Below are 115,343 nucleotides of genomic sequence, written 5' to 3' on the forward strand. Positions count from 1 at the left end.
CGAAACCCTGTCCATCTCCCGCCTCCAAAATTGCTTGAGTCCGGCAACTGAAGACTCTGACCAATCGCCTGTAGCTCCGCATATCTCACTTGTGCGCTGAACGTAAATCGACGCTGAAAAGACTTATATCTGGTCTTTCAACGTTCAACGACGGCTGCACGCTCGTGATATCTGTGCTTCCTCCCACGTTGGAAACGGAGCTAAGCAGTTCGATCAGAATATCTCAATATCAAGCAGGTCGTATCCGCGAGAGATTTAAGGAGTTTCAGAGATTTCTTCATCTGAGGCGCGGGGTTGATCGCAGACGATGCCGATGCGAGTCCGGCGGTGCGCGCGAGCGCGAAGCGGGCAATGCCGCATGACCTCACGAATCGACGTTTCAATCCACTTGTCGTGTTTGGTCGCGCTACACAGATCGTATAGGCCGTCGGCGGTGAAGAGTTGCGCGATCGGTTACGATACGCAGCGTCAGCGCACCTGCAAACGGTAACTCCCTCGGGGTCGCGCGAATGCCTGCGATGCAAGATTGTACGAATGGTGGTTGCGGTAGGCAGTATTAAAATGTCACCTTTCCCAGCGCGAAGAGCCCCGCGTATGCCCAGTCGTGAGGACTTTACAGAAGACGAAGTTAAGGTCGCATACAGCACTGCTCGCGATGTCTGTCGTGGTGATCTAACGTCGGGTGCCGGGAAACAGTTCATCGTTAAGAGACTCGGCGCACGGTCTTATACAGCCGCACAGTTTGTAGAAGCCTATCCCGCGATGATCGATGGCAGTCTATACAAGAAAACACTGAGCGATCTTGCCGTGGAGGTCTACGTCGAAGCCATCACCGATGAACATGGTTTGGCAAAGCGCGAGTTGGCGCTGCAGGCGGTTCTCAAAAATATTGAGTTCTGGGAAAAAAACGAAAGCAAACGTCGCGGCCGGCCGGTTTCTCGCAAGAGCCAGCGCATTTTGCACCAAATGTTGCTCTCCGCCACGAACTTGAAAATCGTCTACCCTGATGACGTAGGAGAAGCCAAGACATATCAAGAAGGAGCGGTGACACAGGTATTGGTCAATCGCTACGAACGAGACCCGGAGGCAAGGGCCGCCGCGATTGCTCATTACGGCTGTAAGTGCAGTGCGTGCGGCTTCGACTTTGAGGCTAAATACGGTGAACTCGGGAGTGGCTTCATTCATGTACACCACATTGTCGATATAGCTACGATCGGCACCAATTATCAAGTTGATCCGATCAAGGACCTACGCCCTGTATGTCCTAACTGTCACGCGATGCTTCACACTGAGAAGCCAGCGATGGGCGTCAGCGTCCTAGCCGATTTGATCGCGGCGCAGGCCGAACCGCAGCCCTGAAGCAGGGTGCAAGGCCAGCGCTAGCCGTCAAACAGCAACGTTTGGTATAGAGGAATGTTCGTTCGGCCTTAGGCCGACGGTCAGGTCGGGCGCGACCGAGGAGTAGCGGCGAATCCGACAACGGCACCTCGTTAGATAAGCGCCAATCCGTATCCATGAACGCCACGCCGATTGCTTCGTTTGCCGAACACGGCAGTCGGAGCCTTGTAGGAGAGTTACTACACCAAAACATGCCTCGTCGGCGATATTCAAGACTAGGTGCGCAGCTATCCGCACGCAGTTTCGGAGTGCAAAGCTAACTTAATGACCCATTTGCTTAAATTTTGAGCGAATTGGGCCATGCTCCCTTTTTGGACGCCCGCCATTTCCTTTGCTGCGTCGCAGCAATATTACAAATCTTTCAAAGCTGAAAATTCGTCGCATGGTGGCGCTGACTGGCCGAAGTGATGCAGAGCCATTGAGGGGGCATTCGGAAGTCACTGAAGAGCCGGAAATCGAGTCGGATGACGATTTTGGTGCTCAGAGAATGTCTGCAACGTATTTGCACGACTGGAATGCCAAAAGTTGCTCGGTCTGCTCTGTGTTTTGGCATTTTTTATCGAATCACGCGGATTTGTGTTACATTTTTACTGACACGCCCCTATTCGGGGGTGTCTTTTGCTGATTTTGGAGTTAGGACGGGTCATTTTCCTGCTTCTTTCCCCCTCAGCAGTCTACGCAGTTCGGTGTTTCGCCTCGGCCTAGTGGCTCGAAGGGCTCCAGCACCTTCCGCAGTCTCCCGTTTCGTTGAAATGCTCGTGTCGCGGCCTGGCGTTTCAGCTTTTTCACCCTTTGAGCCTCTGAATACCGGACAAATATCCGGCGAATACGCTCGCCTTTATTATGTAGGATACCTGATTATGACAAGCCGAAAGTTTCCTTTTCCACTAGGCCGTACTGTCGCTACGGCCGGTGCGCTCGACGCGCTACAACGTGCGGGAATCTCTCCCTTCAACCTCCTAGTCAGGCATCAGTGCGGTGACTGGGGAGAACTGGACACAGAAGACCGTGCCGCCAATGAGCGCGCTGTATCCGAAGGCACCCGCATCCTCAGCGTCTACCACGTTGGGTCGGACAGGGAAAAACTATGGGTGATTAGCGAATGGGATCGTTCAGCGACAACAATTTTGCGCGCCGACGAGTACTAGCCGTGAGCTTTGTCGTCCAGCGATTTCATCCGCTCATCCGCCCCGGCGTTCATCTCGGCGCGGCGCGCACGAAGCATGCCGTTCACTCGCAACAAAGTCGCCTAGATTCGGCGTGCGTGATGCACTGCTTGCTCATGGTGCTGCAGATTGCTGGCGTCATAAGCGATGCATCAAGCATCGCAATACGACGACGACGCATCGAAGCGATGCTATGGCGCAAGACGACCGAGATTTTCCTGAAGGGAATGACATTTTCCGAACTCGCGACGTTCATTGCCGATTTGGATTGCAAGGCGCACACCAAGCTGCTCGAACGCGGTTCACACAGGAGCGCAGTCACTTTCATTGAACATGAACTGGCACGGGAGCAGTTGGTGATCTGCAGTTGGCGCGAGGTTGGGACGTTGCATAACCATGCCGTGCTCGCTATCGGTGCTTCGGGCATCGCGTACAACCAAGGATTCAAACCAAGTGCGCTGCTGCTTCTCGATCCCGCGGAAGGGCCACCCACAGTAATGGGGACCTGCAACGCCCAGCTCGATTATGCGAGTTGGAACGGCAAACTGCGCCGATACGCCACTTATAAAACGGCTAACGAGACCTTGTTTGTCGTGCTCAACGGTGCGATTTCGGTCGCGGTCCGCGAACCACATGAGCCGACGCGCTAGCGAGAGTTTATCGAAGGGCTCGGCGACGGGGCTGCGGCGAAGTTTCTCCGCGATGTTTGCTGGATGGTCTGAGCGAAAGCTTCAGCGGCTCGAACAGGTCCGAAAGCGTGATGCCGAGCACGTAGCAGATGGTCGCCAGTGTCTCAACCGTGGGATTGGCAACCCCGCGTTCGATGGCGCTGACACGCGTGCGGTCCAGACACGCCTCGAACGCCAGTTCTTCCTGCGATTTGTCCGCTTCGATCCGGCACGCCTTGACTCGCTCGCCCAAAGCAGTTGCTACAGGACTACGCCGGTCACGGATTTTCGGTTTCTCGCTCATGACGCAAAGCATGCGGAACCGTAGCCTTCGCAACCACGCTTTATAAACATCAATTAAATGATGCTCAAAAGCATCATTAGAGATAGACTTTTGGCGCTCCATCGCGTTGGGGCGGATGCCCACGAAGACCGGGAATCGACCGCGTCGGACGTTGCCTTGGCAGTCAAACAATACGAACACAATCGAGGAAACCAGAGACCATGAATTATTTGAGAATTTCAGCCACCGTTTTGATATCTGTCGCACCCCTAGTTGCTCATGCACAGCTCAATCAGCTTCTTGGTGTGATCCACTCCGTCCAAAATGCGGTTAGCCAGCCGGCGCGAGGCCAGTCTCAGCAGTCGGGACAGGATTCCATGCAGGACGACCAGCGCCTCGTGGCCCAAGCGCAGGCCGATCAAACTGCCCGTCAACGGCAGGCGCAGCAACAGGAGAAGGATCAGCAGGACGCCTTCCGCGCAGCCCAAGCGCAGAAGGCAGCCATTGCGCGACAGCGAGCACAGCAGATGGAAGCCGCAGACGACGCAGCAGACGTTGCGAAATACAAAGCTTCGCAGCAGCGCGACCAGCAGCAAGCGCAGCAGCAACTCAATGCCGCGCAAAAAATTGCAGCGATCTGCCCCGACCTGAACAACCCGAAATACAACCGGGCTGAACAGCTTATTCGTTGCCGAAACAAGGGGATGTCTGAGGAGCAAGAAATGACCTATGTGGGTGGCTTTCCGCTTTTGGCCCAAGCCTATCTTTCCTCGATGGTGCAGGATGTCTACGAAGACGATATTACTGACCCGCGCAGGGGCAAGGCGATAGGGGATTACTATCTCGCCTGCGCGCAACGCGGAACTCCTTGCGCCCGACCGAAATGGTAAGCATGCCGTTGTCGCTACCGCGATGTGCATAGGGACGATATTGCGCGACAGGATTTAAACCTGTCGTTCTCAACCACGCATCTGTACAGCGGTATTTCCTTCAAGATCGCATAGGGGCACTCGATTGTGGGCAAAGTCATGAACAATCTGAAGATGCCGCCGAACGACGCGGCACTGGATGTAACGTTGTGGGAACGGGGTCGCGCTGTCCTGAATCCCCCTGCTGATGAGCACATGCCGATGGTCGTGGTTTCCACAGGCGCGTGCTCAAGTCTGAACGGCGCATTGAACGCAGAACGTATTGAAGGAGACATTCGTTATCTGCACGCTTTGCCGAAGACTGCTGGAAGCCTGCTTGAAGTTTCACAGTCCGACGGCGCTATCGCAATATCACTAGCTACGATGCGAGAGATGGGATTGATGTTCATCGTCGTCGATCCGCAAGTCGAAAGTGACTTGGCCGTCGCGTCCTCGGTTTCGCATGCCGCGCGCGAGGCTGGCCTGTTTGTGGTGGCTCTCGTTGCTCAAACAGCAGAACCTTCGTCCGACGGCCGGATGCACGAATGCGATCTTCTTCGGGCATTTGACTCGGTGATCGCCCTGCGGGCCGCATGGCCGGAAGCACAACCGTTCGCGTGCAACATTATCAGGCATATCTCTGGTGGACTGAAAGTCGCCCCGCCGGTCTGCACCGATCTCGCTGACGTGCAGGGAATACTCGGGGGAGCCATCGTAACAGTCGGTGTTGGGGAGGCTGAGGGACCACCCAGCACGGGCGAGAGGGGCCGGGCATGGGACGCAGCGGCGCTTGCGATTTTGGATGTCGGGCGCGTCGACGTTGCAGCAGCAACGGGTGTCATCGTAGCCATCGCAGGCAGTCATTCAGTCCGACTGTCCGAGATATCGCGCGTGACGCATCAGGTTGGCGACCTGGTCGAGTCCGCTGATGCGCTTGTGATTCCAACGGTACACGTGGAGGCGAGCGCACCTGACGGATTTCGTGTGTTGCTGCTCGTGGCACGGTGTTTCGACGTCCGACTTTAGCGAGGGTGACCGGGCGGCCGTTCGAGTCGTCGACGTATGTGCGAGGCCCATCAAAGACAACCGCTTACGCAGAAGCCGTGTTGCAGGCCAACGTCGCCCTCGCGATTTTCAATAGGAACGCCGCCGTGTCCAGACACGGCGGCGTTGTGTGTGCTAGTTACTTTAACCACGATCAACCCGAGGCCATTACCCGAAACGGCGAGGTCGCTTTAGTGACGACCGCAAAATTCCGATTTTCTTTTTCGCAGGGGCCTGCGGCATCAGACGCTGCTTCACCGGTTCATTGGCGCTGACCACCGACACATCCAATCGTCGCATCGGTGGCGCAAACAATGGCGCGAGTTTATCGATCACCCTGCGGATGCAGTCGCGGAGAAGATCAGAGTTGAACCACTCGACATCATTCAGGCGATTGATCACGCGATTGAAGCGGCGGCGGTCCAGTTCGTCAAGTGCCTGCAACGCGACGGCTATGCCGTCGTTGCGGGCATTCGCAATGAACAAGCGCCCGAGCGACGTGTTAAGCAGACGGCCGTCCGGTGGCAGATGCAAGAGGCGGATACCTTCGAAGCACGACGCAAAACTGCCAATTTGGGAAATGGGAACGGCGTCCTTCGGCTCGCAGCGCACCTCCAGCCGCCAGCGGTCCCGCGCCTCCAGCTTCTCACGCAGCTTGCCGACCTCAATGTCCCATTTATCGGATGCGAGTGCTGCCAATATCCGGTTGGCGTGCGGACCCAACTCGCGATGGAGAACTTCGGCAGCCTTGTCGTAGACGCAAAGCCGACGATCCGAGCCGAGCACACCGACATACAGCGTGCCGAGGACGCCGTGACCGTCAAAGTTGTACAGCACCTTCGCACCGCCGCGCTTCGCCTTCGCCGTGACCAAAGTTCCTTCAAGCGGATTGATGTCGTAATCGATGTTCACGTGCAGCGTCGTGACGACGGCCCGCGACAGCAGACGGCGAGCGTCATGCCCAAACAGGAAGCGGAAGAACTTGACGAGACTATGGATGGCTCCGTCGCCCTTGCGCAGGTACGGGTTTGGATTGAACTCTACGGTTGCCGCCCACGGATACGTCGCCTTATTCGGCTGGCATTCGATCACAATACGCTCCCCGCGGACCGGAACCGACAGACGCCTCTGGAAAGCCTGACGCCACAAGGTGAGTGAGTGAACGTCGGGTTTGTTCCTGAGCTGCTCGAACTGGCCCTGCAGAAACTCCGCGAGGGCATCGTCGACATGCTCGGAACGGATGCAGAACTTCAACTTGTCCAAACCAATCTCGACGATATGATCGAGTGGAAAGGCACTAGCATCTTCTTCGGATTTTGAATTAGCCATATTGAATACCGTAAAGATAAGTAATTAGTGGTGAGGCCGCGAGTTGAGACGGGTTGAACGATCCAAACTCTTTACAACGTTGCGCGGCCGTTTCGACTACAGATCACTGTTGCGGGCACCTCTGCGGGATGCACCGGAACGCTTCAAGCAGTACTCTCTCTATGTGTATGGATGTGTTATTACAGCCGCGCGAACCGCCGGTACCAAGGTGGCTAGAACCCCTTAGAAACAAGGGTTTCCTAAAAAACGAAGCGCTTATACGGTGCGAAACGAGGCTCTTTCTGGTCGACTTTTCCCGCTTGGCCCTGTTACCGTCGCACCTACCCCTATTCACACTGAAAACCCTGTTTTTAGGGGCGTTTTGGTGACTTCAACATCTTGACGGAGCCTTACACGTGGAAGACTTTCTCCGCTGGGGCGTCGGTCGGCAGAACCTACTTGAGGAGGCAAAAACAGCGAATCGTCAAGGCTGCTCGCCCTGTGGTAGTGCGGCTGTTGCGCTGAAATGAGTACGCCCAGATTCGTGCGCAACAGCCGCGCCGCCCGATTACGGCAGGGTCTTCGGCGAGGCGGCGCTAGTCACCGACGCTGATTTGGCGGTTTGACCCGAATCGTGAGTTTTCGACGAGCCCGGCGCTTTTGCCGTATTGCCCGCAACGCAAGCATCCGGAGCCTTGCGCGGCCACAACTCGTCCAGGTTGTACACGGTGGCCCACCGAGTGCGCGAGCCTTTCGGTGCCTTCATGCCCACCTCATTGCTGGACGGAATCAGGAGATTGTCGAGCCCGCGCGAGACGTTGGACTTATTGAGACCGACAAGCTTTGCGATCGGCTCCATCTTCGCCCCCTTGAAGCGCAGGCACCAGGCCAGACGGATAATGGCGCGTTCCGCGATGAACGGCTCGGAGCGATAGAAGTAAGCGCCATCCGAATCGACGAACGCTTCGACCATCACGCGACCGATGCCTTGCGCATGACGGTCAGTCAGAAACACGTTAGTTAGCAAGATCGCCATCTGCGCGCCTGGTCCGGGCTCGCACTTGCTAACTTCCACGAACTCGCTGGCGTACGTACGTAGCCAGGCCGTATCTTGCTTTTTGGTGCACACCACGAAGATGATGACGAATGCGCCGGTCTGTTCTACCGCCGCGTTGAGGTGTGACAGCACGCCGGTCGCCTCGTCGCGCTTCAAGTTTTTATATTCGACGTAAGCGACGGCGCACGCCCCCGGGTTGAGGTGCTCCTTCAGAATGTGTGCACCCTCGGTACACAACGGATTGAAACTGTTGCAGTGGCCGATCAGCACTGTTTTGGGTTGCGGTTCGACGTCCTTGGAAGTGAAAGTCTTCACCGCATCCAAAACGCGCGAGCCGGACGGCGACAGGATCGTGATTGCGGACACAGGGTCGACGGGCAGATCAGCGATCATATGGTCATTCAGAATGCTGTTCGCCATGGCGGCGATCGAGACCGCCAAGATCGTCGGGTCATTGAGAGTCACGAGCACAACGCGCTTTGCAGGCGCGACCTCGGCGCGCGCCTTCGTTGCCGGCGGTTCCGCGGCTTGCGCGGCCACAGCAACACGGGATTCGCGCGAATTGGCGAGCGAGTCCGAGGTCGTGGCTTTCGGCGTACTATCGGCGAGCATCGTGTCGGATTTCGTCGCAGCGGGATTGTTACCATTAGCCATGCTTGGCCTCGGCCTTCAGTTTCGCAATGCACTCCTCGATTTCGGCGAGGACCCAGCCACGGGCTCGCTTGGAAAGCGCGACCGGACGCGGCAGCTTCCCTGCCTTGATCAATTCATAAATGGTCGTGCGGCCGACGGGATACATGCGCTGGAGGTCAGGCATGCGGATGACGCGGGGAAGCGGCACCGCGGTTGCGTTCACCGGCGCGGCCGCCGGCTGCGGCACGGCTTCAGGGGTAAAGCTCTTCTTCATGAGGCAAACTCCGGGTTGTTTAATGGGACATGGCAGGACACTGATGAACATCCAGCGTCTGCGCAGTTTCGTTGTCCGTTCGCACCCGCAGTGGAATTTTCCGGAGACAATGCAATTTTCTGATCGCAAGCAGTTTCCGGAACTATCGCAAGCTCACTTCAGAGTGGAAAAAACAGCATGCCCATGAAAGACAATGTGTCGACTTGGCTCGAACCTTGGCACGAAGCCAGCCTTGATCTGCTGTCGGTAGATATGCGCGAGAGGGTAATCGCTGAGCTCGACCGACGGAATCGGGAGGTCGAAAGAAAGCAGCAGGAACGGGAGACTTCACTGAACAGGCTGGCGGCGTCTGTTGACATCATCACATCGGCAGCCATATCGGACGAACCTTTCTATAGGCTCGACAAGGCGATCGACATCACGGCTCGCGCCATCACCGAGGCGCTTCACGAGGTCCCTGCGGAGGAAGCACACACCTCGGAATACTGGGCCAAGACACTCGCAAACCATCGGGAACGTCTTCGCGCACTGGTCGAGCTGGGCCGCTTGACGGTATTCGACATGCACTCGGCCGGCACCTGCGTGTTCGAGTCCGGTTTGCCCGATTGGGCGCAATGCAATCACCTCGGTCTCGCGCGGTCCGGGATGGTCGACTTCGCGCGCTGTCAAGGGGTTGACATCAGCAGCGGTGCGCACAAACCCGAGAAGATCAGCAAAAAGAAGCAAGACACGATGCTTAAGGTAATAGCGGCACTGCTTTATTTGCGGTACCGGCCACAAACCAAGCTCGCGATCGCGACGGAAATAGAAAATTGGACTCAGTCAATCGACGGCGATGTCGCAGTCACCGCGAGAACGGTGACCGGCTACATCAAAGAGATCGGAGAATCCCTCGGCCTTTCGCGGAAGGACCTCGGCCTGATTGACCGGGATGGCGCACCAGATTGAATGCGCTGAAGAGTGACCTGAAGTTTCTGGTGGCAAACGCTCCTTTTTGCACCAAAACTAAACGTTCTCTGTTGAAGCAGCATCGTCGCGTTCGTTGCTCACCAGAATCGCAAGTCGTTCGCCCAGCCGTTGCCATGCGTCCTTCATTTCACTCGAATAGTCGTGTTGCAGGTACACCCGGTCCAGCTTGTCGGTGCGAGCATGGTTGAGGCAGCGATGAACAATGCTTTCGGACACGCCAAGACTTTGCATTAAGGTCCCGCATGTACGCCGCAAGTCATGACACCTCCACTGCCCGCCTTCCAACACAAGTGCATCAATGTTTTCTGTGCGTCCGGGCAGCGGCTTGCTATCAATGCGCTGACGGTCGGCGAGAGCTTTTCCAATGGTCTGGTTGTTGAGGGCTGCAGTGCGATCCCTATTTGATGGAAAAACCCAGTCGCCGCGCAATTCTTCTGGTAGTTTTTCACGCCATGACCAGAGCGCCGCAAAATGCGCTCGTACAAAGTCTGACATTTGCACATTAAGGGCGACTCCTGATTTTGTGTTTTCTGCAGGGACGTGCCACGACATGCTTTCCAGATCAACATGCGACCAGCGGGCAGCCACTGTCTCGCCTACGCGCGTGCCGACTGAGAGCATGATCCATATGGCCGAACGGATCACGAGGGAAAGGTCGGCTTTGGGCAACAACCGAGCCAGCGCGCGGATTTCATCCTCGCTCAGCACTCTGTCACGCTCGTTGTCGCGAACGGGATCGTAGCCGCCGCTAACAATGTCTTCCGGTCGAATTGCCAAAATGTCGCTGCTCGCAAGCAGACGCTTCCACGGTTGGTTTTGGTCACCCCAACGAAACATTTGCTTGAGATCGACCAGCAACGCCGTCGCCTGTCGATTTGCGCCACCGTCCGCAATGCGGATGAGGATTGGCCTCACATCTGCGGCGTACAACTCCGCGAGAAGTTTGCCGCCAATTTCACCCATTACGAACTTCGAGAATGTCCGAGCGACTTCTGCCCCGCCGTCTTTCCGGCCGCGCTTGCCTCGTTTCGTTGCGATGGTGGGAAACCATGCGGCATATAAATCTTGCACGTTCATTGCGTCAGTTCGTTGCTGCTCGCGTTCGCGGCGTTGCGCTTCGAGGTCCTCCCTGACTTTGCGCTGATGATCGACGCCGCTCCGTCCTAGCGCGCGGATCGCGGCTGCCTCATGCCGGGCATCGGCAAGCGACAAATACGCGGCATCGGTATTCGGGCCGTATCGACGCGGCAGGGTGACTGTTGTTTCCTTCCCGTCAGCGGTGTATCTCACCTGCCACATTTTCGCGCCATCCGCCGTGACTCGGAGACGCAGGCCGTCGCCATCCACCAGGAAGTACGCCTTGTCCTTGCTTTTTGCCGATTCGATAGCTCTAACTGTAAGCTTCCCCACGCTCCCTCCGCTGCAAACCAATCCGTTACCGTCATGTTACCGGAAGCGAGCCGATTTTTGGCGGAGTTCGCCGACTGCAGGCGAACGATAAAATTGACTTCCTCCTTATAAATCAACGAATAGCAAATCGTCTCCGGTGTTTGACGAACATTGACGAAATAAGTGGAAAGTGATTTGGGATCAGAGGGTCGAAGGTTCGAATCCTTTCGCTCCGACCACGAAAAGCAACACGAGACCCGCGTAGCCTCCGGCTTCGCGGGTTTTTGCTTTTTTGGGCATTTTCAAGCTCACGGGCTCCCGCCCGCGATATACCGGGCGTGCTTACAGGGTTGCCCGAGCCATTGCCTTGCGGCCCGACGAGTCCACGTGCGACAGTGACTGAAACCTGGCGCAGGCCTGATCGGGCTCAAGCGCCGCAAGCACAGTGAAGGAGACACGCATGGATCTGATTCTCTGGCGTCACGCCGAAGCCGAAGACTTCGCCAGCACCGACCTGGCGCGAGCGCTCACCACCCGAGGCCGCAAGCAGGCGCAAAACGTCGCCAAATGGCTGCGCACCCGCCTGCCCGACGACGCCGTCGTGCTCGCTAGCCCTGCTGTGCGTACCATCCAGACTGCCGAGACGCTGAGCGATCAATATCGCGTGGTGCGCGAACTCGCGCCCAACGCAAGCGCGGACGACGTGCTCAACGCCGCGGGCTGGCCCAAAGGCATCGCGCAAACGGTGGTGATCGTCGGCCATCAGCCGACGCTCGGCCACGTCGCCGCCCGGCTGCTCGGCAATAGCGACGCGAGCTGGCCGCTGAAGAAAGCGGGCGTGTGGTGGATCGCGAGCCGCGAGCGCGACGGCGACGACCAGGCCGTGCTGCGAGCCGCCATGACTCCCGATCTCGTCTGAGCCGGATTCGCTTTAACCAGGCGGGGGTTGCGCCCATAAAAACCCACGCGTCACACGAAACGGCGCCGAAGCAGCCAAACCGATCACACGCGTCACCCACAGCACCGGGATCTCACCATCCCGGCGCTTGAATCGCCCCCACCCGTTTCCTCCATCTCCCACGTTTCGCGCGGAAACAACACTCGTCGTCCCCACTTGCGATATTACAAGCCGCGGGCACGCAGCTTACGGGCAGTCATCCAATCGTCATGGGTTTGCCATGCGAGCGTCACCAGGCGTTACTACATTGGCGAAAAAAGAAATCTCCCTTTTTTCGACCAGGACCCCCAATGCGAGAACTGCCGACGCCTACCCTGCCCCTCGCTTCGATCTTCGAGTCGCGCCGTCTGCCGCGCGCCGAGGAAACGGTCACCGCCCAGCATCGCCTGCAAGTCACGTGGGCTCGCACCGACGAAGAACTGCGCGAGGCCCAGCGTCTGCGCTACCGCGTGTTCGCCGACGAAATGGGCGCACGGCTGACGGGCCCCGCGGGTCTCGACGTCGATTCGTTCGACGCCTACTGCGATCACCTACTGGTTCGCGATCTCGACACGTTGAAAGTGGTCGGCACGTACCGCGCGTTGCCGCCGCATCAGGCCGCGCGTATCGGCCGTCTGTATGCGGAAAGCGAATTCGACGTGTCGCGTCTGACGCACCTGCGCGCCAAGATGGTCGAAGTGGGCCGTTCGTGCGTGCACCCCGACTATCGCAGCGGCTCGGTGATCATGTCGCTGTGGGCCGGCCTTGCCGCCTACATGAAGCACAACGGCTATGAGACGATGCTCGGCTGCGCGAGCGTGGCGATGGTGGACGGCGGCCACTACGCGGCGAATCTGTATTGCTCGCTGCGCGACAGCGCGCTGACCGCGCCGGAATATCGCGCGTTTGCGCACACGCCGCTGCCGGTCGATGAACTGCAAACGGGTGCCGAGGTGGCGCCGCCGCCGCTGGTGAAGGGTTATCTGCGTCTCGGCGCGAAGATTTGCGGCGCGCCGGCATGGGATCCTGATTTCAATACCGCGGACTTTCTGACGCTGTTCCGCTTGTCCGATATCAATGCACGTTACGCTCGCCACTTCCTCGGCGATGCGCTGCCGCGCTGAGCGGATCCGCGCGCAAGACGCGCTGTGACGCGCGTCGGCGAAGCAAAAACAAGCGGCCACAAAAAAGCCCGGCACCGGCCGGGCTTTCTCATTCATCCGCAGTGCGCCATGCGCAAGGCTTCATTCATCCGTATAAACCACGCGATACGGAATGCCGACCTTCTCCCACTCCGCGGCTTCCTGAATCAGGCTGTAGTCGGTCAACGGATTGTTGGCCACCCACTCGTTCGGCAACCGCACCTCGTAACCGCCGTTGACCTGTGTCACCGAGATGCCCGGCAAGCCAACGTCGGCACGCCGGCGGCACAGCAGCGCCGCGAGCCGCAGACAGAACAGCAGCGGCCACTCCACTTCGCGCGTTTGCGATAGCTTGCCGAGCTTGCCCGCATGACCGAGCACAAGCGCGGCGAGCCGCGCCTGATCGGTGCGCGAAAAGCCCGGCATGTCCGCGTTGCTGGCGATGTAGGCCGAATGCTTGTGATACGCGCTGTGCGAGATCGACAGACCGATTTCGTGCAGCGCAGCCGCCCAGCCGAGAAACATCCGGTTCTCGACGCGGCGTTCTTCGTCGGGTTCCTCGAACTGTTCGTAGAAGCGCACCGCGAGTTCGCCGATGCGTCCCGCCTGCGCGCGATCCACGCCATAGCGGCGCATGAAGCCTTCCACCGTGACCGTACGCATGTCTTCGTGCTGCGAACGGCCTAACAGGTCGTATAACACGCCGAGGCGCAGCGCGCCGTCCGTCGTGTCGACGTAATCGACACCGAGTTCGTCGAACACCGCGATCATGATCGACAGGCCGCCGGCCAGCACCGGAATGCGATCGCCCTTCAACGCGACGAGCTTCAGCCGGTTGACGTTCTCCGCCTTGATCAGCGCGCGCTTGAGGCGTTCGAGCCCGCCGCGCGAGATGCCGTGCGTGACGCCCGGATCGTTGAAGTTATTGGCCTCCACCAATTCGGCCAATGCACGCGCGGTGCCCGACGAGCCGATCGCCTGCTCCCAGCCGGTCTTCTTGTACTCGGCGGAAATGATCTGGATTTCGCGGCCGGCGGCGAGTTCGGCCTGGCGCATCGTGTATTCGTCGACGTTGCCGGCAGGGAAAAACGCCCGGCTATGACTCACGCAGCCGATATACAGGCTCTCCATCTTGATGGGCGTGTAATGCGAGCCAATGATGAATTCCGTCGAGCCGCCGCCGATATCGACCACCAGACGTTTGCCCGGACTCGCGGGCACGGAGTGTGCAGCGCCCGCGTAAATCAGGCGCGCCTCTTCACGCCCGGCGATCACTTCGATCGGGAAACCGAGCGCGGCTTGCGCCTCACCGAGAAATTCGCCGGCATTCTTGGCGATGCGCAATGTATTGGTAGCGACCGCGCGAACGTGATCGGGATGAAAGTCGCGAAGACGCTCGCCGAAACGCTTGAGCGCGTCCCAGCCGCGCACCTGCGAAGCTCGGTCGAGCATCTTGTCGCGCGACAGACCGGCGGCCAGACGCACCGGCTCACGCAAGGCATCGACCTGGTAGATCTGGCTGCCCGCGTCGGTTTCCTCGACCCGGCCGACAATCAGCCGGAAGCTGTTCGAACCGAGATCGACGGCGGCGAGGAGTTGCGGAGTATTGACCATCGAGTAAGCGGACTCCATGCGCGCGAGCGCGGCGGCGTTGGATGCGGGAAACGCTCCGTGTCCATCGGGTGCCCTGGGCGCCTGACGGCCGGCCGCGCGGTTCAAAGACGCCATTCTAAGCGTACCGGGCCTCACGATGTCACCTCGCAGCAATGGGGGTGGCCGATGGTCCCATACAGACTGCGTCATATTGACGACACGAGGCGATTACGGCGTAGAATAAATAATCGAGAATGTCATAACAACGTCATCATACTGTGAGAATTTCCGAGCGTCTTTCCGCCTCTCTTCCTGACATTCCATTCTCGCTGCCGATGTCCATCCGCTACCCCTTATTGAATCGCGAGCTGGGCATTCTGGGTTTCAACGAGCGTGTGTTGGCACAAGCTGCCGACCCAGCCGTCCCTTTGCTCGAACGCCTGCGTTTCATCTGCATCACCAGTAGCAATCTCGACGAATTCTTCGAAGTCCGCATGGCCGGGCTGCAGGAACAGATGCGCGACAACCCCGGCGCGCTATCGCCGGACGGCATGTCGCTGCAGCACGTGTACGACCTCGTGGTCGAACGCGCGCAGAAACTCGTGCATCGCCAGTACACCATGCTGCACGACACGGTGCTCACCGCGCTCGAAGCAGAAGGCATCTATTTTCACGGCACGGAAGCGTGGAACGAAGCGCAGACCGAATGGGCGCGCAACTACTTCTTCGACGAACTACTGCCCGTGCTCACGCCCATCGGCCTCGATCCGGCGCATCCGTTTCCACGCGTGCTCAACAAGAGCCTGAACTTCGTCGTGGAACTGGAAGGCAAGGACGCGTTCGGCCGTCAGGCGATGATGGGCATCGTGCAGGCGCCGCGCGCGTTACCGCGGCTCGTGCGCATGCCGCAGGAACTGTCGGGCTACCCGCATGGCTTCGTGCTGCTGAGCTCCCTGTTGCAACGCTTTGTCGGCGAACTGTTTCCGAACCTCGTGGTGCGCAGCTGCAATCAGTTTCGCATCACGCGCAATAGCGAACTGTTCGTCGACGAAGATGAAATCACCAATCTGCGCGTCGCGTTGCAGGGCGAATTGCCGGCGCGGCATCTGGGCAACGCGGTGCGCCTCGAAGTGTCGGCGGAAACGCCCACGCATGTCGTGCGGCGCCTGCTCGACGAAAGCGGCCTGTCCGACAAGGATTGCTATTACGCCGACGGCCCCGTCAATCTGGTGCGGCTGATGCAATTACCGGAGATGGTGGACCGCCCCGATCTCAAGTTCGTGCCGCACATCCCCGCGATTCCGCCGCAGGTCGCCAACAGCGCCAGCATGTTCGACGTGATCGATCAGGGCGACGTGCTGCTGCATCATCCGTACGAAAGTTTTCAGCCGGTGCTCGAATTGCTGCTGCAGGCAGCCAAAGATCCGAACGTGGTCGCGATCAAGCAGACCATCTATCGCACCGGCACCGATTCGCCGCTGATGGACGCGCTGATGCAAGCGGCGCGCAACGGCAAGGAAGTCACGGTCGTAGTCGAACTGCTCGCGCGTTTCGATGAAGAAACCAACATCAACTGGGCCTCGCAGCTCGAAGCAGTCGGCGCGCACGTGGTGTACGGCGTGGTGGGCCACAAGTGCCACGCGAAGATGATGCTGATCGTGCGGCGCGTGTCGGTGGGCGGCAAGACCACGCTCAAGCGCTATGTGCACCTCGGCACCGGCAACTACCATCCGCGCACGGCGCGTCTTTATACTGACTTCGGTTTGATGACCGCCGACCAGAAAATCTGCGAAGACGTGCATCACGTGTTCCAGCAACTGACCGGCATTGGCGGAGAACTGAAGCTGCACGAGTTGTGGCAATCGCCATTCACGCTGCATCCGAAACTCGTCGAAGCGATCCGCGCCGAAGCCGAGCATGCGCGCGCCGGCAAGAAGGCGCGCATTGTCGCGAAGATGAATGCGCTGCTCGAACCCACGGTGATCGCCGAGTTGTACGAGGCCGCGCAGGCGGGCGTCAAAATCGATCTGATCGTGCGTGGCGTGTGTTCGTTGCAGCCTGGCGTAGCCGGGTTGTCGGAGAACATCACCGTACGCTCGATCGTTGGGCGCTTTCTCGAACACCATCGTATCTTCTACTTTTACGACGGTGGCAAGGAACAGGTCTATCTGTCGAGCGCCGACTGGATGGACCGCAATTTCTTCCGGCGTGTTGAAGTCGCATTTCCGATCAACAACCGGCGTTTGAAGCGGCGTGTGATCGCTGAAGGTCTGTCTGCGTTTCTCGGCGACAATCAATCCGCGTGGCTGATGCAAAGCGACGGCCATTACCGGCGCCGCCGGCCGGGCAAGTCCTCGCGCAACGCGCAGATGAGTCTGTTGGGGAAATTCTGTTCGTAGCGTGAGTGACTGCGCTCGCTTCGGCGGGCCGCCAACAAAAGTGGTACGCGCAAAAAAGCCCGCTATGTGCGGGCTTTTCTTCATGCCGACGCGGCTACGCTCAAGCCGGCGCCGGTTGCCGGCGCGCCGTGCGATACACCGGAAAGCGCACGGTGAACGTGCTGCCGCGCCCTTCCTCGCTCTTCACATCGAGTTGCGCATCGTGACGTTGCAGCACATGCTTGACGATCGCAAGACCGAGGCCCGTGCCGCCGGTATCGCGCGAACGGCTGCGATCGACGCGATAGAAACGCTCCGTCAGCCGCGGTATGTCCGCGGAGGGAATGCCGAGTCCGCTGTCCGTCACCGAAAATATCGCATTGCCGCCCTGCGCGTGCCAAACCACTCTGATCGCGCCACCGTCCGGCGTGTAGCGGATCGCGTTCGTGACGAGGTTGCCGAGCGCGCTGAGAATTTCCGTCTCGACGCCGGTGACCGTGAGCCCTTCGTCGGCATCGAATGTGATCTTGTGATGATCGCTCGACAGGCTTTCCGCGTCGTCGTGCAAATGCCGCAACACCGCGCGCATATCGATCATCTGATCGCTCGGCGGTTTGTTGTCGCCTTCGAGTTTGGCGAGCACGAGCAAATCGTTGACGATGTGGCGCATGCGCGAAGCCTGCTGCTCCATCAGTTCGAGATAGCGCGAACGTTCGCCTTCGCTCAATGGCAACTCGCGCATGGTCTCCAGAAAACCCGACAGCACCGTGAGCGGCGTCTTCAGTTCATGCGACACATTGGCGACGAAGTCGCGCCGCATTGCATCCGTGCGTTCGAGCTCGGTGATGTCTTGCGACAGCACCAGTTTGCGATTCTCACCGTACGGAAACACCTGCACCGACAGCACGTTCTGCCGCTTGTCGCCCATGCCGCGCATGATCAGCATTTCTTCGTAGCGATGCGAATTCAGATAGCGAACGAAGTCCGGCTGGCGCACCAGATGTGTGATGTGCTGGCGCAGGTCGCGCTTCGCGTCCAGGCCGAAATGGAGTTCGGAGATCGCGTTGCACCACTCGATCTGGTCGTGATCGTCGAGCATGGCGACGCCGTTAGGCGAGGCCTGGATCGCCTGAATAAAGCGCGAGTGCTGTTGCTCGACCGAGCGCACCTGGGCGTGCCAGCGCTTCGCGAGCTTGTGCAGACGGTAGTAGATTTCGCCCCAGATGCCGGGGGCGCTCGGCACTTCGCCATAAACCGGCGCGTCGAGCAAACGCCACAGGCGCTGCTTATGAAAGGTGCTGAAAAGGCTCTGCGCGAGCAGCATGACGATCGCGAGGACGAGCGCCGCCTTGACGTTCACGAGTGCGCCGACCACCGCGCACAGAACAGCCAGCAGCACGACCGACACGATGGAGCGCGCCCAGATGATGTTCATGGTCTAGCGATCGAAGAGAAAAGCCTATGCGCCGGGATGAAAATCGCGGCGCCTATGGTTGCGAACAGACGTACCCGACGCGGGCGGCGCAACGCCGCTAATGCGCGCCTCAGGCGCTCTTCGCAAGCCGGTAGCCGCTGCCGCGTACCGTCTCAATCATAGCATCGCACCCGGCGGGCTTGAGCGCCGCGCGCAAGCGCTTGATATGCACATCGACCGTGCGCTCTTCGACGAATACGTGATCGCCCCACACCTGATCGAGCAGTTGCGTGCGGCTGTGCACGCGCTCCGGGTGCGTCATGAAGAAATGCAGCAGACGGAATTCCGTCGGACCGAGATCGAGCTTGATCTCGCTACCTTCCGCATGCGCGGCCACGCGGTGTGTGGCCGGATCGAGCTTGAGGCCATTGATCGCGACCACGTCTTCAGTCAACTGCGGGGCGCGGCGGCGCAACACCGCCTTGATGCGCGCCATCAGTTCCTTCGGCGAGAACGGCTTGGTGACGTAGTCGTCGGCGCCGATTTCGAGGCCGAGCACCTTGTCCTGCTCGTCGCCGCGCGCGGTCAGCATGATGATCGGGATATGCTTGGTGCGCTCGTTGTTGCGCAGATCGCGCGCGAACGCAATGCCCGATTTACCCGGCAACATCCAGTCGAGCAGGACAAGGTCCGGCAATACGTCGCTGATCAGGTTTTGCGCCTGCTCCGCGTTGTACGCGCGAATCGGGCAGTGTCCGGCGTGTTGAAGATTGACCGAAATCAATTCGGAAATGGCGGGCTCATCTTCAATGACGAGAATGCTGCTGGGCATCGGCACCTCTGGTCCTTATATCTGGATTAACTGAGTGCTTCGCGTTCGAGCGCGTCGCGCGACTTGTGCCGCACGTCCGTACCCTTCACGATGTAAATGATGAACTCGGCGATGTTCTTCGCGTGGTCGCCGATCCTCTCGATCGCCTTGGCGATAAACAGGAAGTCGAGGCCCACCGAGATCGAACGCGGATCTTCGGTCATGTACGAAATCAGCTTGCGCACGAAGGCGCGGAATTCTTCGTCGATCGCTTTATCGTCGCGCACGATCTGCGCGGCGGCGACCGTATCGAGGCGCGCGAACGCGTCCAGCGCGCGGCGCAGAATCGACACCGCCATTTCGCCCGACAACTTGATTTCAGCGATGTTGATGGTGCGCGACGCGCCGTCTTCCATCAAACGCTTGGTGCGCTTGGCGATCTTTTCGGCTTCGTCGCCGGCGCGCTCGAGATTCGTGATGGTCTTCGAAATCGCGATCAACAGACGCAGGTCACGCGCGGCCGGCTGACGGCGCGCGATGATGTTGCTGCACTCTTCGTCGATGTCCACTTCCATCTTGTTCAGACGCTCTTCTGCGGCGATCACCTGTTCGGCGATGTCGAGATCGAATTCGTTGAGCGCCTGCATGGCCTTGACGATCTGCGATTCGACCAGGCCGCCCATTTCGAGCACCTTGGAGGAAACCAGATTCAGGTCGGCGTCGAACTGGCTGGACAGGTGTTTGTCGGACATGTCGTACTCCCTTGTTTGTTCGGCGTGTTAACCGAAGCGGCCAGTGATGTAATCCTCGGTTTCCTTGCGGACCGGCTTGATGAAGATCTTTTCGGTGTCGCCGAACTCGATCAACTCGCCGAGGTACATATAGGCAGTGTAGTCCGAACAGCGGGCCGCCTGTTGCATGTTGTGCGTGACGATCACCACCGTGTAATCGCTCTTCAGTTCGGCGATCAGTTCTTCGATACGGCCCGTCGAAATCGGGTCCAGCGCCGAACACGGCTCGTCGAGCAGGAGCACTTCCGGACGGATCGCGATACCGCGCGCGATGCACAGACGCTGCTGCTGGCCGCCCGACAAACCGTAGCCGCTCTGGCCGAGCTTGTCCTTCACTTCGTTCCACAGCGCGGCCTTGGTCAGCGCCCATTCCACGCGGTCGTCCATCTCCGAGCGCGGCAGCGTTTCGAACATCTTCACGCCGAACGCGATGTTGTCGTAGATCGACATGGGAAACGGCGTCGGCTTCTGGAACACCATGCCGATCCGTGCGCGCAGCAGCGAAATATCGCGCTTGGATGTCAGCAGGTTTTCGCCGTCCATCAGGATCTCGCCTTCAGCGCGCTGTTCCGGATAGAGCGCGTACATCTTGTTCAGCGTGCGCAGCAGCGTGGACTTGCCGCAACCCGACGGGCCGATGAACGCGGTCACCTTGCCTTCGGGAATCTGCAGATTGATGTTCTTCAGCGCGTGATACTTGCCGTAGAAGAAGTTCAGGTCGTTGATCTCGATCTTCGGACGCGACGGCGCCTGCGACTGGCCGCTCTGGGCGGGATCGAAACCGGCGGGCGCGGTAGGGCGCGCGATCGGATTGAGTTGAGTTTCTGCCATATTCATCGGATTACACTCCGCCCTTACTTGTTCGAGAAGATCGTGCGCGCGAGGATGTTCAGTCCCAACACCGCGAGCGTGATCAGGAAGACGCCGGCCCACGCGAGCGATTGCCACTGCGCGAACGGGCTCATCGCAAACTTGTAGATCGTGACCGGCAGGTTCGCGACCGGCTGGCCCATGTCCATCGAGAAGAACTGATTCGACAGCGCCGTGAAGAGCAGCGGCGCGGTTTCGCCCGCGATACGCGCCACGCCGAGCAGCACGCCGGTGACGATACCCGCGATGGAAGCCTTCAGCGTGATTGACAGCACCATCTTCCACTTCGGCGTGCCGAGTGCGAAGGCTGCTTCACGCAGTGCGTTCGGCACCAGTTTCAGCATGTTTTCCGTGGTGCGGATCACGATCGGGATCTGCAGCAAGGCAAGCGCGAATACGCCGGCCCAGCCGCTGAAGTGGCCCATCTTCGCCACCACCAGCGCATAGACGAACAGGCCGACCACGATCGAGGGCGCCGACAACAGAATGTCGTTGATGAAACGCGTGACGCTCGCGAGCCAGCCCTTCTGGCCGTATTCGGCGAGATAGACGCCCGCCAGAATACCGATCGGCGTGCCGACGAAAGTCGCGAGTGCGACCAGCATCAGACTGCCGACGATCGCATTGGCGAGACCGCCGCCATCGGTGTTCGGCGGCGGCGTCGATTGCGTGAACAGCTCGACCGACAAGCCGCCGATACCCAGGCGCAAGGTCGTGTACAGAATCCAGATCAGCCACAGCAGACCGAACGCCATCGCGGCGAGCGACATGGTCAGCGCAACCGCGTTCTTCATGCGGCGGCGGCCTTGCAGACGCACACGCATTGCTTCGAGCGCGACGGCGTCGTTCGATCCCGGCATATTCAAAGTGGGCTGGCTCATTTCGCGCCCTCCCCTTTTTCGAGGCGAAGCAGCATGACCTTGGAGATCGCCAGCACGATGAAGGTAATCACGAACAGAATGAGGCCGAGTTCCATCAGCGCCGACGTATGCAGGCCCGGATCCGCTTCGGCGAATTCATTGGCGAGCGCCGACGTGATGCTGTTGCCCGGCGAAAAGAGCGACACGTTGTCGAGCAGATTGGTGTTGCCGATCACGAACGTGACAGCCATGGTCTCGCCGAGCGCGCGGCCCAGACCCAGCATCACGCCGCCGATCACGCCGCTCTTCGTAAAGGGCAGCACGATCTTCCACATTACTTCCCACGTCGTGCAGCCGATGCCGTATGCCGATTCCTTCAGCAGAACCGGCGTGACTTCGAACACGTCGCGCATCACCGAGGCGATATACGGAATGATCATGATCGCGAGAATCACGCCCGCGCACAGGATGCCGATGCCGATCGGCGCGCCCTGAAACAACGCACCGACAAACGGAATGCCGCCGAGCACGACGCCGAGCGGTTTTTCGAAGTACGTCGCGAAGATCGGCGCGAACACCAGCAGACCCCACATGCCGTACACGATCGACGGAATCGCGGCGAGCAGTTCGATCGCGATGCCGAGCGGGCGGCGCAGCCACGCGGGCGCGAGTTCGGTCAGGAAAAGCGCGATGCCGAAGCTGACGGGCACCGCGATGATGAGTGCAATGATCGAGGTGGCGATCGTGCCATAGATCGGCACCAGGGCGCCGAATTGCTTGCTGGGTGGATCCCAGTCGGCGGTCCACAGGAAGCTGAGGCCAAATTGCTTGATCGACGGCATGGACGCGACGATCAGCGAGACGATGATGCCGCCGAGCAGCAGCAAAGTGATGATGGCGGCGAAGCGCGCGAGACCGCCGAAGATCACGTCGCCGGCGCGGCTGGGCGCTTTCTGCTGCGACGCGCTGCCGGGCGGGGTCGACCTGCTCGCGCCGGGCGCTAATTGGATATCGGACATGAGAGCCTGATGGACCTGTTTCCAGTTGCCGTACGACACGTGTCATGCGGCCGGTAATGCCGGGGGTTAAAGCCATTGGCCGTCCTCACAGGAGGACGGCCAATGTGTTACGTACTGCCGATGCCGGGCGCTTTGCTCATTGCCGCACCCGTTGCTTCGCTTACTCGGCGATTGCCTTGCCCGAAGCGTCCTTCACCTTCGCCTTCCATTGCGTGCGGATTTCCGCCACGACCGAATCCGGCAGCGAGATGTAGTCCAGATCGTTTGCGGCTTGCGTGCCGTTCTTGAACGCCCAGTCGAAGAACTTCAGCGTTTCTGCGCCTTGCGCCGGCTTGTCCTGCGCCGTGTGCAACAGCACGAAGGTCGCGCCGACGATCGGCCATGCGTTCTTGCCCGGCTCGTTCGTCAGGATCTGATAGAACGACTTCGACCAGTCCGCGCCTGCTGCCGCTGCCTTGAAGGTCTCCGTCTTCGGCTCGACAACCGTGCCCGTCGAGTTCTTCAGCGCGACATACGTCATGTGGTTCTGCTTCGCGTACGCCCATTCCACGTAGCCGATTGCGCCCGGCAGACGTTGCACGAAGGCCGCGACGCCGTCGTTGCCTTTGCCGCCCGTGCCCGTCGGCCAGTTGACCGTGGAACCTTCACCGACCTTCGACTTCCAGTCTGCGTTGACCTTCGACAGATAGTTCGTCCAGATGAAGCTGGTGCCCGAACCATCGGCGCGGCGAACCACGGCGATGTCGGTATCCGGCAGCTTGACCTTCGGGTTCAGCGCAACGATCGCCGGATCGTTCCACTTCTTGATCCTGCCCAGATAGATGTCGCCGAGCACTTCGCCCGACAGCGTCAGTTCAGCCGGCTTGACGCCCGGCACATTGACGACCGGCACCACGCCGCCGACCACCGTCGGGAACTGGAACAGGCCTTCCTTGGCGAGTTCGTCGTCCTTCAGCGGAGCGTCCGAACCGGCGAAGTCGACGGTCTTCGCGACGATCTGCTTCACGCCGCCCGACGAGCCGATGCCTTGATAGTTAACCTTGCCGCCGCCCGACTTCTGATACGAGTCGGCCCACTTCGTGTAGATCGGTGCTGCGAAGGTGCTGCCCGCGCCGGTGATGTCTGCGGCTTGCGCTGCGATCGCGAAAAGCGCGCCAGCGACGCCAGCGAACACGGTTTGCATCAATTTCATGAGACCTCCAAAGGTGTGAGCGGTGTGAGCGTGTAAGACGAACACCGCGAAGCTTAGGGTCTCTTTGTGACAGTAACGTGACTTAACGTGAAACGGATGTGACAGTAAGATTACACGACTGAAAGCCGACAAGTCAGGGAAAACCTGATCTTCCGGCGAAAGTCGTGACGTTCTCTAGATTAGGCGAAGAAAGATGGGGCGCGAACGTTTGCGAGTGCGTGTTCGCGAAAAAATATGCGGTGTGGGTCGTGCGGCAATGGGCCGCGGGTGGGAGGGTAGTTCGAGCGTGGCTATGAGCGTTGGGAATGGATTTTGATTTTGTGTTTTTCGGCGCTAACCCACTTTGCGATGTGCCTTTTGCGCGGTTCGCTAACTGAGTCGGCAACGCGTGTCACGTGGGGTGTGACGCGCTGTGGTCAATTGACGCAAGTTGACGCGTGGTGATTGCGGAGCCGAACGCAGACTAAGCGCAGCGAGCGAGGGCGTCAGGACACGATGCGCATCGTCCCAACGTCCTTGCCGCCGCAAGCGCGTGTGGCTTACGCCGTAGCCTCTTTGACCGCGCCGGCAATCGATTCCGCATGAAGAAGTGCGTCGGCGGCACTTTCCGCTTCCACCATCACGCGCAGCACCGGCTCCGTGCCGGACGCACGGATCAGCACACGGCCGCGGCCGTTCAGCGCGCTTTCCGCCTTGGCAATGGCGCGGCGGATTACGTCGCTACTCTTCCAGTCCGCGCCAGGCTTCATGCGCACGTTGATCAGCTTCTGCGGGAACAGCGTGACGCCGTCGAGCAGGTCGGCGAGCGTTTTCTCGCTGCGCTTCATGGCTGCCAGCACCAGCAACGCCGAGACGATGCCGTCGCCCGTGGAATGCCGATCGAGCGAAAGAATATGGCCGGAGCCCTCGGCTCCCAGTTGCCAGCCGTGTTCGCGCAACTGCTCGAGCACGTAGCGATCGCCGACCGCCGCGCGCACGAACTTCACGCCGGCTTCCTGCAACGCCACTTCCACCGCCATATTGGTCATCAGGGTGCCGACTGCGCCGTCCACTTTGCCGTCGGTCGCGACACGGTCCTTGACCAGGATGTAGAGCAGTTCGTCGCCGTTGTAGAGACGCCCTGCCGCGTCGACCATCTGCAGACGGTCGGCGTCGCCATCGAGCGCGATGCCCAGATCCGCATGATTCGCGCGCACGGCGCGCACCAGCGCATCCGGCGCGGTCGCGCCGACACCGTCGTTGATGTTGAAGCCGTTCGGCGCGACGCCGATCGGAATCACTTCGGCGCCGAGTTCGTGGAACACGTGCGGCGCGACGTCATACGCAGCGCCATGCGCGCAGTCGACCACCAGCTTCAGGCCGTGCAGGTCGAATGCCGCCGGGAACGTGCTCTTGCAGAACTCGATGTAGCGGCCCGCCGCGTCGTCGAGACGCCGCGCCTTGCCGAGTTGCTCGGATGCCGCGCAGGCGAGCGGCAGATCGAGTTGCTCCTCGATCTGCGCTTCCACTTCGTCCGGCAACTTGTTGCCGTCGGCGGAGAAAAATTTGATGCCGTTGTCGTAGTACGGGTTATGCGATGCACTGATCACCACGCCCGCGGCGAGCCGCAACGCGCGCGTCAGGTAGGCGATGCCGGGAGTCGGCATCGGACCGGCCAGCATCACGTCCACACCCGCTGCGGAGAAACCTGACTCGAGCGCGGCTTCGAGCATGTAGCCCGACACCCGCGTGTCTTTGCCGATCAACACGGTTGGCCGCGTGCCACTTTTGGCCCAGCGGTCCGCGCCTGCCAACACCTTGCCGGCCGCGTAGCCGAGCCGCAATACAAACTCCGGCGTGATCGGTCCTTCGCCGACTTTGCCCCGAATGCCGTCCGTTCCGAAATAACGACGTGCCATGTTTTATCTTCCTCCTTGGCTTGTGGGTTCAACCGCGCGCGCGGCTGTGCTTCGCCGCGTCGCGCATGGCTGCCCATACTTTCAATGCATCTACAGTTTGCGCGACGTCGTGTACACGCAGAATCGCAGCGCCCCGTTCAGCGGCGCACACGGCCGCCGCAATACTCCCCGCGACGCGTTCCGGCGCCGGGCGTTCCACCACCGCGCCGACCATCGACTTGCGCGACATGCCGGCAAGAATGGGATATGGCGGCTCAGCTCGCGGCGCCGTGTCCGGCAGATGCGCGAGCAGCGTGTAATTATGCTCGACTACGGTCTTGCCGAAGCCGAAACCTGGGTCCACGCTGATACGAGCACGCGCAATGCCCGCCTGCTTGAGCGCCGCGACCCGCTCCTCGAGAAAATCGCGAACCTCGCTCACCACATCGTCATAGGCGGGCTCACCGACCTGCATGGTCTGCGGCTCGCCGAGCATGTGCATGACGCACACGCCACATTGACTGTCGCGCACCGCGTCGATTGCGCCCGGCATGCGGAAGCCCCAGATGTCGTTGATCAGATCGGCGCCGGCGGCCAGCGTATGGCGCATCACTTCAGGCTTGTAGGTGTCGATCGACAACGGCACATTCGCGCCACGCAGTTGCTCGACGAGCGGGATCACCCGCTCCAGTTCTTCGTCGAGCGACACCGGCGGCGCGCCCGGACGCGTCGATTCGCCGCCGATATCGATAATGTCGGCGCCGTCGAGCATCATACGCTCGGCCTGGCGCAACGCATCGCCGCGCATTGCGTATTTGCCGCCGTCGGAAAATGAATCGGGAGTGACGTTCAGAATGCCCATGACCAACGGGCGTTCAAAGGTCAGCTTGAAGCGGCCGCACTGCAGCGGCTCGGGAATAGACAAAAAAGGGAATTCGACTTTCGACACGTGGAAGTGCTTCATGCAAACGGATAAATGCAAAACGGGCCGGTGTGAAAACACACCGGCCCGCACTTTCTACTGGTCGCCTATCAGGCCGGCGCGGTTGCGCTGCCCGGTTTGACCTCGGTGCCCGGGCTACCGCCCGACGAGGCGTCGGTTGCCGACGGCGGCGAGCTCTTCGGCGAACGCGGCGGACGGCCTGCCATGATGTCGTTGATCTGATCGGCGTCGATCGTTTCCCACTCCATCAGCGCGGCGGTCATCGCTTCGACCTTGTCGCGGTTCTCGTCCAGCAGGCGCTTCGCGAGATTGTATTGCTCGTCCAGCACGCGACGAATTTCGGCATCGACCTTCTGCTGCGTCGCTTCCGAAATGGTGCGCGTAAAGCCGCGGCCAAACGGCGTGGCGTCGTTTTCGTCGTCGACGTAGACCATCGGTCCAAGTGCGTCCGTCATGCCGAAGCGGGCCACCATGGCGCGCGCGGTTTGCGTGGCCTTGTTGAAGTCGTCCGACGCGCCGGTGCTGAGCAGGTTCAGGAACAACTCTTCCGCGACGCGGCCACCGAACAGGATCGCCAGGCGATCCAGCAGGTAGTCCTTCGAATACGTTTCGTTGTCATGCTCCGGCAACTGCCAGGTCACACCCAACGCGCGGCCACGCGGAATAATCGTGACCTTGTGCACCGGATCGGCCTTCGGCAACAGCTTGGCGATCACCGCATGGCCCGACTCGTGGTAAGCCGTAGCACGCTTCGATTCTTCGCGGATCACAGCCGACTTGCGCTCCGGACCCATGAAGATCTTGTCTTTCGCGTCTTCGAAGTCGTTCATTTCAACGATGCGCTTGCCGCGGCGAGCCGCAAACAAAGCGGCTTCGTTCACGAGGTTCGCCAGATCGGCGCCCGAGAAGCCCGGCGTGCCGCGTGCGATCACCGCTGCATCGACGTCGTTCGAAATCGGCACCTTGCGCAGGTGAACCTTCATGATGTGCTCGCGGCCGCGAATGTCCGGCAGACCGACGTACACCTGACGGTCGAAACGGCCCGGACGCAGCAGCGCCTTGTCGAGCACGTCCGAGCGGTTCGTTGCGGCGATCACGATCACGCCCGAGTTCGCTTCGAAGCCGTCCATCTCGACCAGCATCTGGTTCAACGTCTGCTCGCGTTCGTCATTACCGCCGCCCATGCCGGCGCCGCGATGACGACCGACCGCGTCGATTTCGTCGATGAACACGATGCAAGGCGCATGCTTCTTGGCCTGCTCGAACATGTCGCGCACACGAGCCGCGCCGACACCGACGAACATTTCGACGAAGTCCGAACCCGAGATGCTGAAGAACGGCACTTTCGCTTCACCCGCGATAGCACGCGCCAACAGCGTCTTACCGGTTCCCGGCGGCCCAACCAGCAGCACGCCGCGCGGAATGCGTCCGCCCAGCTTCTGAAACTTCTGCGGATCGCGCAGGAAGTCGACCAGTTCGGAGACTTCTTCCTTGGCTTCGTCGCAACCGGCGACGTCGGTGAAATTGATTGCGTTGTTGTTTTCGTCGATCAGACGTGCACGGGATTTGCCGAACGAGAACGCACCACCTTTCCCGCCCCCCTGCATCTGTCGCATCATGTAGAACCAGAAGCCGATGATCAGGATCGTCGGTCCGAGGTAGTACAGCGCGGACACCAGCGCATTGGGTTCGTCATCAGCCTTGCCGCTCACCTGAACGCCATACTTCATCAGATCGCCGACCATCCAGATGTCGCCGGGCGACACGATCTGGTACTTCTGGCCGTCTGCTGGAGTGACCGTGAGGTTCCGCCCCTGGACAATGACGTTCTTGACTTTGCCGTTCTTCGCGTCGTCCATGAACTGCGAATAGGAAACGCCTTCCTGGACACGGGGCTTGTCGAACTGCTTGAACACCGTAAACAGCACCAGTGCGATAACCAGCCACACTGCTGCTTTCGAAAACATATTGTTGTTCAAAGCACCACTCCTTCACTTAGACGGGCGCCTATATTTGCCTTGCGGCACCACGAAAGCATTCTAATCCAGTCCGCAGACCCCTGCCATAAGGTTTCACTACCACAGAAATAGGACAGCGGGTCAGTGCCGCACCCATTTCCGAGGCCATGATCGCATTATCGGCAGATGCGGAACCGTCCTGCAGCGTCCTATGCGGGCCGCTTGAGATGCTTACCCAAAATAAACGTTTCTGACGATTTGTCCCGCGACGCTTTCGGCTTACGGGCCGCCACCACCTTAAATTGATGCTTGAACTTTTCGACAATCTGGCTGTAACCGCTGCCGTGAAAGCATTTGACTAAAAGGGCACCATCCTGCTTGAGGTGATTTTGTGAGAATTCCAGCGCGAGATCGCACAGATGCTCGATTCGCGCGGCATCCGCCACCGCCACTCCCGACAGGTTGGGCGCCATATCCGAAATTACAAGATCAACCTGGCGTTCGCCGACCAATTCTTCCAGTTGACCGACCACGCTGTCTTCGCGGAAGTCGCCCTGAATAAAAGTGACGTCGGCAATCGGCTCCATCGGCAGGATGTCCAGCGCGATGATCGTGCCGTCGATGCCACCTTCGCGCTCGGCGTCGCGCTGCGAACCCTTGGCAAGCTTGTTACGCGCGTACTGACTCCAACTGCCGGGCACCGAACCGAGATCGACGATCACCTGGCCGGGACGGATCAGCTTGTCCTGTTCGTCGATTTCCTTGAGCTTGTAGGCCGCGCGGGCACGATAGCCCTCCCGCTGCGCCATTTTTACGTACGGGTCGTTGATGTGATCATGCAACCACGCCGTGTTGAATTTGTTTTTTGCCATTAAGCGTTGAACTCTTGCTGCGTTATGACACGCTTTAGGGGATAATACGCGGTTAATTCGCGCGGACGCCGCCAAAACTGGCAGTCATCCGCGATTCTGTTGTTCTGACGCGCCGCCCTGCCCTATTAGCCGAATCTCTCGGAAATGCAGGTGCCGCCATTTTAGTCGAGTCTCCCACTTTCCATGCCCGCCCTCAAAGTCTCTTCCGACCAACGCGCCGAGTTGCGCTCCCAGGCACATGCGCTCAAACCGGTCGTGCTCGTCGGCGCCGAAGGCTTGACCGACGCTGTGCTCTCCGAGATCAAGGTCCACCTTGGCGCTCATCAGCTCATCAAAATCCGCGTGTTCGGTGACGAACGCGAAGAGCGCATCGCGATCTATGAAGAAATCTGTGACAAGCTGAACGCCGCGCCGATCCAGCATATCGGCAAGCTGCTGGTGATCTGGAAACCGGAAGCCGCCCAACCGGCCGTGAAGACCAAACGCGGAGCCCTGCCGAGCGCCCGCGAAGCCGCGGTGGAAGCCAAACCGGGTAAGGGCCGCGCGCCGCGCGTCGTGACCGTGGTGAAGCCCAGCGAAATCCCGATGCGCAAACCCAAGGCCAAAGCCGTCGTGGTGCGTGGCAATGAACGCGTGACGCAAGGCGGCAACATCAAGCGCGCCAAGAAACGCCAGGCCAGTGCGAAGCGCTCGCATCAGTCGTCGAAATAAGCGAATGATGAAAGGTGCGGGCGGCGTCCGCACCTCGATGCAGGCGGCTTGATCACGACTTCAAAACTTGAGATCGTTCAGCAAGCTCGCCGCGTTCTGGTTTGCATACTCAGCGGCTGAAAGCACCATGGCCGCCGGTGTCAGCCGGCCACTTTCCCTGCCGTGCCACGAGCACCCTGCTCCGCCGACGCCACACCTGCGCCCGCAGGCAGTTTCCACACCAGCGCCACACCCAGCAGACTTTCGATCAGGTAGAACAGACTCGACACGCCGTGCAAAATGCCGAAGCGTGTTGCATAAGCAGAATGTCCGACATCGCTACCCGCTTCTAGCGCGGCGATGCGCATTGCATTCATAAACGGCTGCAACGCGAAGTAACCCACCAGCACGCACACCAGCATCCCCGCGATCAGCCAGCGCAAACGACGATACGCATCGCTGCCGCGCCGAACCAGCACGTTCGCGAGACCGAGTAGCAAAATGCCGCACACCGCACCCAGTACGCCTTCAATGCGGAACAGTTGCGCGGCCACCGCGCCAGCGGTCATCCGGTCGAGCGAGGTGAACAGCACAGGCGCGACCGCGTAGCCGATAGTCAGCAGACTACCGACCCACACCACCGTCAATAAGCGGAAAAAACGATGCGGCATCAGGGACACCGGAGCCGCCTTCAAACGTAGCTAACCGCGATGATTTCGTATTCGCGCACGCCGCCCGGTGCCTGCACCGACGCAACGTCGCCTTCCGACTTGCCGATCAGGGCGCGCGCAATCGGCGAGCTGATCGAGATCAAACCATGGTCGATGTCCGCCTCGTCGTCGCCGACGATCTGATATTTGACCGACGCTCCCGAATCCAGGTCTTCCAGTTCCACGGTCGCGCCGAACACCACGCGCCCGTCCGCTTCCACGGCCGCCGGATCGATCACCTGCGCGCCGGCCAGCTTCGATTCGATTTCAGCAATCCGGCCTTCGATAAAGCCCTGCTTTTCCTTCGCCGCGTCATATTCCGCGTTTTCCGACAGATCGCCCTGGGCACGCGCCTCCGCGATCGAATTGATCACCGAAGGACGCTCAACCGATTTCAGGCGCTGCAACTCATCGCGCAACATTTCCGCGCCGCGCTTCGTCAATGGAACAGTGCTCATAAACAACTCTATGCAAAAAACAGCCGTAAAAAAAATCACCGCGGTTAAGTGCATTCCGCGGGGGCCAGAGCGCCGGGAAAAACCCGGCGCCAAGCACCTGCGGAACGCCGCTTAACCGCGGCACTTACATCTTTGACAGGTATTCGAAGCCTTAGTTTAGGCGAGCGTGCAGGCCTTGTAAATCATAGACTTCCAGATCCTTCAAATAGCGCAACCCTTCCACTGCGGCACGCGCGCCGGACATGGTCGTGTAGTACGTGACCTTGTTCGCCTGCGCGCTCATGCGGATCGAACGCGAGTCGGCGATCGCGGCGCGGGTTTCGTCGACGGTCGTAAAGACCAGCGCGATCTCGCCGTTCTTGATCATGTCGACGATGTGCGGACGGCCGTCCTTCACCTTGTTGACGACCTTCACCGGCACGCCGGCCGCTTCGATCGCGGCAGCCGTGCCCTTGGTCGCGACGATCGGATAGCCGAGTTCGTGCAGCATGCGTGCGACTTCGACAGCCTTCGGCTTGTCCGCGTCCATCACGGTCAGCAGCACCGTGCCCGACTCCGGCAGACGCGAACCCGCCGCGAGTTGCGACTTGAACAGCGCTTCGCCGAAAGTCTGACCCACGCCCATCACTTCGCCGGTCGAACGCATTTCCGGTCCGAGCACCGGATCGACTGCCGGGAACTTGACGAACGGGAACACGGCTTCCTTCACGCTGAAGTATGGCGGATCGATTTCCTTCGTCACGCCTTGTTCAGCGAGCTTCTGACCGACCATGGCGCGCGCCGCGATCTTCGCGAGCGGCAGGCTCGTCGCCTTCGATACGTACGGCACCGTGCGCGAAGCGCGCGGATTCACTTCGAGCACATAGATGACGTCTTCTTTCGAGCCGTCCGCCTGCGGCACCTGCTGGATCGCGAACTGCACGTTCATCAGGCCGATCACGTTCAGCGCCTTCGCCATCGCGCCGGTTTGACGCTTCAACTCAGCCACGGTTTCCTTCGACAGCGAATACGGCGGCAGCGAGCAGGCCGAGTCGCCCGAGTGCACGCCCGCCTGTTCGATGTGTTCCATCACGCCGCCGATAAATACCGCTTCGCCGTCGGAGATGCAATCCACGTCGCATTCGATCGCGTCGTTCAGGAAGCGGTCGAGCAGGACCGGCGAGTCGTTCGACACCTTCACGGCCTCGCGCATGTAGCGCTCGAGGTCGCGCGGCTCGTGGACGATTTCCATCGCGCGGCCGCCGAGCACGTACGACGGACGCACCACCAGCGGATAGCCGATCTCGTCGGCCAGCTTGAGCGCTTCGTCTTCGGCGCGCGCGGTGCGGTTCGGCGGCTGACGCAGACCGAGGTCCTGCAGCAGCTTCTGGAAACGCTCGCGGTCTTCGGCGGCGTCGATCATGTCCGGCGACGTGCCGACGATCGGCACACCGTTCGCTTCGAGGTCGAGCGCGAGCTTCAGCGGCGTTTGACCGCCGTATTGCACGATCACCCCAACCGGCTTTTCCTTGTCGACGATTTCGAGCACGTCTTCGAGCGTGAGCGATTCGAAGTACAGACGATCGGACGTGTCGTAGTCGGTCGAAACGGTTTCAGGGTTGCAGTTGACCATGATCGTTTCGTAGCCGTCTTCGCGCATGGCGAGCGCGGCGTGCACGCAGCAGTAATCGAACTCGATGCCCTGGCCGATCCGGTTCGGGCCGCCGCCCAGCACCATGATCTTCTTGTTGCTGGTCGGGTTCGCTTCGCACTCTTCCTCGTAGGTCGAGTACATGTAGGCGGTTTTCGTGGCGAACTCGGCCGCGCACGTATCGACGCGCTTGTACACCGGGCGCACGTTCAACTCGATACGGCGTTGACGCACTTCCGCCGGCTTGGCGCCGAGCAACTTTGCCAGACGACGATCCGAGAAGCCGCTCTGCTTCAGATACTTCAGCTCTTCCTTCGAGATGCTTGCGAGCGTGCGGCCCGCCAGCGCCTTTTCCTTCAGGATGATCTGTTCGATCTGCGCGAGGAACCACGGGTCGATCGAGGTTTCTTCGAAAATTTCCTGAGCCGTCATGCCGATACGGAACGCGTCGCCCACGTACCAGATACGGTCCGGACCGGCTTCGCCGATCTCGCGGATGATCTCGTCGCGGTTATCGGTCTTTTCGTCCAGACCGTCCACGCCGACTTCCAGTCCGCGCAGCGCCTTCTGGAACGATTCCTGGAAGGTGCGGCCGATCGCCATCACTTCGCCGACCGACTTCATCTGCGTGGTCAGGCGCGAATCGGCTTCGCGGAATTTTTCGAACGCGAAACGCGGGATCTTGGTGACGACGTAGTCGATGGTCGGTTCGAACGATGCCGGGGTCTGGCCGCCGGTAATTTCGTTCTTGAGCTCGTCGAGCGAGTAGCCGACCGCCAGCTTCGCGGCGATCTTCGCGATCGGGAAACCGGTCGCCTTCGACGCCAACGCCGACGAGCGCGACACGCGCGGATTCATTTCGATCACGACCATGCGGCCGTCTTTCGGATTGATCGAGAACTGCACGTTCGAGCCGCCCGTGTCGACGCCAATCTCGCGCAGCACCGCAAGCGATGCGTTACGCAGGATCTGATATTCCTTGTCCGTGAGCGTTTGCGCCGGCGCGACAGTGATCGAGTCGCCGGTGTGGATGCCCATCGGGTCCAGGTTTTCGATCGAGCAGACGATGATGCAGTTGTCCTTCTTGTCGCGGACCACTTCCATCTCGTACTCTTTCCAGCCGAGCAGCGACTCTTCGATCAGCAGTTCGCGCGTGGGCGACAGGTCGAGACCGCGCTTGCAGATCTCTTCGAACTCGTCGCGGTTATATGCGATGCCGCCGCCCGAGCCACCCAAGGTGAACGACGGACGGATCACGACCGGATAGCCGCCGCTGCCCGTTTGCGCAGCGATGTCCGCTTGCACCGCCAGCGCTTCTTCCATGGAATGCGCGGTGCCCGATTTGGCCGAACCGAGGCCGATCTTGGTCATTGCGTCCTTGAACTTCTGGCGATCTTCCGCCTTGTCGATCGCTTCCGGCGACGCGCCGATCAGCTCGACCTTGTACTTCTCCAGCACGCCGTGCGCGTGCAGGTCGAGCGCGCAGTTCAGCGCGGTCTGGCCGCCCATCGTCGGGAGGATCGCGTCGGGGCGCTCCTTGGCGATGATGCGCTCGACGACTTCCCACGTGATCGGCTCGATGTAGGTCACGTCGGCCGTGTTCGGGTCGGTCATGATCGTCGCCGGATTGCTGTTGACGAGAATGACCTTGTAGCCTTCCTCACGCAGCGCCTTGCATGCCTGCGCGCCCGAGTAATCGAACTCGCACGCCTGGCCGATGATGATCGGACCCGCGCCGATGATGAGAATGCTCTTGATGTCTGTCCGCTTGGGCATAACGCTCTCGCTAATGTATTCCTGTGTCCACCGGAGTTGGCGCTTTAGCGCCTTACTCCGGTGCCATGCAACCTGGTTGCTATTCTTTCCGTCGGCGCGCGCCGCCGTAACGTTGCGCGCGCTCTACTCTGTCCAGTGCGGCTCGCCGCGTGTGCGTCGCTTACGCCATGTACGTCGGCGTGTGCGCCGGTCACGCGCGGCGCGGCGTGAGCCATGCGCCGCCGGGACTTGTCTGCCGCTTTATGCCGCTGCGGTCTTGCCAGCCTTCTTCGTGTCCATCAACGCTGTGAAGCGGTCGAACAGATAGGCGATGTCGTGCGGACCAGGCGACGCTTCCGGGTGACCCTGGAAGCAGAACGCCGGCTTGTCGGTCAGCGCGAAGCCCTGCAGCGTGCCGTCGAACAGCGAAACGTGCGTGGCACGAGCGTTGGCAGGCAGCGTGTCGGCATCGACCGCGAAACCGTGGTTCTGCGACGTGATCACCACGCGGCCGTCTTCCAGATCTTTCACTGGATGGTTCGCACCGTGGTGGCCGGTCTTCATCTTCATGGTTTTGGCGCCGACCGCGAGGCCCATGATCTGATGACCGAGGCAGATGCCGAAGGTCGGAATGCCGCGCTCGATCAGTTCCTTGGTAGCCGTGATTGCGTAATCGCACGGCTCCGGGTCGCCAGGACCGTTCGACAGGAAAATGCCGTCCGGATTGAGAGCGAGCGCGTCAGCAGCGCTGGCTTGCGCCGGCAGCACGGTGACGTGGCAGCCGCGTTCGGCCAGCATGCGCAGGATGTTGTACTTGACGCCGTAGTCGAACGCCACGACGCGGTACTTCGGCGCCTTTTGCGTGCCGTAGCCCTCGCCCAGACGCCATTCGGTCTGGGTCCACTCGTAGGTGTCCTTGGTCGACACGACTTTCGCGAGGTCCATGCCCGAGAGGCCCGGAAACGAGCGTGCGAGTTCGATGGCTTTGGCTTCGTCGTCCGAACCGGCGAGGATCGCGCCGTTCTGCGCGCCCTTGTCGCGCAGAACGCGAGTCAGCATGCGGGTATCGAGACCGGCGATGGCAACCACGCCTTCGTCCTGGAGGTATTGCGGGAGCGTGCGCTCCATGCGGAAGTTCGACGCGAGAACCGGCAGATCGCGAATGATCAGGCCGGCGGCATGGACTTTCGTAGCTTCGACGTCTTCGGCGTTCACGCCGACGTTGCCGATATGCGGATACGTGAGGGTCACGATCTGGCGCGCGTAGCTCGGGTCAGTCAGGATTTCCTGATAGCCGGTGATAGCGGTGTTGAACACGACTTCGCCGATGGTATGCCCGGGGGCGCCGATCGAGTAACCACGAAAGACCGTGCCGTCGGCGAGCGCGAGCAGTGCGGGAGAAAATGACGGCAACACGGGAGACTCCTTGGGGGAACACCCTGTTGCCGACCTGTCTATCCGACTGCGAGCCGCAGCGAAACGCATCCGGGATGCGCGCGCAGACTCGCTCGCGAACTGCCGTTGACGTTGCAAGGGGCGCGATGGGTCCATTGTGTGGACGGATCGGCTCGGGGCGTGGCCCTGCTTGCTACGCCGGTGGCGCGCGGCGGATGAACGGTATGGGAGAGGTAGGCGCTAGGGTGCGGGTTGATAAGCTCAAACCTCGGAATTATAGCGTGAAACTGCCCTTCCCTCCAAATCCGAGATGGCGTCGGCATATGGCGCAGTGCGGTTCGAAATCGCTGAAAGCGCTGTCGTGTCTGGCGCGGACGGTGATCTGGAGCGTTTCTGCCGGCGCAAATCAGGACAATGCCGGGAGATGGGGCACTACCGGCGAATCACCCGGCGCCAAGCGCCGTGACGACCGGCGAACGGGCGTGCCTGGCGGCAGACTGCAGGCTCGATTTTGCTTCAAGCGTCCTGTTCGGCCCGGACCTCGGCTGGATGAACCAGCTTACGCCCCGGCAACACGTACCAGATCGCGCTCGCCACCTGCAACGCCACGAGAATGCCCCATGCCGTCAGATGCGCGGCCGCCGGATAGTGGCCGCCGCTCGCCGGCCAATGCGACAGCACGGCGCCGACGCCGATCTGGAAGCCGAAAATCAGCAGGAAGATGATCAACGTCAGCGTGGTATTCACGCGGCCGATCATCTGCGCCGGGAAGTGCCGCGCCATGACCGCATAGCTGAGAATGCCGGTGCCGCCGAAAATGCCGTACGCCGCCCACAACAGGCCCGCGGGCAGCGGCGCCTTGAACATGATGAGCAACTGGGTCACGACGTACAGCGCCATGCCGATGCCGCAAAACGCGTAAAGCGAGATGCCGCGCCGCTCGAGGCCGCGCGCCGCCGCGCCGAAGCCCACGCAGCCGGCCATCATCGCGAAGCCGAGAATCGAAACAAGCGCGGCGGCTTCGCGCGGCTCGAAGCCCTGCACGTCGCGCAGCCACGCACCGACCCAAAGCGACTGCATCGCGTAGAAGACGCCTTGCGTGACCACCGAGAACGACGCGATCTTCCAGAACGCCGCGCTGCGCAGAATATGCAGCGTGCCTTTGAACTGGGCACCCAGACTCGCCTGATGATGCGATTCCTTCGTGTCCGGCGCGAGCGTCCACTGCGCCAGCGCGACCAGCACTGTCAAGATACCGAGCCCGACGCAGACGGTGCGCCAGCTGGCGAACGTCAGCGCCCACGTCAGCGGCGAGCCGACCATCACGCCGCCGAAGCCGCCGATCGCCATCACGAGGCCGTTCATCAGCGGCAAGCGCGCGGCGGCGAAGTGTTGCGCCAATGCCTTGAATGCGGCGCCAAGGCACACGGAGACGCCGACGCCGATCAGCAGCCGCCCCACCATCATCACGCCGACGCTATGAGCGGCGCCGAACACCCAAATGCCGAGCGCGGCAAATAGCAGCGTGACGGCCGTGACACGCCGCGCGCCGAAGTGATCGAGCAGGACGCCAGCCGGAATCTGAGCGCCCGCAAAGCCGAGAAAATAAAGACTCGTGAGCAAGCCCAAATCGGCAGCCGACAGGCCGAGATCATGCGTGATGAACGGCGCAAAGCCGAGATTGACGCCGCGGAACACGTAGGAAACGAAATAGCCGGCGGAGAACAGCAAGAAGACGCGCAACTGGGTCGACGACATGAGTTTTGAGTTAGGCGGCTGGCCGAATGGGTTTGACCGAAGCACGAAAGATAAAGGAAAAGCGCCGGCTTTGCGCGAAACGATCTGCACAATGAAAAACGCCGTCACCACAGGTGACGGCGTTGGAAAAGCGCGGTGCGTGATCGGAGCGCAATTCATGCGCTGCCCCGCAACGCATGTGGTCACTACCGTAAGAGCCGTTATTGGTCTACTTACTCTTCTTCGCGCTGGCCGTGGTCTTCGGGCGGCTCTCTGCCGCAGCCTTCGACGCCTTGCTGGACGTGGAAGCCGACACCTTGGTCACCTTGCCCTTGCTGGCGCTGGATGCCGTCGGCTTGACGACCCTGCCTACCGGCTCGGAGACCTTCACTACCTCGGCCCGGCCACGACCCTTCTTTTTGTCGTAGCGCGATTCGCTTCTGGTGTCCGCGACGCGGGTGCCGATTTTCTCGACGCCGCCGCCTTGCACATCGGTCGCGATGCGTTCCGGACCCGGCTCGCTAGGCATGGCCTTGCCGACCGGCACGTGCAGCACGATCACCTGACCGCGCGAAACGGCATCGCGATGCGTACGGTTCCATGCCTTCAACTGCCCGACCGATACGCCATAACGCACAGCGATGGCTGCCATCGACTGATTGCGGCGTACGCGGATCAGCATCTTGCGCGTATCGGGGACGTCGGGCTCCATGGCCAGCACGGCGCTTTCGGCGACGTCGGCGCTAATGTCCTCGTCGTCGTCCGAGCCGCGCGGCACCACGATCGTGGAGCCGGGTTTCAACCGCATGCCGACCGGAATCTTGTTCACTTCCATCAGCGTGTCGGCGTCGACGCTGATCTTCTGCGCGATTGCCGCGGGTGTCGCGCGTTCGGTGACCGTGTACGTGGTCCACGACGACAGCGAGCCGGAGTAAGTCTTCAGATTGCGCTCGAAGGCGCTGGCGTTGTCGAATGGCAGCAGGATCTGCGGCTGCGTGGCGCCGAGAATCACCGGCTTCCTGAACGACGGGTTCAGCGAGCGGAATTCGTCAAGGGACAGATTGGAGAGCTTGGCGGCCATGTCCACGTCGATGTCGTGCGAGGTGGTTACCGTCACGAAATACGGGTGGTTCGGAATGGTCGGCAGCGTGAGCCCGTACATTTGCGGGTTCATCACGATGTTCTTCACCGCCTGCAGCTTCGGCACGTAGTTACGCGTCTCGTTCGGCATGCGCAGGCTGAGGTAGTCGGTGGGCAAGCCCGCCGCCTCGTTGCGCGCAATCGCGCGCTGCACGTTGCCCTCGCCCCAGTTGTACGCCGCGAGCGCCAACTGCCAGTCGCCGAACATGTCATGCAGACGCGACAGATAGTCGAGCGCGGCGCTGGTCGACGCCAGCACGTCGCGGCGCTCGTCCTGCCACATGTTCTGCTTGAGGTTGTAGGTGCGGCCCGTGCCCGGCATGAACTGCCACATGCCGGCCGCCTTCGCCACCGATAACGCCTGCGGGCTATACGCCGATTCAATGAACGGCAGCAACGCGAGCTCGGTCGGCATATGGCGCGCCTCGAGCTCTTCGACGATGTGGTACAGGTACTTTTGCGAGCGCTCGGTCATGCGCTGCACGTAATCAGGACGCTGCGCATACCAGTTGACCTGCATGTCGACGAGGTCGGTTTGCAGGTCAGGCATCTGGAAACCACGGCGAATACGGCCCCAAAGGTCGGCGTCGGCGCTCGTCAACTGAGTGACGGAGCCTTGATCGACGTTGATCGTCTCTTTGGCGGTGGCTGACATGCGAAGGGCGTCTGCTACGGCTTGCTGACTGGCGGGGTTGGTTGCGGTGTTCGGAATGCTCGTCGTCGGTCCCTGGCTCGCGCAGGCGGCGAGCGTCAGGACCAGCAACGCACTAAAGATAAATCGCATGAAAATCTCGGCTTCCACAAGGGCTGGAATTTGCAGCCGATAGTACGAAACGGCAACGTTTACGTCAATCGGAAAATTACGAAAAAATCAAGTAAATCTTGGGCTTGGCGAATTTTTCCGATTCTTCGCGTGAGGATTACCCTGCTTGGAGGCGGGTCAACGGAAGCGGTTTTTCCATTCGCGCATCAAGGTAAAGGCCGTCAATCGATCCGGCACCTTCTCGTGCAACTGCTCCTGCAAGGTCGCCTGAACCGCCGCAACGCCAGCGCGCAAAAACGGATTCACGGCGCGTTCATGAGCGATCGTGGTGGGCAGCGTGGGCACGTCGCGCGCGCGCAGTTCGCTCGCTTTGTCCCGCCAGGCTTGCAGTTCGGCGTTGCCAGGCTCGCAGGCGAGCGCGAAGCGGATATTCGACAGCGTGTATTCGTGCGCGCAGTGAACTTCGGTCGCGCCGGGCAGCGCGGCCAGCGCGTCCAGCGAGGCGAGCATCTGCTTCGGCGTACCTTCGAACAGCCGGCCGCAACCGCAGGCGAACAGCGTATCGCCGCAAAACACGTGCGGCGTGCCTTGCGGGTCGGCCGCCTGGAAATAGGCGATGTGGCCGCTGGTGTGGCCCGGCACGTCGAGCACGCTCAATTCGAGCGCGGGCGCGGCAATCGACACGTGGTCGCCATTTTTGAGACGATGCGTGAGATGCTCGATCGCTTCACCAGCGGGGCCGTAGACGGGCACGGCCTGGCCATTCAGCAGATCGGCCACCCCGCCGACGTGGTCTTGATGATGGTGCGTGAGTAAAATAGCGCTCAGCCGCCAACCCCGTTTTGCCAGATAGGCTTTTACGGGGGCGGCCTCACCCGGATCGACGACCGCCGCGTGGTGTCCGTCGGAAACGACCCAGATGTAATTGTCATCAAACGCCGGGACCGGTACGTACTCGAGCGCATTCATAGGCGACGCATTCTTTGATATGACTGACCGAGCGATTATAGACTGGCCCGCCTGGACCGACTCGCCACCTGGCCGATACGTACTCGAGTGGGAGCAGACCCAGCTCGACCGCGTGGTGTCGGACGTGTTCGGTTACCATGCGCTGCAACTTGGCTTGCCGCAACTCGACGCCTTGCGCGAGAACCGCATGCCGTGCCGCGGGCTCGTGCTCGACGCCGCGAGCGGAGCGAGCGCGCCGTATGCGTATCCGCGCGGCGCGGGGCGTGCCGGCAATGGCGATCGTAATGGTTTGAACAACGGCGCCGCACCGAGCGGACTTGTGGGCCTGCCGGCGCCGGCCGGACGGAGCGCCGTCTGGTGCGACCTGCTGGACCTGCCGTTCGAAGCGCAAAGCGTCGATCTGATCGTCATGCCGCACACGCTGGAATTCACGAGCGATCCGCACCGTCTGTTGCGCGAAGCCGAGCGCGTATTGATGCCCGAAGGCCAGTTGATCATTCTCGGCTTCAATTCGCTGTCACTGTGGGGCGCGCGGCAATCGGTCGGCAAGATGACCGGCCGGCCGTTCGTGCCGGCAGCCGTCGACCTGATCGCCTTCACGCGTCTGAAAGACTGGATCAAGCTGCTCGGCTTCGACCTCGAACGCGGGCGTTTCGGCTGCTATCGTCCGCCGCTTGGCAGCGAGCAATGGCTCGCCCGCTACGGTTTCATGGAAGCCGCCGGCGACCGCTGGTGGCCGATTTTCGGCGCCACCTACATGATCAAGGCGATCAAGCGCGTGCGCGGCATGCGTCTCGTCGGCCCGCTGAAAGTGAAGAAACCCGTCCTCGCCGCAGGCCTCGCGCCCGCCGCCACACCGAATACACGCAACCATACTCAATGACTTCCGATCTCATCGATATTTATACCGACGGCGCCTGCAAGGGCAACCCAGGCCCCGGCGGCTGGGGCGCGCTGCTGCGCTTCGGCGACCAGGAAAAAGAACTGTTCGGCGGCGAAGCCAACACCACCAACAACCGCATGGAGTTGATGGGCGTGATCGCCGCGCTCGAAGCACTGAAACGCCCCTGCAAAGCGGTCGTGCACACCGACTCGCAATACGTGCAGAAAGGCATCAGCGAATGGATCCACGGCTGGAAGAAGAAAGGCTGGATCACCGCCGCGAAACAGCCGGTCAAGAACGCGGATTTGTGGAAGCGGCTCGATGCGCTCGTCGCGCAACACGAAATCGAGTGGCGCTGGGTGCGCGGGCACAACGGCCACCCGGAAAACGAGCGCGCCGATCAGTTGGCCAATCGCGGCGTCGCATCACTCGCGCAGATGTAACTCCGGCCGCGACGGCGCGCGCCGGGCCAGCTAGCCGCGTGCGCACCCTTTTTTCTGCAAATATCTTTAAGCAGGCTAATCCGACATGCGTCAACTCATCCTCGATACTGAAACCACGGGCCTGAATGCCCGCACCGGCGACCGGATCCTTGAACTCGGTTGCGTCGAAATGGTGAACCGTCGGCTGACGGGCAACAACCTGCACTTCTATATCAACCCGGAACGCGACAGCGATCCAGGCGCGCTGGCCGTGCACGGATTGACCACCGAGTTTCTGAGCGACAAGCCGAAGTTCGCCGAGATCGCCGATCAATTTCGCGACTTCATCCAGGACGCGGAACTGATCATCCACAACGCACCGTTCGATATCGGCTTTCTCGATGCCGAGTTCGCGCTGCTGGGTTTGCCGCCGGTGAAAACCTACTGCGGCGAAATCATCGACACGCTGGCGCGCGCCAAGCAGATGTTCCCCGGCAAGCGCAATTCGCTCGACGCACTATGCGACCGCTTCGGCATCAGCAACGCGCACCGTACGCTGCACGGCGCCCTGCTCGACTCGGAACTGCTCGCCGAAGTCTATCTGGCGATGACGCGCGGCCAGGAAAGCCTTGTCATCGACATGCTCGGCGAATCGCACGGCGACGGCGATTCGCATGCGCCGCGCGTGGCGATCAGTTCGCTCGACCTGATCGTGATTTCCGCCAGCGACGATGAACTCGCCGCGCACCAGTCGGTGCTCGACGGTCTCGACAAGGCGGTCAAGGGCACGAGCGTGTGGCGCCTCGAACCGGCGCCCACTGCGGATGAGCAAACCGCTTAAAAAGTACTGGACGAGCCCGAAAATTGCTGACATAATTCGGCTCTCTTCGGGTGGTTAGCTCAGCGGTAGAGCACTGCCTTCACACGGCAGGGGTCACTGGTTCGATCCCAGTACTACCCACCAGAATTTTGGTGTGTCGATCACCGAAGACTAAAGGGCTCACGTAGAAATGCGCGAGCCCTTTTTCATTTCTGTTTGGCTTATGGAGCTGCGTGCGGAAACCGTACGGAATGCCAGGCAGATTCCAACGCTCAACGTCGGGCCCGGTCGTCGACTCCGAATCTTCGTACGTTTGCGACCGCCTGAAACTACTGATATAGTTCGCACTCGGGCTTTCGCCCCGTCCATCTTTCCACTTCATTCGACCATAGGGAGGCGTCACATGTTTGCAATGCGTATCGCCGTCCCCGGCATGGTCTCGCGAGCGTTTTCGCGATCTTAATCTGTCCGATTAAGTCGCCGAATTGCCGTTCACGTGGTGTCGCCTGAATCAGGCACTCCGCGCATTCCCAGACAGTCCGCAGTTCAATCGCCGACGTATTCCGGCGCGTTTTGACTGTCTCGCCCTTTCGCTTCTGACTGGAACCTCGCTGCGCTCATGCGCCACGGGGCGTGACAAATGACCAGAAAAAAACTCGACTTTCGCGGACAAGCCTTCAAGGACGTCCTCGGCTTTACCTTCCTCCACTGGGCGCAGCAGCCCTGGCGCATCGTCGTCATCACGGCGCTGGTGCTGCTCTCGGCATTGGCCGACGTACTCACGCCGATGTTCGCGGGACGCCTCGTGGACGCCATCGCGTCCGGCGCGGCGAGCAACGCCGTCGCCTGGCATGCCGCGATCACGGCCTTCTGCGTGCTGGGCGCGCTCGGCCTCGGCGCCACGTTGTTGCGGCAAGGCGTGTATTTCAACATCATCCGGCTCACGCTCAAGATGATGAGCGAGATCGCGGCCAACGCGTTTCATCGCGTGCAACGCTTTTCGACCGACTGGCACGCCAACAGCTTCGCCGGTTCCACCGTGCGCAAGATCACGCGCGGCATGTGGGCGCTCGACCTGCTCAACGACACGCTGCTGATCGCCCTGTTGCCGTCTCTCGTCATGCTGCTCGGCGCGACCGTGCTGCTCGGCTGGCGCTGGCCGATGATGGGCGCGGTCGTCGGCATCGGCTCGGTGCTCTACATCGCGGTGACGGTGGCCATGTCGCTGGGCTTTGTCGCGCCGGCCGCGCGTCTTGCGAATGCGTGGGACACGCGCATGGGCGGCGCGCTCGCCGACGCGGTCAGTTGCAACGGCGTAGTCAAGGCGTTCGGCGCGGAAGAGCGCGAAGAAGCGCTGCTCGCGCGCGTGATCGCCAAGTGGCGGCACCGCACGCGCCGCACATGGATGCGCGGCACGATCAACGGCGGCGTCCAGGGCGGCATGCTGGTAGCGATCCAGACCGCGATCCTCGGTGCGGCGCTGCTGTTGTGGGCGCGCGGTGAGGCGGGCGTCGGCGACATCACGTTCGCATTGACCATGTTCTTCATGCTGCAAGGCTATTTGCGCGAAGTGGGCATGCACATCCGCAACCTGCAACGCTCAGTCAACGACATGGAGGAACTGGTGTCGCAGGAAAGCCAGCCGCTCGGTATCGAGGACCGCCCCGGCGCGGGTCCGATCGCGATCGGCAAAGGCGAGATCCGGTTCGAGCATGTCACTTTCCACTACGGGACGAACGGTCAGCCGCTTTACGACAAATTCTCCGTGCGTATCGCGCCGGGCGAGCGCGTCGGATTGGTTGGACATTCGGGTTCGGGGAAGACTACGTTCATCAAGCTCATCCAGCGGCTCTATGACATTTCGGAAGGCAGGATCACGATCGACGGTCAGGACATCGCCCAGGTGCGGCAGGCGTCGCTGCGCAGCCAGATCGCGATCGTTCAGCAGGAGCCGGTGCTGTTTCACCGCTCGCTCGCCGAGAACATCGCGTATGCGCGGCCCGGCGCGAGCCGTGCCGAGATCGAGCACGCTGCGAAGCTTGCGAGCGCGCACGGCTTCATCGCGGCGCTCCCCAATGGCTATGACACGCTGGTCGGGGAACGCGGCGTCAAGCTCTCGGGCGGCGAACGTCAGCGCGTCGCCATCGCACGGGCGTTTCTCGCCGACGCGCCGATCCTGATTCTGGACGAGGCGACGTCGAGCCTCGACAGCGAAAGCGAAGTGTTGATCCAGCAGGCCATGGAGCGGCTGATGATGGGCCGCACCACGTTGGTGGTGGCGCACCGTCTTTCCACCGTGCGCGCGCTGGACCGGCTGCTGGTGCTGGATAAGGGCAAGGTAATCGAGGAAGGCAGCCACGACGCGCTGATCAGACTCGAAAACGGCCTGTACCGGCGGTTGTTCGAACGCCAGGCGCTGGAGTTGATCAAGGGTCTGGGTGAACCGGAACTCGCGACGACTCGGGCCGCGCGGCAGATCGTGAACCGGACCGACGACTCCAGCTTGCTGGTCGGGAAGTAAATTGAAGTGGGCGTGCGGGACGTCAGCTAGAAATCGCGAGTATTCAGGCGCGCTTTCGGTTGGCGTTCCACCGCCCGTTTTTTACGAGCGCGGGCGCGGGTTCTAACGCGCAAGTGTTAGTGCTCACCGGCGCGAACCGTCCAAACGCCTCGTTCATGCGCCACGCGAACGCCGGGCGCTGCGAATTACACCACGCCCGCAGGCAACCCCACCCCGCGCGCCATCCCGGTCGCTGCAAACACCATCAACACCATCAAAATCGTCTGGATCACGCTATAGCGTGCGTAAGAGCGCGCCTTGTGCAGATCCGGCGCGGCGCCTTTCCTGATTGCGGCGCGCCATCGCATCAGCGCCAGCATCGACGGGACTTCGAGGAAGAGAATGATCAAGAGCAGCGTCATCTTGAGATGAAAGAGCGGCTCGTGGAGATAGTAGTCGGCGCCCTTTTCGAAACCGCCGAAAGCGCGCATCAATCCGGTGACGATCAGCACCAATGCCGAAATGCCCCACCCTGTATCCGCCCGGAACACGGAGCGCAGCGCGGCGGGTACGGTGGCACGGCGCAACGCCCAGGTGCGCCGCAGAATCGACGCGAGCGCAAAGCCATAAGCAAGCAAATGGATGGCGGCAAGCAACCAGCGAACCAGCATGGCGACTCCTGCAAAGGACGCGACACGATCGTTGTATGTCTCACTCGCCCGCGCTGAAGCGCCGGGCGCCATGACTTCATTATCGACTACGGCTCAATCTACAACGCCTGCTTCGGCCACGGGGTGTGGCCGACTGCACAAATCGGCAGATTCAGACCTGCTGCAAGGATGTGTCAAGCGCGCGGGCGGCGACTCGATCGCCTTCGGTCGTCAGCGCGGTGCGGAATACGGTTTGACGGTTGTGGCCCGCGGCGGCCGGCGAATCCCACAGCAACTCGATCTTCGGACGGCGGCCGAAGGCGCCGCGGGTCAACGACGGCGCAGCCGCCGCACCAAACGACGCGCCGGATCCATTCGGCTCGCCGACGGCGCCGAGCGCCACGGCGGGAGTGGGCGTCGGCGTGGCTCGTGCGTCGTGCCCCGCCGCCCAGCGCACGGTCAATTCGCGAGCGTCGTATTGCCCCACCTTGCGGCGCTCCGCCCACACAATCACCGTCCGCGTGGCCGGATCGAGCGCGACCGCATAGCGGCCGATCGCGAAACGGCGCGCGGCGATATTGGTGCGCCACAGCGCGCGCGGCCGGCAGATCCACAGCACGGCCGCATATAGCGCAGGCGCTGCCAGCAACCAGCCGTTGGAAGCCGCCACCGCATTGGCGGCACGCCGCCAGCCGGCGCTCGCGGCAAACGCGCCGACCGACCAGACCGCAAACAGGAACCCGAGGAAAGCAAACAGACGCAGCGCCTGCCGCAGCCATTGCGGCAGCGGATGAAACGGGCGCTCGGTCACGGCGCGCGCGCCCGGCAGGAAGATCAGCAGAAACAGGAAGACAAGGTTGATGCACGCCCACGGCGAGGACAGCATGGCCAGCAGCGACGCGCCCGCATCCAGATCCGCCATCGAAAAAAGCCAGCGAGCGAGGATCACGAGACCGATGGCGCGCAGCGCGAAAATCGTTCCGGCGCCGGGCGCCGCGTTCGCACGCGTCTCTTTCGTTCTCGCCAAGGCATCCTCCTGTCGTCGGCGGCGCCGCAGCCAAATTTGCGGCAGGGCCATTATAGGGATATTACGGACAGCGGCTCATTCTTACGGGCCGAAACCCGCACTTTCGTCGGTTGAAAGAAAAAAACGCGGCGCGCTTGCAACAACGCCCCGTGAGCGGACGGCGCACGGGGCGTTGCTGGCGGTCATCGAAACGCGTGAGCGCTTCTCGAACCGTTACGACTTTACCTGACGCACATTAGCTGGCGTTGACTTCGCGCAGCACCGTGCGGTGCTTCTGACGCAGCAGTTCTTCGTAAGTCGCGACGTAGTTCTTCGCCATGACCTTCGACGAGAAGCGCGACTCGAACGCCTTGCGCACACCGGCGCGCGACAGCGTGTGCAGACGCTTGACCGCGGCGACCGCGCTGATTTCGTCTTCCACGACGAAGCCCGACACGCCGTTTTCGATCACTTCCGGCACCGAACCACGGTTGAACGCGATCGCCGGCGTACCGCACGCCATCGCTTCGATCATGACCAGACCGAAGGGCTCCGGCCAGTCGATCGGGAACACCAGTGCATGCGCGTTGCCGAGGAACTCACGCTTTTCGGCTTCGCCGATTTCGCCGATGTACTCGACGTGCGGGAGCGCCATCAGCGGCTTGATCACTTCTTCGTAATAGGCGCGGTCGGCCTTGTCGATCTTGGCGGCGACCTTGAGCTTCATGCCTGCCTGGCCGGCGATGCGGATCGCGCGGTCGAGGCCCTTCTCCGGCGAGACGCGGCCGAGGAAAGCGAGGTAGCCCGGCTCGACGTCGGGGATCGGCGTGAGCACGTTTTCCGGCAGACCGTGATAGACGGTTTGCAGCCAGTTCGCCTGTTGCAGCGGAATGCGCTGGTTGTCCGAAATCGACACCACCGGCACGTCGTTGAACGTGTTGAAAATGGGTTGCAGTTCCGGCAGATCGAGACGGCCGTGGAGCGTGGTCAGGAACGGCACCGGCTGACGGGCGAACAGCGAGAACGGGTAGTAGTCGATGTGGAAATGCAGCACGTCGAATTCGTCCGCGCGGCGGCGCACTTCTTCGAGCAGCAGCATGTGCGGCGCCATGACGTCGCGGATGGTCGGGTCGAGGCGCAGCGCCTGCGGCCAGAAAGCTTCGAGTTTCGCCGAGGTTATCGAATCGCCGCTCGCAAAGAGCGTGACGTCGTGGCCCTGCTCGACCAAAGCTTCAGTCAGATAAGACACCACGCGTTCCGTACCGCCATACAGCTTGGGAGGAACCGCCTCGTGCAACGGAGCGATTTGAGCGATTCGCATATGAAAAACTCCTCGTAAAAAATCAGGCAAAGGTGCTGCGTTTGATAAAAGCGACTCGCTTGCTCGCCAGGGCAGTCTGGCCGGACTTGCCGGCGCGGGCCTGATTCTTTCGAGAAATCCTGCGATGGATCGCTTGGGTAGTGAGCCCAGACCCGTGATCAATGTCTGCGCATGTGCCGGTAAACGCACACATGACACCTACGTTGACAAACTGTCAGAAAATTCGGTGGGCCTACAGAGCATGCATTATCGATGCCGGGGTTCACGCTGCACCACAACATTTCAAAGTCTTTACGTTGTTACAAACACGAAACACTTTGCAAACCCTTGTTTTCTAAGACAGTTCTACAGTGGCAACTGGCTTGCGGCACGGGACCGCCGAGGTGGCCCGGCAAGCTCCTGCGTCAACTTTGCCGGCAAGCGTTGAAGAAATGCCGCACTGCGGTTGAATGCAATTTGTAATTATATCCCGAAATTTTCCGCAACTCGTGCGGCCCCCGGCCTTTCAGACAGGTCGAACAGCCGCAGGTGGCGGACGTCTATCGCGAAATCAATCGCGCCGCGGCCCGGATACACAGGGCGCAATCGCTTTTGCATGTTTACAATGCGAAGCATCGGCTTCGCGGCGAACCTTTCCATGTGGCCCACGCTTTGCATGCACAACCCGAAACATACGAACCTCACGATCAATTGGAACATTTAACCATCGCCCAGCGTAATGCCGAGAACGCAAAGCTCGCGAGCTATGCGCACCGGCCGCTCGCGTTCCTTTTCCGCTTCATCCGTCGCCATCCGCTCGCGCATGCGATCGTCCTGTGCAGCGTGTTTGCGGCCGTGGGCTGCGCGCTCGCTTCGCAGTACGCGATCAAACATCTGATCGACGTGCTTGGCGAGGGCCGGCACCATCCTGGCCCGCTGTGGGGCGCGTTTGCCATCCTGGTGGGCCTGATCGCGGCCGACAACCTGCTATGGCGGGTCGGCGGCTGGGTCGCCGCGCATACGTTCGTCGCCGTGACCGGCGACCTGCGGCGCGACCTGTTCCAGTATCTGAGCGGACACTCGCCCACGTACTACTCCGAGAAGCAGCCGGGCATGCTCGCAAGTCGGATCACGGCGACCTCGAACGCGGTCTACACGGCCGAGAACACCACCGCGTGGAACGTGCTGCCGCCGTGTATCGCGGTGCTGGGCGCGATCGTCATGATCATCGCGGTAAATCCGCTGATGGCCTGCGGCCTGATGCTGTGTTCAGCCATCCTGTCGGTCGTGCTGTACAAGCTCGCCGGGCGCGGTTCCGCGCGCCATCACCATTTCGCGACCAAGGCGGCGTCGGTGGACGGCGAACTGGTCGACGTGATCAGCAACATGGGCCTCGTGCGTGCTTTCGGCATGACGTTTCGCGAGCAGCAGCGCTTCGGCGCAACGGTCAAGGCCGAGATGGACGCGCGCCAGCAGAGCCTGCTGTATCTGGAAAAGCTGCGTCTGCTGCATGCGGTGATCACCGCGCTGCTGTCGGCGGGCTTGCTGGGCTGGGCGCTGTGGCTGTGGGATCAAGGCAAAGCGACCTCGGGCGACATCGTGCTCGTCAGCTCGCTCGGCTTTACGATCCTGCACGGCACGCGCGACCTGGCCGTGGCGCTCGTCGACGTCACGCAGCACGTGGCGCGTCTTGCGGAAGCCGTACGCACGCTGCTCGAACCGCACGGCATGCCGGACCGCGACGGCGCGACCGAACTCGTGCCGCAAGGCGGCCGCATCGATTTCGAAAGCGTGACGTTCGCCTATCCGCGCCGCCGCCCGATTCTCGATCACTTCGATCTGCATATCGAGCCCGGCCAGCGCGTCGGTCTGATCGGCAAGTCGGGCGCGGGCAAATCCACCGTGCTGGCGCTGCTGCAGCGTTTCTACGAAACGCAAGGCGGCGCGATCAAGATCGACGGCCAGGACATCGCCACGATCACGCAGGACAGCTTGCGCCATGCGATCGCACTGGTGCCGCAGGATATCTCGCTGTTCCACCGCACCGTGTACGAGAACATCGCCTACGGGCGTCCGGAGGCGAGCCGCGAAGAAGTGCTCGCAGCCGCGCGCGAGGCGCGTTGCGCGGATTTCATCGAGGCGATGCCGGAAGGTTACGACACGATCGTCGGCGACCGCGGCGTGAAGCTGTCGGGCGGCCAGCGTCAGCGGATCGCGATTGCACGCGCGATCCTGAAGAACGCGCCGATCCTGCTCCTCGACGAAGCCACCTCGGCGCTCGACAGCGCGTCGGAAGAAGCGATTCAGAAAGCACTCGACCGGCTGATGGTCGGCCGCACCGTGGTCGCGATCGCGCACCGGCTGTCGACGCTGAACAACTTCGACCGGATCATCGTGATGAGCGCCGGCAAGGTCATCGACGACGGCAGTCCGGAAGAACTGCGCCAGCGTCCCGGCCTGTATCGCGATCTGCTGACCAAGCAGTATGGCAAGGGCCATACGCTGCACATCGGCGGCAAGAAGGTCGACGAACAGCACGTGGTGTAAGCCTGCGAGCGCGGCATGCTTCGAGCCGCGCGCGTCGTCGCCATCCATAAGAAAAGCCGCTCCGAGAGCGGCTTTTCTTTTACGCGCCTTGCCACAACGGCAGTTCCGACCGCAGCCTACCCGGCCTGCGTCTCCCGCGCAGCCTTTTTCCCCGACACCGCGCGCGCCTTCCCGTTTCGGGTGCTCCTTGCACCAGCGACGCCCTGCAAATCGCGCATGAAGTTATCGCGCCACACCGACACATTGTTCTCGCGCAACTGCACCATCATGTCGCGATGACGCGCCTGACGCTCCGCGAGCGGCATGTCGAGCGCCCGTGCGAGCGCCTCGGCCATGCCGTCGATATCGACCGGATTGACGATCAGCGCGCCGTCCAGCTCCTGCGCGGCGCCGGCAAAGCGCGACAGCACCAGCACACCGGGATTTTCCGGATCCTGCGCCGACACATACTCCTTGGCGACGAGGTTCATGCCGTCGCGCAAAGGCGTCACATAGCCAACGTGCGCGGTGCGGAACAGCGCGGCCAGCACCGAGCGCTCGTACTGCTTGTGGATGTAGAGAATCGGCGTCCAGTCCAGTTCGGCGAAACGCCCGTTGATGCGTCCCGACTCGCCTTCCAACTGCAAGCGGATGTCCTGATAGGCGTGCATGTCGGCGCGCGTCGGCGGCGCGATCTGCAGGAACGACACCTTGTTGCGTTGCGCGATCGCGTGTTCGAGCAGACGCTCGAACGCACGAAACCGCTCGACCAGTCCCTTCGAATAATCGAGCCGGTCCACGCTCATGATCAGCTTGCGCGAATGCAGCGTCGCCTTCATGGTGCGCACCGGTTTGCCGCGCTCGCCCGCTTTCGCAAGTTCGGCGATCTCGTCCGGATAAACGCCGATCGGATACGCCGCAGCGCGCAGCGTGCGGCCGAACGCGTGGATCGTCAGCGGGCCTTTCGCCGATGCGTCGACCGAGCCGTTCGCTTCATTGACGATGTAGTCGCAAAACGCGCGCAGATCCGGCGCTGTCTGGAAACCGAGCAGATCGAACGAACACAGCGCTTCCACCAGTTCGCGATGCGGCGGCACTGCCAGCAGCACCTGCGAAGCTGGAAACGGAATATGCAGGAAAAAGCCGATGCGATTCTTCACACCCGCGGCGCGCAGCGCCTGCGCGAACGGAATCAGATGGTAGTCGTGGACCCAGATCACGTCGTCGTCGCGCAGCAGCGGGACGAGTTGTTGCGCCAGCCACGCATTGACGCGGCAGTAGCCCTCGAAATCGTGCCGGTCGTATTGCAGCAGATCGGCGCGATAGTGGAACGCGGGCCACAGCGTAGCGTTCGAGAAGCCGCGATAGTACTGATCGTAGTCGCGGCGCATCAGCGCGATGGTCGCGAAAGTCACCGGGCCGCGCTCCTCGACCTTGATCTGCGGCTGGCCCGAGCTGAGCACGTCGCCGCTCCAGCCGAACCACATGCCGCCGGTTTCCTTTAGCGCGTCGTACACGCCGACCGCCAGACCGCCCGCCGCCGGGCCGCCCTCCGAGATCGGCGCAACCCGGTTCGATACGATGATCAGTCGGCTCATGTAGCGCGATTCCCGATGCACTGCCTGGTTTGCCTGGGGCGATGCGACGCGGCCATCATGCGGTGCGCGCCGCCGCGACGATCGATGCCAGCCAGTCGAGCAGATGCGACACCGAGTCGATACGCGTATGCGCCAGGGTCTCGCCCGGACCGACCTTGATCGACACGCCGCCGCGTTCGTTGACGACCGCGAAGCCTTTCTCGTCGGTCAGATCGTCGCCGGCAAAGACCGGCTTGCGGCCGACGAATGGCGGCTCGTCGAGGAAGGCACGCAACGCGCGGCCCTTGTCGACATCTTTAGGTTTGATTTCGTAGACCATCTTGCCGGGTTGCAGCACGTACGAGCCGGCGTAATCGGCCACCAGCCGCTCGGTCGCCTCGCGCGCCACCGGCTCGCGATCCGGCGCATTGCGGTAATGCAGCGCCACGGCCGCGCCCTTGATTTCGAGGAGCATGCCGGCGTTCTCGTTGACCACCTGCGCGAGCACCTGCTCCATGCGCAGCAGCCGCTCGTCATTGAAGCCGATGCGCTGCGTGTCGCCGTTCGCGTCGCGCCGCTCGGCGCCGTGCAGGCCGGCGATCGGCAGATCGGGCATGTTGAGAAAACTGTCGATGCTGTCGATACCGCGGCCCGACACGACCGCGACCGCGCCGTTCGTCAAGCTGCGCAGTTCGGTTAGCAAATCGATCACGCGAGGTTCCACCAGCACGCCGTCCGGCGTGGGCGCGAGTTCGACCAGCGTGCCGTCGAAATCGAAGAAAAATGCTGTCTCGCTCGGAGACAGAACAGCCGGAAGTGCTTGCATCGGTTAGTTTTGCCTTTCAGCCTTGTGCGGCCGGAAAAGTGTGCGCATCTTACCGCGCATCCATCAATTTTTCGAGAAAGTAAGGCTGGGCACCGGCCCAGCGGGGCGTCGCAGGCACGGTCGACTGCGATTGCGTTCAAAATGGGAACAATCAGGCTTCACCCGGCTTTCAGCCGCCTGCGTCAAATTGCCTCGCAAACCGTGCCCCCGTGGGCGCTGCGCGACGTCATCGGGAAATTTGCGCTAAAGTCGCAGCCACGCGAAACATTGCGGATACGACCATATTTGCACACTATGACCGCGCAAGCGCGGCACGCGCATCGAGCGGCGCCGCAATTCAATCGAGTCACTAAACCCTGCTTTGTTCCCGATCTTCTCATCCCGGCACTCGCAACCGCTCTTCGCAATGTCACGCAGGCTGTGGTCCGCGCGCCTGCTTGCGCTGACGCTAACGCTGGGCGCGCTGACCGCGCTCGCGGGCTGCACGCATCGCACGGAAACCTGGCAGTTGACCAATGTGACCGGCCATCTGCCGGATCTCGACTTTACGCTGACCGGCGACGATGGCCGCCCCGTCACCGGCGATTCGTTCAAGGGCCGCGCCTCGCTCGTCTATTTCGGCTACACGCATTGCCCGGACGTCTGCCCTGAAACGATGGGCCGGTTGATGCAGGTGCTCGACAAGCTCGGCCCCGACGCGCAGAAGGTGCGCATCCTGTTCATCACCGTCGATCCCGCGCGCGACACGGCGCAGGCCTTGCACGACTATGTCGGAGCCTTCGACGCACAACACGCCGAGGGGCTGACCGGCTCCGACTGGCAGATCGAGTCGCTCGCCAAGCGTTATCGCGTCGCTTATCAGATGGAAAAGCGCGACCCTTCCGGCAACTATGAAGTCACCCATAGTTCCGCCGTCTATGTGTTCGACAGTCAAGGCCACGCGCGCCTGCTGGCTACCGACCACGACACGCCCGATGCGATCGCGCAAGACCTGCGCCGCATCATCGATGACCGTTCCTGACCTTTCCCGAGTTCAACCATGTCGATCAAGATCAAAACGTTAGCTGCACTGAGTTGCGCCCTCGCCCTTTCGTTCGGTGTCGCATCGACCGCGCAAGCGGCGGGCGCCAATGCGGTCAGCGTCAAGGACGCGTGGGTCCGCTGGCTGCCCAACAACCTGCCCGCCGCCGGCTATGCGACGCTCGTCAACGCGAGCGACAAACCGGTCGACCTCGTCGATATCTCCAGCAACGACTACGGCGACGCGATGCTGCATCAGACCGTGTCGAACGGTTCGTCGCAGAAGATGGTGATGGTCGACAAGCTGACTGTACCCGCGCACGGCCAGGTCTCGATCGCGCCCGGCGGCTATCACGTGATGCTCGAAGATGCGAAGCACAAGGTCGCGCCGGGCGACACCGTGCATCTCAAGCTCAAATTCTCCGACGGCGAAACGCTCGATACGCCGTTCGCCGTCAAGTCGCCGGCGCAAACCAAGTAACCGGGTAACGTGCCGCGATGAATCTGCTCTACTGGCTCGATCCCTGGGAGTTTTCGCCGACCGTCGTGATCGCGCTGCTGGTGCCCGCGATCCTGTTCGTGCGTGGCGCGCGTAAAGCGAAGGTGTCGGTCGCGCGGCGTATCTCCTTCTGGTTCGGACTGGTAGCCTTGTATATCGCGTTGCATACGCGGCTCGATTATTTCTTCGAGCATGAGTTCTTCATGCATCGCGCGCAGCATCTGGTGCTGCATCACCTCGGGCCGTTTTTCATCGCGCTGTCGTATCCGGGCGCCGCGTTACGTGCGGGTATTCCATTCAGCTGGCGGCAACGCTTCGTGCGGCCCGCGCTCGAAACTCCGGTGGTGCGCAAGTTCCTCGACGTGGTGATGCATCCCGTGGTCGCGGTGACGCTGTTCGTCGGGCTGATCTACTTCTGGCTGATGTCGCCGATTCATTTCGTGGCGATGCTCGACTGGCGGCTTTATCGCGTGATGAACTGGAGCATGGTGATCGACGGCCTGCTGTTCTGGTGGCTCGTGCTCGATCCGCGTCCCGCGCCGCCCGCGCGGCTGTCGCCGGGCAAGCGCGTGCTGGTAGTGATCGCCGCGATTCCGCCGCAGATCATTCTCGGCGCGTTCATCTTCTTCACACCGCATGAGCTGTATCCGATCTACTCGATCTGCGGCCGCGCATTCACGTGGTTGAGCCCGATGCGCGATCAGCAGATCGGCGGGCTGTTGCTGTGGATTCCGGGTTCGATGATGAGCGTGATCGGTGCGCTGCTCGCCTTGCGTCACTGGATGCGGCTTTCGGCGCGCGGACGTTTGCGTGGCGAACGGCGGGCGAAGGCGAAGCAGGGGTCGGCGCCCACCGCTTCAGCGCCGGCGCGCAGTCAACGCTGACACCACGATTCGATTAACAACCTGGCGCGCCGCGCGAGGCTCTGATTGCAGGAGCCGCTTCAGGCCGACCGCATCCACATATGCGGGATACCGTCTTCCTCGTGAATCTCCGAAACCGGCGTGAAGCCAAACGCACCATAGAAACCTTGCAGATGCGCCTGCGCATGCAACCGAATCGGCGTGCCAGGCCACTGCGCGCGAATATGCGTCAGCGACCGCTCGAGCATCGCATTGCCCAGACCGATGCCGCGGAATCCGGCAGTCGTGAGCACGCGGCCGATGCGGATATCGCTGTCGTCCGCATCGGGCAGCAGCACGCGCAGGTAACCCGCGAGCGCCGGCCGTTCTTTATCGGAGCCGTAGACCAACAGGTGCCACGCATCCATATCGAGCCCATCGATATCGCCGTACAGGCAATTCTGTTCGACGACGAACACCGCGGCGCGGGCACCCAGCATCGTGTAGACCTCGACGCCCGAGAGTTCATCGAAGAATTTCCAGCGCCAATCAAGTAGCGCGAGCCGCATGGCGGCGGTTTGCTGCGGTTCAGTCATGACAACGTTCTAAGAGAAGAGTCGCACCGCACTTGAAGCGGCGATGCGTGATTATGCCGCGCACGCAGGGTGTCGAGACGGGCGCTTTCATTACTGGGCGTCGGTGGGACATGCATGTTGTATTCCCTGGGTCGGCCGGCGTGGCTAAAGTGGCTGGCAGGTAGTGTATAGCGACGTTCTTTACGCTGGGGCAAAACCGGGGCGCGAGAGTTCCCGCCGATTTCGTGTGCGCGCCGGATCGCGTTCGCGCCGATGCTGGTTGCATCGTCCTGCACGCTCGCGCGGCTATGGCTCTGCTACGGGGTGGCGAAGACCGGTTCGACAGGCTGCGCGAGACAGTCGATCAGATTGCCGGGACCGCACAGATGCAACGCGCCGACGACCACCAACGTACGCTCCGGTCGAGCAAGCAACCCGGTCAGGCGCGCCGCCCATGCGCGATTGCGCGCGTCGAGAATCGCATGCCGGATGCCCGGCAGATTGAACATCGGCGACTCGATAGCGATCCGATGCACAGCGAGCAGGTCGCCATTCAGCCAGGCCGCGTGCATGCGCTCGAGCGTGCGCTGTGGTTCGGCGAGATCAGCCATGAGCAGGCCGAGCGCCGCGCCGACGGCATCGAGCGGAATCGATTCGAGCGCCGCCGCCACCTCCTCCGCGGTCTCGAGATACCGATAAGGTTTGGCCTGCGTGATCGCCGAACGCAGCATGCGCGGCTCGACACCTTCGACGACCTGCTGGAACAACGTCGGCGCGACGATCAGCGCAGCCCACGGACGCAGATCCGCGAGCGGCGCCAGCGGTCCTTCGGCGGGCCATGCCGCGTGAAGTTGCCGCCACGCGTGGGCGGATAGCAAAGGCTGCAGTTGCTCCGCACTGCCCTGCCCGTCGGCCTTTAGAAACGGCAAGATCGTCGGCGGATCGGACTCGAAGACGAGCGCCTCGGCCCAGTCATAGGCCTCGGCGATCCACGGCGGGGTTCTGCGGCTCGTCGCCGGAAACAGATGCATCGAGCCGAGCAGGCGAACTTGAGTGCCGGTGAGTTGTAGGTACATGCAGCCTCGGTATTGATAGGCAATGACGATGTTCCAGCAGTTGTCGCGAGTGTATGCCCGGCCCTGTGCTTTCGCGATACAAAGCATTGCCATCGATTAGAACCGATGACAAGCAATGCTTATGAACGCGAGAATGGCATTGCACACTCTACATTAATGGTAATTGCCGAATGCGCTCAATGCATCGTTCTGTGTATTCAACGATGGGCCAAACAGGTTTGAAAGACTACGAAACGAAGGTGAAAGTGCGGGCAAGGCAAATGGTAAATAAGCATTTGATGCCGGTGGTCGAACCTGCCGCGCAGCACCGATCGTTCGCGCCCACTCGAAGCGCTGATGATCGCAAGTGGGCAACGTGCTCTGGGCTACCCGGTGGCCCTGCATCGAAACCACCACGCCTGCGCCCCCATCCGCTTCGCCGGCGAAACCGAGGCCGAAAAAAGAAAAGCCCCGACGAGTCGGGGCTTTTCTTTACATCAACTACTGGAGGCGCGAGCCGGAGTCGAACCGGCCTAAACGGCTTTGCAGGCCGCTGCATAACCGCTTTGCTATCGCGCCGCAAGCGGACTGGAACCTAGCAACAGATTCGCAGATTTTGTTCGGCGGGCAACCGGAAGAACCGGGCCACCAAACAAAAAGGGAAGCGTTGCTTCCCCTTATGTATGGAGCGGGAGACGAGGCTCGAACTCGCGACCTCAACCTTGGCAAGGTTGCGCTCTACCAACTGAGCTACTCCCGCATTGGACTGCTTCACAACGCGCTGCACTTCCACTTGCCAAACAATGCGCTGCTTTAAAAATCTGGAGCGGGAGACGAGGCTCGAACTCGCGACCTCAACCTTGGCAAGGTTGCGCTCTACCAACTGAGCTACTCCCGCATTGTGCTGCTTTTGCCGTGCTATCTGCTGCCTTGTTACTGCAAATGCCCGCTTACTGCCACCGATGTTTCGAACTGCGTGCATCGGAGAAACGAGATTATGGAGAAACGACTGAAACGTGTCAACCCCTTTTGCGAATCTCTTTTACCGAACAAATTTCACTCACGCGGCCGCGAAGTTCGGACATACACCGGGCGCGCTCCACTACGACGAAAACTCAGGCCACGCCGCCCCGTTCGCGGATCTGCGGCCACGCGAGCTTCATGTAGTAGAGCATCGACCAGATCGTCAGGAACGCGGCCAGATAGATTAGCCACAGGCCCCACACGCGCGTGTCGATCACCACGCCGCCGAACGACAGCGGGCCGTAGAACAGCAGCATGGGAATCGCCACCATCTGGCAAACGGTCTTGAGCTTGCCGAGCGAATTCACCGCGACGCTCTTCGACGCGCCGATCTGCGCCATCCATTCGCGCAACGCCGAGATCGCGATCTCGCGCCCGACGATCACGAGCGCAATCGCCGAATCGATACGCGTGAGTTGCACGAGCACCAGCAACGCGGCGGTCACCATCAGCTTGTCGGCGACCGGATCGAGGAACGCGCCAAATGCCGAGGTCTGATTCCACTTGCGCGCCAGATAGCCGTCGAACCAGTCGGTCAGCGCCGCCAGAATGAAGATGGTCGCGGCCGCCAGATTGCGGTGCGCGGGGCTCATCATCATGTTGGGCAAATAGAACACACCGACGACGAGCGGGATCAGGACGATCCGCAGCCAGGTCAGGAAAATCGGGAAATTAAACGGCATGGGCAGGCGCAGCGTCTGGCAAGGGAGATGCAATTGTGCCGTGTCATAAGGCCTGCCACAAGCAAAGCGGCGGCAAAGCGGCACGCAGACGTTGCCGTGCGCGCCGCCACGGCGCTGCTCGAAAGCGGTTGAGCGGCCGGCCGCGACCGCCGCCATCAGTGCAATTGCCGGTAAATCTGCTCCGCGAGCGCCTGCGAAATGCCTTCGACGCTCGCCAGATCCTCGACACTGGCCGCAACCACGCCGCGCAATCCGCCAAAGCGCGCGAGCAACCGTTGACGCCGCTTCGCGCCCACGCCTTCCAGCTCTTCCAGCCGCGAGGTCTGGCGCGTCTTGGCGCGCTTCGCGCGCATGCCGGTGATGGCGAAGCGGTGCGCTTCGTCGCGGATCTGCGCGACCAGCATGAGTGCGGCGCTTTCCTTGCCGAGTTCGAGCGGCGCGCGGCCGTCGGCGAAAATCAGGGTTTCGAGGCCGACCTTACGCCCTTCGCCCTTCGCGACGCCGACCAGCATGCCGGTATCGAGACCCAGTTCCGTAAACACCTGACGCGCGATTTCGACCTGGCCCTTGCCGCCGTCGATCAGCACGATAGTCGGCAGGATGCCGCCGGCCGCAACCGGCTCCGCGGCGTCCGGCGTGAGCGACGGATCGGCGGCCGCATCGCTTTGCAACTCGGCGGCTTCGTCGGCGGCGTTCGCGGCGGCTTGCTCGACCATCTTCTCGTAGCGGCGCGTGAGCACCTGGCGCATCGCGGCATAGTCGTCGCCGGGCGTAATGCCGGTGATGTTGTAGCGGCGGTATTCCGACGACTGCATCTTGTGATGGTGATACACCACGCAGGAAGCCTGGGTCGCCTCACCCATCGTGTGGCTGATGTCGAAGCATTCGATACGCAAATGCGCGAGATCGTCGCACTCCATGCCGAGGGTGTCCGTCAGCGCGCGCGTGCGGGCTTGTTGCGAGCCCTGCTCCGAAAGCAGGCGCGCGAGCGCGAGCCGCGCGTTCTGTTCGGCCATCGCGAGCCACGCGCGCCGTTGCCCTTGCGGCTGGCGCAGCACCGTGACCTTGTGGCCGGCTTGTTCGATCAGCACGTCGACCAGTTCGCGATCGGCGGGTGCGTGGCTGACCACCAGCACGGGCGGCACGCGGTTGCCCAGGTAATGCTGGGCGATGAATGCTTCGAGGACTTCGGATTCGATTCCACCGGTTGCAGCACGACCTTTGCGCGGCTTTGCGGGTTCGGAGCCGGCTTCGTCGGCTACGTCGGCTTCTTCGGCGGCGTCCTCTTCATCCTGCTCGTCCTCCGATGGCATCTCTTGCGCGAGCGCAAGAGCGTCACTGGCATCGGCCAACCCCGCCGTTTCATCGTCGATGACACCGTCTTGCGCGAGCGGGTGCGACGCGAGCGCCACATCGGCCAACGCGGCGCTATCTTCTTCCAGTCCGCCCTCGTCCGCCGTCAACGCGCTTTCCACGTGCGCCGGGAAATACGCCTTGTCGCCGAGATGCCGGCCGCCGCGCACCATCGCCAGATTCACGCACACGCGGCCGCCCAGCGCGACGACCGCAAGAATATCCACGTCGCTGTCGCTGCCGACTTCGATCGCCTGCTGATGCAGCACCGTCGACAGCGAACTCATCTGGTTGCGCACCGCCGCGGCCTGCTCGAACTTCAGCTCGCTCGCGAAGGCATGCATCTTCTGCTCGAGTTCCTTCATCACCTCGCCCTGACGGCCGAGCAGAAAGCGCGATGCGTTGGCGACGTCGCGCGCGTAATCCTCTTCATTGATCGCCGCGACGCACGGCGCCGTGCAGCGGCCGATCTGATGCAGCAGACAAGGCCGCGTGCGGTTGTTGAACACGGAGTCTTCGCACGTGCGCAACTGGAACACGCGCTGCAGGATCTGGATGCTCTCGCGCACCGCCCACGCACTCGGAAACGGACCGAAGTACTGATTCTTGCGATCCACGGCGCCACGGTAATACGCCATGCGCGGAAACTTGTGGCCGGTCAGCTTGAGGTAGGGATACGACTTGTCGTCGCGAAACAGAATGTTGTAGCGCGGCGCGAGCGCCTTGATCAGGTTGTTTTCGAGCAGCAGCGCTTCGGCCTCGGAGCGCGTGACGGTCGTCTCGATGCGCGCAATGCGCGTCACCATCATGGCGATGCGCGGCGACAGAAGCGTCTTGGTGAAGTAGCTCGAGACGCGCTTCTTCAGATCGCGTGCCTTGCCCACGTAAAGCACCGCGCCGTGCGTATCGTAATAGCGATAGACGCCGGGCAGATGCGGCAGTTGGGCGAGCACTTTTTTCGGCTCGAAAACGTCGGTTGCTTCGGGTTCGGTCATGCAGAATCGGTCGGGTGGGACGGTCTCGCGAAGCGTTGCTCCGTTGCCGCGCGCCGCGGGGAACCGGAGGGCGCCATGCGCGCGCAATCGTGAACGAGTGCTTTAGAATCGCCAGTTTAGAACATTCCGCGCGCGTCCGAACCTTGTCGGCTTGAATCGGGAGACGCATCGGCGGCAGCTTCGTCATCTTGCGGCAAAGTGCAATGCGGTCGCATCGCTCGCACTGCCTCGCTCCCCTCATCCGTTGGAATCCGCGACCCAGTCCATCATGTCTTCCGCTACGTCCCAACCCGAGCGAGCCGCCGACACGCCCCCGGCAATCGCCTGCGACATCTTCTGCGCGGTGATCGACAATTTCGGCGACATCGGCGTGTGCTGGCGCCTCGCGCGTCAACTCGCGAGCGAACACGGCTGGCAGGTGCGCGTGTTCGTCGACGACCTGCACGCGTTCCAGAAGCTGTGCCCGTCGCTGACGCTGGACCATCCGCGCCAGACGGCGGGCGGGGTAGTTGTTGAACATTGGCACGAGCCGGCCCATGCGGGCGATACGCTCGAAGTGGCCGACGTCGTGATCGAAGCGTTCGGCTGCGAACTGCCGCCCATCTATATCGCCGCGATGGCGGCGCGCGAGCGCACGCCGGTGTGGTTCAACCTCGAATATCTGAGCGCCGAGGACTGGGTCGCGGATTTTCATCTGCGGCCGTCGCCTCATCCGCGCTATCCGCTGACCAAGACGTTTTTTTTCCCCGGACTCGGCCCCGGCACCGGCGGCGTGCTGAAGGAACGGCATCTCGACGGCGCACGGGCGGATTTTGAAGCGTCGCCCGGCACGCGCGAAGCATGGTGGCGGCAAACCACCGGCCACGCGCCGCCGCCTGCTGGCGCGACCGTTGTCTCGCTGTTCTCCTACGAAAACCCCGCCGTCGACAGCCTGCTCGAACAATGGCGCGACAGCGCGGAGCCGGTCGTCCTGCTCGTGCCGGAAGGCCGCATTTCAGGCTCGGTAGCGCGCTTTTTCGACCTCCCGGCGTTCGGCGCCGGCTCGCATGCGGCGCGCGGCAACCTCAGCGCGCACGCCCTCGCCTTTACCGACCAGCCCGGCTACGACACGCTGCTGTGGGCGAGCGACCTCAATTTCGTGCGCGGCGAGGATTCGTTCGTGCGCGCCCAGTGGGCCGCCAAACCGTTCGTCTGGCACATCTACCCGCAAGCGGACGACGCCCATCTGCCAAAGCTCGACGCCGCGCTCGCGCACTACGCGCGCACCCTGCCCGCCGACGCCCGCGACGCGCTCGCGCGCTTCTGGCACGCCTGGAACGGAACGGGCCGGCCGGACTGGACGGAATTCCAGCGTCACCTGCCGACGCTCAGGCAACGCGCAGCGGCGTGGGCCCGCGAACTGGCTCAAGTGGGCGACCTTGCCGGAAATCTGGCCTTGTTCGCAAAAAGTCAGTTAAAATAAGCGGTTATCCAACGGCCGACGACGCAAGCGCGGCCCGATCGCAGCGGCGCAATCCAAACAACTCGCTTTGGCGGCCCGTCAACCTTGGCTTCGAAAGAGGCCAGACATCTCCTGAGTCAAAGCTTGATGGGGGGAATGTTAAAAAAGGGACGCATGTTGCGAATCGGCGCCACTCGTGTACACGCCCGCACAGGGTAAAAAAGCAGGTAACGGATTGCTGGGAGTGGCAGAGACCGCGCGTTTGCGGCTCCCGCCGCGCCCGGCGGCAAGCCGGCCACGCTTGACTCGCTCGCGACCCGCCGAGCCGCTTCGGCGGTGCGGCACGCAGTGAGCAAAGCGCCGAAGCCGCTTGCGCCGTATGCCGTTGAGCACAAGTTGAAGCTACTTAATTCGTACAGGACAGTTTTATGAAGACCGCACAGGAACTCCGCACCGGCAACGTCGTGATGATCGGCGCAGACGCAATGGTTGTGCAGAAGGCCGAATACAACAAATCGGGCCGCAACTCCGCCGTCGTCAAGATGAAGTTCAAGAACCTGCTGACCGGCGCAGGCATGGAAAGCGTTTACAAGGCCGACGACAAGTTCGACGTCGTCGTGCTGGAACGCAAGGAAGTCACGTACTCGTACTTCGCTGACCCGATGTACGTGTTCATGGACGCCGACTACAACCAGTTCGAAGTCGAAGGCGAAATGATGGGCGACGCCCTTCATTACCTCGAAGACGGCATGGCTTGCGAAGTCGTGTTCTACAACGAGAAAGCCATTTCGGTCGAACTGCCGACCACGCTGGTCCGCGAAATCATCTACACGGAACCGGCTGTCAAGGGCGACACGTCGTCGGGCAAGGTGTTGAAGAACGCCAAGCTGAACACCGGTTTCGAACTGCAAGTGCCGCTCTTCTGCAACATCGGCGACAAGATCGAAATCGACACGCGTACGCACGAGTACCGCAGCCGCGCTTAAGCGCCCTGCTCGCCTGAATCCGGCGCCCCCACTGGGGCGCTGCGAAAAAAATGGCAAAAAAAGCGCCCAATTTGGGCGCTTTTTCTTTTTTGCGCCGCCGTGTATGGTTAAGGAAAACTTTACCGGCAGTCTTCTCGAAATTGCCACACCGCGCACTCAAATTTTCCCGTATGCCGTCGAGCAAACCATTGATAAGTCTGTATAAATTGTCGTGGCACAGTCCATGCTTATCTCTGGATACAGCCAATAGGGCTTTATCTTCTTCAACTCTGGAGATGCGGCATGAATAACGATATCGCTGAAGGCAAGTGGAAGCAAATGGTTGGCAAGGCCAAGACCGCATGGGGGAATTGACCGACGACGAATTGACCGCGGCCGAAGGCCGTGCCGACAAGCTCGCCGGTTTGATTCAGGAGCGTTACGGCAAGACGCGCGAAGAGGCGGAACGCGAAGTGCGGCGTTTCTTCGACAGCAATCGGGATTTCTGACAGCCCGAGTGAAGGAAATACAGGCGCCGGTTCCACGCCTAAGAACGTTGGGACTGGCAGTCAATTTAATCACGCAAAGGACCCGAACCGCTTGAGTCGAATCGTCGCCTTTGTGCCGGTGCCGTGCCTGGTGTGCGCTCCGGCCAATCCGCCTATGCCAGCCGGCCGCTCCTGTATCGCGACCGCGCTGACCGAGGCTACGCACGCGGCACAGGATCCGACTCGGCATCCGACCGACAGTACCGGCCAGCATTGCGCTCGTGCCGCGCGCCAACGTATCGGCGCAGCGCATCGGGTATTCCATTCATCTAAAAATTGCGCTCGCCATGCCACACGCCCTGATTGTTGAAGACGATCCTAATAGCCTGTCAGGCCTGTCGGCCATCCTCGCGGCCGACGGCTTTTCCGTCGACACCGCGACGACGATCGCAGAGGCCCGAGCCGCATTGGCGCGCTTCATTCCCGACGTCGTGCTGGTCGACCTGAACCTGCCGGACGGCAGCGGGCTCGACCTGCTGCAGCATCTGCCCGCTCATCCGCCCGGTGGCGCCCTGCCCGTGATCGTGATGACCGGCAATGCGACGGTGGAAAGCGCGATCGAAGGTTTGCGCCACGGCATCTGGGATTACCTGCTCAAGCCGGTCAACATACCCCGTTTGCGCAGCTTGCTCGCGCGCATCCCGCGCCCGTACGAACTGACCGAGGAAGTGCAGACGCTACGCGCGTCGCTGCGTCAACTCGGCCGTTTCGGCTCGATGCTCGGCCGCAGCGGCGCGATCCAGCACGTCTACGACACGATCGAACATATCGCGCCGACTGAAGCCGCCGTGCTGATTTCCGGCGAAGCCGGCACAGGCAAGCAAATCGCGGCGCGCACCATGCACGACATGAGCCGGCGCCGCAAAGGTCCGTTCATCACGCTCGACTGCCGGAGCGCGAACAGCGCGGGCGCGCAACGCTCGCTCGAAAGCCAGCTATTCGGTCACGAACGCGGTGCGTTCAACGGCGCTGACCAGCGCGAACCGGGCCTGTTCGAACAGGCGAGCGGCGGCACGCTGTTCATTGAGGAAATCGCCGAATTGCCGCGCGCGCAGCAGGAAGCCCTGCTGCGCGCGCTCGACTCGCAGACGTTCATGCGGGTCGGCGGCACGAATCAGGTGGTGACGGACTTCCGCCTGATCGCGTCGACGCGTAAGGCGCCGCGTGCCGCGGTAGCCGACGGCAGCCTGCACGAAGACCTCTCGCTACGCCTCGAAGCCGCCGCCGTCACGCTGCCGCCGCTGCGCGAACGCGGTGAGGATCCGGCGTTGATCGCCCAGGCAGTCGTAGACGAGTTGAATCACGAAGGCTTGACGCGCGGCACGGCGGAGGTCGCCAAGCAGATCGCGCCGAATTTCCTGCGCGAGTGTCTCGCTTATGAATGGCCAGGCAATGTGCGTGAGCTGCAGGAGCGTGTGCGGCGCGCCTATCACGCGTCCGGCGATGTGCTGGAGTCGTTGCGCGCCGACGAGGCCGGCTCGGCGAATGGCCGCGATCTGAACGGCAGCCGCGTGCAGGTCACCGTGGGCACACCACTCGCGGACGTCGAGGAAATGCTGATTCGCGCCACGCTCGACGCCGTCGGCGGCACGCGTCACCGGGCTGCGTCGTTGCTGGGCATCAGTCCGAAGACGCTTTACAACAAGCTGCAACGCATGCGTTTGAACTAACAGCCGCAGCGATCGTTTGCGGTTCGCTTTGAGCAAGAAAAACGGCGCCTTCAAATATGAAGGCGGCGTTTTTTCTTGCGGCGCTTGCCGGGTGGCTAAGCTGCCCTACGCAAACGCGCTACGCAGCAGCGCCTGCGCTTGCAGATATTGCGGGTCGGCGACCAGCTTGCTCCACTTCAACGCCTTGCCGCGCGGCCGCATGCGCTGCAAGCGCCGTTGCGATTCCTTCGACGGCGTGAAGCGCAGCGCATCCAGCACCTTCTCCGCTTCGTCCGGCTGATTGCAGATCAGCACCATGTCGCAACCGGCCTGCAGCGCGGCGGTGGCACCCTCGGTCAAGGTGCCGCCCTGGCGCGCGGCTTCCATCGACAGATCATCGCTGAAAATCGCGCCTTCGAAGCGCAGCTTGCCGCGCAAAATGTCTTGCAGCCAGACACGCGAGAAACCCGCCGGTTTCGAATCGACTTGCGGATAGATCACATGCGCGGGAATCACCGACCCCAACGACAGGCCGAGCCAGTCGTACGGCGCCACGTCGTCGCGCAGAATCGCCTCGAGCGGACGGTCGTCAACCGGCATGGCGACATGCGAATCCGCCTGTGCGAAACCGTGCCCCGGGAAATGCTTGCCGCAATTGCTCATGCCGGCCAGCGCGAGCCCGTGGTTCAGGCTCTTGGCAAGCAACGCCACCACGCGCGGATCGCGGTGGAACGAGCGGTCGCCGATCACCTGCGATTGGCCGTAGTTCAGATCGAGTACCGGCGTAAAGCTCATGTCGATGCCGCACGCGCGAAGTTCCGTCGCCAGGATATAGCCGATGGCCGTTGTCACTTTGGTCGCGTGCAGCACATCGCTGTCCCACAACGTGCCGAGCTTGCCCATTGCGGGCAGCACGGTGAAACCGTCGGTGCGGAAGCGCTGCACGCGCCCGCCTTCGTGATCGACGGCGATCAGCAAATCGTCGCGAATGCCGCGGATCGAATCGGTCAGCGCGCTCAGTTGCGCGCGGCTCTCATAGTGGCGCGCGAACAGGATCACGCCGCCGGTCATCGGATGGGCAAGGCGGCGCTTGTCGTCGTCGTTCAGCGTTGTGCCGACCACGTCGAGCATCACCGGTCCGGGAATGGTTTTCATCGATTAGCGTTGGAAAAAAGCTTTGGAGCAAGGAGAGACGCGGCAGACTCTCGCCGCGTTCAAGGTATTTGTTATTCGGCGGCGGCGTCGGGCGTACCCGCTTGCGCGGTTTCCGCAATCACGAACGACACCGCGTAGTCGCGTTCGTCGCTGATCGTCACGCGCGCCGTGATGCCGCGCGCGTCGAGCCACTCGGCCAGTTCGCCGGACGCGACCACCATCGGTTCGCCGCTCGGCTTGTTGAGCGTTTGCAGCGCGCGCCAGGTCATCGGCCAATGCATGCCGAGGCCGATCGCTTTCGAAAACGCTTCTTTCGCCGAGAACCGCGTGGCGAGAAACGCGAGACCACGCGCCGCCGACCGCGCCTGACGCGCGTGATAAACACGCAGTTCGTCCGGGCCGAGCACCTTTTCGGCGAAGCGGCCGTTGGTGCGCGTCATGACCGCGGCCACGCGGCTGACCTGAACAATGTCCGTGCCGATGCCGTAGATTGCCATGGGCGGGCCGCCGTACTACGCGCGCGCGCCGAGACGCGCGGCGACCATGATCGCCTTCATCTCGCGCACTGCGTTATCCCAGCCGGCGAAGATCGCGTGCGCGACGATCGCGTGGCCAATATTCAGTTCGTCGATGCCTTCGATCGCGGCGATCTGCTGGACGTTCGTGTAGTGCAGACCGTGGCCGGCATTGACCTTGATGCCGAGCGTCCTGCCGAATTCGACGGCGCGCACCACGCGCTCGAATTCACGCTGCTGTTCAGCGGGATCGTGGGCTTCGGCGTAGCGGCCGGTGTGCAGTTCGATCACCGGCGCGCCGGCTTCGTGCGCGGCGCGAATCTGCGTTTCGTCCGGATCGATAAAGAGCGACACGCGCGAGTTCGCGTCGGCAAGTTGCTTGCACGCGGCGCGCACGGCTTCGAACTGGCCGGCGACGTCGAGCCCGCCTTCGGTCGTCAGTTCCTGACGCTTTTCCGGCACGAGGCACACGTCGTGAGGCTGCACTTCACAGGCGATGTCGAGCATTTCCTGCGTGACCGCGCATTCGAGATTCATGCGCGTCTTCAGCAGCGGGCGCAGCTTGCGCACGTCGGCGTCGACGATATGGCGACGGTCTTCACGCAGATGCAGCGTGATGACGTCCGCACCGGCCTCTTCGGCCATCAGCGCGGCGCGAATCGGATCGGGATACGAGGTGCCGCGCGCGTTGCGCAGCGTGGCGACGTGATCGATGTTCACGCCCAGATCAATCACATTCGGCGACGTAAGAAAGAAGCTCATAAGTTCTGCAAGTCGATCAGGATCTGGCGCGTCGCGAGCGGCGTGCCGCCAAGGTAAGTGTTGAGCAGAAAGCGCATCAGCGTTTTGCTTTGCGCCACGGTCTGCGCTCGATGGTAATCGTCCTGCTCCATGTCGAGCAAGGTTTGACCCGCGATCACCGGCCAAAGCGCTGGCAGATCGTCGGAGGCTTCGCGCACGCCGCGCTCCGGATCGAACACGTAGCGGCCTTCGGCCAGCACCGCTTTGCGCGCGACGGTACGATCCAGCGCCATTGCGTAGCCGGTTTCGCGCAGCAGCACGCGCTCGAACGAACGCAGCACCTGCACGGGCGGCTCGTCGTGCGCGAGACGGGTCATCGTGACGACGTAGTGATGGAACAGTTGCGGATGCGGATCTTCGCGCGCGCAGAACTTGACCAGCAGTTCGTTCACGTAGAAGCCGCACAGCAGCGCATCGCCGGCCAGCGGCAACATGCCGCCGACCCATTCGGCGCCGGTCAGCGTACGCACCTCGGACTTGCCCGACCACGACAGCGCGAGCGGCTGGAACGTCTGCAGCACGCCGCGCAGCGCGGAGTGCGGACGCTTCGCGCCCTTCGCGACGAGTGCGAGACGGCCGTGATCGCGCGAGAGCACGTCGATGATCAGACTGGTCTCGCGATACGGATAGCTATGGAGAACGAAGGCGGGCTGCTCCGCGATCCGGTAGTCGGACGCGGAGGTGCGCGGCGCGCGGCGAGTTGGCGTTTTACGCGACTCGCCCTCGGCGCCCTGCGCGCTTTTAGTCGATGAAGATTTTCGGGTGCTACGCGCGGGTTTGGACGGCTCGCGTGCCGGCGCGGCCGGCTCCGAATCGTCCGGGTCCGCGTCGGAATTCAGCGTCATCCACGCGTCATTCGTACCCATACGCACGAAGTCCGGCTTCGTTGTCGGCCCAGCCGCTCTTCACCTTGATGAAGGTTTCCAGATACACCGGCCCGTCGAACAGCTTTTCCATATCGAGGCGCGCTTCAGTGCTGATCTGTTTCAGCTTGGCGCCCTTCTGGCCGATGATCATCGCCTTATGCGTGTCGCGGTCGACCATGATGGTCGCGAAAATGCGGCGCAGACGCCCCTCGGTTTCGAACTTGTCGATCAGCACGGTGCTCGTGTACGGCAGTTCGTCGCCGGTCCAGCGAAACACTTTTTCGCGCAGGATTTCAGCGGCAAGGAAGCGCTCGCTGCGATCGGTCAGGTCGTCTTCGCCGTAGATCGGCGCGCCTTCCGGCAGGAACGGCTTGACGGTCGCCATCAGACGTTTGATGTCGTCGGGATGTTTCGCCGACAGCGGCACGATTTCGGCGAACTTGTGCAGCGCGCTCACCTGCTGCATGAACGGAAACAGGGAATCCTTATCCGTCACGCGATCGAGCTTGTTGGCGATCAGCAACGTGGGCACCGACGGCGGAATCAGGTCGAGCACCTTCTGGTCGTCCGGGCCGAAACGGCCGGCTTCGATCACGAACAGGATCGCGTCGACGGAAGTCAGAGTGGACGTGACCGCGCGATTCAGCGAACGGTTCAGCGCGCCGCTGTGCTTGGTCTGAAAACCCGGCGTGTCGACGAAAATGTATTGCGCGTCTTCGAGCGTGTGGATGCCCGTGATGCGATGGCGCGTGGTCTGCGCCTTGCGCGACGTGATGCTGACTTTCTGGCCGACCAGCGCATTCATGAGCGTGGATTTGCCGACATTGGGACGGCCGACGATCGCGACCATGCCGCAGCGGAAACCAGGGGGAGTGGGAGTGTTCATATTGGGCTACGGCAAGTTCGGCTCGACGCGCGGGAATGGCGCGCCGATGGCAATCAATGGCCCGCGTCGGCGACGCGCGTTTGCACCGCGTCGGCTACGCCGGGTTCGTGTTCGGTCGGCGCCGCCGCTGCGCTCGGCACGGGCGCGGCGGAAGCCGGGGTCGCCTCGCGGCCGCGGTGTTTATCGACGCTGCGGACGGCTGCGGTTTCTGGCCTGGCGTCCGGTTTGCCTTCCGACTGCACGTCGGGTTTGGCTTCGGCAGATTTCGCCTGGGCGAGTTTGGCGTCGGCGGGCTTCGTATCCGGCAGCCTGGCTTCACCCTTCTCGGCAGTTTTGTCTGCCGGTCTGTCGCTCGCGTCAGCGGCCGTCTTGTCTGCCTTCTCGGCGCGCTCGGCTTTGTCCTGTCCGCTGTACTCCACGTGCGCGGCGCGAATCACCGCCAGCGGCGCGAGTGCGGCCGCGAACGCGGGGCGTTCCGGCACCGGTTCCGCCGCGGCAGCCTGTGCGCGCGATTCACCGCGCCCCGCTCCGCGCTCGCTCTTGCGATCCGGACTACGCAAATCCAGCGCGGCTTGCACGCCCGTTACACCGGGCACGATCTCGGGCTCGGCATGCTTCGCCGCGCGAGCGCCTTTCGAGCGCTTGGGCTTGGCGACCACGGCGGGCGCCGCAGCCATGACCTCGTCGAGCGCTTTCTTGGCCGCTGCCTGCTCTGCCGCGCGACGGCTGGCGCCGGAACCGGAGACTTTCACCTCCAGCTTAGGCACCGTGCATTCGACCTCGAATTGCTGATTGTGCGCCGCACCATGCGTCGCGACGACCGTATAAGTCGGCAGCGCGATCTTGTGGCCTTGCAAATACTCTTGCAGCAGCGTCTTGGCATCCTTACCCAGCGTGCGCGGGTCGATGTGATCCAGAATCGGCACGTAGAGGCGCTTGATGACCGTCTGGGCGGCGTCGAAGCCACCGTCGAGGAACACTGCGCCCAGCACCGCTTCGAGCGTGTCAGCGAGGATAGAGGGCCGGCGGAAGCCGCCACTGCGCAACTCGCCTTCTCCAAGCCGCAAGCCTTCTGAAATATTCAGGGCTTGAGCAATTTCGTAAAGCGACTGCTGTTTGACCAGATTGGCGCGGACGCGCGACAGGTCGCCCTCGTCCAGTTTGCCGAAACGTTGGAACAAAAGCGCGGCCACCGCGCAATTTAGAACAGAATCGCCGAGAAACTCGAGCCGTTCATTATGCGTGGAACTGTGACTGCGGTGCGTTAAAGCCTGGCGCAACAATTCCGCATTGCGAAATTCGTAGCGCAGACGGCTTTCCAACGGAGATAGGGGCATGGGCAGAGTATAACGCGGGCGCCAGACCCGGCGAAAACGCGGGGCGGCCAGCGGAAAAAGCGTGGTGAAGCGACGTTACCGCAGGATCTTAAAGTAGCGTGATAACACGCCGCGGCCCACGTGACCTGGTGAAGGCCAACTGCGAGTCAACCACGCGGCGTGTCGTGCAATCAGTGCGCACGAACTCAGTTGAATGAGCCGATGCGTTTCAGATTGCTGAAGTTCATCCAGATGAAAAACGCGCGGCCGACGACATTCTTGTCCGGCGCGAAACCCCAGTAGCGGCTATCCGCGCTGTTGTCGCGGTTGTCGCCCATCATGAAGTAGTTGCCCGGCGGCACCTTGCAGATCACGCCGCGTGCGTTGTACGTGCAGTTGTCGCGATACGGATAATCTTCGGCGCCGACGATGAAGGGTGGCACGGCGGGATTGTTCAGAATCGCGTTCTTGCGGCCGTCCAGATCCTCTTCGAACTGCTTCGCGTAACCCATGCGTTCGTCGTCGAGATAATCGGGCAGCGGCGTTTCCGGCACCGGCTTGCCGTTGATCGTGAGCTGCTTGTCCTGATACGCGACGGTGTCGCCCGGCAAGCCGATCACGCGCTTGATGTAGTCGACCGATTCGTCTTTCGGGTAACGGAACACCACCACGTCGCCGCGTTGCAGCGGACGGCCTTCGGTGATCTTCGTGTTGGTGATCGGCAGACGGATGCCGTAGTCGAATTTATTCACGAGAATGAAGTCGCCCACCAGCAACGTCGGCACCATCGAACCCGAAGGAATCTTGAACGGCTCGACCACAAACGAGCGCACCACGAATACCACCAGAATCACCGGGAAAAAGCTCGCCGAATACTCGAGCCACCACGGCTGGCGCAGCTTGTCGTCACGCAGACGCGCGCGCGTTTGCGCCGCGTTTTCGTCGGCGAAACGCTCGCCGATGCGTGCCTGCTGGCGGTCGAACTCGGCGACCGCGGCATCCGCCGCGCGGCGCCGTTGCGGCATGAAAACCAGTTTGTCTGCGACCCATGCGACGCCCGTCAAAATGACGAGCACAAAAAGAATCAGCGCAAAATTCATAGAGTTCCGTTGTTCGTCTTCGTTGTTCGTCTTATTTGTCTTCGACACGCAGGATCGCGAGGAAAGCCTCTTGCGGGATCTCGACCGATCCCACCTGCTTCATTCGCTTCTTGCCCGCCTTTTGCTTTTCCAGCAGCTTCTTCTTACGCGAGATATCGCCGCCGTAGCATTTTGCCAGCACGTTCTTACGCAACGCTTTAATGTTCTCGCGCGCAATAATATTCGCGCCGATGGTGGCCTGAATCGCCACGTCGTACATTTGACGCGGAATCAGTTCACGCATTTTCGACGCCACTTCACGGCCGCGATACTGGCTTTGCGAACGGTGCACGATGACCGACAGCGCGTCGACCTTGTCGCCGTTGATCAGCATGTCGACCTTCACGACGTCTGCCGCGCGGTATTCCTTGAACTCGTAATCCATCGACGCGTAGCCGCGCGAGATCGACTTCAGACGATCGAAGAAATCGAGCACGACTTCGCCCATCGGGATTTCGTAGGTCAACTGCACCTGGCGGCCGTGATACTGCATGTTGATCTGCGTGCCGCGCTTTTGCGTACACAGCGTGATCACCGAGCCGACGTAGTCTTGCGGCATGTACAGGTTCACGGTGACGATCGGTTCGCGCACCTCTTCGATCTTCGACGGCTCCGGCATCTTGGCCGGATTCTCGACCATGATGGTCGTGCCGTCGCGCTGCAGGACTTCGTACACCACGGTCGGCGCCGTGGTGATCAGGTCCATGTCGAACTCGCGCTCCAGCCGTTCCTGCACGATCTCCATATGCAACAGACCGAGGAAGCCGCAACGGAAACCGAAGCCGAGCGCCTGCGACACTTCAGGCTCGTACATCAGCGAAGCGTCGTTCAGCTTGAGCTTTTCGAGCGAGTCGCGCAGCGCGTCGTACTGGTTTGCTTCGACCGGATAGAGACCGGCGAACACCTGTGGCTTCACTTCCTTGAAACCCGGCAGCGGCTCGGCGGCCGGACGGTTCACGAGCGTGACGGTGTCGCCCACCTTCGCCGCAGCCAATTCCTTGATGCCGGCGATGATGAAACCCACCTGCCCGGCCGACAGCGATTCGAGATTCTTCGACTTCGGCGTGAACACGCCGACATGCTCGACCGGATACTGCGCGCCGGTCGCCATCATGCGGATCTTGTCCTTGGGGCGCAGCGTGCCGTTGACGATTCGCACCAGCATGACGACGCCGACGTAGTTGTCGAACCACGAGTCGATGATCAGCGCCTGCAGCGGCGCTTCCGGATCGCCCTTGGGCGGCGGCACTTTGGCGATCAGCGCTTCGAGCACGTCTTCGACGCCGAGGCCGGTCTTGGCGCTGCAATGCGTGGCGTCGGTCGCGTCGATGCCGATCACGTCTTCGATTTCGGCAATCGCGTTTTCGGGGTTCGCGGCCGGCAGATCGATCTTGTTGAGCACCGGAATCACGTCGACGCCGAGTTCGATCGCCGTGTAGCAGTTGGCCACGGTTTGCGCTTCCACGCCCTGGCTCGCGTCCACGACCAGCAGCGCGCCTTCGCATGCGGACAGCGAGCGGCTGACTTCGTACGAGAAGTCGACGTGGCCCGGCGTGTCGATCATGTTCAGGTTGTAGACTTGCCCGTCACGGGCTTTGTATGTCAGTGCGGCGGTTTGTGCCTTGATGGTGATGCCGCGCTCGCGTTCGAGATCCATCGAATCGAGCACTTGAGATTCCATCTCGCGGTCGGACAGGCCGCCGCAAATCTGGATGATGCGATCGGCGAGCGTCGACTTGCCATGGTCGATGTGCGCAATGATCGAGAAGTTACGAATATGATCCATTCAGTGCCGATCAAGCAAAAAAGGCGCGCTCGGACAATAGCGGAGCACGCCTTGTAAGTAGGTGAAAAACCTATCTATTTTAGCCGAAAAGGCTATCGCCCGGCGCATCTTGCGAAGCTCGGGCGGAAAAGACGGCTCAGCAACCAGGTTGCATGGGACCAGAGTAAGGCGCTAAAGCGACAACTCGGGTCGACAGGAGAGACGTGAAGCTCGATGTGAACGGCGCGGCGTCGGCGCTGTGTTCGAACCCTTGAGTCGAGTTCAGGGCCTGGCCGCAACCCGTGCGGCGAGCGCGGCACGAACCCGCGCTTCGTCGAGGCGATAGTGACACAGTTCCACGCCGTCGCAGACCAGAACCGGCACCAGTTCGTTGTAACGCGCTTCTAGCAAGGGATCGGTGTCGACGTCGATCACCTGGACCTGCGCGCCGAATTCGGCCAGCAAGGGCTCGAGCGCGGCACGCAGGTCGTCGCAAAGGTGGCACCACGCGCGCCCGTAGAGCGTGAGCGGCGCCGCCTTCGTCATTTCTGTACGCTGCGCGGGCGGACCGGCACGAACTGCGTGTTCTCGCCACGGCGAACCAGCAGCGCGACCATCTTCTGCGGATCGAGGTGCGAACTCACCTCGTCGAACTGCTTCGCACTGGTGATGTCCGTATCGCCCACCCGCAGGATGATGTCGCCCTTCTGCAAGCCGACGCGCGCTGCAGGACCGTCCGCGGCGTCGATCTGTACGCCGTTGCGCAGCTTCAGCGCCTTCAACTGGTCGGCGGGGATATCGCTGACGGCCACACCCAGCGCGTTGGTGGCGCGCTGCTTCGGCGGCTGGGGTTTCTTTTGATCCGCCTTGGCCGATTTGTCCGGCTGCATCTCGGCGATCGTCACCGGCAGATCGCGCGTTTGCCCCTTGCGCCAGATCGTGATCGTCGACTTGGTGCCCGGCTTGGTGTCGCCGACCATGCGCGGCAGGTCCGTTGCCGTGTCGACCGAATGGCCGTTGAACTTCAGGATGATGTCGCCCGGCTGCACGCCGGCTTTGTCCGCCGGGCCGCCCGGTTCGACGCTGCTGACGAGCGCGCCCTGCGCCTTCGGCAAGCCGAGCGAGTCGGCCACGTCTTTGGTCACTTCGCCGATCGCTACCGCGATCCGCCCGCGCACGACCTTACCCGACGCCTTCAGCTGATCGGCCACGCGCATGGCTTCGTCGATCGGAATCGCGAACGAGATGCCCATGAAACCGCCCGTGCGGCTGTAGATCTGCGAGTTGATGCCGATCACCTCGCCCTGCATGTTGATCAGCGGACCGCCCGAATTGCCTGGATTGACGGCCACGTCGGTCTGGATGAACGGCAGATAATCGCCCGTATCGCGCCCCTTGGCGCTGACGATGCCGGCCGTCACCGTGTTCTCGAGACCGAACGGCGAACCGATCGCCACGACCCACTCGCCCACGCGCACCTTGTTCGAGTCGCCGATCGTAATGGTCGGCAGATTGGCGGCGCTGATCTTCACGACGGCGACGTCGGTCCGATCGTCCACGCCGATCAGCTTCGCCTTGAACTCGCGTTTGTCGGTGAGTGTGACATAAATGGTGTCCGCGTCGTCGATGACGTGCGCGTTGGTCATCACGTAGCCGTCCGCCGACAGAATGAAGCCCGAGCCGACGCCGCTGTTCTGCTCGGCATCGCTGTTATCCGGCAAGTCCTGGCTGCCGCCACTGCCGCCGTTGTCGCCGCCACGCGGCGAACCCGGCGCACCGGGGGATTGCGGCGACTGCGGTAACGGAATGCCGAAGAAGCGCCGGAAAAACTCCGACATGTCGCCGTCGTCCATACCCGGCGGCAAACCGCCGCGAGCACCGCTGTTCGACACGCGCGTAGTCGTGCGAATGTTGACGACCGCCGGGCCGACCTTGTCGACCAGATCAGTGAAGTCGGGCAGATTGGCGGCCGGAGCCGCCGACGCCGTATGCGGAACGAGCGGCAAACAAGCCGCCACCACCGCGGCCGCGAGGAATTTGCGCACCGAGAAAGTCGTCATATCGTAGCAAGCCGAGGGATTCAGGATTCGGAGGATTACTTCGGAGCTTTGTATTCTATGGCAGACGCAAATTGCTGCAATGTGGCCTGGGGCACTTCACCAAGCAGAGTAATCCAGAAGTCGCCGCGACGCTTGACGAGCACGTGTGTGGCGCCGCTGCTGCCCGCGCCTTCCTTGCGCGTGTTGTTTTCGACCGGTTCGACGAATACCGAAATGGCTGCGAGGCCGTCGGAGAACACCGCCTGGTCCACCGGAATGGTCGGCTGACCCGGATCGCGCGCGGCCATCGGACGGCGCAGTTCACGAATCTTGCGGAAGCCCGGCACCGTCGGCGTGATCTGCCAACCTTGCGCGGCCATGTCGACCGGCTCGACCGGCGGACGCACCACGGTCCACCCCGCTGTATTACGAATACCGTTGACGATGCCGGCCTTGTCGACCGGCACGCCGATGCGAATCTGGGAAAACGACAATTGCTCGAGCACCTGACCATTCGGGTCAAGCGTCTGGGCACGCAGCAGCAGGCCGGTTTTCTTGTCGGCCCACAGCTTGTACGCAAAGCGATACGCGTCTTTCGGATCGAGTTCGATCACCTGGCTGTCGACGCCCGCGACGCGGTCGTCGCCGAGCAGCTTGGGCTCATAAACCGACAGCACCTGCTCGCCGCTCACGGCCAGCAGCGCCGGAAACGAATCCTTGTTCTGACGCTTCTCGACGACGCACAAGTGCCGCTCCGGCACGAACGTGTAGAGCTCGTCGTTATGACGCAGCATTTTGCGCGGCTTGCCGTCGAGGCTTTCGAGTTGCTCGAATTCGCCGTCCGCACGGGTCGCGTAGTGCGCGATCCGCGAGGTCTGAACGAAATTGCCGCGCTGGTAGACGAACGCGCCCTCGTAATTCTGCTGTTGCGCTGCCTGATGGATGCGATCGAGCAGATCCGCGGCCGTGCGACGGGCAACGAGCGGGTCGTCAGTTTGTGCAAAGACCCGCGGTGTAGCGGACAACAATACGGCTGCGCAGAACAGAAATGCCGGCAGCCGCCCCCAGATAGTCGTTTTATTCAACCGCGGAGTCTGCATCAAACTATTGGCCTTGCGTAGAAACGGCGGCAGCGCGAATCAGCGGCATCGAGCCCGGCATGACCGGTTGTTGCGCGAATTGCTGGTGAGCTTCCAGATACTGGTCGAGACTGGCGTCGCGAATGATGTTGGCGTCTTGCGCGACCGACTGGACCGTCGTTGTCGGTGCAGGCGCCATGGCCACGCGTTGCAGCGAGTCGCCATGCTGGACCGACGCGATTTGCGAAGCCCCCGGACCGCCCGGCACACCTTGCAGTTGCGGCACGACGATCCACGTCAGCGTGGCGGCCGCAGCCGCGACGGCAAACGCCGGCACGACTCGGCGACGCAACGCCAGCAAACGACGCGCAACCGGCATGGCGGCGGGCGCCAGCACGTGTGGTTCGTTGTCGAGGCGCGCGGCGAAACCGCTAAGAAACGCGCTGCTCGCCGCCGGGCTAACCGCCAGATCGTCGGAGCGCAATGCGTCGCCGATCAGGTGATAGCTCGACCAGGCGGCGCGATCCTCGCCGTTCAGCCCAGAAATAAATGTGTCCAGATTCAGATGCTCTTCGCCGAACAGCTCACCGTCGACAAAAGCGGACAGACGCTCGCCGCGCGAGCTGACTTGCGATTGCATCGAGACCGACCCCATGATGCTCCCCATCTTACAAATACCCCGTAGTGACACCACTAATCCAGATATTGCACCCGCGCCCCATCTAGCAGCGCTGGTGGTTTACCAGCGTTTGCCTTCGGGTGTGTCAAGCAACGGACGCAATTTTGCCGCAATGGCTTCGCGAGCGCGGAAAATTCGCGATCTGACTGTGCCGATTGGGCAACCCATCATCTCAGCGATTTCCTCGTAACTCAAACCTTCAATTTCACGAAGAGTAATGGCGGTGCGCAACTCTTCCGGTAAAACCGCCATCGCAGCATTGACCGTCTCAGCGATCTGCTTGCTCATCAACATCGACTCAGGCGTGTTGATATCCCTTAGTTGGTCCGCGTCCGAGAAAGTTTCAGCTTCTTCAGCATCTGCTTCGGTCGAGGTCGGCGCGCGTCGCCCTTGGGTGGCAAGGTAGTTCTTTGCCGTGTTCACGGCAATCCGGTACAACCACGTATAAAAGGCCGATTCGCCGCGAAACTGCGGCAACGCCCGGTACGCCTTGATAAAGGCGTCCTGAGCGACGTCTTCTACCTCGGCGGGGTCCCGCACGAGACGCGAGATCAGCCGGAGAATCTTGCGGTGGTATTTGGAGACCAGTAGCTCGAACGCGGCCTTGTCGCCCTTCTGGACGCGTTCGACCAGCACCTGATCAATTTCTTTTTCGCTCACCTGATAAATCCGTTAACTATAGGGCGCATGGCGGGGCACCATTGTAGCGTTCCCATCATGAGGGCACGTTACGCCGGTAACAGCGGTTACAGTCGTTACAGTCAGGCGCCGGCGCCACGCCGGCCCAGCACGGCCAGTTCCCGGAAAACCGGCGCCGGGAGCGCGTCGGCGGCAAGCAGTACCGTACGCGTGCGGCCCCGTTCCGGCATCAGCGCAAGAATCAGCAAGCGGCCGCTCCACTGCGAACATCCGGCAATGCGCCCCTGCGCCAGCAGCGCACCCGTCCGGCCCCAGACAGACAATCCGTCCGGGCCGATTTTCAACGCGACAGGCTGCGCGCGCTCGTACCGAAGCGCGCAAAGCGCGAGCCATGCCCACACGGCGAGCGTCAACGGAACGGCCTGCCACGTGCCCAGGTGCGACGCGAGACAAGCAAAGACGGCCGATGTCGCCGTCAGAACGAAAACCCCTAACGCAGCCCAGACGGCGACGGAGCGCCGCAGCGAAATCCGCTGCGGCGCTCCGTCGGGCTGGGCCGATTCAGGGGAAAGCGCCGGCACAGCCGGCGCCGTTGACTGACGCGTCACCAACTATCGGGCGATCAGGCGCGCTTGAAGACCAGCGTGCCGTTCGTGCCGCCGAACCCGAACGAGTTCTTCAGCGCGACGTCGATCTTCATCTCCCGCGCGGTGTTGGCGCAGTAGTCCAGATCGCAGGCCGGATCCTGATTGAAGATGTTGATAGTCGGCGGCGACACCTGATGATGCACGGCCAGCACGGTGAACACCGATTCCAGACCGCCGGCGCCGCCCAGCAGGTGACCCGTCATCGACTTGGTCGAGTTCACCACCATGTCTTTCGCGTGATCGCCGAACGCACGCTTGATGCCGGTGGTTTCAGCCAGGTCGCCGAGCGGCGTGGACGTGCCGTGCGCGTTCAGGTAATTCACCTGATCCGTGTTGATGCCCGCGTTCTTCAACGCGGCCAGCATGCAGCGGCGAGCGCCGTCGCCGTCTTCCAGCGGCGCGGTCATGTGATAGGCGTCGCCGCTCATCCCATAGCCGCTGACTTCGGCGTAAATCTTCGCGCCGCGTGCTTTCGCGTGTTCGTACTCTTCGAGCACCATCACACCCGCACCCTCGCCCAGCACGAAACCGTCGCGATCCTTGTCCCACGGACGGCTCGCGGTTGCCGGATCGTCATTGCGTTGCGACAGCGCGCGCGCCGCCGCAAAGCCGCCGATACCGAGCGGCGACACGGTCGATTCCGCGCCGCCCGCGATCATCACGTCGGCGTCGCCGTATTCGATCAGGCGCGAAGCCTCGCCGATACAGTGCAGGCCGGTGGTACACGCCGTCACGATCGCCAGATTCGGACCTTTGATGCCGAACTTGATCGACAGATGGCCGGAGATCATGTTGATGATCGACGCCGGCACGAAGAACGGCGAAATGCGGCGCGGGCCGCGATTGAGCAGTTCGGTTTGCGTCACTTCGATCATCGGCAAGCCGCCGATGCCCGAACCCACCACCACACCGATACGCTCCGAATTCTCGTCGGTGACTTCGAGGCCGCTGTCCTGCATCGCCTGGATGCCTGCAGCCACGCCGTAGTGGATGAACGTATCCATGTGGCGCGCTTCCTTACCGGGGATATAGTCCTCGATATTGAAGCCCTTCACCTCGCCGGCGAAACGAGTCGAGAAGTTCGACGCATCGAACTTCGTGATATTGGCAATACCCGACTTGCCGGCGACCAGATTGGCCCAGCCGTCGGCAACATTATTGCCAACAGGCGAAATCAGCCCCAGGCCTGTAACAACAACACGACGGCGGCTCACGGTAACCCCTTTTTCATAGATGACAAAAGCAAAAGCCACAGCGGCCACAGGAACCTGCCCTGTATGCCCTGTGGCTGTTTAACTCGGCAATCGCGCGAAAACTTGCGCTGTCGACATCGCTGGCTCCTGCTTGGCAAAACGCGCGGCAAAAAGCACCACCCCTGCTGGCGTCGGCAACCGACACGGCAGGGCGTCATACGCCGCCAACGCAGAAACGCGGGCGCGAATGACCTTAGGCCTTGACGTTCGCGCGAGCGTAGTCGATCGCTTGCTGAACGGTGGTGATCTTCTCGGCTTCTTCATCCGGAATTTCCATGCCGAATTCGTCTTCGAGGGCCATCACGAGTTCAACGGTGTCGAGCGAGTCAGCGCCGAGGTCGTTCACGAACGAAGCTTCGTTCTTGATCTCAGCTTCTGCAACGCCCAGTTGTTCTGCGACGATCTTCTTGACGCGCTGTTCGATATTGTCCATTACCCCTCCAAGGGAAAAGAAGTTCAAAAATACAGGTGCGCGCATTTTATCAGGTTTGACCCGGCAAAAAAGCGGCGCATCGGGTTGCTGTCAAGGCATACGCCTTACGCATTTACAAACGCATCAAGGCGCGGATAGTAACCGAATTTGGTTACGACATGTACATTCCGCCGTTCACATGCAGGGTCGTGCCGGTGATATACCCGGCTTGCGGCGATGCCAGAAACGCCACGGCGTGCGCGATATCTTCCGGGCTGCCGAGGCGGCCCAGCGGAATCTGCGTCTTCAGCGCCGTTTGCTGCTCTTCCGGCAGAGTCTTGGTCATGTCGGTGTCGATGAAACCCGGCGCGACGCAGTTGACCGTGATGCCGCGGCTGCCGATCTCGCGTGCGAGCGCGCGCGTCATGCCCGCCACGCCCGCTTTCGCGGCGGCGTAATTGATCTGCCCTGGGTTGCCGGCCGAGCCGACCACCGACGTGATATTGATGATGCGGCCGCCCTTCGCCTTCATCATGGGACGCAGCACCGCGCGCGACAGACGGAATACCGACTTGAGGTTGGTGTCGACCACCGCGTCCCAATCGTCGTCCTTCATGCGCATGGCGAGCTGATCCTGCGTGATGCCGGCGTTATTCACCAGCACGTGCAGCGCGCCGAATTCCTTCACCGTGCCGTCGATCAGCGCTTCCGCCGCAGCCGCGTCGTTGACGTTCAGCACTGCACCGCGACCGTTCACGCCGGCCGCGTTAAACGCTTCGCTGATGGCGGCCGCGCCGCTTTCGCTGGTCGCCGTGCCGATCACCGTCGCGCCCTGGCGCGCCAGTTCCATGGCGATCGCACGGCCAATGCCGCGCGAGGCGCCAGTGACGATTGCAACCTGCTTGTCGAGAGTCTTTTCCATCTGTCAGTCCGGATGCCCTTCGGAGGGCTGATTGATTCTGATGCGGAGTCCTGCCGCCGTCGCGGAGCGCCTGCTGCCAGGCGCGGCGCGACGTTGCGTTCAGCCTGCTTTCACGAGTTTGAGCGTTTCTTCAAGCGAAGCCGGATCGAAGATCGAAGCGCCGACCAGATTGCCGTCGATACGCTTGGTCAAACCCGCAAGGACCTTGCCCGGCCCGCATTCGATGACGTGCGTGACGCCTTGAGCCGACATGGCCTGCACGCTTTCGACCCAACGCACCGCGCCGGCCGCCTGACGCACCAGCGCGTCCTTGATCCCGGCCGGCTCATTGACCACGGCGACATCGACGTTGTTGATGACCGGAATCGCCGGCACCTGCACCTCGACGCTCGCCAGATACTCGCGCAACTGATCCGACGCGGGCTTGAGCAGCGATGAGTGGAACGGCGCCGAGACCGGCAGCGGCAACGCGCGCTTTGCGCCCTTCGCCTTCGCGACTTCGCAGGCCTTTTCAACGGCAGCCTTGTTTCCCGCGATCACGACCTGCGCCGGCGCATTGAAATTCACCGCTTCGACCACGCCCGCCACCGACGCTTCGGCGCACACCGCGCGCACTGCGTCATCGTCGAGACCGAGAATCGCGGCCATGCCGCCTTCACCGACCGGCACCGCCGTTTGCATGGCTTGCGCGCGAAAACGCACGAGCGGCACGGCATCGCGAAACGCGATCGCGCCCGCCGCGACCAGCGCGGTGTATTCGCCGAGGCTATGGCCCGCGACGATCGCGGGCTTCGGGCCGCCTGCCTGCAGCCACGCGCGATACATCGCATAAGCGGCGGTCAGCATGACCGGCTGAGTGTTGGTGGTGAGGTTCAGATCTTCGACGGGGCCTTCGGCGATCAGTTTGCCGAGATCCTGGTTGAGCGCATCGGAGGCTTCCTGAACCGTCTCACGCACGATCGCGTGATCGGCGAATGCGTTGAGCATGCCGACCGACTGCGAACCCTGCCCAGGAAAAACGAACGCAAATTTCATATCGTCCCCAAAATCGATTTAGTCAGATGTGGGTGGCGCGCCCGGTTGACGGCGAGCGCGCTCATACGCAGCCGAGCGCTGCGAATAGCGCTCGCTGCAACGTCGCCGCCATTAGTAGCGGATAACCGACGCGCCCCACGTGAAGCCGCCACCGACACCTTCGATCAGCACGTTCTGGCCGCGCTTGATGCGGCCGTCGCGCACCGCGACGTCGAATGCGAGCGGAATGGACGCAGCCGACGTATTGCCGTGCTCGCCCACCGTGACGACCATGCGTTCCTGCGGCAAACCGAGCTTGCGACAGGTGCTTTGCATGATGCGGATATTCGCCTGATGCGGAATCAGCCAGTCGATCTGTTCAGCCGACAGACTGGCCTTCTCGAGCGCTTCGACCGCGACTTTTTCGAGCACGTTGACGGCGAGTTTGAACACGGCCTGCCCGTCCATATGCAGGAACGCGCTGCCCGCCACGACACCGCCGTTCACATTGCCCGGTGTGCAGAGAATGTTCGAGTGGCTGCCGTCGGCGTGCAATGCGCTGGCCAGCACGCCGGGTTGTTCGGATGCCTGCAGGATCACCGCGCCCGCGCCGTCGCCGAACAGCACGCAGGTAGTGCGGTCGTTGAAGTCGAGAATGCGCGAGAAGGTTTCCGCGCCGATCACGAGCGCCGTGCGATGCTGACCGCTGCGAATGAAGCTGTCCGCCGTGGCCACCGCGTAGGCAAATCCGGAACAGACGGCTTGCACGTCGAATGCCGCGCCGTGGTTCTTGATGCCGAGCTTGTTCTGCAGCAGGCACGCCGTGCTCGGAAACACGAAGTCCGGCGTGGAGGTGGCGACGATGATCAGATCGATGGACTGCGGGTCGACGTCCGCTGCCTCGATCGCACGTTGCGAAGCGATGAGCGCGAGATCGCTAGTCGTGACATCAGGGTCCGCAAAGTGGCGCGCATGAATGCCCGTGCGGGCGACGATCCACTCGTCGCTCGTCTCGACACCTTGCTTGGCGAGACGTTCGGCCAGATCCTGATTGGTGACGCGGTCGGGCGGCAGATAGCTGCCGGTGCCCAGCACGCGGGAATAAATTGTCGATTGAGCCATTATGCCTTCGAGGATTGCGCAGCGTAGGGCTCGGCTGGCTGGCCGGCGATCGGGCTTGCGTGGCCCGCACCGCTCGCGTCGCGCGCCGCCTGTTCGAGAGAACCCGCGTTCTCTTCCATCGCTCGCGCAAGGCGTTCCAGCACGCCGTTTTTGACGGCATCATACCCGCGTTTGATAGCCCACTCAAACCCGTAAGCATCCGCCGAACCGTGGCTTTTGATCACCAGCCCGCGCAGGCCGAGCAACGCGGCGCCATTGTATTGCCGATGATCGACGCGTTTCTTGAAGCGCATCAATACCGGCAAGGCGAGCACCGCCATCACCTTGGTGAGCCACGAACGGCCGAACTCTTCCTTGATGATGTTGGACAGCATCTGCGCGAGGCCTTCAGACGTCTTCAGCGCGACATTGCCGACAAAACCGTCGCAGACGATCACGTCGACCGTGCCCTTGAAGATATCGTTGCCTTCAACGTTACCGTGAAAGTTAAGTGTACTCGCGCGCAGCAGTTCACCGGCACGTTTGATGGTGTCATTGCCCTTGATGACTTCTTCGCCGATGTTGAGCAGGCCGATGGTAGGCCGATCCTTGCCCTCGAGCGCGGACACGAGCGCGTGCCCCATCTCCGCGAACTGCAGCAGATGCTGCGGCTCGCAATCGACGTTGGCGCCCAGGTCGAGCATCATCGTGTAGCCATTGGGATTGGGCAGTGCCGACGCGATGGCCGGGCGTTCGATGCCCGACAGCGTTTTCAGCACGTAACGCGAAACCGCCATCAGCGCGCCGGTATTGCCGGCGGAAATGCAGGCTTGCGCCTCGCCTTCCTTGACGCGGTTTAGCGCCACGCGCATGGAGGAATCTTTTTTCTTGCGCAGCGCGACTTCGACCGAATCGTCCATGGCGACGATCTCGGAAGCGGGTACGACGGTCAGCGCCGGCAGGTCCTGAGCCTTCAACCTCTTCAGCTGCGCACGAATCGCACTTTCGATGCCGACGAGCAGCAGCTCAGCATCGGGATGCGATCGAACGAAGTTGACGGCAGCGGGAACGGTCACGGACGGGCCGTGGTCGCCTCCCATGCAATCTATCGTGAGCTTTACTGTCATGGAGTGCGACGAATTTCAGACGCCCTGCATGGGATCATAGCAAGCGCCGGAGCGCCAACTGCGATCGACACAAAAAAGCGGCAATTGAATGCCGCCTTTTTGCCGAGCCGGGAAAATGTCAAGCGAGCCGATCGCCACGCGAAACGCCACAAGGCGCAACGCAGTGAAACGATTAGTCGTTCTTCGTCTTGACGACTTTCTTGCCGCGATAGTAGCCGTTCGGGCTAACGTGGTGACGCAGATGCACTTCGCCCGTGCTCGGTTCCACGGCCAGCGGCGCTGCCGTCAGGAAATCGTGCGAACGGTGCATGCCGCGCTTCGACGGCGACTTCTTGTTTTGTTGAACTGCCATGACTAACTCCTAAAAATTTTTCGGATTCTAACACAGCCCGACTCGGTGTCCGCCACTGGCCGAGTGGCCAATGCGCCCGCATCGCGCTCCAATGTAACTGTTCAGTGCTTCTTGTCCGGCTCGCCGCGCTTGAGACTCTGGAGCGCCGCAAACGGATTGGGCCGTTCGGGCTCGCCGCCCTCACCTGCTTCGTCCAGTGCGCCCTCGTCGCCCTCGCCTTCAGCACCGGCCACACCAGAGACGAGGCTCTCGTGCACTTCGGGACACATCTCGTGCTTGGGCACGAGCGGCAAGGAAAGCAGCAATTCTTCCTCGATCAAGTCGATGAGATCGAAATGGTTCGAACCCACGATCACTTCGACTTCATCCTCGTCGAGCGGAAACTCTTCGGCTTCCGCCTCAGTGTTGACGATCCGGTAAGTTGCATCGACGTTGAATGCCTGCTGGTACGGTGTCATGCACCGCTGACATTCGAGCCATGCAGCGCCGTGAATCGCCATCCGCAAATAAGGCTGGGGACCCTCGGTGCCGTCGTCCTGCAATTCCGGCTGCGTCGCCCCCTCGGCTTGCCAGGTGAACGCGGTATCGCGGTCTGGCGCTTCTGCCGGGACTTCGTTTAACATGCGCGGCAGTTGCAAGACGCGCACGACTCCCGCGGCCTGACGCCCACTCCGCGCAAATTCGAACAGATCGATATCGTGCGGGTCGGACAGACCTGCAGGGTTGCCAGGATGTTGAGTCATGTGCGCTCCTGCGTCGGCAAGGATTTCGCCGTATATAACCGCGAGGTATAACCGATTTGCGAGACAGCCCGTGAGACTCTTGTATTTGCCCGCAGTGATCACTGCACGGCACGCACCGAGACTCGCCTAGCGCAAGCATACCGATGAAAAGCCCGAAATCATATCCGTTTTGTCTTTTCGAGTCAAACACTTAAGCCCGTACGCGCGCGAGCTTCGCGCAAGCTTGTACGCCCCGCCTCCCTAGCCGTCGATCAACCCATGTCTGATTCTCCCAATCGCCCGCCACGCCTGATTCTGGCGTCGAGTTCGCCTTATCGTCGCGAACTGCTCGAACGCTTGCGCGTGCCGTTCGATGTCGTCGTGCCCGCAATCGACGAGACGCCGCTCGCCGGCGAAACGCCGGAAGTCACCGCGCTGCGGCTTGCGCAAGCCAAAGCTCGCGCGGTCGCCGGCGGACTCGGCGTCGGCGAAGCCGCGCTCTTGATCGGCTCCGACCAGGTTGCCACTTACGACGGCCTGCAGATCGGCAAGCCGGGCTCGCACGCCAAGGCGCTCGCGCAATTGCAGGCGATGCGCGGCCGCGAAGTGCTGTTTCATAGTGCGCTGTGCCTGCTCGACAGTAGCTCGGGCACAGCGCAAGCCGTCGACGTGATCACCCGCGTGCATTTCCGCGATCTGCCGGATGCCGCTCTGCAAGCCTATTTGCTGGCCGAAACGCCGTACGACGTCGCCGGCAGCGCCAAATCCGAGGGGCTCGGCATTGCCTTGCTCGAAGCCATCCATTCCGACGATCCGACCGCGCTCGTCGGCCTGCCGTTGATCGCACTGTCGCGCATGCTGCTCGCAGTGGGCTATCCGTTATTGGGGGCTCAATGAGCGGTACGCTCTATCTGATTCCAAATACATTAGGCGAGGGCGATACCGAGGCTCTCGACGCCGTCCTGCCCGCGCCGGTTCGCGCCCGCGCCGCGTCGCTTCACTATTACATTGGCGAAAACGCGAAAACCACGCGGGCTTTCCTGAAAAAAGTCGGCACGGAACGGCCGATCCAGGAAATCGAGATTCGCGAACTGAACGTGAATACGCCGGCCGGCGAGATCGACAAGCTGCTTGCGCCGCTTCTGGCGGGCATCGACGCGGGTCTGGTTTCCGAAGCGGGCTGCCCGGCGGTCGCCGATCCCGGCGCCCTGCTGGTACGCCGCGCGCATGAACGCGGCGTGAAGGTCGTGCCGTTCGTTGGCCCGAGTTCGATACTGCTGGCGTTGATGGCGTCAGGACTCAACGGGCAGAGCTTTGCGTTCCATGGCTATCTGCCGGTTGACGCCACGGAGCGGGCCAAGCGTCTGCGAGATCTGGAGCAGCAGTCGCGCAAAGGCAAGCAAACGCAAATTTTTATCGAGACGCCGTACCGCAACCGCGCTCTGCTCGACACACTGCTGGCGACGTGCGCGCCGTCCACGCTCGTTTGCGTGGCAGTGGATCTAACGCTGGAAACGGAAACGATCGCCAGCCGCACCGTGGCCGACTGGAAGAAAAAACCGGCGATCGATCTGCACAAGCGGCCGGCTATTTTCCTGATCCTGGCCGTTTGATTGGGTCGGACAGCGACACGCAAAAAAACGCCGCGCGATCGTCGAAAACGGTGATCGCGCGGCGCTCTTTAATTGTCACCAGTAATTCACCGCAAATTGACCTTCCCACCGAGTGCCATGGCGTGAACCGCGCCACTACCCACCGCCGCGCCGAACTTGCGCGCAACGCGGTCCGTAATGCTCTCTTTTACGGTGTAATCGACGATATCCGGCGCTTTGAACAGGTCGCGGGCCACATAATCCGCGTCGCCCAAACCGTCGGCAAGGCCTAATTCAACGCTCTTCTGGCCAGTCCAGAAAAGGCCGGAGAACATGTCGGGCGTTTCATGCAGGCGTTTGCCGCGCCCCTGACGCACCGCGTCGATGAACTGCGCGTGGATCTGATCGAGCATGTCCTGAGCGTGTTCGTCCATCTTCGGCGTTTCAGGCGAGAACGGATCGAAAAATCCCTTGTTCTCACCGGAGGTGTGCAAGCGCCGCTGAATCCCGAGCTTATCCATCAGCCCGGTGAAGCCGAAGCTGTCCATCAGCACGCCGATCGAACCGACGATGCTCGCCTTATCGACATAAATCTTGTCGGCGGCCGCGGCCGCATAGTAGCCACCCGACGCGCACATGTCGCCCACGACCGCGTACAGCGGAATTGAAGGATATTTCGCGCGCAAACGGCGAATTTCGTCGTAGATGATGCCCGCCTGCACCGGGCTGCCGCCCGGACTATTGCAGCGCAAGATCACGCCCGCCGTGCCCGCATCATCAAAAGCGCTCTGCAAGGCTGTGTTGATATCTTCCGCGTTTGCGTTCCTATCCGCCGATATCTCACCGTCAAGCGTCACCATAGCCGTGTGCCGGCCGGTGGCGGCGACCTTATCGCCGGAGAAGTCGATGGCTACCCATATCGCGAGTAGCACGACGACCAGAAACGCAAAGCGGAAAAAAATCTTCCAGCGCCGCGCCGCGCGCTGCTCATTGATCGCCGCGAGCGCGATACGCTCGAGCGCGGCGCGTTCCCAGCCCGGCTCATCGGCAGGCGTACGGGGGCGGCCATTCAGGGACGGTTCCTTCGGCTCGGGAGTCAAATTGTCGGACATGCGGTGCAGTGGAAAGATCGAAGAAGAGAAAAAATCAGGGTGTGGCCGGGCGCAGTTCGCCGTCCGGCAGCCAGAAAACGGCTCGGCCGTCCGGCGTGTCGCGTTCGTCCACCTGAACCGGCCGCAATCTGCCGCCGCGGCACGGACCGCCGACGCATTTGCCCGTATCAGGCGCGTAAATCGCGCCATGTGTAGCGCACATCAAGTATAAACCGGACGATTCGAAGAACTGCCCTTCGGCCCAGTCCAGCTCCATCGGAACGTGGGCGCAGCGGTTCAGGTAGCCGTAAGCGCGGCCATCGTAACGGACGAAAAACACGACGACGTCGCCGCCACCGAGCTTCGCCGCACAACGCACGCCCGCGCCGCCGTCGAGCAGTTCGTCCGATGCGCAGACGCGAACCGCCTCCACCGGCGCTTGCGTGGCAGCGGTGCTCATGCGTTTTCTCGCAGCCAGCCGGACAGCACACTGACGCTCGACGCAACGAACTTCGGCGACAACGCGCTCAACGAATCCGCAGGATGCGCACCATACGTGACGCCGATACCCGCGACGCCCGCGTTGATCGCCATTTGCAGATCGTGCGTCGTATCCCCGACCATCACCGTGCGCGCATTGTCCTGGCCCAATTCGCGCGTCAATTCGTGCAGCATCGCCGGGTGCGGCTTCGAGAACGTTTCGTCGGCGCAGCGCGTGCCGTCGAACAGGCTCGTCAGGCGGGACTGATCCAGCGCGCGGTTTAGCCCGACGCGGCTCTTGCCCGTCGCCACGGCCAGCAAATAGCCCTGATCGCGCAGTTCCTGCAACATCTCGCGCACGCCGGTGAACAGTTCGGTGGTCTGGTCCTTCACCAGATAATGGAAGCGGTAACGCTCGGCCAGCCGCGGATAGTCCGACGGATCGAGCGTGGGCGCGGCAATCTGCAGCGCGTCGCGCAGACCGAGGCCGATCACATAGCTGGCCGCCTCGTCGGCGGGAACCGGAAGACCGAGGTCGCGGCACGCCGACTGGATGCTGCGCGTGATGTGCGCGGTCGAATCCATCAGCGTCCCGTCCCAGTCGAAGACGATCAGATCAAATTGCTCTCTAGCCATGCGGTGTCGTCTCCGGGTGTGACCCATTTCTTAGTTCGTTGAGTTGCGCGATAAAGCTGCGGCATTCGGCCGGCAGCGGCGCCTCGAACTGCAGCGGCGCGCCGGTTGCCGGATGCGCGAGCTTCAGCCGGTAAGCGTGCAGGAACATGCGCTTCAGGCCCGGCTTGGCGTTGGCACGCGCCAGAGCCTTGTTGAGCGCAAAGTCGCCGTACTTGGCGTCGCCGACAATCGGCAGCTCCAGATGCTGCAAGTGGACCCGGATCTGATGCGTGCGGCCGGTCTTCAGTTCCGCCTCGAGCAACGCGTATTCCGGCCAGCGGTCGATCAGATTGAACACCGTATGCGACGCAAGGCCGTCCGGCTGCACGCGCACGCGGCGCTCGCCGTCCGCCGTCAAGTACTTGTGCAGCGGCTCCTTGACCGCGCGGCGGCGGCCCCAGTCGCTCGCCCAGTCGCCGTGAACGCAAGCATAGTAGCGCTTGTCCATCTTGTTCTCGCGAATCTGCTCGTGCAGATTGACGAGTGCCGAACGCTTCTTGGCGAGCATCAGGATGCCGGACGTTTCACGATCCAGCCGATGCACCAGTTCGAGAAATTTTGCCTGCGGACGGGCCTCGCGCATCTGCTCGATCACGCCGAACGCGACACCGCTGCCGCCATGCACCGCGGCGCCGGCCGGTTTGTCGATGACCAGCATGTGGTCATCTTCAAAAATAATTTTGAAATGCGCGGCCGGGACTGGCGCCTGGGAGGCCGTTTCGCTCGGCTGAGCGACGCGGATGGGCGGCACGCGCACCAGATCTCCCAGTTCGAGACGGTACTGCGCGTCTATCCGGCCCTTATTCACACGCACTTCCCCGCTGCGCAGGATGCGGTAAATATGGCTTTTCGGCACGCCTTTACAGACGCGCAACAAAAAGTTGTCGATGCGCTGTCCGGCCGCGCTGTCATCGATTTCGATCATCGAGACCTGGTCGCTTGCGACCGATTTCTGGGATATTTTGCCTAACTCTTTCATTCTGAATATAATTTGCCCAGCAGTCTGCGGCGGCCGGCGCAGTGTCCGGAATTCGGGCGGATTGCGCAGGTGCAAGCGATAAACCGTTATTTTACTTGCGCCGGGGTCTGGTTGCTCACCCTGAAAATGAGATGCAACAAGTTGCACGCACGAAGTCAGCACCCGGCAGGGACGGCGCCCACAGGCGCGTTCGGTCAAGGTCGGCTTCGACGGTAACGGAATTTTGGTAAAAAAGAATTTAACTTTCAGCTTCGGTATCGGGCGGTCTGACGCCCTGCTGTACGAAGCTGCAGGTTGCGAAAATACGGCGTGCGCCCAAGGCGTCTTGTAGAAAATACAAGACATGGCGACGTCAAAATGAGGCGAGACACCCCCAGCAGGAAAAGACGCGCCGACTGCGCGAACTTCCCGCTGCGGCACGACCGCAGCCTTCGACCCTCCGGTCACGCGCCCAGTTGGCGCACCGGCGCGAGTGGACGAAGGCTTATGAAGGTCGGCCGGCAGAACCCGCGGCGTGTCGGGTCGTTATTTGAAGCCGTGTTCGCATGTGCCCTGCGGCACCGTGCCCATTTTTATGGGCCGGGCCCTCTCAGGCAATTCTCCCACCAGCTTTCCCGCTCCAGCGTGCTTGTGAAAACACAATAAGGCGCGGCATGCCGCTGCCCGCTTCGCCCTCGCGACTGACAACCGCGCGGCGGAGGGGCAGGCTAAGCCGCTCTGGAGCCGTTCAATGAAACGAATGTTGTTCAACGCGACGCAGCAGGAAGAACTGCGCGTCGCCATCGTCGATGGGCAAAAACTCATCGATATCGACATCGAAACCGCCGGGCGCGAACAGCGCAAAGGCAACATTTACAAGGGCATCATTACCCGCATCGAGCCGTCGCTCGAAGCCTGTTTCGTCAACTACGGCGAAGACCGCCACGGCTTCCTGCCGTTCAAGGAAGTCGCCCGCCAGTATTTCCGCGACGGCGTGGACATGCGCTCCGCGCGCATCCAGGACGCGCTGCGTGAAGGCCAGGAACTGATCGTTCAGGTCGAAAAAGAAGAGCGCGGCAACAAGGGCGCGGCCCTGACCACGTTCATCTCGCTCGCCGGCCGCTATCTGGTCCTGATGCCGAACAATCCGCGCGGCGGCGGCGTGTCGCGCCGGATCGAAGGCGACGACCGGCAGGAACTGCGCGAAACCATGGCGCAGCTGCAATTGCCGGAAGGCATGAGCATCATCGCGCGCACGGCCGGCATTGGCCGCAGCGCCGAAGAACTGCAGTGGGACCTGAACTACCTGATGCAACTGTGGCGCGCGATCGAAGCCGCGTCGCAAAGCGGTTCGAGCGGTCAGCCGATGCTGATCTATCTCGAGTCGAGCCTCGTGATCCGCGCGATCCGCGATTACTTCCAGCCGGACATCGGCGAAATTCTGATCGACACCACCGAAATCCATGACCAGGCCCGCGCCTTCATGGACATCGTGATGCCGGATAATGTCAGCAAGGTGAAGCGGTATCACGACGACGTGCCGCTCTTCTCGCGCTTCCAGATCGAGCACCAGATCGAAACAGCGTATTCACGCACCGTGCCGTTGCCTTCGGGCGGCGCGATCGTGATCGACCACACCGAAGCGCTGGTCGCGATCGACGTGAACTCGGCACGCGCCACCAAGGGCGCCGACATCGAGGAAACGGCCGCACGCACCAACCTGGAAGCCGCGGACGAAGTCGCCCGCCAGTTGCGCCTGCGCGACCTGGGCGGTCTGATCGTGATCGACTTCATCGACATGGAATCGGCCAAGAGCCAGCGCGAAGTCGAACAGCGCCTGAAAGACGCGCTCAAGCACGACCGGGCGCGCGTCCAGATGGGCAAGATTTCGCGTTTCGGCCTGATGGAACTGTCGCGTCAGCGTCTGCGTCCGGCCCTCTCGGAAGGCAGCCACGTGACCTGCCCGCGCTGTAACGGCACGGGTCATATCCGCGATACCGAATCGTCCGCGCTGCAAGTGCTGCGGATCATTCAGGAAGAAGCGATGAAGGAAAACACCGCGGCAATTCATTGCCAGGTGCCGGTCGAAGTGACCGCCTTCCTGTTGAACGAAAAGCGCGCCGAGATCAACAAGATCGAATCGCGTTTCAAGGTCAACGTCGTGCTGATTCCCAACAAGCACCTCGATACGCCGCATTACAAACTCGAGCGTCTGCGTCACGACGACGCGCGCCTCGACGATCCGCGCGCTTCGTGGAAGATGGCCGAAGAAGCGGCTCGCGAACTGGAATCGGAAACCGGTTACAGCAAGCGCACCGAAGAAGTGAAGCCGAAGCAGGAAGCGGCGGTCAAGGGCATCACGCCTGAAAAGCCGGCGCCGAGCGCGCCGGTTCGCCCGGTCGCCGCCCCAGCTCCGGTCGCGGTCACGCCGGCAAGCGGCGGCTTCATCGGCTGGTTGAAGAATCTGTTCGGCGTGCAGCCCGCCGCTCCGGCGCCTGTCGCACCGGCGCCGGCTGACAAGCAGGCACGTCCGCAACGCGGCGAACGCACGGAGCGCGGTGAGCGCACCGGCGAACGCGGCGGCGATCGCAACCGTAATCGCCGTACCGGCACAGGCACTCGCGACGCAGCGGGCCGTGGCGAAGGCACGACTGGTGGCCGTCAGGGCCAAGGTCAGCAGCCGTCGCAACGCCGTGAAGAGCGCGAGCCGCGTGAAGGCCGTGAGGTGCAGGCACGCGAAGGCCGCGAGCCGCGCGAAGCACGTGAAGCACGCGAACCGCGTGGCAATCGTGAGCCGCGCGAAGCCCGCGAAGGCCGTGCACCGCGCGAGGCACGCGAGGCTCGTGAGCCGCGCGAGGGTCGTGAAAACCGTGACCGCGACAATCGCGGCACCGAGCGCGCGGAAACGGCGGAAGCCGCACCGCGTGGCGAACGTCCGGAACGCGGCGAGCGCCGTGAGCGTGGCGAACGTGCTGAACGTGGCGAACGCCGCAAGCCGCAAGGAGAAACCGCGGACGCGTTGACGCAAAGCGAAGCGCAAACGGCGGAAGAACTGGTGCAAAACCAGACCGCCTTGGGCGAAAACGGCGCGCCGATCGATCAGGAAGCAGTGGCGCGTGAAGGCGAAGAGCGCCGTCGTCGCCGTCGCGGCCGTCGCGGTGGCCGTCGTGAGCGTGAAGAGGACGTGAACGGCAATCCGGCGGCGGACGTCGCGGAAGCTGAAGGCGACAACGCGAGCGCAACCGACGAAGCACCGGTGCGCACGGCGCATCAGCCGGTCGAACACAAGCCGGAAGTTGTCGAGGCGAAGGACGTGACGCCGGTGGAAGTGGTGGTCGCTGCTGTCGCAACGGAAACCGTCGTGGTAAGCGAGCTGCACGCCGCAAGCGAAACGCCGGCTCTGGCCGTCGAAAAGGCTGCGAAGACGGAAGCGGTGGTACCGGTCGCGCAAGCGCCGGTTGCGCCGGCCGCCGTCGAGCCGGTCGCCGAAACGCCGGTGGCGCAAGCCGCTGCGGAGCCGGTCGAAGCAGCGCAAGCTGGGCCGGCCGCTAGCGAAACGGTTTCGCTGGTCGAACCGGTCGCACGTGCCCAAGCCCCGGCTCAAGCGCCGGTCGAAGCGCCGGCAGTTGCGCCGGTTGTCGAAGCGCAAGCCGCTGCTCCGGCTCCGGTCGAAACCGCGGCTCCCGCTGTGGTGGTCCAAGCGCCTGCTGTTCAACCTGCACTGCAGGCTGAGATCGTCGAACCGCAGCCGGTCGTGGCAGCGGTAGCACCGGCAGCCGAATCGGCAGCGATCGAACCGGCGCCTGTCGCCGTCGCGCCGCAAGCTGCGCAGCAAGCGCCGCGTCAGGCCGCCGTGTCGGCGGAAGCCCTGCAGCCGGTGCTGGAACAAGCCGGCCTCGTCTGGGTGAACACCGACGCCGACAAGCTGCGCGCGGCTCAGGAAGCCGCTGCGCAGACCACCAAGCCGGCTCGTGTGGTGCGCGAACGCAAACCGCTGCCGCCGCTCGACAGCGCGCCGATGCAACAGGTGGAAACAGGCGGCCACCCGCAGTAAGCCGCCCCGCCGCACTCAAAAAGCCCGCCCTCACCGGCGGGCTTTTTTTATGGGCGCGCGCCGCAGCTCGAACGCGCCGCGATAAGCCACTCCCCGTATACCCCGACACGGCCTGGGGTACCCCTGCCGCCTGAAGCATTTCCGATAGAATGAATATCTAGCTCTAATTTCAAGCACTAACCGACGCATTCATTGAAGCAAGTCATGTCCCGACGCATCATCCCTGTTGCCGATCTCAGCGCCGTGCCGGTCATTGCCGGCCCCGTGCAGACGCCCAGCGGCGCGCTGCACGACACGCTTGCGCGGCCGTTGCGCGACCTGCGCATTTCGGTCACGGATCGCTGCAATTTCCGGTGCGTCTATTGCATGCCTCGCGCGGTGTTCGACAAGGACTACACGTTTTTGCCGCACAGCGCCTTGCTGAGCTTCGAGGAAATTGAACGGCTGGCGCGACTGTTCGTCGCACACGGCGTCGAGAAAATCCGTCTGACGGGCGGCGAACCGCTATTGCGTAAGAATCTGGAATTCCTGATCGAACGCCTCGCGCAACTGACCACGCCGGCGGGCCGTCCGCTCGATCTGACGCTGACCACCAACGGTTCGCTGCTGGAACGCAAGGCACGCAGCCTGAAAGACGCCGGTTTGACCCGAGTCACGGTGAGCCTCGACGCGCTCGACGACACGCTGTTCCGCCGCATGAACGATGCGGACTTCGCCGTCGGCGACGTGCTGGACGGCATTGCCGCGGCGCACGCGGTAGGCCTCGCGCCGGTCAAGGTCAACATGGTCGTCAAGCGCGGCACCAACGACAGCGAAATCGTGCCGATGGCGCGTCACTTCAAAGGCTCGGGCGCGGTGCTGCGCTTCATCGAATACATGGACGTAGGCACGTCGAACGGCTGGAACATGACGGAAGTGCTGCCGTCCGCCGACGTCGTCACGCGCATTGCCGAGCACTTCCCGCTTGCGCCGCTCGAAGCGCACAGCGCCGCCGAGACTGCGCAGCGCTGGGGCTACGTCGACGGCGGCGGCGAGATCGGTGTGATTTCGAGTGTGACGCGCGCGTTTTGCGGCAGCTGCACGCGAGCGCGTCTGTCGACCGAAGGCAAGCTCTACCTGTGCCTGTTCGCCTCGTCGGGGCACGACCTGCGCGCGCTGGTGCGCAACGGCGCGAGCGACGCCGACATCGCCACCGCCATCGCCGAAATCTGGCAGGAGCGCGGCGACCGCTATTCGCAACTGCGCGGCAGCAACGCCGCCGAGTCGCTCGTGCGCGATGGCCGCCGCGTCGAGATGTCGTACATCGGCGGCTGAGCGGCGGCACGTGAAGCCGACGCGCGACCACATCACCGGACTGTTGCTTGCGGGCGGCCGCGGCATGCGCATGGGCGGCGCCGATAAGGGTCTGCAAATGCTGCATGGCGAGCCGCTCGCCGTCCATGTGCTCAAGCGCCTCGCGCCGCAAACCGGCGCCCTGCTGATCAGCGCCAATCGTCACCCTGAGGCCTACAGCGCGCTCGGTGCGCCGTTCGACGCCAAGGTAGTGGCGGACACTCTGGCCGACTTTCCGGGCCCGCTGGCAGGCTTGCTCGCGGGGCTACGTGCAGCCGGTGGCAATTATCTACTCAGCGCTCCCTGCGACTCACCGTGGCTGCCCGCCGACCTGGCCGAACGCCTCGCGCACGCGCTGGCCTCGAACGAGGCCGACATCGCCACGGTCACCACCATCGACGCGCACGGCCAAACGTCCTTGCATCCGGTCTTCGCGTTTCTGCGCACGAGTCTCGCCGACGATCTCTCGGCCTTCCTCGAAGCCGGCGAGCGTAAAGTGCGCGCGTGGTACGCGCGCCACAAGACGGTGGAAGTCGTCTTTACCGACGAGCGCGCGTTTTACAATATCAATTCGCTACAGGAACTCGCCGACCTCCAGCGTGATTGAGGCCACGGTTGAAATCCCGCTCCGGCCGCACGGCAACCGCCGCTTCCGCCGCCGGTCGCGACGCTCAGCTCTTCATGACCACGCCTAACGAATTTTCCCGCTGCGTCGCGCAGTACGATCCTCACGCGCTGCCTGTCCCGGCCGCACAGGCAATTGTTCGCCAGTGGGCCGCGCCAGTCACGGCCATTGAACGCTTGGCCTTGCGCGACGCGCTCGACCGCGTGCTCGCGGCCGATATCGTGTCGCCAATCGACGTCCCCTCGCACGACAATTCCGCCATGGACGGCTACGCGTTCAACCGCGCGGCACTCGCCACGGGCGCGGCCACGGTCGAATTGGCGATCGTCGGCAAGGCGCTGGCCGGGCATCCGTTCGCGGGCCGCGTCGAGGCCTCGCAATGCGTGCGCGTGATGACCGGCGCCTGCATGCCGGCCGACTGCGACACGGTCGTCCCGCAAGAGCTCGTCGAGCGCGGCACCGATTCCGTTTCAATTCGCTTTGCGGCCAATGCAGTAACGGCCGGCGCAAATCGACGCCTCGCCGGCGAAGACCTCGCGCGCGGCCATGCCGCGCTGCGATCGGGCCGCATCATGCGTGCGTCGGACCTCGGCTTGCTGGCCTCGCTCGGTATCGGCGAAGTCAATGTCAGGCGGCGTTTGCGCGTCGCTTTCTTCTCGACCGGCGACGAATTGCGCTCGCTCGGCGAGCCGCTCGATCCAGGCTGCGTGTACGACAGCAACCGCTACACGCTGTTCGCCATGCTGCGGCGCCTGAACATCGACGCACTCGATCTCGGCGTAGTGCGCGACGAACCCGCCGCAATGGAAGGCGCCTTGCGCAGCGCCGCGGCGAATGCCGACGTGGTGCTGACCTCGGGCGGCGTCTCGGTCGGCGAGGCGGATTTCACGAGGCAACTGCTGCAAACTTTTGGCGACGTCGCGTTCTGGAATCTCGCCATGCGCCCAGGCCGACCACTCGCCTTCGGCCGCGTCTGGTCCGGTGAGCGTCCGGGTGTCGGGCGTCCCGCGTTATTCTTCGGTTTGCCGGGCAATCCGGTCGCCGTGATGGTGGCGTTCTATCAGATCGTGCGCGAGGTGCTGTTGCTGATGTCGGGCGCCACGCCGCAACCGCTGCCGGTCATTCACGCCATGAGCCGGCGGGCCATCCGCAAACGCGCCGGGCGCACCGAGTTCCAGCGCGGTCTGGCCGAGCAGGACGTGCATGGACAATGGCACGTCACGCCGACCGGTTCGCAGAGCTCCGGCGTGCTGAGTTCGATGAGCGAAGCTAATTGCTTCATCGTGCTCGGGCACGATGAAGGCGAGATCGCCGAAGGTGAACGCGTCGCCATCATGCTGTTCGACGGACTCATCTGACGGCTGACGCGGGGCTGAGGCAACGCACCCGCCAGCGCTCATTTGCTGCTTTACCCACTACTACTACGACACACGGGTTTGACTTACATGAAAAAACAGATCTCGTTCATTGCACCGGGACAGACGGCCAAAGCACTCATCCTCGTGTACCTGACGTTTTCGGTGCCGATCGTGCTGCTGGGCGTGCTGGTCGCGTTCGTGCGCTATGGCTCGGTGGAACTGAGCACGGTGTTCAGCGCGCTGCTGCTGAATGCGATTCTCGGTTTCATCCTGCTGTGGATCGCATGCCATGCGTATAACTGGGTGGCGTCCCGCTTCGGCGGCATTGAAATCCATCTAACCGACGCACCGGAAGAGGCGTAATGCCCGCGACGATCCGCGCCGCTACGCCCGCGGACACCGGTGCCATTTTCGCGCTGACGTACGAACTCGCGCAGTTCGAAAGTCTCACGCACGTGTTCGTCGCGACCGAAGACGGCTTGCGCGACGCGCTATTCGGGGCGCGGCCTTCAATCGAGGCGCTGGTGGCGGAAAACGAAGGCCGCATCGTCGGCTATGCGCTGTTCTTCCACAATTACTCGAGCTTCGTCGGCAAGCGCGGACTGTATCTGGAAGACGTCTACGTGCAACCCTCGCAACGCGGTAGCGGTCTTGGCACCGCGTTGTTGCAGCGTCTTGCCGCATTGGCGGTGGAACGACAATGCGGGCGGTTCGAATGGACCGTGCTGGACTGGAACCAGCAGGCCATCAGCTTCTATGAAAAGATGGGCGCGACTGTCATGCCGGATTGGCGTGTGGTGCGTCTGACAGGTGAGGCGCTGGAACAGCTGGCGGCGGGCGCAAGCGCCTGAGCGAGTGCCGGACGTGTTCTTGCGTTGCTTTTCGCCGAGCCAGTTTGCCGCGCCGCCGCGACTAGCCCACCGCTAGCAGCATTCCGTCACTGCTCGTCGGGATCCACGCCCGACAGCGCATCGCCGAGCAACCCACTCGCCTCTTCACCCGGCAACGCCTCGACGTCGCGCAATCGGCGGCTCATGACGCGCGTGCGTGTTTCCGCCGCTTCAATGGAGCGCGTCACCGTCTCCAGTTGCGCCTTCGTTTTGGCCAGCACGTCGCCGAATTTGCCGAACTCCGTTTTCACCGCGCCGAGCACCTGCCATACCTCGCTCGATCGCTTTTCGATCGCGAGCGTGCGGAAACCCATCTGCAAACTATTGAGCAAGGCGGTCAGCGTAGTCGGCCCCGCAATCGTCACGCGATAGTCGCGTTGCAACAGGTCCGTCAAGCCTGGCCGGCGCAACACTTCCGCATATAACCCTTCGGTCGGCAGAAACAGCAGCGCGAAGTCGGTGGTGTGCGGCGGCGACACGTACTTCTCCGCGATCATGCGCGCCTCGGCACGAATCCGCGCTTCGAGCGCACGCGACGCGTCCTCCACCGCGACCGGATCGGCGCGCTCCTGCGCTTCGATCAGACGCTCGTAGTCTTCACGCGGAAATTTGGCATCGATGGGCAGCCACACAGGTGTCGCCGCAGCGCCCTGCTCCGCGCGTCCCGGCAGCTTGATCGCGAACTCGACGCGCTCCGCGCTTCTCGGCACCGTCGCAATGTTCTTCGCGTACTGGTCGGCGGTGAGCAGTTGCTCGAGCAGCGCTTCGAGCTGCACTTCACCCCACGTGCCGCGCGTCTTCACATTCGTGAGAACCTTTTTCAGATCGCCGACGCCGGCGGCCAGCGTCTGCATCTCGCCCAGTCCGCGGTGCACCTGTTCGAGCCGGTCCGACACCAGCTTGAACGACTCGCCCAAACGCTGTTCAAGCGTAGCGTGCAATTTTTCGTCGACGGTGCGGCGCATTTCGTCGAGCTTGAGCGAGTTGTTCGCCTCGATATCCTTCAACCGCTGCTCGATGGTCGCGCGCACCTCGGCGAAGCGGCGGTCGTTCGCCTCGGTGAGTTGCCCCAACTGCAGGCTCAGCGTATCGCCGAACTGCTTGAGCGAGCGGCCCTGTTCGTCGCGCGCCTGCTGGGCCTGCGCCTGCAGACTGTGGCGCACGGCGTCGAGCTGCTGGGCGAAACCGTCGATCTTGCCGCCCTGCACCGTCGTCATGCTGCTGAACTGCGCGGCCAGCGTCTGCTGAAAATGCGCGAAGCCGCTGCTCTGTTCGGTACGCGACACGCGCGCCGTCTCGGTGATGTCGTTGCGCAGTTGCCGCTCAAGCCGCTCGTAGGCGTGCGCTTGCGCGTCGGCCGTGGCGTCCATGCGTTCGTTGAGCAACTCGAACTGCTCGTTGTCCTCCGCCCGGCCATGAGCACGCATCAGCAAAACCAGAGCGATAACCAACGCGACCGCCAGCACGGCAACGGCCGCCACCAGATACATTGTCATGAACGCGCCTTGCCGATGACCTCGGGGTTGACCGGATTCGGCGGCCGCCCCGCGCGCGGACCTTCGCCCAGGCCTGCGATCAGGTTGTCAGCGGCGAGATTCGCCATGGCGCGGCGCGTGGCTTCAGTGGCGCTGGCAATGTGCGGCGTGAGCACGACATTCGGCACGCTGAGCAGATCCTGATTCAGATTCGGCTCACCTTCGAACACATCGAGACCGGCGGCGGCAATCTGCTTCGAGCGCAACGCTTCGACGAGCGCCGCGTCGTCGACGATACCGCCGCGCGCGATATTGGTGAGCGTCGCGCTCGGCTTCATCAGCGCGAGTTCTGCCGCGCCGATCGTGTGATGGTTCTCCTTCATGTACGGCAGCACGAGCACGACGTGATCGGCACGCCGCAACAGATCCTGCTTCGATGCGTACTCCGCGTTCAGCTCGGCCTCGATCTCCGGCGCCACGCGCGAACGGTTGTGATAAATCACCTGCATGTTGAAACCCTTGGCACGACGCGCAAGCGCCTGGCCGATACGGCCCATGCCGATCACGCCGAGCGTCGAGCCGTGCAGATCGCTGCCGAGGAACGCGTCGTACGCCCATTTCTGCCACTGGCCCGCGCGCAGCCAGTGCTCCGATTCGGTGATGCGGCGAGCCGCCGCCATCATCAGCGCCCAGCCGAAGTCCGCGGTCGATTCGTTGAGCACGTCCGGCGTATTGGTGCCGAGCACGTTGGCCGCGTTGAAGGCTGCCATGTCGAAGTTGTTGTAGCCCACCGCCATATTCGACACCACGCGCAGACGCGGCGCCGCGGCGAGTTCGGCGGCGCCGACCGGGTCGCCCGCGGTCAGCGCGCCGTCTTTATCCGCGAGACGACGTTTCAGTTCGTCGGCGGGCAACACGTCGCCCTGATTCCAGTCGACGTCGAAATACTGTTTGAGCCGTTCGATCACATCGGGAAAAATCGGGCGGGCGACGAGGATCTTCTGCATTGCAATTCTCCGTAAAACGCGTCGAGTTCGATTGCCTCGGCGTCAAAAAAAGAGCCAGCCGGTGACGAGGAAAAGCGGCAGCAACACGGCGGCTGACCAGCCCATATACGCGAAAAAACCCGGCATGCGAACGCCGCGCGATTCCGCGATGGCCTTCACCATGAAGTTCGGCGCATTGCCGATATACGTGTTCGCGCCCATGAACACCGCGCCCGCCGAGATCGCCGCGAGCGTGGTGGCGCCGGTGGTCATGAGCGTCTGCGCGTCGCCGCCGGCCAGGTTGAAGAACACGAGGTAAGTCGGCGCGTTGTCGAGAAACGAAGATAGCAGGCCGGTCGCCCAGAAGTACATCAGATCGTGCGGCTGGCCCGAGGCGTCTTTGACCAGATGAACGATGCCGGCGAACGCGCCCGCCTCGCCGGCGCGCAGAATCGTGATGACCGGCGCGATCGTCACGAAGATGCCGGCGAACAGTTTGGCCACTTCTTCGATCGGCGCCCAGTTGAAGTCGTTGCCCGCGCGAGCCGCGCGCGGCGTGAGCGCCAGCGAGAGCAGAGTGACGACGATCAGTGCGGCATCGCGCACGGCACTCTGCAAAGCCACCTGCGTGCCGAACACGTCGAACTCCACGTCCGGTTTCCACAGCCCGCTCATCAGCACGAGCGCGATCACCACGGCCAGCAACACGAAATTGATTTTGCCGTCGATGCCGAGTGGCGGCGTGTCGGGTGTCGGATCGAGAAAGAGGGAACGCTCTTCCTCGCGCCGATGAAAGTAATACGAGTCCAGCGCATAGAACGCGATCAGCAGCACACCGCAGACGAACAGCATCGGCAGCGCGAGATGCATGGTGGTCCAGAAGAAACTCACGCCCTGCAGAAAGCCGAGAAAGAGCGGCGGGTCACCCAGCGGCGAAAGCGACCCTCCCGCGTTGGCCACGAGGAAGATAAAAAACACGACCACGTGAACGACGTGCTTGCGATTGTCGTTGGCGCGCAGCAGCGGGCGAATCAGCAGCATCGCCGCGCCCGTCGTGCCCATGATGCTGGCGAGCAAGGTGCCGAGCGCGAGGATCGCCGCGTTCAGGCGCGGCGTGCCATGCAGATTGCCGCGTACGCAGACGCCGCCCGCCACGGTATAGAGCGCCGTCAGCAACACGATGAACGGTATGTATTCTTCGAGCAGCGCATGCACGAGCGTGCCGAATGCGACGCTGCTACCGTAGTTGACAGCGAACGGCACGAGAAACACAAGCGCCCACGCCGCCGCAATCTTGCCGAAATGGTGATGCCAGAACGCCGGCGCGATCAAGGGAAAGACCGTGATCGACAGCAGCACGCCCGCGAACGGCAGCCCCCACAGCGCCGACAAAGTCGCGCCGTCGAGCGTTGCGGCAGATGCCAACTGCGGCCACCCAGCCAGCGTCAATGCAGCCGCGAACCCCATGCCCGTCCAGGCGGCACGTTGTTTCATAGATTTGAAGTCCTTGTTATTGCTTAAGGCCGCACAGCGGAGCATGCGTCCTGATGCACGGGCGCGTTTGCTGCTCAGGCGCCCTGCACTACGATCACGTGCACCCGGTACGGCCCATGCGCGCCGAGCACGATGGTCTGTTCGATATCGCCGGTACGCGAAGGCCCGGAGACGAAGTTGACCGCACGCGGCAGTTCGCCACGTTCCTTGCGGATCAGTGCAAACGCCTCTTCGTGACCTGAGACGATGCGCGAAGCCGGCACGATCGCAATGTGCGTTTCTGGCAGCAGACCGGCCGAGGCATAAGTTTCCGGCCCCGACAGCAGCACCAGCGTGCCGGTCTCGGCGGTCGCACAGAAGCAGCCGGTGAGACCGACCACGTCGCCGTCTTGCGGCTTGCGAAACTCGACGGTGAGGCCGGCTTCGGCCCAATGCAGATCTCGCAGCGTTTGCCAGGCGATGGCCTGCAGCGGCAACGCATGCTGCGCGAGATAGCGGTGCGCCGCGGCCGGCACGTCGCTCAGTGCTTCAACCGAGTCCACCGTGGTCGCCATTTTTTGCGCTTCTTCGACGAAGCGTGCAACGAGGTCGGCAGGCATGTCCGGGCGCGGGCCGGCAGGATGACGCGCGAGATAGTCCGCCGCAGCCTCGCGCTCGGAAGCGGACGGCTCGGGCTCACGCCCTTGCGCCGCGCGGATGCGCGCCAGGATGTTGCGGCGTGCAATCGATGTGTCCATGTGCGAAATCCTCGTGTCGACAGCCGTGCGATATGGCGAGAATTATACCGGCCGCCCTGCGCGCGAACACCCTGGCCGAACGGTCTATTGCCACGCATCGCACGCGCGGCATAAGCTACCGGCAGCTAGCGATGAACCGCGTCACTTCGCCGCTTCTTCCTCGGGCTGCGCAATGCCGAACACCTGGCGCAGGTAAGCGAGGTAAGCCTTGTCGTCGCACATGTTCTTGCCCGGCGAGTCCGACAGCTTCGCCACCGGCTGACCGTTGCAGCGAACCATCTTGATGACGATCTGCAGCGGGTTGTAGCCGAGGTCGTTGGTCAGATTCGTGCCCACGCCGAAGGCCAGCTTGCAGCGACCGCGGAAGCGCTCGTAGAGTTGCAGGACTTTGGGAATGTCGAGCGCGTCGGAGAACACGAGGATCTTGGTGCGCGGGTCGCAGCGGTTCGCTTCGTAGTGCTTGAGCAGGCGTTCGCCCCAATCGAACGGATCGCCGGAATCGTGGCGCGCGCCGTCGAACAGCTTGCAGAAGTACATGTCGAAGTCGCGCAGGAACGCCTCCATGCCGTACACGTCGGAGAGCGCGATGCCCAGGTCGCCGCGGTATTCCTTGGCCCACATTTCGAAGCCGAAGATCTGCGAGTCGCGCAGCCGCGGGCCGAGCGCCTGGCACGCCTGCAGGTATTCGTGCGCCATCGTGCCGAGCGGCGTGAGGCTGTGCTTCATTGCGTAGAACACGTTGCTGGTGCCGGCGAACTGCTCGCCGAGGCCTTCCTTGAGCTTGAGGATCACTTCCTCGTGCCATTGCTTCGAGAAGCGGCGCCGTGTGCCGTAGTCGGCGATCTTGCAGTCGGCGAATTCCGGACGCGCGCCGAGCAGTTGAATCTTGTCGACGAGGCGCCCGCGCCCTTCGCTGTAGTCCGGCATTTGCTGGGTGTTGCGGAAGTAGACTTCGTTGACGATCGCGAGCATCGGAATCTCGAACAGGATCGTGTGCAGCCACGGCCCCTTGATCTCGATATCGATTTCGCCATTGCCTTTCGGCGACGCTTCGATCGAAATGTATTTTTCGTTCAGATGGAACAGCGCGAGAAACTCGATGAAGTCGCCCTTGATGAAGCGCATGCGCCGCAGGTAGTCGAGCTCGTCGTCAGTGAAGCGCAGCTGGCAGAGCTTGCGCACTTCGTCGCGAATTTCGCCGATGTACGGCACGAGATCGACATTCGGCGTACGGCAGCGGAAGCGATACTCCACATTCGCCGCGGGAAAGTGATGCAACACCACTTGCATCATCGTGAACTTGTACAGATCGGTGTCGAGCAGCGAAGTAATAATCATGATGGTGCGAACTGGACTGCGGAAAACGGAAGGCCTGCCACGAAAGCCGACTCACCCATGCGCGACGGCACGCCCCGTGCGTACCGACCTGACGCATGTTACCCGAATGCGTCGGCATTCAGCGCGCCGCCAGACGCTCGCGCCGGGCGCTCAAGGGAGCCATGCGGCGCACGCCATAAACTAATCACGAAAACGTATAAACGGTGTCGCGCGATGCCGCATGCGCCTCTTGACGTTACGATACAATAGCGCTTTTGGCGTTTCCGCCTCCCCAGATACCGCATGCAGGAGCTGCCTGAATGACTCACGTTGTGACCGAAAGCTGCATCAAGTGCCGCTATACCGACTGTGTCGATGTGTGCCCGGTGGACTGCTTTCGCGAAGGTCCCAACTTCCTCGCGATCGACCCCGATGAATGCATCGACTGCGCCGTGTGCGTGGCCGAGTGCCCGGTGAACGCCATTTATGCCGAAGAAGACGTGCCGGGCGACCAGCAGAACTTCATCGAACTGAATGCCGATCTCGCGAAGAACTGGCCGAGCATCACCAAGACCAAGGCACCGCTGCCGGAAGCGGACGAGTTCAAGGACGTGAAGGAAAAGCTCGAGCTGCTCGTACGCTGAGCCTTGCTGCCTGTGGCGTGCATCGCCGGATTCGAATGAAATCGAGATGAACACAAGGTATTGACAGGCGCTTAAGCTGCTCCTACAATTTCGTTTCTCTGCTGTTTGTTGTTCTGTTCCTCGATAGCTCAGTCGGTAGAGCGCCGGACTGTTAATCCGTAGGTCCCTGGTTCGAGCCCAGGTCGAGGAGCCAAGAATTGCAAAAGCCCGTTAACCAAGACGGGCTTTTTTATGTAGGTCAAGTCGTACTGCTGTTCCTCGATAGCTCAGTCGGTAGAGCGCCGGACTGTTAATCCGTAGGTCCCTGGTTCGAGCCCAGGTCGAGGAGCCAAAAAATTTGGAAGGCCCGCATTCGTGCGGGCCTTTTTCTTTTTGCGCGCCGCACGCCGCCGAACCGCATCACCTGCCCTGGTCGATGCCATGCCCGCGTCGCCCGTGACCGCCGGCCGTTATACGATGGCAATCCCGGCGCACGCCCCGCGCCCAACCCAGGCGCTCAATTTCCGGCAAGCACATCCCATGAAAATCACTTTGTTGCGCATCTCGTTCGTGGCGGCCGCCGCCCTCCTGCTGCCTTCGGCGCACGGCGAAGAAGTCGGCAGCGTCAATACCAATTTCCGCGTCACGGGCTCCGACCGCGTGGTTGTCGAGGCCTATGACGATCCAGCGGTTCAGGGTGTGACCTGCTACGTGTCGCGGGCGCGTACCGGCGGCGTCAAGGGTACGCTCGGCATCGCCGAAGATCCCACCGAGGCGTCGATCGCCTGTCGCCAGGTCGGCGAGATTCACTTCACGGGCCCGGTGAAGAAACAGGCCGACGTGTTCTCTGTGAGCATGTCGTTCATCTTCAAGTCGCTGCATGTGGTACGGGTGGTCGACGCAAAGCGCAACTCGCTGGTGTATCTCACCTACAGCGACCGGGTGGTCAGCGGCAGCGCGAAGAACAGCGTGAGCGCCGTGCCGATGCCGGCCGGAACAACGATCCCGGTCAAGTGAACGCCGCCCTACGGCAAAACGCAGTCGGCCGACACGTCGGCGCGTGACGCGGCAGGGTCGCGACGCGCTACACTGACCGGCCCAGCTGGAATTTCATCGTGACATCCGCCCATCGTTTCCAGGATTCCGCCCGCTACTGGCGCACGCCGCTTCTACCCGGCGCGGACCTGCTCACGGCCGAATATCACGATCACGAGTTCACGCCGCATTGGCACGATGCGTACACCATTCCGGTGATCGTGGCGGGCGCCGAGGGGTATCGGTATCTCGGCTCCGACTATGTCGCCGAAGCCGGCAGCGTACCGATCATCAACCCCGGCGAGTTGCACACCGGCTCGAAGGCGGTCGAGGCGGGTTGGCGGTATCGCGTGATGTATGCGCCGGTGGATTTCATCCACGCTCTTGCCAATGAGGTCAGCGGCAAGCCTCAGGCGTTGCCGTGGTTTGCGCCGGGCGTGATCCGCGATCCGGATCTGGCCGCGCGGCTGGCGCATGCGCATCGTCTGCTGGAGGCGGGCGACGACGCGCTCGCCGCCGAAGCCGCCATGCTCGACGCCTTGTCCACGCTGCTGGTGCGTTACGCGCAAACCCAACCGGCGCGTTCGCGCCTCCCCGCCGACGACGCTCGCGTGACACTCATGCAGGAGCGCCTGACAGGCGACCTCGTCGAGCCCGTCACGCTCGCTGAAATCGCGCAGGTAGCAGGACTCTCGCCATTTCACGCGGCGCGTCTTTTCGCCCAGACGACCGGCCTGCCGCCCCACGCGTGGCGCAATCAGGTGCGCTTGCAGCGCGCGCTCGCGCCACTGCGCGCGGGAGTTTCTGTCACGGAGGTCGCCGCCGCCAGTGGTTTCACGGACCAGAGCCACTTCACGCGGCACTTCCGGCGCATGTTCGGCGTGCCGCCCGGGCGCTGGCAGGGCGTCTGACGCGGCGCGGGTGCGTGGGTTGCCGGCGAGCTGCGTGTCCTGCTGCCTCAAGCAGTCCAGCCGCACCGCAAGACGCAAGACACAAGTACGTACTCTTGCCCACGGCCTGCCTGCCCGGCTGCCTCGACCACCCCATGTGCTCGCCAGTACGCGAACGGTTGCCGCCTACGCACTGCGGCCTGACCAATCCAACCGCCAGACACGATGCCAGCGCCTAAATTACTGGCGACCGGCGTGCCATCTTATTTGCTCATTCCGGCGGCATGACATGGCCTGGCGCGCGCGCCGCCGCATCGAACCCTTGCCCATCCGCAAGAACGTACAAGCCCCGTCCAGCCACCGCCGCTATGCTTCCCGAATCAAGGAGGCCAGATTGACCCATCCCACCGCAGGCCGGCCCACAAAGCCAGGCCACTTCAAAGAGTTCACCGCCAGCGCGCGCGACATCATCCCGATGATGGTCGGCGCGGCGCCTTTCGGCGTCATTTTCGGCACGCTCGTCGCATCCGGCCCGCTGCATCTTTGGCATGGCCAGTTGATGTCGCTCGTCGTGTTCGCCGGCTCCGCGCAGTTCATCGCGCTTGGCCTGATTGCCGGACATGCGAGTTTTGCCGTCATCTGGGCGACCACGCTCGTCGTCAATCTGCGCCATGTGCTGTACAGCGCCACGCTCGCGCCGCACGTCGCGCATCTGCCGGCACGCTGGCGCTGGGCGCTCGGCGCGCTGCTCACGGACGAAGTCTTCGCCGTCGCGTGGGAACACTACCGGCATCGGGAGCCCGGCACGGTCGGCCCGCACTACTTCTTCGGCGCCGGCTTGGCCATGTATCTGAACTGGCAGCTCTGGACCGTCGGCGGCCTGCTGTTCGGCGCGGCTTTCCCGGGCCTGCAATCGCTCGGACTCGATTTCGCCATGGTCGCCACGTTCATCGCGATCGTCGTGCCGCAACTCGTCGCGCTGCGCTATATCGCGGCGGCCGTCACCTCGGGCATGCTGGCCTTCTTCTGGCAGGCGTGGCCGTACAAGCTCGGTTTGCTTGGCGCGGTGTTCGCGGGCGTGGCGATCGGCGTCCTGCTGTCGACGTCGCGGCCCAACCTGCGCGGCAACGGCAAAACCGCGGAGGCCTCGCGATGAACTACGTCGTCCTGATTCTCGGCATGGCGGCGATCACGTGGGTGATCCGCGCCGCCGTCTTCGTGCTCGGCGACCGGCTGGTATTTCCGCCGCTGGTGCGCACGGCGCTCGGCTTCGTGCCGGTCACCGTGCTGACCGCGATCATCGTGCCGATGGCGGTTGCGCCGCACGGCGGCGACGCCGAGCTGACCTGGCGTAATCCGCAACTGGTCGGCGCGTTGGCCGCGGTGCTCGTCAGCGCGTTGACGCGGCGGCCGCTGCTGACCATCGCCGTCGGGCTGACGGTCTTTTTTGTCTGGCAATGCGTCGTGCTGAAATAGACGCACGCCGCTTCCAAGGCAGCGACAGCGTCGGCCGGCGCACGCCATGCCCGCGCAAGCCAGGCGACGCTTCCCTCTAAAGCGGGCGCTCCCGCCCCGCGCTCCCTTAAGTTTCCCGCCGATCCGCCGTTATGCAGTCGAGGTCCGCTCGTCGGGATACGTCCCGCTGGTTGTGCGGCATCAGGCAGGAATCAAGCGCGCCGGCATCGAACGCCGCGTCTCCCAAGGCCCGCGCGGCCAGGCGGCGTGGCGAGGCCGCGCGGCAGGACCAAACGGGATAACACATGGGTCAAATCACCCTCACGCTCAAAGACGAGACCATCGCGACGCTGCGCAAGGATTTCGACGCTTTCCTGCGGGTATCGCTGAAGCTCGATCCGCAGTTCGCGACGCCGTCGTTTGAGGATTTTTTGCGCGCCAAGCTGCTCGACAACATGGTGCCGCTGACCGAACACGCGGTTCAGCGGATGTTGCAGGGCGGCCAGTACGCCTGGGCGAAACGCACACTGGACAAGGAGTTTCCGGATGTCGTCGCGATTCTGATGCGGCAGGCGGGCGAGTTCGGCTTCGGCTTCGCGGCCCGCTCGGAATGGACGCCGGAGGAACTCGCCAAGCAGTGCCGCGACTGGGCGGCGGCCATCGTCAAGGAAGCGGAAGGCGACGCCGTGCTGATCGACCCGCTCGCGGCGCAGATCAAGAGCGCGGCGCAGGACATTCAGGCGCTCGAGGAAGTCATGCAGACGCCGGCGTGGCGGCTGGTGGAATCGCTGCGCCAGCGCGTCTACGAGGCCAAGGTGGCGTGCGAAACGAGCGTGGGCAGCACCGCGCGCGAAAAGCTCGGCGAACTGCGCGGGCTGCTGCGGTTGGGTATTTCGCACGGCTCGTTCCAGAAGCAGGAAGCGCAGCAGATCATGGAGTTCCTGCGCCTGCTCAAGCCGGAAATCTTCGTGGAGGAGCCATACGACGTGTTTTCGCGAATGGCAGCCTGGCTGCGTAATTTCTTCGTGCCGCCGCGTCCGGCGCCGCAGCAACAGCAGCGGCAGCGGCAGTCGCAGCCGCGCTGAGGCTAAAGAGCCCAGGAAGCTACCGGTGAGTCGCCGGTAGCCGACGGCGGCGTCAGACGCGCGGCATTAAAGAGCGCGTCGTCGCGCTCTCAATCCCACATCTTCCTGAGTTTCGCGCCGATCTCGATCTTCGCCTGCGCCGCCGCGGCCAGCCCGGCCGCCGTGGGCGCGCTCGGAACCGGGACGCGCGGCCATGCGTAGGCATCGAACAATGGCATCAGATGCGCGGGAATGAAGCGCGTGCGCGAAGCCCACACGTGACGGTCGCCCATGTGCGTCTGGTTGTGCACGTAAAAGCGCTGCGGCACGACGATATGCAAGTCCTCTTTCGCGCGCGTCATCGCCACATACAGCAGACGGCGCTCCTCGTCGATTTCCTCCTCGCTGCCGGTGCCGAGATCGGACGGAATGCAGCCGTCCACGCCGTTCAGCACGAACACGTTGCGCCACTCTTGCCCTTTCGCCGAATGGATCGTGGATAGGATCAGATAATCCTCGTCGATCAGCGGCACGCCGGATTCGTCGCTGGTGGCGTCGGGCGGGTCAAGCGTCAACTCGGTCAGAAACCGTTCACGCGACGGATAAGTGCCCGCGATGCTCTCCATCTGCAACACGTCCGCGTGACGGATCGCCGCGTCCTCGTGATTGCGCTCGAGATGCGGCTCATACCAGCGGCGCACCATTTCGAACTCGGCGGGCCACGGTGTCTGGCGCCCGTACACGCTCGACATCAGCTTGACGAACGAATTCCAGTCTTCCTGCGCCCGAGCCGGCGCGGCGAAGGCGGCCAGCGCGCCGCCGGCGGTGTCGGCGGGGTTGCCGCTGCCCGCGCGCGCGACGACCTCGTCGAGCACTTTTGCCGCGGTAGCCGGTCCCACGCCCGGCAGTAACTGCACGACACGAAACCCGGCCACGCGATCACGCGGATTTTCCGCCCAACGCAGCACGGCAAGCACGTCTTTCACGTGCACCGAATCGAGAAACTTCAGCCCGCCGAACTTCACGAACGGAATGTTGCGCCGGGTCAGTTCGATCTCCAGCGCGGCGCTGTGGTGCGCGGCGCGGAACAGCACCGCTTGCGACTTGAGCTTCATGCCCTGCTCGCGCGCTTCCAGCACCTGCTCGACGATGTAGCGCGCCTGATCCGCCTCATCGGCGACGGTCACGAGACGCGGGCGCTGCGCGGAGGCCTTGTCGGTCCACAGATTCTTCGTGTAGCGCTCGCTAGCCAATTCGATCACCGCGTTCGACGCCGCCAGGATCGGCGCGCTCGAGCGGTAATTGCGCTCCAGCGTGACCTGTTTGGCGGGCGGATCGAAATGCGCGGGAAAATCGAGAATGTTGCGCACCGTCGCGCCGCGAAACGAATAGATCGACTGGGCGTCGTCGCCGACCACGGTCAGGCCGCGGCCGTCCGGTTTCAACGCGAGCAGGATCGACGCCTGCAGTCGATTGGTGTCCTGGTATTCGTCGACCAGCACGTGATCGAAGCGTCCCGACAGATCGGCGGCGATGGCCGGCTCGGCGGCCATGTGCGACCAGTAAAGCAGCAAATCGTCGTAGTCGAGCACGCTCTGCTTCTGCTTCGCTTCGACGTAAGACGCGAACAGCATGCGTAGATCGGCTTCCCATTCGCGGCACCATGGGAATGCCTTGTCCAGCACCTGGCCGAGCGACGCGCCGGTGTTCACGACGCGCGAGTAAATGGCAAAGCACGTGCCCTTGGCGGGGAAACGCCGCTCTTTCGCCGACAGGCCGAGTTCGTGGCGCACCAGGTTCATGAGATCGGCGGAATCCTCGCGGTCGTTGATCGTGAAGGCCGGCGCAAGACCGATCAGATCCGCGTATTCGCGCAACAACCGCGCGCCGACGCTATGGAAGGTACCCGACCACGTCAGCCCTTGCGCGAGCGCGGCTCGTGCACCGAGCGCGGCGCCGGCGATGCGCGTGACGCGCCGGGTCATTTCGAGCGCCGCCCGGCGCGAAAAGGTCAGCAGCAGGATGCGGCGCGGATCGGCGCCCTTTACCACCAGATTGGCGACCCGGTGCGCAAGCGTATTGGTCTTGCCAGAGCCGGCGCCGGCAATCACCAGCAGCGCGCCGGGCGGTGCGACGGGCGTGTCGGCGCCGTAGTCGACGGCTTCGCGCTGCGCGTCGTTGAGCTTCGCCAGCCAGGCGGCGGTGTCGGACGTCGGGGACGTCGGGGACGGCGAGGAAGGCGCGGGTTCGGCGACTGGGAGCACGATTGTTTTAGGCGTTGGATGGATTCAGAGCGGCGACGCATACTGTATATCCATACAACCCACGCCGACAAGCGACCCTTTTTTAGCCGGATGCGAGGTCTGCATTTCATGTGGGCCGCGCGGGCGAACACGAGCACAAAAAAATGGCCCGTCGCACGAGTGCACACGGGCCATTTTTCGCAGGCACGACATCGAGACGTCCGCGCGCCCCGCGTCGGCCGGAGGTGCGAAGTCTGCTATTGCTTCTTCGCGTCCTTGACGTTTGCGTCGGCGGCGGCCTTATCGGCGTCGGCCTGCGCATCGGTCTTCTTCTTATCGGCCTTGGCCTGCGCGACGGACGCTTTCTTGTCCGCCTTCGACTGTTCCTTGGCCGCCTTCTTGTCGGCGTGGGTGACCGGCGCCGCGGCCGGATCGCTAGCCTGCGCGAATGCAGCGGACGACAGGCAGCCCGCGATCAACGCGGCGACAAGCGTGGTCTTCGTGGAATTTGCGATGCTCATGCGATACCTCCGTTGAAACGAGATGCCCGGACTCAGCAGTCCGGTAACGCAGCGGCCATGGCGGCAAACCGCGCCGCCCCGCCGCCCGATTGAAACTCAGCCTCAATGCTTGACGTCGGCGCCGTCCGACTGGTCGCCCGTCTGGCCTTGCATGTTCATCTTCATTTCGTTGTTGGCGGTCTGTTTATCCGCCTTCTGATTGATCTTGGCGTCGCGCACCTGATCCTTGTACTGGAGCTTGGCGGCCTTCTGCTGATCCTTCAGCTCCGCCTTGGATGCCTTCTTCGACGCGCTATACTCGGCGTTAGCCTTCGCGTTGGCGTCGCGCTTCTGCACCAGCGGGTCGGTCGAGCCCGACGCCGTCAGACGCGTCGGCGCCGGCGTCACCGGCTGCACGCCCTGCGCGGCGGGCGCGGCGTCATTGACTTGCATCTGAACCTGCGGCTGGCCTTCCGCGCCCGCTGCCGGTTGCGCGGTCTGTGCAAACGCGGCTGTGGAAGCAAGGGCCGTGAAGGCGGTACCGATCAGAAGCGTACGAATCTGGGTCATGGCTAATCCTCTCTAAGGTTGTTGTGACGCGGGCGACCGGTCAGGCTCTGCGCATTTCAGCGCTCCTGAGCGCGGTCTGCGTGCCTCGCCCGGTCTGCTCGCTGCCAGATAAAAATCCAGCAGGCTTTCCCTACTGACCTGCACTTTACGAGTGGAGTTTGTGTTTTACGACCACCGTTACGGAACGTTTCACTTTCTGACAAACGCATAACATCTGCTTGCAGATGCTCACACGACGGCGGCGCACACCGCGAACTTCATCCAGGGCAAGCTTCTGGCTTATGATGCGAACCCTTTGCCTGAAGGTGCAAACGCCATGCCCAACCTAGATTTCACGCTCACCGGCGACTACGTCGAACTGCACAATCTCCTGAAGATAACGGGGCTGGCGGACAGCGGCGGCTCGGCAAAAATGATGGTGGCGGATGGTGCGGTCACCGTCGACGGTCGGGTCGAAACGCGTAAAACGTGCAAGATCCGCGCGGGTCAGGTCGTCCTGCTCGGCGACACGCGGATTGCGGTCCACGAGGCCTGATACACCGGCCAATCGGCGGAGCCAATACGCGGAGCTAAAACACGGGCCTGTCACCCCGCGCTCCGAAAACTCGGAGGTACGCACGCACCAAAATCGTGCCTCTTCCATCGACATCGCCGCGCCTAAGCAATAAGCTGTCAGTTTCAACAGACCAACAATCGGCTGACACACTGGCCGGCGGCTGCCTCGAGCGTTCGCCGAGGCTCATCGAGCCGCTGCCCTCGCCACCGCCCGCGCGCTCGTCGCGCCCGCCGTCGCGCTGTCGCCACTTCCGCCGCCAGGCGCTCCATGACTCAATCCGGCATCACCCGGGTGGCCGCCCGGCCGCCGACCCTGACCCGCCACGCCGCGGACACCGCGCGGCTCGCCGCGCCGCTCGCCATCGCGCAACTTTCGCAAATGGCGATGGGCGTCACCGACACGATCCTGCTCGGCTCGCTCGGCCCCGACGCGCTCGCGGCCGGCGGCCTCGGCGCGAATCTGTTTTTCGTGGTGGTCACGCTGCTGCAGGGCGTGTTGACCTCGGTCAGCGTGAGCGTGTCGCACGCACGCGGCGCCCAGGACGAAGGCCGCGTGCCGCACATCTACTGGACCGGCCTGGTGCTGTCGGTGCTGCTGTCGGTGCCGGCGTTCTTCCTGCTCTCGTTCGCCGCGCCGGTTCTGCTCGCTTTCGGCGAACCCGCGCTGCTTGCGCACAACGTCGGCGAATATGCGGCGGTGCTGCGCTGGGGCGCGCTCGGCAGCCTGATCGGCGTGGGCCTGATGCGTTCGTTCCT

General features: G+C 62.4%; 104 protein-coding genes, 6 tRNA genes and 1 pseudogene (2 of these 111 cut by a window edge). 40 read left to right on the plus strand and 71 right to left on the minus strand.

Annotated features, from left to right (window positions below):
* Positions 1-15, minus strand: partial view of a very short patch repair endonuclease gene (locus tag B0G73_RS23790; RefSeq protein ID WP_106283704.1) — the start only. The gene continues 387 nt to the left of window position 1, outside the view; 15 of the gene's 402 nt are visible here — the first part of the coding sequence; its start codon is at positions 13-15; the stop codon falls past the left edge of the window.
* A 579-nt stretch (positions 16-594) separates the two neighbouring features.
* Here B0G73_RS23790 and B0G73_RS23795 point away from each other — a divergent pair.
* Together B0G73_RS23795 and B0G73_RS23805 are read left to right on the plus strand one after the other, a co-directional pair.
* Positions 595-1,359, plus strand: coding sequence for an HNH endonuclease (locus B0G73_RS23795; RefSeq protein WP_219907292.1), 765 nt, complete (start codon positions 595-597; stop codon positions 1,357-1,359).
* A gap of 1,189 nt (positions 1,360-2,548) precedes the next feature.
* Positions 2,549-3,214 (plus strand): hypothetical protein, encoded by a 666-nt coding sequence (locus tag B0G73_RS23805; RefSeq protein WP_106283706.1) that lies wholly within the window; start codon positions 2,549-2,551, stop codon positions 3,212-3,214.
* A gap of 7 nt (positions 3,215-3,221) precedes the next feature.
* Here the strand turns inward: B0G73_RS23805 and B0G73_RS23810 are convergent, their stop codons facing one another.
* Positions 3,222-3,548, minus strand: a complete 327-nt coding sequence (locus tag B0G73_RS23810; protein ID WP_106283707.1) for a helix-turn-helix transcriptional regulator — start codon at positions 3,546-3,548, stop codon at positions 3,222-3,224.
* Between the two features lie 188 nt (positions 3,549-3,736).
* On the opposite strand from B0G73_RS23810, the gene B0G73_RS23815 reads away from it, so the two are divergent.
* Both B0G73_RS23815 and B0G73_RS23820 read left to right on the plus strand, forming a co-directional pair.
* Positions 3,737-4,405 (plus strand): hypothetical protein, encoded by a 669-nt coding sequence (locus B0G73_RS23815; RefSeq protein WP_106283708.1) that lies wholly within the window; start codon positions 3,737-3,739, stop codon positions 4,403-4,405.
* Between the two features lie 138 nt (positions 4,406-4,543).
* Complete coding sequence (locus B0G73_RS23820) at positions 4,544-5,449, plus strand: hypothetical protein (protein ID WP_106283709.1); 906 nt, start codon at positions 4,544-4,546, stop codon at positions 5,447-5,449.
* Positions 5,450-5,635: 186 nt separating this feature from the next.
* Here the strand turns inward: B0G73_RS23820 and B0G73_RS23825 are convergent, their stop codons facing one another.
* The 3 genes from B0G73_RS23825 to B0G73_RS23835 form a co-directional block, all read right to left on the minus strand.
* Positions 5,636-6,796, minus strand: coding sequence for a hypothetical protein (locus B0G73_RS23825; protein WP_146144229.1), 1,161 nt, complete (start codon positions 6,794-6,796; stop codon positions 5,636-5,638).
* A 547-nt stretch (positions 6,797-7,343) separates the two neighbouring features.
* A complete protein-coding gene (locus B0G73_RS23830; protein WP_146144230.1) occupies positions 7,344-8,372 on the minus strand; it encodes a hypothetical protein in 1,029 nt (342 codons plus the stop codon).
* A gap of 106 nt (positions 8,373-8,478) precedes the next feature.
* Complete coding sequence (locus B0G73_RS23835) at positions 8,479-8,739, minus strand: AlpA family transcriptional regulator (protein ID WP_181196633.1); 261 nt, start codon at positions 8,737-8,739, stop codon at positions 8,479-8,481.
* Between the two features lie 177 nt (positions 8,740-8,916).
* On the opposite strand from B0G73_RS23835, the gene B0G73_RS23840 reads away from it, so the two are divergent.
* Positions 8,917-9,687 (plus strand): hypothetical protein, encoded by a 771-nt coding sequence (locus B0G73_RS23840; protein ID WP_106283713.1) that lies wholly within the window; start codon positions 8,917-8,919, stop codon positions 9,685-9,687.
* A 57-nt stretch (positions 9,688-9,744) separates the two neighbouring features.
* Here the strand turns inward: B0G73_RS23840 and B0G73_RS23845 are convergent, their stop codons facing one another.
* Positions 9,745-11,118, minus strand: coding sequence for a site-specific integrase (locus tag B0G73_RS23845; RefSeq protein ID WP_181196634.1), 1,374 nt, complete (start codon positions 11,116-11,118; stop codon positions 9,745-9,747).
* A 439-nt stretch (positions 11,119-11,557) separates the two neighbouring features.
* Here B0G73_RS23845 and B0G73_RS23850 point away from each other — a divergent pair, with 439 nt between their 5' ends.
* The gene (locus B0G73_RS23850) at positions 11,558-12,016 is read left to right on the plus strand and encodes a histidine phosphatase family protein (protein ID WP_106283715.1); all 459 of its coding nucleotides are present in this window, start codon (positions 11,558-11,560) and stop codon (positions 12,014-12,016) included.
* A gap of 329 nt (positions 12,017-12,345) precedes the next feature.
* Positions 12,346-13,158 (plus strand): GNAT family N-acetyltransferase, encoded by an 813-nt coding sequence (locus tag B0G73_RS23855; RefSeq protein WP_106283716.1) that lies wholly within the window; start codon positions 12,346-12,348, stop codon positions 13,156-13,158.
* Between the two features lie 120 nt (positions 13,159-13,278).
* On the opposite strand, the gene ppx is transcribed toward B0G73_RS23855, so the two are convergent.
* Positions 13,279-14,904, minus strand: coding sequence for an exopolyphosphatase (ppx, locus tag B0G73_RS23860; RefSeq protein WP_106283717.1), 1,626 nt, complete (start codon positions 14,902-14,904; stop codon positions 13,279-13,281).
* Positions 14,905-15,104: 200 nt separating this feature from the next.
* Here ppx and ppk1 point away from each other — a divergent pair, with 200 nt between their 5' ends.
* Entirely contained in the window at positions 15,105-17,168 is a 2,064-nt protein-coding gene (ppk1, locus tag B0G73_RS23865; RefSeq protein ID WP_106283718.1) for a polyphosphate kinase 1, read from the plus strand.
* 100 nt (positions 17,169-17,268) lie between these two features.
* Here the strand turns inward: ppk1 and phoR are convergent, their stop codons facing one another.
* The 11 genes from phoR to B0G73_RS23920 form a co-directional block, all read right to left on the minus strand.
* A complete protein-coding gene (gene phoR, locus B0G73_RS23870; RefSeq protein ID WP_106283719.1) occupies positions 17,269-18,582 on the minus strand; it encodes a phosphate regulon sensor histidine kinase PhoR in 1,314 nt (437 codons plus the stop codon).
* 109 nt (positions 18,583-18,691) lie between these two features.
* Positions 18,692-19,393 carry a phosphate regulon transcriptional regulator PhoB gene (gene phoB / locus B0G73_RS23875; RefSeq protein WP_006051991.1) on the minus strand — a complete coding sequence of 234 codons (702 nt, stop codon included), beginning with the start codon at positions 19,391-19,393 and terminating at the stop codon, positions 18,692-18,694.
* A 26-nt stretch (positions 19,394-19,419) separates the two neighbouring features.
* Entirely contained in the window at positions 19,420-20,124 is a 705-nt protein-coding gene (gene phoU, locus B0G73_RS23880) for a phosphate signaling complex protein PhoU (protein WP_106283720.1), read from the minus strand.
* Between the two features lie 27 nt (positions 20,125-20,151).
* A complete protein-coding gene (gene pstB / locus B0G73_RS23885; protein WP_106283721.1) occupies positions 20,152-21,000 on the minus strand; it encodes a phosphate ABC transporter ATP-binding protein PstB in 849 nt (282 codons plus the stop codon).
* 17 nt (positions 21,001-21,017) lie between these two features.
* The gene (pstA, locus tag B0G73_RS23890; protein ID WP_106283722.1) at positions 21,018-21,914 is read right to left on the minus strand and encodes a phosphate ABC transporter permease PstA; all 897 of its coding nucleotides are present in this window, start codon (positions 21,912-21,914) and stop codon (positions 21,018-21,020) included.
* Complete coding sequence (pstC, locus tag B0G73_RS23895; protein WP_106283723.1) at positions 21,911-22,912, minus strand: phosphate ABC transporter permease PstC; 1,002 nt, start codon at positions 22,910-22,912, stop codon at positions 21,911-21,913. Before pstC ends, pstA begins: the two co-directional genes overlap by 4 nt.
* A gap of 160 nt (positions 22,913-23,072) precedes the next feature.
* Entirely contained in the window at positions 23,073-24,104 is a 1,032-nt protein-coding gene (gene pstS / locus B0G73_RS23900) for a phosphate ABC transporter substrate-binding protein PstS (RefSeq protein ID WP_106283724.1), read from the minus strand.
* A gap of 539 nt (positions 24,105-24,643) precedes the next feature.
* On the minus strand, positions 24,644-26,002 hold the full coding sequence (gene glmM, locus B0G73_RS23905) for a phosphoglucosamine mutase (RefSeq protein ID WP_106283725.1): 1,359 nt from the start codon (positions 26,000-26,002) through the stop codon (positions 24,644-24,646).
* Between the two features lie 28 nt (positions 26,003-26,030).
* Complete coding sequence (gene folP / locus B0G73_RS23910; protein WP_146144231.1) at positions 26,031-26,945, minus strand: dihydropteroate synthase; 915 nt, start codon at positions 26,943-26,945, stop codon at positions 26,031-26,033.
* 68 nt (positions 26,946-27,013) lie between these two features.
* On the minus strand, positions 27,014-28,903 hold the full coding sequence (gene ftsH / locus B0G73_RS23915; protein ID WP_012433842.1) for an ATP-dependent zinc metalloprotease FtsH: 1,890 nt from the start codon (positions 28,901-28,903) through the stop codon (positions 27,014-27,016).
* A gap of 188 nt (positions 28,904-29,091) precedes the next feature.
* Positions 29,092-29,754, minus strand: a complete 663-nt coding sequence (locus B0G73_RS23920) for an RlmE family RNA methyltransferase (protein WP_106283726.1) — start codon at positions 29,752-29,754, stop codon at positions 29,092-29,094.
* 183 nt (positions 29,755-29,937) lie between these two features.
* On the opposite strand from B0G73_RS23920, the gene B0G73_RS23925 reads away from it, so the two are divergent.
* Positions 29,938-30,465, plus strand: a complete 528-nt coding sequence (locus B0G73_RS23925; protein WP_106283727.1) for a YhbY family RNA-binding protein — start codon at positions 29,938-29,940, stop codon at positions 30,463-30,465.
* A 140-nt stretch (positions 30,466-30,605) separates the two neighbouring features.
* Here the strand turns inward: B0G73_RS23925 and B0G73_RS23930 are convergent, their stop codons facing one another.
* The 7 genes from B0G73_RS23930 to gloB form a co-directional block, all read right to left on the minus strand.
* Complete coding sequence (locus B0G73_RS23930; RefSeq protein ID WP_106283728.1) at positions 30,606-31,115, minus strand: DUF4149 domain-containing protein; 510 nt, start codon at positions 31,113-31,115, stop codon at positions 30,606-30,608.
* A gap of 20 nt (positions 31,116-31,135) precedes the next feature.
* Positions 31,136-31,612 carry a transcription elongation factor GreA gene (gene greA, locus B0G73_RS23935; protein WP_012433846.1) on the minus strand — a complete coding sequence of 159 codons (477 nt, stop codon included), beginning with the start codon at positions 31,610-31,612 and terminating at the stop codon, positions 31,136-31,138.
* A gap of 151 nt (positions 31,613-31,763) precedes the next feature.
* Positions 31,764-35,018 (minus strand): carbamoyl-phosphate synthase large subunit, encoded by a 3,255-nt coding sequence (gene carB, locus B0G73_RS23940; RefSeq protein WP_106283729.1) that lies wholly within the window; start codon positions 35,016-35,018, stop codon positions 31,764-31,766.
* A 240-nt stretch (positions 35,019-35,258) separates the two neighbouring features.
* Positions 35,259-36,413 (minus strand): glutamine-hydrolyzing carbamoyl-phosphate synthase small subunit, encoded by a 1,155-nt coding sequence (carA, locus tag B0G73_RS23945; RefSeq protein ID WP_106283730.1) that lies wholly within the window; start codon positions 36,411-36,413, stop codon positions 35,259-35,261.
* A gap of 495 nt (positions 36,414-36,908) precedes the next feature.
* Positions 36,909-38,150 (minus strand): nitrate/nitrite transporter, encoded by a 1,242-nt coding sequence (locus B0G73_RS23950; RefSeq protein ID WP_106283828.1) that lies wholly within the window; start codon positions 38,148-38,150, stop codon positions 36,909-36,911.
* A 208-nt stretch (positions 38,151-38,358) separates the two neighbouring features.
* Positions 38,359-40,053, minus strand: a complete 1,695-nt coding sequence (locus B0G73_RS23955; RefSeq protein ID WP_106283731.1) for a transglycosylase SLT domain-containing protein — start codon at positions 40,051-40,053, stop codon at positions 38,359-38,361.
* 156 nt (positions 40,054-40,209) lie between these two features.
* Positions 40,210-41,001 carry a hydroxyacylglutathione hydrolase gene (gene gloB, locus B0G73_RS23960; protein WP_106283732.1) on the minus strand — a complete coding sequence of 264 codons (792 nt, stop codon included), beginning with the start codon at positions 40,999-41,001 and terminating at the stop codon, positions 40,210-40,212.
* Positions 41,002-41,020: 19 nt separating this feature from the next.
* On the opposite strand from gloB, the gene B0G73_RS23965 reads away from it, so the two are divergent.
* From B0G73_RS23965 to B0G73_RS23985, 5 genes are all read left to right on the plus strand, one after another.
* The gene (locus tag B0G73_RS23965) at positions 41,021-41,884 is read left to right on the plus strand and encodes a class I SAM-dependent methyltransferase (protein WP_106283733.1); all 864 of its coding nucleotides are present in this window, start codon (positions 41,021-41,023) and stop codon (positions 41,882-41,884) included.
* Positions 41,881-42,327, plus strand: coding sequence for a ribonuclease HI (gene rnhA, locus B0G73_RS23970; protein ID WP_106283734.1), 447 nt, complete (start codon positions 41,881-41,883; stop codon positions 42,325-42,327). Before B0G73_RS23965 ends, rnhA begins: the two co-directional genes overlap by 4 nt.
* Before the next feature lie 85 nt (positions 42,328-42,412).
* Positions 42,413-43,147 (plus strand): DNA polymerase III subunit epsilon, encoded by a 735-nt coding sequence (gene dnaQ, locus B0G73_RS23975; RefSeq protein WP_106283735.1) that lies wholly within the window; start codon positions 42,413-42,415, stop codon positions 43,145-43,147.
* Positions 43,148-43,195: 48 nt separating this feature from the next.
* Positions 43,196-43,270 (plus strand) — tRNA-Val (locus B0G73_RS23980).
* 496 nt (positions 43,271-43,766) lie between these two features.
* On the plus strand, positions 43,767-45,647 hold the full coding sequence (locus B0G73_RS23985) for an ABC transporter ATP-binding protein (protein ID WP_106283736.1): 1,881 nt from the start codon (positions 43,767-43,769) through the stop codon (positions 45,645-45,647).
* 185 nt (positions 45,648-45,832) lie between these two features.
* Here the strand turns inward: B0G73_RS23985 and B0G73_RS23990 are convergent, their stop codons facing one another.
* From B0G73_RS23990 to B0G73_RS24000, 3 genes are all read right to left on the minus strand, one after another.
* The gene (locus tag B0G73_RS23990; RefSeq protein WP_106283737.1) at positions 45,833-46,297 is read right to left on the minus strand and encodes a DUF2214 family protein; all 465 of its coding nucleotides are present in this window, start codon (positions 46,295-46,297) and stop codon (positions 45,833-45,835) included.
* Between the two features lie 151 nt (positions 46,298-46,448).
* A complete protein-coding gene (locus B0G73_RS23995) occupies positions 46,449-47,303 on the minus strand; it encodes a hypothetical protein (protein ID WP_106283829.1) in 855 nt (284 codons plus the stop codon).
* A 235-nt stretch (positions 47,304-47,538) separates the two neighbouring features.
* Positions 47,539-48,603, minus strand: coding sequence for a glycosyltransferase family 4 protein (locus B0G73_RS24000; RefSeq protein ID WP_106283738.1), 1,065 nt, complete (start codon positions 48,601-48,603; stop codon positions 47,539-47,541).
* 690 nt (positions 48,604-49,293) lie between these two features.
* On the opposite strand from B0G73_RS24000, the gene B0G73_RS24015 reads away from it, so the two are divergent.
* Entirely contained in the window at positions 49,294-51,129 is a 1,836-nt protein-coding gene (locus tag B0G73_RS24015; protein ID WP_106283741.1) for an ABC transporter ATP-binding protein, read from the plus strand.
* A gap of 116 nt (positions 51,130-51,245) precedes the next feature.
* Here the strand turns inward: B0G73_RS24015 and otsA are convergent, their stop codons facing one another.
* Positions 51,246-52,706 carry an alpha,alpha-trehalose-phosphate synthase (UDP-forming) gene (otsA, locus tag B0G73_RS24020; protein ID WP_106283742.1) on the minus strand — a complete coding sequence of 487 codons (1,461 nt, stop codon included), beginning with the start codon at positions 52,704-52,706 and terminating at the stop codon, positions 51,246-51,248.
* Positions 52,707-52,761: 55 nt separating this feature from the next.
* Positions 52,762-53,511, minus strand: coding sequence for a trehalose-phosphatase (otsB, locus tag B0G73_RS24025; RefSeq protein WP_106283743.1), 750 nt, complete (start codon positions 53,509-53,511; stop codon positions 52,762-52,764).
* A 406-nt stretch (positions 53,512-53,917) separates the two neighbouring features.
* On the opposite strand from otsB, the gene B0G73_RS24030 reads away from it, so the two are divergent.
* From B0G73_RS24030 to B0G73_RS24040, 3 genes are read left to right on the plus strand one after another with little or no spacing between them, the layout of a single operon-like run.
* Positions 53,918-54,532: an SCO family protein gene (locus tag B0G73_RS24030; protein ID WP_106283744.1), complete on the plus strand. Its 615-nt coding sequence runs from the start codon at positions 53,918-53,920 to the stop codon at positions 54,530-54,532.
* Positions 54,533-54,550: 18 nt separating this feature from the next.
* Positions 54,551-55,012, plus strand: coding sequence for a copper chaperone PCu(A)C (locus tag B0G73_RS24035; RefSeq protein WP_106283745.1), 462 nt, complete (start codon positions 54,551-54,553; stop codon positions 55,010-55,012).
* Between the two features lie 17 nt (positions 55,013-55,029).
* Entirely contained in the window at positions 55,030-55,914 is an 885-nt protein-coding gene (locus B0G73_RS24040) for a cytochrome c oxidase assembly protein (protein ID WP_106283746.1), read from the plus strand.
* Positions 55,915-55,973: 59 nt separating this feature from the next.
* On the opposite strand, the gene B0G73_RS24045 is transcribed toward B0G73_RS24040, so the two are convergent.
* From B0G73_RS24045 to uvrC, 7 genes are all read right to left on the minus strand, one after another.
* The gene (locus B0G73_RS24045; protein WP_106283747.1) at positions 55,974-56,468 is read right to left on the minus strand and encodes a GNAT family N-acetyltransferase; all 495 of its coding nucleotides are present in this window, start codon (positions 56,466-56,468) and stop codon (positions 55,974-55,976) included.
* A 296-nt stretch (positions 56,469-56,764) separates the two neighbouring features.
* Positions 56,765-57,523 carry a TraB/GumN family protein gene (locus B0G73_RS24050; protein WP_106283748.1) on the minus strand — a complete coding sequence of 253 codons (759 nt, stop codon included), beginning with the start codon at positions 57,521-57,523 and terminating at the stop codon, positions 56,765-56,767.
* A gap of 484 nt (positions 57,524-58,007) precedes the next feature.
* Positions 58,008-58,081, minus strand: a tRNA-Cys gene (locus tag B0G73_RS24055).
* A 105-nt stretch (positions 58,082-58,186) separates the two neighbouring features.
* Positions 58,187-58,262: transfer RNA gene (locus B0G73_RS24060), tRNA-Gly, on the minus strand.
* 62 nt (positions 58,263-58,324) lie between these two features.
* Positions 58,325-58,400: transfer RNA gene (locus tag B0G73_RS24065), tRNA-Gly, on the minus strand.
* A 217-nt stretch (positions 58,401-58,617) separates the two neighbouring features.
* Positions 58,618-59,208: a CDP-diacylglycerol--glycerol-3-phosphate 3-phosphatidyltransferase gene (pgsA, locus tag B0G73_RS24070; protein WP_106283830.1), complete on the minus strand. Its 591-nt coding sequence runs from the start codon at positions 59,206-59,208 to the stop codon at positions 58,618-58,620.
* Positions 59,209-59,363: 155 nt separating this feature from the next.
* The gene (gene uvrC, locus B0G73_RS24075) at positions 59,364-61,556 is read right to left on the minus strand and encodes an excinuclease ABC subunit UvrC (protein WP_106283749.1); all 2,193 of its coding nucleotides are present in this window, start codon (positions 61,554-61,556) and stop codon (positions 59,364-59,366) included.
* Positions 61,557-61,824: 268 nt separating this feature from the next.
* Here uvrC and earP point away from each other — a divergent pair, with 268 nt between their 5' ends.
* The 4 genes and pseudogenes from earP to B0G73_RS24095 all read left to right on the plus strand — a co-directional run bounded on the left by earP (position 61,825) and on the right by B0G73_RS24095 (position 66,180).
* Entirely contained in the window at positions 61,825-63,018 is a 1,194-nt protein-coding gene (gene earP / locus B0G73_RS24080; RefSeq protein ID WP_106283750.1) for an elongation factor P maturation arginine rhamnosyltransferase EarP, read from the plus strand.
* A 407-nt stretch (positions 63,019-63,425) separates the two neighbouring features.
* Positions 63,426-63,983 carry an elongation factor P gene (gene efp / locus B0G73_RS24085; protein WP_012433870.1) on the plus strand — a complete coding sequence of 186 codons (558 nt, stop codon included), beginning with the start codon at positions 63,426-63,428 and terminating at the stop codon, positions 63,981-63,983.
* Positions 63,984-64,265: 282 nt separating this feature from the next.
* Positions 64,266-64,471, plus strand: a pseudogene (locus B0G73_RS24090) (CsbD family protein).
* A gap of 326 nt (positions 64,472-64,797) precedes the next feature.
* Positions 64,798-66,180: a sigma-54 dependent transcriptional regulator gene (locus B0G73_RS24095; RefSeq protein WP_106283831.1), complete on the plus strand. Its 1,383-nt coding sequence runs from the start codon at positions 64,798-64,800 to the stop codon at positions 66,178-66,180.
* A gap of 105 nt (positions 66,181-66,285) precedes the next feature.
* Here B0G73_RS24095 and nagZ read toward each other — a convergent pair whose 3' ends face one another.
* The 22 genes from nagZ to B0G73_RS24210 form a co-directional block, all read right to left on the minus strand.
* Entirely contained in the window at positions 66,286-67,314 is a 1,029-nt protein-coding gene (gene nagZ / locus B0G73_RS24100) for a beta-N-acetylhexosaminidase (RefSeq protein ID WP_106283751.1), read from the minus strand.
* Between the two features lie 71 nt (positions 67,315-67,385).
* Positions 67,386-67,811, minus strand: a complete 426-nt coding sequence (gene acpS / locus B0G73_RS24105; protein WP_106283752.1) for a holo-ACP synthase — start codon at positions 67,809-67,811, stop codon at positions 67,386-67,388.
* Between the two features lie 15 nt (positions 67,812-67,826).
* Positions 67,827-68,591: a pyridoxine 5'-phosphate synthase gene (gene pdxJ, locus B0G73_RS24110; protein ID WP_106283753.1), complete on the minus strand. Its 765-nt coding sequence runs from the start codon at positions 68,589-68,591 to the stop codon at positions 67,827-67,829.
* Positions 68,588-69,496, minus strand: coding sequence for a DNA repair protein RecO (gene recO / locus B0G73_RS24115; protein ID WP_106283754.1), 909 nt, complete (start codon positions 69,494-69,496; stop codon positions 68,588-68,590). Before recO ends, pdxJ begins: the two co-directional genes overlap by 4 nt.
* Complete coding sequence (gene era / locus B0G73_RS24120; protein WP_106283755.1) at positions 69,483-70,382, minus strand: GTPase Era; 900 nt, start codon at positions 70,380-70,382, stop codon at positions 69,483-69,485. The genes recO and era overlap by 14 nt, the downstream gene beginning before the upstream one ends.
* A gap of 53 nt (positions 70,383-70,435) precedes the next feature.
* Positions 70,436-71,719 carry a ribonuclease III gene (gene rnc, locus B0G73_RS24125; RefSeq protein ID WP_106283756.1) on the minus strand — a complete coding sequence of 428 codons (1,284 nt, stop codon included), beginning with the start codon at positions 71,717-71,719 and terminating at the stop codon, positions 70,436-70,438.
* 185 nt (positions 71,720-71,904) lie between these two features.
* Positions 71,905-72,798: a signal peptidase I gene (gene lepB / locus B0G73_RS24130; protein WP_106283757.1), complete on the minus strand. Its 894-nt coding sequence runs from the start codon at positions 72,796-72,798 to the stop codon at positions 71,905-71,907.
* A gap of 31 nt (positions 72,799-72,829) precedes the next feature.
* Positions 72,830-74,623 (minus strand): translation elongation factor 4, encoded by a 1,794-nt coding sequence (gene lepA, locus B0G73_RS24135; RefSeq protein ID WP_106283758.1) that lies wholly within the window; start codon positions 74,621-74,623, stop codon positions 72,830-72,832.
* A 261-nt stretch (positions 74,624-74,884) separates the two neighbouring features.
* Positions 74,885-75,148, minus strand: a complete 264-nt coding sequence (locus B0G73_RS24140; protein WP_106283759.1) for a glutaredoxin family protein — start codon at positions 75,146-75,148, stop codon at positions 74,885-74,887.
* Positions 75,145-76,662 (minus strand): DegQ family serine endoprotease, encoded by a 1,518-nt coding sequence (locus B0G73_RS24145; RefSeq protein ID WP_106283760.1) that lies wholly within the window; start codon positions 76,660-76,662, stop codon positions 75,145-75,147. Before B0G73_RS24145 ends, B0G73_RS24140 begins: the two co-directional genes overlap by 4 nt.
* Positions 76,663-76,697: 35 nt before the next feature.
* The gene (locus B0G73_RS24150; RefSeq protein WP_106283832.1) at positions 76,698-77,741 is read right to left on the minus strand and encodes a MucB/RseB C-terminal domain-containing protein; all 1,044 of its coding nucleotides are present in this window, start codon (positions 77,739-77,741) and stop codon (positions 76,698-76,700) included.
* Between the two features lie 4 nt (positions 77,742-77,745).
* A complete protein-coding gene (locus tag B0G73_RS24155) occupies positions 77,746-78,375 on the minus strand; it encodes a sigma-E factor negative regulatory protein (RefSeq protein ID WP_106283833.1) in 630 nt (209 codons plus the stop codon).
* Positions 78,376-78,459: 84 nt separating this feature from the next.
* Positions 78,460-79,059 (minus strand): RNA polymerase sigma factor RpoE, encoded by a 600-nt coding sequence (gene rpoE, locus B0G73_RS24160; protein WP_006051939.1) that lies wholly within the window; start codon positions 79,057-79,059, stop codon positions 78,460-78,462.
* A 101-nt stretch (positions 79,060-79,160) separates the two neighbouring features.
* Positions 79,161-79,646, minus strand: a complete 486-nt coding sequence (locus B0G73_RS24165; RefSeq protein WP_308706149.1) for a hypothetical protein — start codon at positions 79,644-79,646, stop codon at positions 79,161-79,163.
* A 14-nt stretch (positions 79,647-79,660) separates the two neighbouring features.
* Positions 79,661-80,899: a beta-ketoacyl-ACP synthase II gene (gene fabF, locus B0G73_RS24170; protein WP_106283835.1), complete on the minus strand. Its 1,239-nt coding sequence runs from the start codon at positions 80,897-80,899 to the stop codon at positions 79,661-79,663.
* Between the two features lie 232 nt (positions 80,900-81,131).
* Complete coding sequence (gene acpP / locus B0G73_RS24175) at positions 81,132-81,371, minus strand: acyl carrier protein (RefSeq protein ID WP_004197638.1); 240 nt, start codon at positions 81,369-81,371, stop codon at positions 81,132-81,134.
* A 151-nt stretch (positions 81,372-81,522) separates the two neighbouring features.
* A complete protein-coding gene (gene fabG / locus B0G73_RS24180; protein WP_106283761.1) occupies positions 81,523-82,272 on the minus strand; it encodes a 3-oxoacyl-ACP reductase FabG in 750 nt (249 codons plus the stop codon).
* A 99-nt stretch (positions 82,273-82,371) separates the two neighbouring features.
* Entirely contained in the window at positions 82,372-83,307 is a 936-nt protein-coding gene (gene fabD / locus B0G73_RS24185) for an ACP S-malonyltransferase (RefSeq protein ID WP_106283762.1), read from the minus strand.
* A 111-nt stretch (positions 83,308-83,418) separates the two neighbouring features.
* Positions 83,419-84,408: a beta-ketoacyl-ACP synthase III gene (locus tag B0G73_RS24190; RefSeq protein WP_106283763.1), complete on the minus strand. Its 990-nt coding sequence runs from the start codon at positions 84,406-84,408 to the stop codon at positions 83,419-83,421.
* The gene (gene plsX, locus B0G73_RS24195; protein ID WP_106283764.1) at positions 84,408-85,514 is read right to left on the minus strand and encodes a phosphate acyltransferase PlsX; all 1,107 of its coding nucleotides are present in this window, start codon (positions 85,512-85,514) and stop codon (positions 84,408-84,410) included. Before plsX ends, B0G73_RS24190 begins: the two co-directional genes overlap by 1 nt.
* A gap of 172 nt (positions 85,515-85,686) precedes the next feature.
* Complete coding sequence (rpmF, locus tag B0G73_RS24205; protein WP_006051932.1) at positions 85,687-85,866, minus strand: 50S ribosomal protein L32; 180 nt, start codon at positions 85,864-85,866, stop codon at positions 85,687-85,689.
* 101 nt (positions 85,867-85,967) lie between these two features.
* Positions 85,968-86,609 (minus strand): DUF177 domain-containing protein, encoded by a 642-nt coding sequence (locus B0G73_RS24210; protein ID WP_106283765.1) that lies wholly within the window; start codon positions 86,607-86,609, stop codon positions 85,968-85,970.
* 258 nt (positions 86,610-86,867) lie between these two features.
* On the opposite strand from B0G73_RS24210, the gene B0G73_RS24215 reads away from it, so the two are divergent.
* A complete protein-coding gene (locus B0G73_RS24215) occupies positions 86,868-87,485 on the plus strand; it encodes a Maf-like protein (RefSeq protein WP_106283766.1) in 618 nt (205 codons plus the stop codon).
* A complete protein-coding gene (locus B0G73_RS24220; RefSeq protein ID WP_106283767.1) occupies positions 87,482-88,201 on the plus strand; it encodes an SAM-dependent methyltransferase in 720 nt (239 codons plus the stop codon). Before B0G73_RS24215 ends, B0G73_RS24220 begins: the two co-directional genes overlap by 4 nt.
* Positions 88,202-88,287: 86 nt before the next feature.
* On the opposite strand, the gene B0G73_RS24225 is transcribed toward B0G73_RS24220, so the two are convergent.
* Genes B0G73_RS24225 through B0G73_RS24240 form a run of 4 tightly spaced genes read right to left on the minus strand, consistent with a single transcriptional unit; the run spans position 88,288 to position 91,405 of the window.
* A complete protein-coding gene (locus B0G73_RS24225) occupies positions 88,288-89,292 on the minus strand; it encodes a S49 family peptidase (RefSeq protein ID WP_106283768.1) in 1,005 nt (334 codons plus the stop codon).
* A gap of 34 nt (positions 89,293-89,326) precedes the next feature.
* On the minus strand, positions 89,327-89,731 hold the full coding sequence (locus tag B0G73_RS24230) for a Rieske 2Fe-2S domain-containing protein (protein ID WP_106283769.1): 405 nt from the start codon (positions 89,729-89,731) through the stop codon (positions 89,327-89,329).
* On the minus strand, positions 89,728-90,387 hold the full coding sequence (locus tag B0G73_RS24235; protein WP_106283770.1) for an HAD-IIIA family hydrolase: 660 nt from the start codon (positions 90,385-90,387) through the stop codon (positions 89,728-89,730). Before B0G73_RS24235 ends, B0G73_RS24230 begins: the two co-directional genes overlap by 4 nt.
* Complete coding sequence (locus B0G73_RS24240; protein WP_106283771.1) at positions 90,380-91,405, minus strand: RluA family pseudouridine synthase; 1,026 nt, start codon at positions 91,403-91,405, stop codon at positions 90,380-90,382. Before B0G73_RS24240 ends, B0G73_RS24235 begins: the two co-directional genes overlap by 8 nt.
* Positions 91,406-92,135: 730 nt before the next feature.
* Here B0G73_RS24240 and B0G73_RS24245 point away from each other — a divergent pair.
* The 6 genes from B0G73_RS24245 to B0G73_RS24270 all read left to right on the plus strand — a co-directional run bounded on the left by B0G73_RS24245 (position 92,136) and on the right by B0G73_RS24270 (position 99,604).
* Complete coding sequence (locus tag B0G73_RS24245; RefSeq protein WP_106283772.1) at positions 92,136-95,438, plus strand: Rne/Rng family ribonuclease; 3,303 nt, start codon at positions 92,136-92,138, stop codon at positions 95,436-95,438.
* Positions 95,439-95,642: 204 nt separating this feature from the next.
* On the plus strand, positions 95,643-96,752 hold the full coding sequence (moaA, locus tag B0G73_RS24250) for a GTP 3',8-cyclase MoaA (RefSeq protein ID WP_106283773.1): 1,110 nt from the start codon (positions 95,643-95,645) through the stop codon (positions 96,750-96,752).
* Positions 96,715-97,377 carry a molybdenum cofactor guanylyltransferase MobA gene (gene mobA / locus B0G73_RS24255; RefSeq protein WP_374957031.1) on the plus strand — a complete coding sequence of 221 codons (663 nt, stop codon included), beginning with the start codon at positions 96,715-96,717 and terminating at the stop codon, positions 97,375-97,377. Before moaA ends, mobA begins: the two co-directional genes overlap by 38 nt.
* A 74-nt stretch (positions 97,378-97,451) precedes the next feature.
* Complete coding sequence (glp, locus tag B0G73_RS24260; RefSeq protein ID WP_106283837.1) at positions 97,452-98,753, plus strand: gephyrin-like molybdotransferase Glp; 1,302 nt, start codon at positions 97,452-97,454, stop codon at positions 98,751-98,753.
* Between the two features lie 87 nt (positions 98,754-98,840).
* On the plus strand, positions 98,841-99,116 hold the full coding sequence (locus tag B0G73_RS24265) for a hypothetical protein (RefSeq protein WP_106283775.1): 276 nt from the start codon (positions 98,841-98,843) through the stop codon (positions 99,114-99,116).
* Positions 99,116-99,604: a GNAT family N-acetyltransferase gene (locus B0G73_RS24270; protein ID WP_106283776.1), complete on the plus strand. Its 489-nt coding sequence runs from the start codon at positions 99,116-99,118 to the stop codon at positions 99,602-99,604. Before B0G73_RS24265 ends, B0G73_RS24270 begins: the two co-directional genes overlap by 1 nt.
* Positions 99,605-99,690: 86 nt before the next feature.
* Here the strand turns inward: B0G73_RS24270 and B0G73_RS24275 are convergent, their stop codons facing one another.
* The 5 genes from B0G73_RS24275 to pncB form a co-directional block, all read right to left on the minus strand.
* On the minus strand, positions 99,691-101,139 hold the full coding sequence (locus tag B0G73_RS24275; protein ID WP_106283777.1) for a DNA recombination protein RmuC: 1,449 nt from the start codon (positions 101,137-101,139) through the stop codon (positions 99,691-99,693).
* Positions 101,136-102,125 carry a D-glycerate dehydrogenase gene (locus B0G73_RS24280; protein ID WP_106283778.1) on the minus strand — a complete coding sequence of 330 codons (990 nt, stop codon included), beginning with the start codon at positions 102,123-102,125 and terminating at the stop codon, positions 101,136-101,138. Before B0G73_RS24280 ends, B0G73_RS24275 begins: the two co-directional genes overlap by 4 nt.
* Positions 102,126-102,167: 42 nt before the next feature.
* Entirely contained in the window at positions 102,168-103,598 is a 1,431-nt protein-coding gene (locus tag B0G73_RS24285; protein WP_106283779.1) for a sodium:proton antiporter, read from the minus strand.
* Between the two features lie 74 nt (positions 103,599-103,672).
* Positions 103,673-104,335 carry a lactate utilization protein C gene (locus B0G73_RS24290; protein WP_106283780.1) on the minus strand — a complete coding sequence of 221 codons (663 nt, stop codon included), beginning with the start codon at positions 104,333-104,335 and terminating at the stop codon, positions 103,673-103,675.
* Positions 104,336-104,476: 141 nt separating this feature from the next.
* Positions 104,477-105,673: a nicotinate phosphoribosyltransferase gene (gene pncB, locus B0G73_RS24295; RefSeq protein ID WP_106283781.1), complete on the minus strand. Its 1,197-nt coding sequence runs from the start codon at positions 105,671-105,673 to the stop codon at positions 104,477-104,479.
* Positions 105,674-105,972: 299 nt separating this feature from the next.
* On the opposite strand from pncB, the gene fdxA reads away from it, so the two are divergent.
* The 8 genes from fdxA (at position 105,973) to B0G73_RS24335 (ending at position 110,740) form a co-directional block, all read left to right on the plus strand.
* On the plus strand, positions 105,973-106,296 hold the full coding sequence (gene fdxA / locus B0G73_RS24300; RefSeq protein ID WP_064268471.1) for a ferredoxin FdxA: 324 nt from the start codon (positions 105,973-105,975) through the stop codon (positions 106,294-106,296).
* A 117-nt stretch (positions 106,297-106,413) separates the two neighbouring features.
* Positions 106,414-106,489 (plus strand) — tRNA-Asn (locus B0G73_RS24305).
* Between the two features lie 62 nt (positions 106,490-106,551).
* Positions 106,552-106,627: transfer RNA gene (locus B0G73_RS24310), tRNA-Asn, on the plus strand.
* 188 nt (positions 106,628-106,815) lie between these two features.
* Complete coding sequence (locus B0G73_RS24315) at positions 106,816-107,292, plus strand: CreA family protein (RefSeq protein WP_106283838.1); 477 nt, start codon at positions 106,816-106,818, stop codon at positions 107,290-107,292.
* Positions 107,293-107,390: 98 nt separating this feature from the next.
* Positions 107,391-108,221 (plus strand): AraC family transcriptional regulator, encoded by an 831-nt coding sequence (locus B0G73_RS24320; protein WP_106283782.1) that lies wholly within the window; start codon positions 107,391-107,393, stop codon positions 108,219-108,221.
* Positions 108,222-108,594: 373 nt separating this feature from the next.
* Positions 108,595-109,356: an AzlC family ABC transporter permease gene (locus tag B0G73_RS24325; RefSeq protein ID WP_106283839.1), complete on the plus strand. Its 762-nt coding sequence runs from the start codon at positions 108,595-108,597 to the stop codon at positions 109,354-109,356.
* Positions 109,353-109,676, plus strand: coding sequence for an AzlD domain-containing protein (locus B0G73_RS24330; protein WP_106283783.1), 324 nt, complete (start codon positions 109,353-109,355; stop codon positions 109,674-109,676). The genes B0G73_RS24325 and B0G73_RS24330 overlap by 4 nt, the downstream gene beginning before the upstream one ends.
* Before the next feature lie 284 nt (positions 109,677-109,960).
* A complete protein-coding gene (locus B0G73_RS24335) occupies positions 109,961-110,740 on the plus strand; it encodes a DUF4088 family protein (RefSeq protein ID WP_106283784.1) in 780 nt (259 codons plus the stop codon).
* Positions 110,741-110,829: 89 nt separating this feature from the next.
* Here B0G73_RS24335 and B0G73_RS24340 read toward each other — a convergent pair whose 3' ends face one another.
* From B0G73_RS24340 to B0G73_RS24350, 3 genes are all read right to left on the minus strand, one after another.
* Positions 110,830-112,983, minus strand: a complete 2,154-nt coding sequence (locus tag B0G73_RS24340; protein WP_106283785.1) for an ATP-dependent helicase — start codon at positions 112,981-112,983, stop codon at positions 110,830-110,832.
* A 236-nt stretch (positions 112,984-113,219) separates the two neighbouring features.
* The gene (locus B0G73_RS24345; protein ID WP_106283786.1) at positions 113,220-113,483 is read right to left on the minus strand and encodes a hypothetical protein; all 264 of its coding nucleotides are present in this window, start codon (positions 113,481-113,483) and stop codon (positions 113,220-113,222) included.
* Between the two features lie 102 nt (positions 113,484-113,585).
* Positions 113,586-114,032 carry a hypothetical protein gene (locus B0G73_RS24350; RefSeq protein ID WP_106283787.1) on the minus strand — a complete coding sequence of 149 codons (447 nt, stop codon included), beginning with the start codon at positions 114,030-114,032 and terminating at the stop codon, positions 113,586-113,588.
* Between the two features lie 316 nt (positions 114,033-114,348).
* On the opposite strand from B0G73_RS24350, the gene B0G73_RS24355 reads away from it, so the two are divergent.
* A complete protein-coding gene (locus tag B0G73_RS24355) occupies positions 114,349-114,567 on the plus strand; it encodes an RNA-binding S4 domain-containing protein (RefSeq protein WP_011489423.1) in 219 nt (72 codons plus the stop codon).
* A 288-nt stretch (positions 114,568-114,855) separates the two neighbouring features.
* Positions 114,856-115,343, plus strand: the start of a protein-coding gene (locus B0G73_RS24360; protein ID WP_106283788.1) for an MATE family efflux transporter. 925 nt of this gene lie beyond the right edge of the window; the window shows 488 of its 1,413 coding nt (coding positions 1-488); it begins with the start codon at positions 114,856-114,858; its stop codon lies off the right edge, out of view.

The organism is Paraburkholderia sp. BL25I1N1 (assembly GCF_003002025.1).
GTDB lineage: Bacteria > Pseudomonadota > Gammaproteobacteria > Burkholderiales > Burkholderiaceae > Paraburkholderia.

Bases quoted from the DNA above. Each gene is read 5' to 3' on its own strand.
- ppx (WP_106283717.1), bottom strand. From the start codon at position 14,904: ATGGCGTCTTTGAACCGCGCGGCCGGCCGTCAGGCGCCCAGGGCACCC.
- phoB (WP_006051991.1), bottom strand. From the start codon at position 19,393: ATGCCCAGCAGCATTCTCGTCATTGAAGATGAGCCCGCCATTTCCGAA.
- B0G73_RS24150 (WP_106283832.1), bottom strand. From the start codon at position 77,741: ATGCAGACTCCGCGGTTGAATAAAACGACTATCTGGGGGCGGCTGCCG.
- era (WP_106283755.1), bottom strand. From the start codon at position 70,382: ATGAACACTCCCACTCCCCCTGGTTTCCGCTGCGGCATGGTCGCGATC.
- rnhA (WP_106283734.1), top strand. From the start codon at position 41,881: ATGACTTCCGATCTCATCGATATTTATACCGACGGCGCCTGCAAGGGC.
- B0G73_RS24355 (WP_011489423.1), top strand. From the start codon at position 114,349: ATGCCCAACCTAGATTTCACGCTCACCGGCGACTACGTCGAACTGCAC.
- pstB (WP_106283721.1), bottom strand. From the start codon at position 21,000: ATGAATATGGCAGAAACTCAACTCAATCCGATCGCGCGCCCTACCGCG.
- B0G73_RS24140 (WP_106283759.1), bottom strand. From the start codon at position 75,148: ATGACGAAGGCGGCGCCGCTCACGCTCTACGGGCGCGCGTGGTGCCAC.
- B0G73_RS24045 (WP_106283747.1), bottom strand. From the start codon at position 56,468: ATGACTGAACCGCAGCAAACCGCCGCCATGCGGCTCGCGCTACTTGAT.
- pncB (WP_106283781.1), bottom strand. From the start codon at position 105,673: ATGATTATTACTTCGCTGCTCGACACCGATCTGTACAAGTTCACGATG.
- B0G73_RS24155 (WP_106283833.1), bottom strand. From the start codon at position 78,375: ATGGGGTCGGTCTCGATGCAATCGCAAGTCAGCTCGCGCGGCGAGCGT.
- gloB (WP_106283732.1), bottom strand. From the start codon at position 41,001: ATGAATGCGCTCGAGTACGTACCGGTCCCGGCGTTTGATGACAATTAC.
- B0G73_RS24210 (WP_106283765.1), bottom strand. From the start codon at position 86,609: ATGACTCAACATCCTGGCAACCCTGCAGGTCTGTCCGACCCGCACGAT.
- greA (WP_012433846.1), bottom strand. From the start codon at position 31,612: ATGAGCACTGTTCCATTGACGAAGCGCGGCGCGGAAATGTTGCGCGAT.
- lepB (WP_106283757.1), bottom strand. From the start codon at position 72,798: ATGAATTTTGCGCTGATTCTTTTTGTGCTCGTCATTTTGACGGGCGTC.
- B0G73_RS23855 (WP_106283716.1), top strand. From the start codon at position 12,346: ATGCGAGAACTGCCGACGCCTACCCTGCCCCTCGCTTCGATCTTCGAG.
- B0G73_RS24190 (WP_106283763.1), bottom strand. From the start codon at position 84,408: ATGGCTCAATCGACAATTTATTCCCGCGTGCTGGGCACCGGCAGCTAT.
- moaA (WP_106283773.1), top strand. From the start codon at position 95,643: ATGTCCCGACGCATCATCCCTGTTGCCGATCTCAGCGCCGTGCCGGTC.
- B0G73_RS23820 (WP_106283709.1), top strand. From the start codon at position 4,544: ATGAACAATCTGAAGATGCCGCCGAACGACGCGGCACTGGATGTAACG.
- B0G73_RS24230 (WP_106283769.1), bottom strand. From the start codon at position 89,731: ATGAGCACCGCTGCCACGCAAGCGCCGGTGGAGGCGGTTCGCGTCTGC.
- B0G73_RS24145 (WP_106283760.1), bottom strand. From the start codon at position 76,662: ATGACGACTTTCTCGGTGCGCAAATTCCTCGCGGCCGCGGTGGTGGCG.
- B0G73_RS24345 (WP_106283786.1), bottom strand. From the start codon at position 113,483: ATGAGCATCGCAAATTCCACGAAGACCACGCTTGTCGCCGCGTTGATC.
- B0G73_RS23930 (WP_106283728.1), bottom strand. From the start codon at position 31,115: ATGCCGCATCGTTTTTTCCGCTTATTGACGGTGGTGTGGGTCGGTAGT.
- B0G73_RS23965 (WP_106283733.1), top strand. From the start codon at position 41,021: ATGACTGACCGAGCGATTATAGACTGGCCCGCCTGGACCGACTCGCCA.
- fabD (WP_106283762.1), bottom strand. From the start codon at position 83,307: ATGAAATTTGCGTTCGTTTTTCCTGGGCAGGGTTCGCAGTCGGTCGGC.
- B0G73_RS23850 (WP_106283715.1), top strand. From the start codon at position 11,558: ATGGATCTGATTCTCTGGCGTCACGCCGAAGCCGAAGACTTCGCCAGC.
- B0G73_RS24000 (WP_106283738.1), bottom strand. From the start codon at position 48,603: ATGCGAATCGCTCAAATCGCTCCGTTGCACGAGGCGGTTCCTCCCAAG.
- phoR (WP_106283719.1), bottom strand. From the start codon at position 18,582: ATGAACATCATCTGGGCGCGCTCCATCGTGTCGGTCGTGCTGCTGGCT.
- folP (WP_146144231.1), bottom strand. From the start codon at position 26,945: ATGAAGCACTTCCACGTGTCGAAAGTCGAATTCCCTTTTTTGTCTATT.
- dnaQ (WP_106283735.1), top strand. From the start codon at position 42,413: ATGCGTCAACTCATCCTCGATACTGAAACCACGGGCCTGAATGCCCGC.
- B0G73_RS23990 (WP_106283737.1), bottom strand. From the start codon at position 46,297: ATGCTGGTTCGCTGGTTGCTTGCCGCCATCCATTTGCTTGCTTATGGC.
- B0G73_RS24330 (WP_106283783.1), top strand. From the start codon at position 109,353: ATGAACTACGTCGTCCTGATTCTCGGCATGGCGGCGATCACGTGGGTG.
- mobA (WP_374957031.1), top strand. From the start codon at position 96,715: ATGGCCGCCGCGTCGAGATGTCGTACATCGGCGGCTGAGCGGCGGCAC.
- B0G73_RS24245 (WP_106283772.1), top strand. From the start codon at position 92,136: ATGAAACGAATGTTGTTCAACGCGACGCAGCAGGAAGAACTGCGCGTC.
- B0G73_RS24225 (WP_106283768.1), bottom strand. From the start codon at position 89,292: ATGTCCGACAATTTGACTCCCGAGCCGAAGGAACCGTCCCTGAATGGC.
- carB (WP_106283729.1), bottom strand. From the start codon at position 35,018: ATGCCCAAGCGGACAGACATCAAGAGCATTCTCATCATCGGCGCGGGT.
- B0G73_RS23835 (WP_181196633.1), bottom strand. From the start codon at position 8,739: ATGAAGAAGAGCTTTACCCCTGAAGCCGTGCCGCAGCCGGCGGCCGCG.
- B0G73_RS23955 (WP_106283731.1), bottom strand. From the start codon at position 40,053: ATGCGATTTATCTTTAGTGCGTTGCTGGTCCTGACGCTCGCCGCCTGC.
- earP (WP_106283750.1), top strand. From the start codon at position 61,825: ATGTCTTCCGCTACGTCCCAACCCGAGCGAGCCGCCGACACGCCCCCG.
- pstA (WP_106283722.1), bottom strand. From the start codon at position 21,914: ATGAGCCAGCCCACTTTGAATATGCCGGGATCGAACGACGCCGTCGCG.
- B0G73_RS23840 (WP_106283713.1), top strand. From the start codon at position 8,917: ATGCCCATGAAAGACAATGTGTCGACTTGGCTCGAACCTTGGCACGAA.
- pgsA (WP_106283830.1), bottom strand. From the start codon at position 59,208: ATGCCGTTTAATTTCCCGATTTTCCTGACCTGGCTGCGGATCGTCCTG.
- B0G73_RS23825 (WP_146144229.1), bottom strand. From the start codon at position 6,796: ATGGCTAATTCAAAATCCGAAGAAGATGCTAGTGCCTTTCCACTCGAT.
- B0G73_RS24275 (WP_106283777.1), bottom strand. From the start codon at position 101,139: ATGACAATGTATCTGGTGGCGGCCGTTGCCGTGCTGGCGGTCGCGTTG.
- lepA (WP_106283758.1), bottom strand. From the start codon at position 74,623: ATGGATCATATTCGTAACTTCTCGATCATTGCGCACATCGACCATGGC.
- uvrC (WP_106283749.1), bottom strand. From the start codon at position 61,556: ATGACCGAACCCGAAGCAACCGACGTTTTCGAGCCGAAAAAAGTGCTC.
- ppk1 (WP_106283718.1), top strand. From the start codon at position 15,105: ATGTCCATCCGCTACCCCTTATTGAATCGCGAGCTGGGCATTCTGGGT.
- rnc (WP_106283756.1), bottom strand. From the start codon at position 71,719: ATGCCCCTATCTCCGTTGGAAAGCCGTCTGCGCTACGAATTTCGCAAT.
- B0G73_RS24235 (WP_106283770.1), bottom strand. From the start codon at position 90,387: ATGGCTAGAGAGCAATTTGATCTGATCGTCTTCGACTGGGACGGGACG.
- fdxA (WP_064268471.1), top strand. From the start codon at position 105,973: ATGACTCACGTTGTGACCGAAAGCTGCATCAAGTGCCGCTATACCGAC.
- pdxJ (WP_106283753.1), bottom strand. From the start codon at position 68,591: ATGAGCTTCTTTCTTACGTCGCCGAATGTGATTGATCTGGGCGTGAAC.
- plsX (WP_106283764.1), bottom strand. From the start codon at position 85,514: ATGACAGTAAAGCTCACGATAGATTGCATGGGAGGCGACCACGGCCCG.
- acpS (WP_106283752.1), bottom strand. From the start codon at position 67,811: ATGGCAATCTACGGCATCGGCACGGACATTGTTCAGGTCAGCCGCGTG.
- B0G73_RS23950 (WP_106283828.1), bottom strand. From the start codon at position 38,150: ATGTCGTCGACCCAGTTGCGCGTCTTCTTGCTGTTCTCCGCCGGCTAT.
- B0G73_RS24270 (WP_106283776.1), top strand. From the start codon at position 99,116: ATGCCCGCGACGATCCGCGCCGCTACGCCCGCGGACACCGGTGCCATT.
- B0G73_RS23925 (WP_106283727.1), top strand. From the start codon at position 29,938: ATGCCCGCCCTCAAAGTCTCTTCCGACCAACGCGCCGAGTTGCGCTCC.
- B0G73_RS24265 (WP_106283775.1), top strand. From the start codon at position 98,841: ATGAAAAAACAGATCTCGTTCATTGCACCGGGACAGACGGCCAAAGCA.
- fabG (WP_106283761.1), bottom strand. From the start codon at position 82,272: ATGGAAAAGACTCTCGACAAGCAGGTTGCAATCGTCACTGGCGCCTCG.
- B0G73_RS23985 (WP_106283736.1), top strand. From the start codon at position 43,767: ATGACCAGAAAAAAACTCGACTTTCGCGGACAAGCCTTCAAGGACGTC.
- B0G73_RS23920 (WP_106283726.1), bottom strand. From the start codon at position 29,754: ATGGCAAAAAACAAATTCAACACGGCGTGGTTGCATGATCACATCAAC.
- B0G73_RS24285 (WP_106283779.1), bottom strand. From the start codon at position 103,598: ATGAAACAACGTGCCGCCTGGACGGGCATGGGGTTCGCGGCTGCATTG.
- B0G73_RS24095 (WP_106283831.1), top strand. From the start codon at position 64,798: ATGCCACACGCCCTGATTGTTGAAGACGATCCTAATAGCCTGTCAGGC.
- B0G73_RS24290 (WP_106283780.1), bottom strand. From the start codon at position 104,335: ATGGACACATCGATTGCACGCCGCAACATCCTGGCGCGCATCCGCGCG.
- B0G73_RS23810 (WP_106283707.1), bottom strand. From the start codon at position 3,548: ATGCTTTGCGTCATGAGCGAGAAACCGAAAATCCGTGACCGGCGTAGT.
- recO (WP_106283754.1), bottom strand. From the start codon at position 69,496: ATGGGTACGAATGACGCGTGGATGACGCTGAATTCCGACGCGGACCCG.
- otsA (WP_106283742.1), bottom strand. From the start codon at position 52,706: ATGAGCCGACTGATCATCGTATCGAACCGGGTTGCGCCGATCTCGGAG.
- B0G73_RS24215 (WP_106283766.1), top strand. From the start codon at position 86,868: ATGTCTGATTCTCCCAATCGCCCGCCACGCCTGATTCTGGCGTCGAGT.
- B0G73_RS24315 (WP_106283838.1), top strand. From the start codon at position 106,816: ATGAAAATCACTTTGTTGCGCATCTCGTTCGTGGCGGCCGCCGCCCTC.
- B0G73_RS24040 (WP_106283746.1), top strand. From the start codon at position 55,030: ATGAATCTGCTCTACTGGCTCGATCCCTGGGAGTTTTCGCCGACCGTC.
- B0G73_RS24335 (WP_106283784.1), top strand. From the start codon at position 109,961: ATGGGTCAAATCACCCTCACGCTCAAAGACGAGACCATCGCGACGCTG.
- B0G73_RS24050 (WP_106283748.1), bottom strand. From the start codon at position 57,523: ATGTACCTACAACTCACCGGCACTCAAGTTCGCCTGCTCGGCTCGATG.
- B0G73_RS24350 (WP_106283787.1), bottom strand. From the start codon at position 114,032: ATGACCCAGATTCGTACGCTTCTGATCGGTACCGCCTTCACGGCCCTT.
- pstC (WP_106283723.1), bottom strand. From the start codon at position 22,912: ATGTCCGATATCCAATTAGCGCCCGGCGCGAGCAGGTCGACCCCGCCC.
- B0G73_RS24030 (WP_106283744.1), top strand. From the start codon at position 53,918: ATGTCACGCAGGCTGTGGTCCGCGCGCCTGCTTGCGCTGACGCTAACG.
- phoU (WP_106283720.1), bottom strand. From the start codon at position 20,124: ATGTCCGACAAACACCTGTCCAGCCAGTTCGACGCCGACCTGAATCTG.
- B0G73_RS24035 (WP_106283745.1), top strand. From the start codon at position 54,551: ATGTCGATCAAGATCAAAACGTTAGCTGCACTGAGTTGCGCCCTCGCC.
- glp (WP_106283837.1), top strand. From the start codon at position 97,452: ATGACCACGCCTAACGAATTTTCCCGCTGCGTCGCGCAGTACGATCCT.
- B0G73_RS23815 (WP_106283708.1), top strand. From the start codon at position 3,737: ATGAATTATTTGAGAATTTCAGCCACCGTTTTGATATCTGTCGCACCC.
- B0G73_RS24240 (WP_106283771.1), bottom strand. From the start codon at position 91,405: ATGAAAGAGTTAGGCAAAATATCCCAGAAATCGGTCGCAAGCGACCAG.
- acpP (WP_004197638.1), bottom strand. From the start codon at position 81,371: ATGGACAATATCGAACAGCGCGTCAAGAAGATCGTCGCAGAACAACTG.
- pstS (WP_106283724.1), bottom strand. From the start codon at position 24,104: ATGAAATTGATGCAAACCGTGTTCGCTGGCGTCGCTGGCGCGCTTTTC.
- otsB (WP_106283743.1), bottom strand. From the start codon at position 53,511: ATGCAAGCACTTCCGGCTGTTCTGTCTCCGAGCGAGACAGCATTTTTC.
- efp (WP_012433870.1), top strand. From the start codon at position 63,426: ATGAAGACCGCACAGGAACTCCGCACCGGCAACGTCGTGATGATCGGC.
- rpmF (WP_006051932.1), bottom strand. From the start codon at position 85,866: ATGGCAGTTCAACAAAACAAGAAGTCGCCGTCGAAGCGCGGCATGCAC.
- B0G73_RS23795 (WP_219907292.1), top strand. From the start codon at position 595: ATGCCCAGTCGTGAGGACTTTACAGAAGACGAAGTTAAGGTCGCATAC.
- B0G73_RS24220 (WP_106283767.1), top strand. From the start codon at position 87,482: ATGAGCGGTACGCTCTATCTGATTCCAAATACATTAGGCGAGGGCGAT.
- nagZ (WP_106283751.1), bottom strand. From the start codon at position 67,314: ATGAAAACCATTCCCGGACCGGTGATGCTCGACGTGGTCGGCACAACG.
- glmM (WP_106283725.1), bottom strand. From the start codon at position 26,002: ATGGCACGTCGTTATTTCGGAACGGACGGCATTCGGGGCAAAGTCGGC.
- B0G73_RS24280 (WP_106283778.1), bottom strand. From the start codon at position 102,125: ATGCAGAAGATCCTCGTCGCCCGCCCGATTTTTCCCGATGTGATCGAA.